Origin of the sequence: Streptomyces gamaensis (assembly GCF_042656465.1) — a bacterium.
GTDB lineage: Bacteria > Actinomycetota > Actinomycetes > Streptomycetales > Streptomycetaceae > Streptomyces > Streptomyces gamaensis.
In genome coordinates this window covers 457162-564303 of the sequence record NZ_JBHSPB010000002.1, presented here as the reverse complement: position 1 = coordinate 564303, position 107142 = coordinate 457162, and the positions used below count along the sequence as shown (strand labels likewise).

Sequence of the window (107142 nt, the reverse complement as noted above, 5' to 3'; positions counted from 1 at the left end):
CCGCCGCCGCCAACTGCCCGGACCTGGTGTTCCTGGGGCTGGGGACCGGCCTCGGCGCCGGGCTCGTGCTCGGCGGCCGCCTGCACCGCGGCCCGTCCGGCGGCGCGGGCGAGATCGGCCACCTGCTGACCGGGGTGCCGGACGGGCCGCGCTGCTCCTGCGGGCGTACGGGCTGTCTGCAGTCCGTGGCGTCGGGCAGCGCGGTCCTGGCGCGTGCCGGGCGGGCCCGCGGCCGCCCGGTCGGGCCCGGGGCGTTCCGCGCGGGCCTGGCCGCCGGGGAGCCGTGGGCGCGCGCGGCGTTCGAGGAGGCCGTGGCGGCGCTGGCCCCGGCCGTGGTGAACCTCGGCGAACTCCTGGAGTGCGCCCGGGTGGTGATCGGCGGCGGCTTCGGCAGCGGGGTGCCGGGCCTGGTGGCGGCCGTGGCCCGGCGGGCCGCCCGGTACGCGCGGCCGGGCCGCGAACCGCCGGCCGTCTCGCGCGCGGTGCACGGCCCCGAGGCATCACTGTACGGCGCCATGCTGCTGGCCCGCGGCCCGGGGCGGGGCGTGTCACCGACAGCACTCACCAGCGGGAGGACACGGTGGACGAACGCTTCCTGATGCGCATCGGAGGGCGGGCGGTGCCCGCTCACGACGGCGCCGTCCTGCACTCCTTCGAGCCGGCCACCCGGCGCCGGCTGGCCGAACTGCCCAGCGGCGGGCCCGAGGACGTGCGCCGGGCGGTCGCGGCCGCCCGGCACGCCTTCGACGAAGGACCGTGGCCGCGGATGCCGGCCGCCGAACGGGCCGCGCTGCTGCGGGCCGTCGCCCGGCGTGTGGACGCGGCGTCGGAGTCGCTCGCGCGCTGGGAGGCGCGGGACAACGGTGCCACGCTCCGCAAGGCGCTCGGCGCCGATGTGCCCGGCGCCGCCGCCGCGTTCGAGTGGAGCGCGTGGTGGGCGGAGCAGTTGCCCGAGCGGCAGCCGGCGGCGGGCGACGGCGCCCCGGGGCCGTACGCGGTGTGGCGGCCGGTGGGGGTCGTCGCCGCGATCGTGCCCTGGAACCTGCCGCTGCTGCTGGCCGCGTGGCGCATCGCGCCCGCGATCGCCGCGGGCAACACCTGTGTGGTCAAGCCGGCTTCGTTCGCTTCGCTGTCCGTGCTGGAGCTGGTGCGGCTGCTGCACGAGTGCGGGCTGCCGCCGGGGGTGGTCAACGTCGTCACCGGGCCGGGCGCGGGCACCGGGGAGGCCCTGGTGCGCTCCCCCGGCGTGGACCTGGTCTCCTTCACCGGCTCCGACGGTACGGGGGCCGCGGTGCGGCAGGGCGCGGACGCGGCGGGCACCCCGGCCCGGCTGGACCTGGGCGGGAAGTCCCCCCAGCTCGTGCTCGCCGACGCCGATGTCCAGCGGGCCGTCACCGGCGTCGCCTGGGGGGCGTTCCTGCACAACGGGCAGGTGTGCATGGCGGGTTCGCGGGCGGTGGTGCACCGGGACGTGCACGAGGAGTTCCTGGGGCTGCTGGCCGAGCGGGTGGGGCGGCTGCGCGTCGGCGACCCGCTCGATCCCGCCACCGACCTGGGCCCGCTGGTCTCGCGCAGCCAGGCCCGTACGGCCCGGCGCTTCACGGCACTCGGCCTCTCGCAGGGCGCGCGCCTGGTGTGCGGGGGGCGGGCGCCCGGGGGCGGCGAACTGCCGGACGGGCTCGATCCGGCCGCGTACCACCTGCCCACCGTGCTGGCCTCGGTGCGCCCGGACGACGCCGTGGCGCAGGAGGAGATCTTCGGCCCCGTCCTGTCGGTGATCCGGGCGGACTCCGACGAGGACGCGGTCCGGATCGCCAACGGCACCCGCTACGGGCTGAGCGCCGGAGTGTGGTCCGCCGATCCCGGCCACGCCCGCGCGGTCGCCGAAGAGTTGCGCGCGGACCGGGTGTGGATCAACGACTACCGGATCGTGGACCTGGAGCGGCCCGATCCGCGCCGCCCGCAGGACGCGGTGTGGACGCGGCTGACCAACGAGCTGGACGCCTACCGCCGCCGGCACGCGGTGATCGTGACGGAGCACACGGACGGGGCGGCCGGGGCGGGCGGGAGCCGGCTGCTGCCGCCCACCCCGTACGCGCTGCTGGGGAGTTGACCCGGCGGCGGCCGTCAGCACACGGGGGCGCGTCCCGCCGGGTCCCGGGGCAGGCCGAGGAGTTCCCGCAGGGTCGGGGCCACGTCGTAGAGCGAGAGGCCCTCGGCCCGGCCGGGCCCGATGCCCGGTCCGCTCAGGGCGAGGATGCCGGTGTCCCCGTGGTTGGCGTGGTCCGGGCCGGTGTCGTTCTCGGTGGTGTACAGGCCCTGGCCCAGTCCCAGGGTGGCCAGGGCCCGCCACCTCAGGTCGCCCACGTAGACGAGGAGGTCGGGGGCGATGCCCCGTACCTCGGGGTAGAGCTCGCCGGGCCGCAGGGCGCGGGTGCCCATGGGGCGGCCCTCGGGGTCGGGCAGTGCCTCCAGGGCCGCGGCGATCCGCGCGCGGGTGTCCTCGTACTCTGCGGCCGGCACGATGCCCTGCGGCTCGCGGCCCTCGACGTTGAGGAAGACCCGCCCGTAGTAGCCGCCCTCCGCCCAGGCGACGGTGCGCCTCCAGTCGACCTTCGCCTTGCTCATCGGGGTGGGCCCTGCCACCTCCTGGGCCAGCGTCAGCAGGCCCTCGCGGCGCAGCCATTCGTTGATGCAGAAGCCGCCGGTCATGGGCTGCGCGCCGTGGTCGGAGACGACCAGGACGGCTGTCTGCTCCGGGAGGCACTCCAGGAACGCGCCGAGATGGCGGTCGAGGGCGCGGTAGTAGTCGCGGAAGAGGTCCTGGTAGGGGTTGCCCGGCTCGTGCCTGGGGTGGGCGGGGTCGCAGTACTTCCAGAAGCCGTGGTGCAGGCGGTCGGGCCCCATGTCGACGAAGGAGAGGAAGTCCCAGTCCTGGGTGGTCGCGAGGTGGCGGGCGACGTCGAAGCGCTGCTCGCTCATGTCGAAGACCTGCTGGGCGACGCGCGGGAGTTCGGGCGAGCGGAAGTTCTCCACGTCGAGCGCGTAGCCGCCGGTGATCTTCTCCAGTTCGTCGCGCAGTCCGGGCGGCGAGGTGTAGCCGGCCCGGGTGGAGGGGGCCAGGAAGCAGGAGACCATGGCCCCGTTGATCGGGCTCGGCGGATAGGTGCCGGGGACACCGAGGACGACGCTGGGGCGTCCCGCGGCCGTCATCTCGTCCCAGATCCGGGGGACTTCGATGCTGTGCGAGGTGGCGAAGGCCAGCGGGCCGTAGTCGTGGGCGGCGCGGTCGCGGAAGCCGTAGACGCCCAGTTCGCCCGGGGTCCGGCCGGACATCATGCACGACCAGGCCGGCATCGTGATCGGCGGGTCGACGCTGCGCATGGGCCCCCACAGCGACTTCTCCCGCAGCCGGGTGAACACGGGCATGTCGGCGGCGAACCGGTCGAACATGAACTGCGGGGTCGCGGAATCCAGGCCGATCACGGCCACTTTGCGGCGACGGGGCATCGGGTTTCCTCTCGGGGGCCGGAGGCCGGGAAAGGGCGGGCAAGGGCGGGAAACGGCCGCGGTCCGCTGTACGGGGCCGCGGCACCGTGCGAGAATTCCTGGGCAGCATTCTGACCCAACTTCCGTCCTTTTCCCAGGAGTAGGCGTGAGAATCAGCATTGCTCTGCCCAATACACTGCCGCGTGCCGAGGCGGCGCTGTGTGTGCGCTGGGCGGTCCGGGCCGAGGAGCGGGGATTCGCCTCGGTGGCCGTGACCGAGCGGCTCCTTTTCTCCGGGCACGACCCACTGCTCGTGCTCGCGGGAGCGGCCGAGGCGACATCCCGCATAGGGCTGTTGACGAATGTCCTGATAGGTCCGTTGCGCAGTACGGCGGTGCTGGAGAAGCAGGTCGCCACCCTGGATTCGCTCTCGGGCGGCAGATTCTCCCTGGGACTCGCGCCGGGGGTGCGCGAGGACGACTTCGTCGCGGCCGGGCGTGAATTCGCCGCGCGCCGCGAGGTGTTCGAGCAGCAGCTCGCGCGGTTCGCCCGCACGGAGCGGGCGCCCGGCCGGGTCCCACTGCTGGTGGCCGGCCTCAGCGCGGCGGCGGTGCGCCGCACGGTGCGCTGGGCGGACGGCTGGACGGCACCGGGCCTGGATCCGGAGCAGGTGGTCCCGGTCGCCCGCCGGGTGCGCGAGGCGTGGGCGCGGGCGGGGCGTTCGGGAGCGCCGCGGATCGTGGCGCTGGTGCGGTTCGCCCTGGGGGAGGACGTCGCGGACGAGTCGGCCCGGTTCGTGCGGAACTACTTCTCCGTACTGGGCGACGAGGCCGAGGAGTTCGTGGCCAGGACGCCGCGGACGGAGGCGCAGATCCGCCGGGCGCTCGGGGTGCTGTCCGACGGCGGGGTGGACGAGGCGGTCCTCCACCCCACGGCCGCGCCGCTCTCCCAGGTGGACCGGCTCGCGGACATCGTCCTCTAGGGCCGCCCGTCCTGCCGGTCGCGCAGCACCCGCAGCGCCAGGCGGACCCCGTCGAGGCGGAAGGGGTGCCGCACCTGGAAGATCAGGTGCTGCACTCCCGCGTCCACCAACCGGCGCAGCTCGTCCTCGCTCTGGTCGCGGGTGACGAAGGCGCTGCGCTCGATCTGCGCGGGGTCGCGGCCGATGCGCGCGCACCAGTCGTCGAGGACGCGGTTGCCCTCGGCGAAGCGCCAGGCCATCGTGTTCCACATCACGGCCCGTTCGGCGGCGAGGCGCAGCAGCCGCTGCCGGCCGTCCCCGCCGATGAGCAGCGGCAGTTCGCCGAGGGGGCCGGGGCGCAGCAGGCCGAGGCGGTGGTCGATGCGCGCCACGGTGTCGATAAGCCCCCGGACGCGCTCGCCCGGCCCCGGCACGGGGTATCCGTAGTCCTTCAGGTCGCGTTCGAACCAGCCGGCGCCCAGGCCGAGGACCATACGGCCCCCGGCGATGTGGTCGACGGTTCGGGCCATGTCGGCCAGCAGGTCGGGGTTGCGGTAGGCGTAGTTGGACACCAGGGTGCCCACGCGGGCCGTGGTGGTCTCGGCCGCCATCGCGGCCAGCAGCGTCCAGCACTCGAAATGGGTGCCGTCGGGGTCGCCGGTGAGCGGGAAGAAGTGGTCCCACAGCCACAGCGAGTCGACGCCGAGGGAATCGGCTTCCCGCCAGGCGGCGCGCAGTTCGCGTACCGTGGTGTGCTGGGGGGCGAACCAGACGCCGATACGCGCCGTCCGGGGCCGGGTTTTCGGCGGTACCGGAACGTCCGGCAGCGGACCGGGGGTTCGGCATTCCTTGTCCATGGTCTGTCCTCCCTGTTGTTCGCCGGATATCCGCGCTGCTAGCCTCGTGCTATGCGTGTGACTCTGACGAGTGACGTGGAGAAAGCTGCTCTGGATCTGCGCGAGTCGGGTTACTGTCTTCTCGAATGTCCCCTTCCCGAGGCCGGGTTCACGGCTCTGCGAGCGCGGCTGTGCGAAGTCGCCGAGCGGGAGCGCGCGGACGGCAGCGCCTTTGTCTACGACGGCGGGAACCAGCGGGTGTTCAGTCTGCTGAACAAGGGTGAGGAATTCGAGCGGAATGTGCAGGAGCCGACCGTACTGGCCGTGATGGAGGAGCTTCTGGGTTTCAATTTCCTGCTCTCCAGCACCCATGCCAATATCGCGGGTCCGGGCGGCAGTCCGATGCATCTGCACGCCGACCAGACCTTCGCCAGGCCGCCGTGGCCGCCGTATCCGCTGGTGGCCAACAGCATGTGGATGCTCGACGACTTCACCGCCGGGAACGGGGCGACGCGCCTGGTGCCGGGCAGTCATCTGCTCGGCCGGCAGCCCGACTACGACCGGGGCGAGGGCAACGCGGAGTCGGTGCCGGTGTGCGCGCCGGCGGGCAGCGTCATGGTCTTCGACGGCAGGCTCTGGCACCAGACCGGCGCCAACACCTCCGACCGTCCCCGGCACGGCATCCTCAACTACTACTGCCGCGGCTGGGTCCGCCAGCAGCAGAACTTCTCCTCCGGGCTGCGCCCGGAGGTCACCGAGCGGGCGACACCGGTCCTGCGCAGGCTGCTGGGCCTGGAGAACTACTTCTCGCTGGGGATGACGGACGGTCTGCCGTGAGCCGTGTGCCACGGCGGCGCGGGCGGGCGGCAGGGGCGGACGGTGGCGGTCCGGGGATCGGAGGAAGAAGCGATGGACACAGCAACCGGCCGGGCTGAGGGGCCTGTTGGCCCGGTGCCGGCGGCGCGTCTGGTGCGGGTGTGTCCCGGCCCGGACCGTACGGGCAGCTGGCGGCGGCACCTGGCTCCCGAGGTGGCGGTGCACGAGGGCCTGGGCGCGGTGCCCGTGCCCGGAGCGGACAGCCTGCCGTGGGCCCTGTTCGCCCCCGTCGACGCGCGTCTCGCCGAGGCGGGGGCGGCCCTCGGGCGGGCCGGCGACGCGGGGCGGCCCGCCGCGCACGTCCTGCTGTACGCGGGTCCGGACGCGCATCTCCCCCGGCTGCCGGGCGGGTTCGGCTGTCCGGTGACCGTGCTGGTGGCCGCGTCCGCCCGGGACCGGTGTCTGGCCGAGGCGGGCTCCTGGCGTGCGCTCGCGGCGGCGGAGTTCACGGTGCGGCTGCTTACGGCCTCCTCGCCGCTGCCCGGCGCCTGCGACGCGGAGGCGGCCCGGGTGGTCAAGGAGGAGCTGCGGCTGTGGCCGGCCTGAACGTGCGGGCTCCGCGCGGGCGGTCGGGGGGCCTGCCGTCACGGCCGGTCCCCCGGCACCAGCTCCAGCAGCGCTCGGGCGGCGAGCCGGTAGCCCAGTGAGCCCAGGCCCATCACCACGCCGGAGGCGAGCGGCGCGGTGACCGACTGGTGCCGGAAGGCCTCGCGTCCCCACACGTTGGACAGGTGCACCTCCACCCAGGGCGGCGGGAAGTCCGCGAGGGCGTCCCGCAGCGCCCAGCCCGCGATCATGAAGGCGCCCGGGTTGACGACGGCCCCGGCCACCCGGCGGTGCCGCTGCAGGACGTCGATGAGCTCGCCCTCGCCGTTGTGCTGCGCGCAGATCACCCGCCAGCCCCGGCCGGCCACTTCCCGTGCGACGGCCGCCTCGATGTCGGCCAGCGTGTCCGTGCCGTAGATCTCGGGCTGCCGGCTGCCGAGGGTGCCCAGGTTCGGGCCGTTGAGCAGCAGCACGCTGCGCGGGTCGCCTGCGGCCGTCATGACACCAGCGCCTTGTGGAGTTCGGCGAGGGACACCTGCCGCAGATCGATGTCGTCCGGCAGACAGAGGCCCAGTTCCTCCTCCAGGACGACGGTGAGTTCGATGATCCGGGCGGAGTCCACCGCCACCTGTTCCCCGACGGGCAGGTGCGGGTCCAGTGTCGCGGCCTCGATGTCCAGGGTCCGCGCCACGCGGCGCAGCAACTCCCCGAAGCCGTCGGGGTTCTCGCGGTGCGTTCCGTCGTCCATGCCGGGGCGCTCCTTCGCGGTCTTCGGCCGTCGGCGCGCGCGGCTCGCCGGCGCGCGCAGCGGCAGGTCCTGTTCGTAGGGCAGGCCGAGGCGCAACGCGGTCTCGGCCTTGGTCAGTTCGCCGCCGAGGTATCCGGCGTGGCTGGGTTCGCCGACGATCCCGGCGCCCAGCAGGCCCAGCAGCATGGATTCGGCGCGGGTTCCCCACATCTGGTGACGTGGGGTCAGGTCGCGGTCGTAGTGGCGCAGCCGGATGCGGCGCCGGGCCGCGTCCACGGTGATCACGACGAAGCCCTCGATACTGTCCTGCAGCGGGCTGCGCCGTCCCACGGGCCGCACCGCCCGGAAGGCGCCCGCCCGTTCCCGTGCCGCCGGGTCCGGCCCGGGGGCCGTGGGCGCCCCGGGCGCGGTGCGCAGCCGGGCGACCAGGGAGTCGACGGCGGCCCGCAGCACACCGATGTCCCGTACGCCGCGCGCGTCGACGACCTCGACACGGGCGCGGATCTCCTCGATCCGCTCCGGCGGGAGGGAGCGCAGGACGGGCAGGTATCCGGTGGCGCCGCGGATCCGGCCGCGTTCGTCCGCGAGCCCCTGCTCGAAGAGCGCGATGAGGCTCTGGCCGGCCCGGAAGCGGGGCGAGTCCCGGCCACACACCAGCAGGGCACGGACGGCCGGGTAGCGGCAGAGGGTGCCGAGGATCTCCTCGATGCCGAGGTTCGCGGTCATCAGGGTGCCGGCGAGGGCGACGCCCGGAAGGTCCGCGAGCGGGGCGACGAGCTCCCGGCTGCTCAGGCAGCACACGGCCACCGGGGCCGGTGCGGGCGGGAGTTCACCACGTGGCACCGCTGCCCTCTCCCGTGTACTGGCGTACGGCGCCGCCGGGGCGCTCCTTGGGCAGGGTGGAGCTCACCTCGCCGACGCGGGCGCCGAGCCGGGTGAGGGCCTTGCCGACGCGCAGTTGCTCACCGCGCATCCGGTCCATGCGGTCGCGGAAGAAGCGTTCGACGTCGACGACCTGGCGGCGGCGCTCCTCGGGGTCGAGGGTGTCGTTCATGACGGCTTCGAGGTTGCTGACGAAGAACGCGTGGTTGTAGCGGCCCATCTCCTGCCGGGTCTCGTGGACCCACGTCTTGAAGCCCTCCATCACCTCGTCGACGCCGGGCAGCGCGCCGAACCTGCGGTGCAGCCGGGAGATGAAGGTCTGCAGGACGACGTTGTAGGTCTCGAAGGCGAAGACGGCGGACTGCTCGGTGATCACTCCGTGCCGGTGGTAGTCGTCGTTGTTGTAGAGCTGGGCGAAGTGGCGGGCGAGCAGGCCCACTCGGGGGTCGCGGAAGGTGTAGCCGTAGGGGTCGAGGGTCTCGTGGTAGTCGGCGGCGAGCAGGCCGTCGTCCTCCATGCGGCGGGCGATGGCGGTGCCGGGGTAGATCTCCAGCCGTTCGGTCATCCGCCGCAGGTTGTGGCCCGCGTTGTCGCGCAGGAAGGCGGCGTTGGCCAGGAGGGTCTCGACGGTGGCGTAGGGGTGGAAGGGGATGAAGCCCATCGCGAGGTAGACGCCGTGCTCGCGGAGCATGCGGATGATGGTGACGTTGTCCTCGACGGTGGCCCGTTTCTCCCACAGCAGCAGTTCCTCGGGGGTGCCCGACTCGATGCCCACGTTGACCTTCTCCAGGCCGGAGGCGACGAGCAGGTCGAGGAGCGCGTGGTCCTCGGGGGTGTCGCGCCAGTTCTCGGCGCGCATGCAGACGTTGTAGTAGATCTCCAGGCCGCGGTCGAGGATGCCCTGGGCGATGGCGGCGACGCGTTTTTTGCCCACGCGTCCGCCGTCGGGGTCCTCGAAGGTGGAGTCGACGAAGTCGAAGGTGCGGAACTGGTGGCGGCGTACGATCTCGGCGACCTCGTCGACGATCTGCCCGGGGCCGCGGCCGCGCCACGCCTTTCCGGCCTGGACCCGGTTCTTCAGGTGCGGGGCGGAGCAGAAGGCGCAGTTGGCCACGCAGCCGCGGCTGGTGCTGACGCGCACGTACTCCAGCTTGTCGCCGTGCAGGCTGAGTTGGTCGCGGGCGGGGAAGGGCAGGTCCTCCAGGTTGTGGATGAGCGGCCGGGCGGGGTTCTGGCGCGCTTCGCCGTCCGCGTCGCGGTAGCAGATGCCGGGACAGGAGGCCAACGGCTCGCCGACGCAGAGCCGTTGGACGAGGTCCAGGATCGTGGGTTCGCCCTCCCCCACGGCGACGACGTCGGTCCAGGGGTTGTTGCGCAGGACGTCGAGTCCGGCGAAGGTGCCGGCCGGTCCCCCGCAGGCGATGGTGGTGCCGGGCAGGGCCTCGCGCAGCATCCGGCACAGCCGCAGACAGCTGCCGAGGTTCAGGCTCATGAGGGTGAAGCACACGAGGTCGGGCCGGTACTCCTTGAGGGCCTCGACCGCCGCCTCGGCGTGCTCGTCGCCGTGCTCGACCTCGCGGATCTCGGCGGTGAAGCCGACCGTGCGCAGCACGGAGGTCATGTAGGCGACCCCGAGGTGCTCGGGCGACATCACGAGGTCGCCGTCGAGGAGGATCAGGAAGCTGACCCGGAAGGCCGCGGGGTCGGTGATGCGCGGGTCCAGGGTGAGGTCCAGGGTGCCGGGTTTGCGGCGGGGTTCGGCCGGCAGGAGTTCGAGTTCTTGGGTCATCGGCGCTCCTCGGGGTGGTCGGGCGGCGCGGCCCCGGTCAGTACGGGGCTGCCGTCGAGCCCGTCGGGGAGGGCCCCGAGCGCGGCGAGGACCGTGGGGGCCACGTCCGTCATGTCGCAGCGGTCCGCGCCGGCGGGGGCGGGGGCGCCTCTGCGGTAGAAGAGGGCGTTGTCGCGGGTGTGGGTGCCGGTGAGGACGTCGGTGCGTACGGCGGGGCCGCCGCCCCATCCGCCGCGCAGCTGGATCCCGGGTGCGGGGACGGCCACGAGGTCGGGGGCGCGGCCGAGTTGGGGGCCGTGGTAGACGTCGGCGGCACGGTGGACGTGCCGTACGACCAGCGGGCCGTCGGCGTCGGGGCCGAGGTGGGTGCCGTCGCGGCGCAGCGCGGACAGTTCGTGGGCGATCTCCTCGGCGAGGGCGTCCGCCTCGGTGTCGGTCAGTCCGCCGCCGGGGAAGCGGCTCTTGCGGTTGAGGTGGATGCGGGCGGGGTCGAGGGCGAAGGCGGTGCTGCGGCTGTCGAGGTCCGCCAGGGCGGGTGTGTCGTCGAGGGAGGCGAGCCGGCCCTCTTCCCTGAGCCAGGAGTTGAGGTAGATCTGGTGGTCGGCGGGGCCGAAGCCGTGGTCGCTGACGAGGAAGAGTTCCGCGCCGGCGGGGGCGGTGGCGGCGAGCCGGGCCGTGGCGGCGTCGACCGCGCGGTAGAAGGCGCGGACGTCCGTGTGCAGGGGGTGCGCGGGGTCGGTGACGGCCCGCCACAGGAAGTGGTGGACGCGGTCGGTCTCGGTGAGGACGGCGACGGCCAGCTGCCAGGGTTCGTGGGTGAGCAGGTGTTCCAGGGCGTCGGTGCGGGCGGCGAGGGCGCGCCGGGCGCGGCCGAGGAAGCCGCCCGGGTCGGCGGCGACGTCACCGACCTCGACGTCGAGTTCGTAGCCGAAGCCGCGCAGCAGCGGGGCGAGCCGGGGCGGGCTGACGGCCCGCTCCAGGCTCGGGGCGACGAAGCCGGAGACCAGGGCGCCGTGCAGGGCGGGGGCCGGGTAGGTGCCGGGGACGTTGAGGCACAGGGTGCGCAGTCCGGCGGCGGCGGCCGGCTCCCACAGCGCGGGCTCGGCCAGTTGCTCGACGCCGGGGAAGCGGGTGCGGTAGCCGCCGCCGGGGACGAGGTCGACGAAGCCGTAGACGCCGTGCCGGCCGGGGTTGGTGCCGGTGAGGAAGCAGGCCCAGGAGGTGGAGCTGATCTCGGGTACGGGCGCGAGGAGTTCGGCGCAGTGCCCTTCGGTGAGCAGTCCGGCGACGTACGGCATGGTGCCCTCGGCCGCGAGGGCGGCCAGCAGGTCGCGCGGCATGCCGTCGAGCCCGATCACCAGGGCGTGCCCGGCGGCGTGCGGGCCGGTCATTCGGCCCGGGCCCCGGCGCCGGTGGTCCGTCCGGCGACGTAGGCGGCGAGCCGGCCGAGGTCGTCGATGAGCTTGATGGACAGGTCCTCGTCGGCGATCTCGATGTCGAACTCGCTCTCCACCCAGATCAGGAACTCGATGGTGTTGATCGAGTCCAGTCCCAGGGCGTTGACCAGTCCGGTCTCGGGTATGTCGGCCGGTTCCAGCTCCAGTTCCAGGGAGTCGACGAGCACCTTGCGGAGCCTGTCCTTGATCTCCTGTGGGGCGGTCTGCCGGGGGGTGGTCTCCTGCGGGGTGGTCTCCTGCATGGCGGTCAGCCTTTCTTCGCGCGCCGGGGAGCGGCGGGGGCTTGCGTGGGGACAGGGGCGGAAGCAGCGACAGGGGCAGGGGGTCCGGCGGGGCGTGGGGTCACAGGTAGCCCATCTCGCGCAGCCGGTCGCTGGTGTAGGCGTCCTCGGCGGCGGCCTCCCGGCTGCCGGGCGGCGGGGCCGGGAGCGTTCCGGGCGTGCTCGCGTCGAGCGGGGGCGGCACGCGGACGTCGCCCGTGAAGACCTCGGTGCGGGGGCGGCCGTGCACGTCGTCGGGCCATGCGGCACCGAGGTCGGTGAGCAGGGTGGGCATGGCGTCGACGAGGGGGACGGTGCCCGGGAGCCGGCCGGGGCGTACGCGCGGGGAGCGGTGGGCCCACAGGCCCGCGTGGCGGTGCAGTCCGGTCTGGGTGCTGGGCCGCCACAGCTGCGGCACGAGGTCGGGGACGGGCAGCACGGACTCGTCCTGCGGGATCAGCATGAGGTCCGGCGCGCGCCTGGACCAGGGTCCGGGGCAGGCCTCCTGCCGGGGGAGGACGGCGCGCAGCACCGGTTCGCCCTCGGGTGTGGTCAGGGTGCCGAGCAGGGCGGCGACCTCGTCGGTGATCCGGGCGTGGTCGCGGGGGGCGACCGTGCCGTGGTCGTGCCGGCCCCGGGTGTTGATGTTGAGTCCGTAGCTGCCGGGAACGGGCATGTAGACGCGGGTGCGCCGGAAGTCCACGCGCCGTCCGTGGCCGGCGAACCAGCTGGCGGCGCCGTCCTGGGGGCCCTCGGCGGTCTCGGTGGCGAGCAGGCCGGCCTCCTGGAGGAGGGTGTGCAGCGCGAGGGCGTGGCGGCCGGGGCCCAGGCCGTGGTCGGAGACGAGGACGACGGTGGTCTCCTCGTCGACGAGGGTGAGCAGTTCGCCCACGGCCGCGTCGATGGCCTGGTGGATGCGGGTCATGGCGAGCTCCCAGCCGGTGCCGGGGGGAGCGGGGGTGTGCCCGGGGTGGCCGGGGTCGGTGTAGTGCCAGTAGTGGTGGCCGACCCGGTCGGCCTCGGTCAGCACGACCATGACGACGTCGGTGGGCCGGGTGGCCATCAGGTGCCGTACGGAGCGGACCCGGGCGGCGACGTTGCGCTCGGCCTCCTCCAGGTACCGCATGTCGCCGCGGAACATGGTGGCGAGGTCGGACTGGAAGTGGGCTTTCGCGGCGGTCAGTTCGCGCAGCAGGGTGGGCGGCCGGCAGTGCCGCAGGGTGTTCTCCAGGGGCCAGGTGATCTGGTAGCCGGGCAGGTCGGCGGGCGGGTGCGACATGGGGATGTTGACGAGCCCGAGCGAGTGGCCCTGGGCCGCGAGCCAGTCCCAGGCGCAGGAGCGGCCCAGGTCGCCGGAGCGGGTCACCCGTGCCCCGTAGGAGCGGTCCTGGGTGTCGTAGAACTGGTAGATGCCGTGTCCGCCGGGCCTGCTGGCGCTGACGAACGTGCTCCAGCCGGGCGCGGTGTGCGCGGGCCAGGTGCACTCGGTGACCGCGCTGGCGCTGTCGTTCAGCAGCCGCCCGATGTGGGGCAGCAGCCCGCGGCGCACGAGCGGGTCGATGATCTCGAAACTGCCCCCGTCGATTCCGATGACGAGGGCGCGGGGAGAGGGTGGCACGGACATTGCCTCCAGCTCTGATGCCTGATGCTCACCGTGGTCCGTGATCGGAACGTGCGTCGTGCCGGTCGGCTGGCCGGGAACGGCCGTTGTGACATGACCGGGGCAGGGGATGGGGGAATATGCCCGCGGGTGCGGCGTCCTGTGCCGTACTCGCCGGGCTCACTGGACACACCGGCACGGCCGGTACCACTTCCCTCACCATACGCGAGCCGCGCTCCTTCCTCAGGCATGCAGAATGAGACACGTCCGCCCCTCAATCACTCGCCGCAGTTCATGAACTGCGCTGAATCCGGGCGCCGTTGACCTTGCTCCGAGGGCAAAGGCACAGCTCATCAACCACTTTGGCAAGATTCGGACCACGTGACCCGTCCACACCCCGCCTCCCTCCCTGCAGGGGTGTTGACGTGAACATCAGTCATATGGAGGCTCTTCTTCGGATCGACCTCCGCCCGCCGGACGCGGGGCGGCTCCCCCATCGAGGAACGGCGTCCCCTTCACTCCTTCCGCCGCCCCGCGCGTGCCGCGCGGCAGGCGCGGCCCGCCCCCCTCCGCACGGCACGTCACCCCGGCCGACGGCCGGCACGGGAGGTGGTGCGCCGCTCTCGCCGGACCGAAAGGCTGCCCATGATCACGGATTCCGACGGACCACTGCCCCTTCCCGCCTGGCCGCAGCACGGCGCCGAGGAGCGCGCCGGGCTGCTGCGGGCGCTGGAGCAGGAGGGGTGGTGGCGCTACGGCGGCGGCGAAGTCGAGCTCTTCGAGCGGGAGTTCGCCGGTCACCACGGTGCCGCGCACGCGGTCGCCACGACGACCGGCACCCACGCCCTGGAACTGGGCCTGGGGGTGCTGGGGGTGGGGCCGGGCGACGAGGTGATCGTGCCCGCCTTCACCTTCATCGCCTCCTCGCTGGCCGTCCAGCGGCTGGGCGCGGTGCCGGTGCCCGCCGACGTCCTGCCCGGCACCTACTGTCTGGACGTCGGGGCCGCGGCCCGGCTGGTGACCCCGAGGACGAAGGCGATCATGCCGGTGCACATGGCCGGCCAGTTCGCCGACATGGACGCCCTGCGGGAGCTCTCCTCGGCGACGGGCGTCCCCCTGCTGCAGGACGCCGCCCACGCGCACGGCGCGCGCTGGCGCGGGCTGCGCGTCGGCGAGCTGGGCTCCCCCGCCGCCTTCAGCTTCCAGAACGGCAAGCTGATGACCGCCGGCGAGGGCGGGGCCCTGCTGCTGCCGGACGGGGCGAGCCACCGGGAGGCGGTCCTCCAGCACGGCTGCGGCCGCCCGCCGTACGACCGCGTCTACGCGCATCTGACGCAGGGCTCCAACTACCGCATGAACGAGTTCTCCGCGGCCGTGCTGCGCGCGCAGCTGTCCCGGCTGGAGGGGCAGATCGCGGTGCGCGAGGAGCGCTGGGCCCGGCTGCGCAAGGCACTCGGATCCCTCGCGGGCGTGGAGCCCCAGGATGCGGACGAGCGGTGCACGGTGAACGCGCACTACATGGCGATGGCGCGGCTTCCGGGCTGCTCGGCCGGGCGGCGCCTGGCCGTGGTCGAGGCCCTGACGGCGCGCGGGGTACCGGCCTTCGTCGGCTTCCCCCCGGTCTACCGCACCGAGGGGTACTGGCGGGGGCCGGTGCGCGGCACCCCCGGGGAGCTGGCCGGGCGCTGCCCGGTGGCCGAGGAACTCGGCCGGGACTGCCTCTGGTTGCACCACCGGGTGCTGCTGGCCGACGAACCGGTCGTGGACCGGGTGGCCGACCTGTTCGCCGACGCGCTCGCCGCCGGCTGACGCCGTGGACCGCGACCGGCGGCCCCGTGTCCGCCCCGGGCTGAGCGTGGTCGTGCCCAGCCGGGGGCCGGCGGCGCGGCTGCGCGCCACGCTCGCCTGCCTGGCCGCCGCCGGGCCCGGCGGCCCGGGGTTCGAGACGCTCGTCGTCGACGACAATCCGCCCGGGAGCCCCGACGGCCCGCAACTCGCGGCCGTCGCCCGGGAGCTGGGCGGGCTGCTGCCGCTGCGGGTCGTGCCCGGCCGGTGCCTGGGGCGGGCGGCGGCCCGCAACACGGGCGCGGCGGCCGCCCGGGCGCCGCGCCTGGTCTTCCTCGACGACGACGTCCTGGTGGGCCCCGGCTTCCTCGCGGCGCACGCGGCGGCCGCCCGCCCCGGGGTGTTCGTCCACGGCATGACGCGTGAACTTCCCACCGCCGCACGCTTCTTGCGGCAGGCCGAGGGCGGGAGCCCCGAGGCCGTCCAGCGGGCCCGGGCCGGCCTGGATCCGGCGGCGCCCGCCCCCGGGGCCGCCCGGCCGGCCCGCCGGCTCGTCGCCAACGCCCTGGAGCGCGCGGTGGAGGCCATGGACTGCGGCACCCTGCCGGACGCCGCGCCCTGGCTGGGCTTCGTCGGCGCCAACTCCTCGGTCGACCGCGCCGACTGGGAGCGCTGCGGCGGCTTCGACGAGGGCTTCGGGACCGTGTGGGGCTGCGAGGACCTGGAACTGGGGCTGCGGCTGCACGCCTCGGGCACGGTCCGCGCGCTGGCCCCCGCGGCCCTGGGCGTCCATCTCAGCCACGCCCGCCCCGGCCGCTGGGAGCAGCACGCCGTCAACCTCGGCCGCTTCGCCGCCCGTCACCCGCTGCCCTCGGTACGGGCGCTGCCGGCCCTGCTCGGGCCGGAGGGCTCGCCCGAGGCGTACGTCCGCGCGGTACGCGCCCACGAGGCCGCCGCGCCCGCCCCGCTCCCGGGCCGGGCGGCGGCACTTGGGGAGGTGCCCCGATGACCGGCGCCCCCGTGGTGATCTCCCCGCACCCGGACGACGCGGTGTGGTCGCTCGGCGGCCGGCTGGCCCGCTGGAGCGCGGAGGGGCTGCGGCCCACCGTGGTCACGGTCTTCGCCGGGACGCCCGGGGAGCGGCGGCCGGCCCCGGCCGGCGGGCCCGAGGAGTGGCGGGACGTGGCGGACCCGGCCGTGCGCCGCGCCGAGGACCTGGCCGCCCTCGCCGAACTGGGCGCCGCACGCGTGGCGTTGGGCTTCACCGACGCGGCCCTGCGCTCCGGCTCCGGCGGCTACCGCTACACCAGGCCCCGCGCCCTGTTCGGTCCCCCGCACCCGGCGGACCGGCAGGTGCTCGCGGACGTACGGGCGGCGCTGGAGCCCCTGTGCGCCGCGGCCGCGAGCGTGCACGTCCCGCTGGCGGCCGGGGGGCACGTCGACCACCGGCTCGTCCGCGCGGCGGTGGCGGCGCTCGTCCCGGAGGGGACGGTGTGGTACGAGGACTTCCCCTACCGGCTGCGCGAGCGCGACCACGCCGGTCTGCTGCCGCGGTTCGCCGCGCTGGCACCGGCGCATCTGGAGCGCTGGCTCGCGGCCGCGGGCCACTACGCGAGCCAGGCCCGGGCCCACTTCGGCGGCGTCGGCCGGCTGCGCGCGGCGCTGCTGGACCGGGCCCGCGCGCACGGCGCCGCGGGTGCGGCGCCGTGCGGCACGGACGGGCCGGCACTCGCCGACCGGCACTGGGTGCCCGACCGCCCCCGGACGGAAGGAGGCGGCACGACCCGGCGCACGTGAGACTCCCGACGGAGAAAGGGCATCGGTGTCCCGGCAGACTCCCTCATCGGCTTCCGCTCCCTCCCCTGAGAATCCCGCGAACCCCGCGAACCCCGCGACTGCTTCGCACGCTTCGACCGCTCCGGCCGTTCCGGCTCGCGCGGCTCTGCCGTTGATCGGCAACGACCTCGTCATCAACGAGGACTCCTGCAACCTCAGTTGCACCTACTGCCTCACCGGGCAGAGCAATCTGAAGGAGAGTCACTCCCTCCAGCTCATCTTCGAGCCCCCGAAGCGCGACAGTTACGCGCCCGACAGCCCGCTCGGCCGGCGCGTCGACACCGTCGCCGACCGGCTGCGCGAGCACTTCGACCTGCCCCTGCTGAAGGTCACGGGCGGCGAGATCTTCCTCGTGCGCGGCATCATGGACTTCCTGGAGGAACAGGCCCGCAAGTACGAGGTCCTGGTCATCCAGACCAACGGCGTCCTGGTCCGCGAGGACCACCTGGAGCGCTTCCGCTCCTGGGGCAACACGGTGCTGCAAGTGTCCCTGGACAGCCATCTCCACCACGGCAACAGCCACCGCGTGCAGTCCGCGGACCTGCACCGCAAGGTCGTCGCGGCCGTCTCCCGGATCCTCGGCTCCGGCCTGCCCGTGGAGATCTACGCGGTGCTCAACGACCGCAGCGTGACGGAGATCAGCGCGTTCGCCGAGTGGCTCGGCGGCTTCGCGAACCCGCCGGTCTGCTTCCCCTTCCCGGTGCGCGGACCGGACGCGGAACGCTTCCGGGTGCGGCCCGAGCAGCTCCACCACGTCGAGGAACTCGCCGGGCGCTACGAGGAGTTCGCGGCCGTACTGCCGCCCCGCGCCTACTTCGACCGGCTGACCAGGTTCTACCGGGAGGGCCGGCGGACCTTCCGCTGCCATCTGCCGCGCCTGGTGGTCTCGACCTTCAGCGACGGCATGGTCACCCCGTGCCCCAACATCTGGTTCAGCGACATGGGCAACGCGCTGGAGGACGACTGGCAGCGGACCCTGCGGCGGCTCGGCACGACGGGCATGTACCAGGCGCTGCTGGCCCCCAGGCCCCGGCTGAGCGCCTGCCACGGCTGCTTCACCCCGTGGGACACGCTGTCGATGTACTTCGAGGACGAGATCACGCTCGACGAGCTGTGCGCCGCGCCGACCTACGCGCCGCCGCGCATCCGGGAGTCGATCCGCCGCGCCAAGGACGACTATCTGCGGGGCCGGCATGAGTGAACTCACCGCCGCGGCACCGCTCCTCGACGCGGTGCGCCGGCTGCCGCCCGGCCACGCGCTGCTGCCGGGAACGACCGCCGGGGAACTGCTGGAGAGCACCGAGGCGGCCGCCCGGGGTATGCGGGACGAGGGGCTGCGGGCGGGCGAGGCCGTGGCGCTGCGGGCGCCCAACGGGCCGTCGTGGGTGCTCGCCTGCCTGGCCCTGCTGGCCGCCGGTGCCCGGCCGCTGCTGCTCGACCCCGGGGCACCGGAGGCGGAAGTGGCCCGCATGCTGAGCTCGGCGGGCGGCGCCCGGCGCTGTGCCGTACCGGGCGAGGGAGCGCCGCCGGCGCTGTCCGGCCCGCCGGGCGCGGGGGCCGACGGCGGCCCGGGGGTGCTGCTGCCGACCTCCGGCTCGACCGGCTCCCCCAGGATCGTCCTGCGCGGGGAGGCGAGCCTGCTCTCCGAGGGCCTGCGCTACCGCGCCGCCGTGGGGCTGACCGAGCGGGACACGCTGCTGCTGCCCGTTCCCCTCTCCCACGCCTACGCGCTGGGCTGGCTCTTCGGCGGACTGCTCGGCGGGGCCCGGCTGCGGCCCGTACCGCCGACCGCGCTCGGCCGGATCGCCGCCGAACTCGCCGACGGGGCCACGGTCGTGGCGCTGGTTCCCCCGCTCGCCCGGCTGCTCGCGGCCCGGGAGAGCCGGCGGGCGGCACGGCGGTCCGCGCCGGCGCGGGGCCGGGACGCGGCGCCCCGGCTGCGGCTGGCCATGGTCGGCGCGGGCCCGGTCGACGAGCCGCTGGAGACCGCGTTCCGCGAGGCGTTCGGGACCGGGCTGGCCCGCAACTACGGGTCCACCGAGACGGGGGCGGTGCTCTGCGGTCCGGCGGGACTGGCCCCGCTGTGCGCCGGCGGCCCCATGCCCGGCGTCGCGACACGGCTGACCGACCCCGCCGACGGCACGGTCACGGCCGACGGGCCGGGGCTGCTCGCCGTCCGGGTGGACGGCCGCTGGCACGACACCGGCGATCTGGCCGTCGCCGTCCCCGGAGGGCTGCGCCTCCTCGGGCGCGAGGACCGGGCGATCCGCCGGGGCGGCCGCTGGGTCTCGCCCCTGGAGGTCGAGTCGGCACTGGGCGGCCACCCGGACGTCGGGGCCGTACGCGTGCGCGCCCGGCCCGGCAGCCGGCCCGGCGAGGACGGCATCCTCGCCGAAGTGACCCTGCGGCGGCCCGGGTCGACCCCGGACGGGCTGCGCGAGCACGCGGCACGGCAACTGGCCCCGTACAAGGTCCCGGACGAGATCCGGATCCGCGACGCGCTGCCGACGAGCGCGGCGGGCAAGGTGCGCGCCGAAGCGGTGTACCGCCTGGCGCCCGCCGCGCTGGACGCCGCGCGCGCCTACAAGGTCTCCGAACTCCTCTTCGCGCTGCACGACCTGGGCGCCCTGGAGGCGCTGTCGGCCGGTACGGACGCGACGCGGCTCGCCGCCGAACTGGGCTGCGACGCGGACGCGTTGGAGACCCTGCTGAGGACGGCCGCCGGCCTGGGCGTCCTCACCGAGGGCACGGCCGGACCGCCGGGGCAGCGGGTCCCGGCCGACGGGCTCGGCGCGTTCGTACGGCTGGAGGAGCACCTCTCACGCCACGTGGTCACCCGGGAGGAACTGGCCGCGACCGCCCGCGCGGGCCTGGCCGGCCGGTCCTTCGAGCGGACATCCCCGGGGGAACTGCGCCGCCTCACCGGTGTCTACCAGGCGGCGATGGACGGTCCGGGGGCCCGCGCCCGGGCGGCGCTGGGCCTGCGGCTGCTGGCGCCCCCGCCGGGCGCCCACCTGGTGGAGGTGAGCGCGGGCCCCGGCCGCTATCTCGGGCGGCTGCTCGGCCAGGACCCCTCGGCGACGGGGCAGTTGATACCGGTCGGCCCGCTCGCCGGGGAACCGGACGCCGCCGTGCGCGCCGCCGCCGCCCAAGGGCGGGCCTCGGTGGGCGGCACGCTCCCCCGGGGCACGGCCGACCTGTGCGTCGTCGCCAACGCGGTGCACGGGCCCGGCCCCGGCAGCGACCTGGCGGCGCTGCTGGCAGCCCTGCGTCCGGGCGGGGCACTGCTCGTCGACGACGTCTTCCTGCCCGCCGCCGGGGGCACCGGCGGCGAACTGGGCCTGGACTGGCTCACGCACGGCGCGAGCGCCTGGCCCACGGCCGAAGAACTCCTGTCCGGGCTGCTGCGGGAAGGCGCGGACATCGGCCGGCACCTCGCCCCCGACCGCTCCCTGTGTCATCTGATCCTCGCCAAGGAGGCCAGTCCATGAGCAGCGTCACCGACCGGGCCGCGCAGCGGCTCGGCCAGCACGGCCGCGTCGTCGTGGTCTCGGGCGCGTCCGGATCGATCGGCGGCGCGTGCGCGCTGGAACTCGCCGCGCTCGGCGCCTCGGTCGTCGCCGGCTACCACACCAACGAGGACGCCGTCGGCAAGCTCGCCGAGCTCGTCGAGGGCCAGGGCGGCACCCTGCTGCCCGTGCGGGCCGACCTGTCGGCCCCCGAGGGCGCCGAGCGGCTGGTCTCCGCCGCACTCGGCCGCTTCGGCCGCGTCGACGGCTGCGTGGCGGCCGCCGGACTGCGCACCCGCAGACTGGCCATGGCCACGGACGCCCGGACCCTGCGGACCCTGCTGGACGTGAACCTGGCGGGCTCGATCGCCCTGGCCAAGGCGTGCCTGAAGCCGATGATGCGCGCCAAGTACGGGCGCATCGCGCTCTTCGGTTCCCGGGCCGGCACCAACGGCCTGCCCGGGCACAGCGGTTACGCCGCGACGAAGGGGGCCCTGCAGCCCTGGGCGGCCTCCGTCGCCGGCGAGGCCGGCAAGCACGGCATCACCGTCAACGTCGTGGCCCCCGGCGCGATCCGCGCCGAGGTCATGGACTTCTCGGACGCCGAACGCGACCTGGTGCTGCAGTTCATCGGGGCGGGCCGGCTCGGGGAGCCGGAGGAGGTGGCCGCGGCGGTCGCCTTCCTGCTGTCCCCGGCGGCGTCCTACGTCAACGGCAGCACCCTCGTGGTGGACGGCGGTGCCCGGTTCTGATGTCCACCACCTACGAGCGTCAGGCGCCGGCCGGGGCGACGGCCGGGCCGCCCGCCGGGCGTCCGCTGCGCGTCGCGGTGCTCGGCGCCGGCTGGGTCTCCCGCACGGTCTGGCTCCCGCTGCTCGCCGCCCACCCGGCCTTCGAGGTCGCCGCCGTGGTGGACGACGACCCGGCCGCGGCGACGGCCGCCGTCCACGGCCGCGAGGGCGTCCGTTTCCTCGCCCGTCCCGAGGAGCTGGCCCCAGGCAGCGTGGACGCGGCGATCATCGCGCTGCCCAACCACCTGCACCTGCCGGTGGCCAAGGCACTGTTGCAGCGCAACATTCCGGTGTTCGTGGAAAAGCCGGTCTGCCGCACCCTGTTCGAGGCGCAGTCCCTCGTCATGGACCAGGTGGCGAGCGGCAGCGTCGACGACATCAGCCTCTACGCCTGGAGCGCCGCCCGGCACCGCGCGGACGTGCGGCGGCTGGCCGGGCTGCTGCCGTCGCTGGGCACGGTGCGCGCCGTCGGCCTGAGCTGGGTGCGGGCGGCCGGCATTCCGCAGCGCACCGGCTGGTTCGTCGACCGCAGACTCTCCGGCGGCGGGGCCCTGCTCGACCTCGGCTGGCACCTGCTGGACGTGGGGCTGCACCTTTTGGACTGGCCGCGGATCGTCCGTACCGCGGGCACGGTGTCGGCGGACTGGATGGGCCTGCCGGACGCCACCGCGGACTGGAGCCGTCGCACCTCCGCGGCCCCCGCGCCCGCCCCCGCGCCCGCCGCCGGGGAGGCGGTCGTGGAGGACACCGCGCGGGCGTTCCTCGTCACCGACACGGGCGTGGGTGTCTCGCTGGATCTGCGGTGGGCCTCCCACGAGGCCGTGGACGTCACCACGATCACCGTCGAGGGCACCGAGGGCGTCGCCACGCTGCGCGGCACGTTCGGCTTCAGCCCGCACCGGCTGGCGAGGTCCTCGCTGACGGTGCTGCGCCGGGGCGAGGTGGAGAGCATCGGCCTGCCCGAGGAGCCGGTCGGCGCCGAATACGCCCGGCAGGTCGACGAGTTGGCCCGCCGGCTCGGCGGCACCGGGCCGGCCCCGGTCACGGGGTCCATGGCCGAGGTCACCACGCTGGCCGCGTGCATCGACCGCATCTACTCGGCGGCCCGCGTCCAGCGGGCGCCGCACCCCGGCGACGGCGGCTTCGGCCGCGTCACCGGCCGCTCTTCCGGTCCGTACGTCCGATCCCCTGGGGGCACGCGTTGAAACTCGCCTACTTCACCCATGTCTGGGGCCGTCCCGGACTGTCCGCCGGGCAGCGTTACGCGCGGCTGTGGCGGGAACTGGCGGCCGCCGACCGGCTCGGCTTCGACTACGCCTTCTCCGTGGAACACCACTGCACACCGCACGAGAGCTGGATGTCCTCCCCCTCGGTGTTCGCGACCGGTGCCGCCCTGCACACCGAACGCATCCGGGTGGGGGCCATGGGCTGGGTGCCGGCGCTGCGCCATCCGCTGCACCTCGTGGAGGACGTGGTGACGCTGGACCATGTGCTCGGCGGGCGCCTCGATGTCGGGCTGGCCTCCGGGGTGGGCCCGGAACCCTTCCTGCCGTTCGGCGCCGACTTCGAGCGCCGCCACGAACTGACGTGGGAAGCGGCCGAGTTGCTGCGCGCCGCGTGCGGCGCGGAAGGGCCCTTCGACTTCGAGGGGCCGGTGCACACCCTGCGCGAGGTGTGTCTGTCCTTCCCCGCGCTGCAGCGCCCCCACCCCCCGCTGTGGATCCCCACCACCAACCGGGGCACGCTGCGCCGCCTCGCCGGGATCGGCGCGCACACCGCGTCCACGATGATCGTGCCCCGGCCCGCCATGGCGCCCGTCTACCGCCACTACGTCGAGCGGTGGCGGGCGGCCGGGCACACGGGCGACCCGAACATCGGCTACTGGAGCCTGGTGCACGTGGCGGAGACCGACGCGGAGGCGGAGGCGCGTGCCGCCGCGCACATCACGCACACCTTCACCAAGGTGCTGCGCTACGACTCGGTACGCCGCTCCGGCGCGGCGGCCACGCCCGCCAGCAGGCTGAGCACCGCCGACATCCTCGCCGGCTCCGGCGACTTCCGCTTCCTGATGGAGCACAACCTGGTCTTCGTCGGCTCCCCGGCCACCGTCGCGGACCGGATCCGGCAGGCGGCGCGCGAGGGCCATGTCAACACCCTCTTCGGGGAGTTCGACTTCGGCTGCCTCGACGAGGCGGACCGCGCCGAATCCGTCGAGCTGTTCGCCCGCGACGTCATCCCGGAGCTGCGCGGTTTCTCCCCCTTCGAGCCGCCGGCCGCCGTGTCCGGCGCGTACACCGCGAGCGAGGAGCAGCAGGTCGCCGACCGGCTGCAGGCCCTCGGCTATCTGGACTGACGGAAAGCGGCGGCCGTGTCACCTACCGAGAGAACGCTGGCGGGCGGCCCCCTGCTCGCCCGGCCCGCACCGAGCGGGGATGTGGGGGAGCTCGTCGCCCGGCTGCGCGGTGTCCCCGACGAGCACCGGCGCTTCGCCGTGGACGCGCGCACGGCGATGCGGCTGCACCGCATCGGCCCGCCGCTGCTGGAGGAGCTGGGCTCGGCGGGCCTGCCGTGCGCGGGCCGGGGCACGCAGCGGCTCCACGACGGCTACGACCTGGCCAACGCCGCGCTCCACCTGGGCCTGACCTCGGTGCAGCGGCGGGCGATCCGCTCCTGGGCCGCCGCGCTGCGCGCGGGCGCGCCCGGCCAGGAGCCGGAGTACCGGGTGGAGTTCACCGCGTCCTGCCCGGTGCCGGGGCACGCGGGGCCGTGCCGGTACGGGGTGCTGCTGCCCGGCGGGCGCACCCCCGTCCTCGCGCCGGGGCCGGGCGAGACGCCGCTGGCCACGGTGACGGTGCGGCCGAGGACCCGCTGGCCCGAGCTGCCGGACGCGGTCGTGGAGCTGCTGGGCACCCTCGATCCGGTCGGTTTCTTCATGCTGCCCGAAGCGCTGCGCTGGGACCCGGAGTTCCTGTGGCGCACGCGCATGGCGGACTGCGGCGGGGCGGCCGCCTGGCTGGTGGCCGAGGGCACCCGGCGCGGTCTCGCGGTCCGCTTCGGTTTCGGTCTGCTGGTCGCCAAGCCGTACTCGACGCCGCACTGCTGGGCCGAGTTCCTCGTGGACGGCGTCTGGGTGCCCGTCGATCCCCTGCTGGTGCGGGCCATGGCCGCCTGGGGCGGGCTCGACGCCGCCGCCCACGGGCCGCGCCGCTCCCCGGGGGCGCTCTTCCACCGGCTCACCGGCCACTTCACCAAAGTCGTCAGCCACGGCGGGGTCTGGGCCCCGACGTCCTTGCCCACGGAGCGCACACCATGCCCCTGAACTCCTCCGCAGCCCGGGCCCGCGCCGTCACCGGCCGCCCGCCGGACGCGGTCACCGCGGTGGTCTTCGACCTGGACGGCGTGCTCATCGACAGTTTCGCCGTGATGCGCGAGGCGTTCGCGGTCGCCTACCGCGAGGTCGTCGGCGACGGCGAGCCGCCGTTCGAGGAGTACGTCACCCACCAGGGCCGCTACTTCCCGGACATCATGCGGCTGATGGGGCTGCCGCCCGCGATGCAGGAGCCGTTCGTCCGGGAGAGCCACCGGCTCATGCACCGGGTCGAGGTCTATCCCGGGGTGCCGCGGCTGCTGGCGGACCTGCGCGCCGGGGGGATACGGACCGCGATCGCCACCGGCAAGTCCGGCGAGCGGGCCCGCGCGGTGCTCGCGGCGGTCGGCCTGCTGCCGCTGCTGGACGCGGTCGTGGGCAGTGACGAGGTCCCCCGGCCCAAACCGCACCCGGACATCGTGCGCGAGGCGCTCGGGCGGATCGGCGCGGCCGCCGGGGAGGCGCTCATGGTCGGGGACGCGGTCATCGACCTGCAGAGCGGCCGTGCCGCCGGGACCCGTACCGTGGCCGCCACCTGGGGGGAGGGCCGGGCCGAGCAACTGCGCGCGCAGCGGCCGGACTTCGTCCTCGACTCCCCCGGCCTGCTGCTCTCCCTGGTGCGCGGCGGGGGCGGGGCGTGAGCGGTGCGCGGCCCGTGTGGGACGTGGTCCTCCCGCAGGGCGCAGCCGGTGAACTGGCCGGGACGACGGGCCCCGAGTCCTGGCAGCTGCTGCTGCGCACCGCCGGGCTCGCCCGGGACCTCGGCTACGGGCGGCTGTGGCTGCTGGACCGTACGGACACCCTGCCCCGGCGCGAGCCGCTGCCGGTGTGGGAGGGCTGGACGGCCCTGGCGGCACTGGCCGCCGCGCTGGACGGGCCGGGGCTGGGCCTGCTCTCCGCCGCGCCGCCCTTCCGCAACGCGGCCCTGCTCGCCAAGCGCGCCGCCTGCCTCGACGTCCTCTCGGGCGGCCGGCTGGAGTTGGGCCTGTCCACTGCCGAGTACGGTGCCGAGCACGTCTCGACGGGGGCGGCGCCCGAGGGCCCGTACCGGGCGGGGGCCGGCCACCGGGCGCTCGCCGAGACCGTCGCGGCCCTGCGGGCGCTGTGGCGCGGCGACCCCGTCACCGTCGCCGGTGAACACGTCCGGCTGTCGGCCGCGCACTGCGTGCCCGTTCCCTCGCGGGAGGGGCTGCCGCTCGCGGTCCGCGCCCCGGCCGGGGCCGGTGCGGACGCGGAGCACGGCGCGGAGCCGCTTCCGGATGCCGTCGTGCGCGAGTGCGACGCCGTGCAGTGGAGCGGCGATCCACAGGAAGTGGCGCGGGCCGTCGAGGAGTTCGGGCGGCGGCGGGCCCGGCTGGGGCTCGACCCGGCGGGGGTACGGCACGCGCTCGTCGCGGAGTGCCGGATCTTCGACTCGGTGCTGGAGCGGGACCGGTGGCTGGCCAGCCCCCACGAGGTGGTGTTCTGGAGCCACCACCCCGACCTGCTGGCGCGCAGGAGTCTGTACGGCACTCCCGGGCAGGTGGCCGACCGGGCGGGACGCTATGTCGCCGCCGGGATCGGGGAGTTCGTCGTGTGGTTCCGTGACTACCCCTCGACGGAGAGTCTGCGGCGTCTGGCCGAGGAGGTCGTTCCGCACGTGCCGCTCCCGGCGGGGCCGCGAGGCACAGGCGCCGATGCCGGGCCGGCCGCCGGGCCCGGCCCCGCGCAGAGGAAGGAGAGGTGAAGGCCGTGTCCGACGTCCTGTCCACCACCGTTTTCCTGTCGACGACCTGGCTCGCCGAAGCGGCCGGACGTCTCGCGCCACCGCCCGAACAGGCCCGCGACACCGTCGCGTTCCGGCTGGAGATCAGCGATCCTCCCCCTTCCGTGGTGCGGGAGGCCGACGTCCGTGTCGGCCTGGACTCCGGGCGGCTGGCGGTCCGCGCGGCACAGGGCGCCGCTCCGGGGCTGGTGATCCGGCTGCCGTACGCCGCCGCCCGCGCCCTGCTGCTGGGTTCCGGGGCGGAGCGCGTCGGCGTCTTCGAGCGCGGGGACGTCGAGGCGCGCGGCAACTTCAGTCTGCTGTTCTTCATCGACGCCGCCTTGCAGCAGGACCGTTCGGGGCAGCTGGCCGTGCTGCGCACGGCGTGCGGCGGGCCGGAGCGCGGGCCCGCCGCCGGGTGTCCGCCGCCCCGCGAGGAGACCGAGGAGACCGAGGAAAGCGCGATCCCGGCCCGGGAGGCCGTCGAGCGGGCCCGTGCCGCGCTGCCCGGCACGCTGCGCGAGCTGGAGCGCGAGGTCGGCACCTCGACACCCGGTGCGCAGCTGTACGTCTCGCTTCGGGGAACCGCCGTGGCGGACCTGGGACTTGGCAGCGCTCGCCCCGGGGTGGCCATGACCGAGCGCTCCAAGCCGCTGTGGTACTGCTGCGCGAAACCGCTGCTGTCGGCCGCCCTCGGCCGGCTGTGGGAGGCCGGACGCTACGACCCGTACCTGCCCGTCGCGCACTACCTGCCGGAGTTCGGCCGGGCCGGCAAGGAGTCGGTCACCTCGGTGGAGCTGCTGACCCACACGGGCCCGGTGCCGACCGGCGACGACCCCTTGCACGGCGTCGTGGCGGCACCCGACGCGGAGCGGCTGCGCCGCGCCCTCGCGGTCCCGGTCCCGCGCCGCGCACGGTCCGGGGTGCCCGGTATCAACTACAGCCAGTGGTGGGCCTGGTACGTACTCGCCCAGCTGCTGCCGGTGCTCGACGGCCGCGACTACCGTACGTACGTGGAGCAGGAGATCCTGCGCCCGTGCGGTATGACGGACACCCATGTCCACCTCGACCAGGGGGAGTTCGCCGCGTTCGGGGACCGGCTCCCGCTGATCCATGTGAGCAATCCCGGCAGCGGGCCGCAGCCCACCTCCTGGTGGTCCACCGAGGCGGCCACGACCCGGCCGATCCCGGGGGTGAACACACGGGGGCCGCTGCGCGACCTCGGCAGGCTCTTCGAGATGTTCCTGGCGGCGGGCGACGCCCCCGGCGGGCGTGTCCTCGCGCCGCCGACCGTCGCAGCACTGACGGCCCGTCACCGCTCGGGGGTCTGCGACCGCTACGGCAACGCCGACTGGGGGCTCGGTTTCCGCCTCGAATGCCGGCACCTGAACGCGGAGTGGACCAGCTTCGGCTCGTACGCCTCGCCGCGCTCCTTCGGTCACGACGGGCTGTGGACCGCCGTCGCGTTCGCCGACCCGGACGCCCGGCTCGTGTTCGCCCTGCACCTGAACGGAAAGGTCGAGCACGGCCGCCACCGCGAACGGATCGTCCGGCTCGCGGACGCCGTCTACCGCGACCTCGACCTGATCTGACCCGACCTGATCGGGCCCGAACTCACCCGACCCGCCGAACGGTTACCGGAAAGGCACCCATGACATCCCGCACCGCGCCCGCGTCCCCCCAGTCCCCCGCCTCCTCCGACCTGTCCGGGCTTCCTATGCCGCTGCCCGATCCCGCCGAAGTGGGCCGTCTCTACGACCGGTTCACCGCGCTCGGCGACGCCTCCCTGGGGGAGAACCTGCACTTCGGCTACTGGGACTCGCCCGACAGCACGGTCCCCCTGGCCGAGGCCACCGACCGGCTCACCGACATGATGGCCGACCGTCTGCGCGTCGGTCCGGGCGCGCGCGTGCTCGACCTCGGCTGCGGCACCGGGGCCCCGGGCGTGCGCACCGCGCGCCGTACCGGCGCCCACGTCACCGGGGTGTCGGTGAGCGCCGAGCAGATCCGCCGGGCCGAGGCCCTGGCCGAAGGGGCGGGCCTGGCCGGGCGGATGACGTTCCGGCAGGCGAACGCGCTGGAACTGCCCTTCCCCGACGGGAGTTTCGACGCGGTGCTGGCCCTGGAGTCGATCATTCACATGCCCGATCGCGGCCGGGTCCTCGCCGAGGCCGGGCGGGTGCTGCGGCCCGGGGGCCGGATCGTGCTCACCGACTTCCTGGAACGGGCGGAGATCCCCGCGGCCGGGCGGCCCGCGGTCGAGCGCTATCTGCGCGACTTCATGATGACCATGGTCAGCGCGGAGGTCTATCCGCCGCTGCTGCGCGCGGCCGGGCTGTGGCTGGAGGAGCTGCTGGACATCAGCGACCACACCCTGCGGCAGACGTTCGTCCTGCTGTCGGAGCGCATCAGGAAGGCCAGGGCGGAGCTGACGGGCCGTTACGGCGAGGAGATGGTGGACCAGTTCGACCCCGGTGACCTGGTCGGCATCGAGGAGTTCGGCTATCTGCTGCTCGTCGCCGCGAAGCCGGGGAGGTGACCGCGATGACCGGCGGGGCACCGGCGGCGGAGGGGATCGGCGAGCTCTACGACCGGCTCACCGATCTCATGGCGCACGCCATGGGCGGTTATCTGCACGGCGGTTACTGGGCCGGCCCGGACCCGGCGACGACGGTCGAGGAGGCCGGGGACCGGCTGACCGACGTCGTGGCGGCGGGCCTGGACCTGCGTCCCGGCTCGCGGCTGCTCGACGTGGGCTGCGGCAACGGCAAGGCGGGCCTGCGGGTGGCCGCGGCCCACGGCGCGCACGTCACCGGCATCACCCTCAGCCCGTACCAGGCGGGTCTGGCCCGCGAGCGGGCCGCCGCCGCGGGGATGGCCGCGTCGGCCCGCTTCGAGGTCGCCGACATGCACGATCTTCCCTTCGCCGAGGCGTCGTTCGACGCGGTGCTCGCGATCGAGGTGATGTGCCACGCCCCGGTGCGGACCCGGGTGTACGAGCAGCTCGCCCGGGTCCTGCGGCCCGGGGGCACGGTGGCCGTCACGGACTTCGTGCTGCGCCGCCCGGTGCTCGACCCGGGGCGGCGGGCCGCCGTGGAGCACTCCGAGGGGGACTTCCAGCACGGGCCGATCCTGCCCAGGGCCGCGTACGAGGAGTGCGTCACCGCCGCCGGGCTCGACGTCGTGGACTTCACGGACATCGGGGAGGCCGTCCGGCCGTCCTTCGAGGCCGTGGCCGCCGCGATGCGCGCGGCACGGCAGGTGGTTCAGACCGGTATGGCCGAGGCGGACTTCCACCGCATGGTCGACGGCATCGCCCGCTTCGGCTCGGTGACGGAGATCGGCTACGCGGTGGTGACGGCACGGAAGCCGTCGTGACGGACACGGCGGGAGCAGCCGAAGGCACGCGGGTCGACGTCGAGTTGGGCGAGCGCGCGTATCCCGTGCACATCGGTCCGGGCGTACGGGCCCTGCTGCCCGGAGTGATCGCGGCGCTGGGCGCCCGGCGGGCCGTCGTCGTCTCCGCCCGGCCGCCCGGGCTGCTGCCCGGCACGGGCGTACCGACGCTGACGCTCACGGCGCGCGACGGCGAGGCGCACAAGACACCCGGTCATGTCGCCTCGCTGTGCCGGGAGTTCGCCCAATACGGGCTGACCCGTGCCGATGTGGTGGTCTCCTGCGGGGGCGGCACGACCACGGACACGGTGGGGCTGGCGGCCGCCCTCTACCACCGGGGGGTGGCGGTGGTGCACCTGCCGACCACGCTGCTCGCCCAGGTCGACGCGAGCGTCGGCGGGAAGACGGCGGTGAACCTGCCGGAGGGCAAGAACCTGATGGGCGCCTACTGGCAGCCGCGGGCCGTGCTGTGCGACACCGGCTTCCTGCGCACCCTGCCCGCCGAGGAGTGGGCCAACGGCTACGGCGAGCTGGCCCGTTGCCACTTCATCGGAGCGGGCGAGCTGCGCGGTCTGCCCGTCCACGAGCAGATCGCGGCGAGCGTGCGGCTCAAGGCGGCGGTCGTGGCGGCGGACGAACGCGACACGGGCCGCCGGCACCTCCTCAACTACGGCCACACGCTGGGCCACGCGCTGGAGACCGCGACGGGTTTTGCGGTGCGGCACGGCGAGGGCGTGGCGATCGGCACCGTCTTCGCGGGCCTGCTGGCCCGGGCCCTGGGGCGCGTCGACAGCGCCCGCGCCCGCGAACACCGGGAGGTGGTCCGGCACTACGGGCTGCCGGACCGGCTGCCGCCGGGGGTGGACGTCGCCGGGCTCGTGACGCTGATGCGGCGCGACAAGAAGGCGGCCGCGTCCTGCCACGGGCTCACGTTCGTGCTCGACGGCCCGCGCGGTCCCGAGGTCGTGCCCGGCGTGCCGGAGGAGACGGTGGCCCGGGTCCTGGGGACGATGCGGGCCGAGACCGCCGTCCGGCACCCCGTGCCGGCGGATCCGACGACCGCAAGGGGATCCCGTGCGCCCTGATGTTCCCTCGTCCGTGACCGTCAGCGGCACGACGCGCCTGCTCGCCGTCCTGGGCGATCCCGTCGCGCAGGTACGGGCGCCGGCGCTGCTCAATCCGCTGTTCGCGCGGCTGGGCCACGACGCCGTGCTGGTTCCGGTGCACGCCTCGCCCGAGGACCTCCCGGCGGTGGTCCGGGGGCTGAAGCGCGTCCGTAACCTCGACGGGCTGCTGGTCACCGTCCCGCACAAGATCGCGGCGCTGCGTTTCGCGGACGTGGTGGGGGCGACGGCGGCGGCCGTGGGCAGTACCAACGCCCTGCGCCGCGAGGCCGACGGCCGGTGGCGGGCCGAGAACTTCGACGGCTCGGGTTTCGTCGCGGGGCTGCGGGCCGCCGGACACGACCCCGAGGGGCGGCGGGCGGTGCTCGCGGGGGCGGGGGGCGCCGGGAGCGCGGTCGCGGCGGCGCTGCTGGAGGCCGGGGTGGCGCGGCTGACGGTGTGCGACCCGGACAGCGCGCGTCTGCGCGCGCTGTGCGCACGGCTGGAGCGGTACCGGCCGGGCCGGACGGCGGCGGCCGCCCCGGCGGACCTGCCGGGGCGCGGACCGCTCGGCGACTGCGACCTCGCGGTGAACGCGACCCCGCTGGGCATGCGGCCGGACGATCCGCTGCCCTTCCCCCCGCAGGAGCTGCCCCCGGGGGCGGTGGTGGCCGACATCGTCATGAAGCCGGAGTGGACCCCGCTGCTCACGGCGGCCGCCGGACTGGGCCTGACGGTGCATCACGGCCACCATATGCTCGACCACCAACTGGGCTTCTACTGCGGCTTCTTCGGGTTCGGCGAGGTACGGGACGGCGGGCCGGCCGGCTGAGCGCTCAGCCGCCGTGCCCCGCCCCCGGCGCGGCCTCGACGGTGAAGGCGGCGGTGCGGACCGTACCGCCGTGCTGGAAGTCCAGGAAGAGGCGGTAGGTGCCCGCGCTGGGGGCGGTGGCGGTGAAGGAGATCTCCGGCCCGGAGCCGGTGGCCGCGTCGCCGGGCCCGCCGCCCGGGTGGACGTGGAGATAGCCCAGGTCGCCCGAGCGCAGGGCCACGAGGTGGCCGTACGCGCCGAGGTAGGGCTCCAGGTCGGTGACGGGGCGGCCGTCCCTGGCCACGGTCAGGCGCAGGGTGCCGGGCTCGCCGGCGCGCAGGGCGCCGTCGAGGGTGACGGTGTAGTCGTCGACGGTCGCGGTGCGGGAGGGCGTGTGGGGGGCGCTCGGCTCGTACGGGCCGGAGACCGCTAGGTCGGCGCCGAGGGTGAGGTCGCGGGCGTCCTTCGCGGCCGGTGTGAAGTCGGCGAGGACGCGGTAGTCGCCGGCGCGGGGCAGGTCGACGGGGGTGCTCCAGGTGCCGTCGGCGTCGCGCACGGGGTGCAGATGCCGGTAGGTGGCCAGGTCGCGCGAGGCGAGGATGAGGTGCAGCTCCTTGCCGTGCTCCTCCCGGTAGGCCGTCACGGGGCGGCCGTCGTGGCCGGTGATCGCGAAGCGCAGGGTCTGGGGCTGGCCTGCGGCCAGTCGCGCGGTCCTCAGGTCGAGGGTGTAGCCGGCCTCCGATATCTGCAGGCCGCCGGCCGGGTGGGCGTCGTGGCCCGCTGACTCCCCGTGTGCGTCCTTGTCCCCGTGCTTGTCCCCGTGCGCGGCGTGGGCGGTGGTCTCCGCCTTGTCCGTGAGGGGGTCGATGCCGTGGCCCGCTCCGTAGGCGGTGCCGAAGGTGGCCGCGAGCGCGGCGGCGAATGCGGTGATCTTCACTGCGGTGTTCATGACGGCGCTCCCTGCTTCCCGCCCCCTGCCGGGGCGTCGACTTCGCACGGCCGCTCCCGCGACCCACCACCCGAAGATACCCCCAGGGGGTATGAAGTCAACCCCGGTCCGGGCTTGCGTCGGATACGGGGCAGGGGTATACCTGAAGCAGGTCGAGCGATACCCCCCATGGGTATCCAGGCCCGCTTGGTCCACCGCACTACCGAACGCCCCGGGAGGAATTCCATGTCCGACTGCTGCACCCCCGAAGGCAGCTGCCACTCCGCGGGCCCGGCGACCGTCGCGGTCGCCGACGCCCCGGCCGTCGTCTACGCCGTGTCCGGGATGACCTGCGGCCACTGCAAGGCGACGCTCACCAAGGCGATCGGGGAGCTCGACGGCGTGGCCTCCGTCGACGTCCAGGTCGGCGCCGGCACGGTCGCCGTCGTCTTCTCCGGCGAGCCCGACGACGCGCTGATCGCGCGGGTCGTCGACGACGCCGGGTACGAGCTGACCGGCCGCGCCTGACCTTCGGCCCCCCTCGCCGCCACTCCCCGTCCGGGGCCCCGGCAGCCGCCGGGCCCCGGCCGCCGTTCTCCAGCACGAGGAGCACGATGTCCACCACGACCACCGGTGCCGCGGGCACCACCGAGACAGAACTCGCCATCGGCGGAATGACCTGCGCCTCGTGCGCGGCCCGCATAGAGAAGAAGCTCAACCGCATGGACGGTGTGGCGGCCACCGTCAACTACGCCACCGAGAAGGCCAAGGTCACCTTCAGCGACGACGTCACGGTGGCCGACCTGATCGCCACCGTCGAGGCCACCGGCTACACCGCCGCTCCCCCGGCCCCGCCGCGCGAGCGCAACGCGCCGGAGCAGGGCGGCCCCGGCGCCGAAGCGGCCGACGAGCTGCGCCCGTTGCGGCAGCGGCTGGTGACCGCGGTCGTCCTCGCCGTCCCCGTCATCGTCCTCGCGATGGTGCCGGCCCTGCAGTTCGAGTACTGGCAGTGGCTGTCCCTGACCCTGACCGCGCCGGTCGTCACCTATGCCGCCTGGCCCTTCCACCGGGCCGCCTGGACCAACGCCCGGCACGGCGCGGCCACCATGGACTCCCTGATATCGGTGGGCACCTCGGCCGCGTTCCTGTGGTCGCTGTGGGCCCTGTTCTTCGGCAGCGCGGGCATGCCCGGGATGACGCACGCCTTCGAGCTGACCATCGCCCGCAGCGACGGCGCCGGGAACATCTATCTCGAAGCGGCCGCCGGAGTGACCGCGTTCATCCTCGCCGGACGCTACTTCGAGGCCCGCTCCAAGCGCCGGGCCGGGGCCGCGCTCAAGGCGCTGCTGGAGCTGGGCGCGAAGGAAGTGACCGTGCTGCGCGGCGGCCGCGAGGAGCGGATCCGCACCGAGGACCTGGCGGTCGGCGACCGCTTCGTGGTCCGGCCCGGCGAGAAGATCGCCACCGACGGCATCGTCGTCGAGGGCAGCTCGGCCGTGGACGCCTCCATGCTCACCGGCGAGTCGGTGCCGGTCGAGGTCGGCGTCGGCGACGCCGTCACCGGCGCGACCCTCAACGCGGGCGGCCGGCTCGTGGTGGAGGCCACCCGCGTCGGCGCGGACACCCAACTGGCCCGGATGGCCAAACTCGTGGAGGACGCGCAGAACGGAAAGGCGGCCGCCCAGCGGCTCGCCGACCGCATCTCGGCCGTCTTCGTTCCCGTCGTCATCGCCCTCGCGCTCGCGACCCTCGGCTTCTGGCTCGGCAACGGCGCGGGCCTGACCGCCGCGTTCACCGCCGCCGTGGCCGTCCTCATCATCGCCTGCCCGTGCGCCCTGGGACTGGCCACCCCCACCGCCCTCATGGTCGGCACCGGGCGCGGCGCGCAGCTGGGCATCCTCATCAAGGGCCCGGAGGTCCTGGAGACCACGCGCAAGGTCGACACGATCGTCCTGGACAAGACCGGCACCGTCACCACCGGCCGGATGACCCTGCTGAAGGTGCACACGGCCGCGAGCACCGACGAGCGCGAAGTGCTGCGTCTGGCGGGCGCGTTGGAGCACGCCTCCGAGCACCCGATCGCCCAGGCCGTGGCCACCGGCGCCGCCGAGAAGGCCGGACCGCTGCCCGTACCGGAGGACTTCGCGAACCTGCCCGGCCTCGGGGTGCAGGGCGTCGTCGACGGGCACGCGGTGCTCGTCGGCCGGGAGAAGCTGCTCGCCGAGTGGGCCATGCACCTGCCGGCGGAGCTCGCGCGGGCCAAGGAGGAGGCCGAGGCCGCGGGCCGTACCGCGATCGCGGTGGCCTGGGACGGCGAGGCGCGGGCGGTGCTGGAGGTCGCGGACGCCGTCAAGGACACCAGCGCGGAGGCCATCCGCCGGCTGCGCTCCCTCGGGCTCACCCCGATCCTGCTGACCGGCGACAACCGGGCGGTGGCCGAGGCGGTGGCCCGCGAGGTCGGCATCGACGAGGTGATCGCCGAGGTCATGCCGCAGGACAAGGTCGACGTCGTCAAGCGGCTGCAGGGCGAGGGCCGTTCGGTGGCCATGGTCGGCGACGGCGTCAACGACGCGGCCGCGCTCGCCCAGGCCGACCTCGGGCTCGCGATGGGCACCGGCACCGACGCCGCCATCGAGGCGGGCGACCTGACGCTGGTGCGCGGTGACCTGCGGGCCGCGGCGGACGCCATCCGGCTCTCGCGGCGCACGCTCGGCACCATCAAGTCCAATCTCTTCTGGGCCTTCGCCTACAACGTGGCGGCGCTGCCGCTGGCGGCGTCCGGACTGCTCAACCCGATGATCGCGGGTGCGGCGATGGCCTTCTCCTCCGTCTTCGTCGTCGGCAACAGCCTGCGCCTGCGCGGCTTCCGCGCCGAGTCCTGAACCTTTCCCCAGACCCACCGACTCCTCGCATCCGGGTGGGGCGGACCCTCCGGTCCGCCCCACCCTTCGTCGCATCACGGAGGCAGCCATGGCCGGTTACGAACGACACAAGGACGACGTCCTGCGGCGCCTGCGCCGCATCGAGGGCCAGGTGCGCGGCCTGCAGCGCATGGTCGAGGAGGACACCTACTGCATCGACGTCCTCACCCAGATCTCGGCGACGACCGCCGCCCTGCAGGCGTCCGCGCTGCAACTGCTCGACGAGCACCTCGGCTGCTGCGTGACCGAGGCCATCGGCCGGGGCGAGAACGAGGCCCGGGAGAAGGTCGAGGAGGCCACGCGCGCCATCGCCCGGCTCGTACGGGCGTGAGGGACAGGCGTGAGGGCAGGGCGTGAACGGGCGTGGGGCGCGGGCGTGAAAGGCTCCCGCGCCCGCGTTCGTCGCGAGTCGTACGATGAGCCGCAGGCACCGCAGGCGGCGGTCGGAGGAGGGGGAAGCCGTGCGTCGGCTCGGCGAGCTGGAGAGCGAGATCATGGACCGGCTGTGGGAGTGGGGGCGGCCTGCCACCGTCCGCGCGGTCGTCGACGACATCAACCGCACCCGCCCGGTGGCCTACACCACGGTGATGACCGTCGCCGACATCCTCTACCGCAAGGGCTGGCTGCGGCGTGAGAAGTCGGGCCGGGCCTGGCTGTACGAACCGGTGCGCAGCCGCGAGGAGTACACGGCGGGGCTGATGCAGGACGCGCTGGGCAATACCCAGGACCGGCGGGCGGCACTGCTGCGGTTCGTCGAGCACATGTCGCGCGAGGACATCGAGGCGCTCGACGCGGCGCTGCGCTCCATCGGCCGCGGCGGCCGCCCGTGATGCTGCTCAACCATCACGTGCTGCAGCCTGTGGCCTTCGCGCTGCTGTCCGGCGTCGTCGCGCCCAAGGCGCTGGCCCGCGCCAAGTGGGCCGCGTACGCGCCCCGGTTGGCCGCGGCCGCCTGGCTCGTGCTGATGGTGGTGTTCTCCCTCGCGTGCGCCCTGGGCACGACGCAGCTGCTGCTGCCCGACGAGCTGGGACACCAACTGGGGCCGGTGCTCGCGGCGGTGTGGGACCACGCCTGGTGGCGGGCGGACGCGGACGGCACGCGGGTGCTGCTGGGGACGGGGGCCGGGCTCGCCGTCCTCGCCCTGCCCGGTGCCGCGTTCGCGCGCGAGCTGTTCGCGGCCCGCGCGCGGCGCGGCCGGCACGTGCGGGCCCTGCGTCTGGTGGGCCGCAGGGCACCGGGGTCGGCGGTGACGGTCCTCGACCACGACACCCCGGCGGTGTACTGCGTGCCGGGACGTCCGGCCCGTGTCGTGGTCTCCTCGGGCGCGTTGCGTGTGCTGAGCCCCGATCAGCTGGAGGCCGCGCTCGCGCACGAGCGCGCGCACCTGAGGGGACGTCACCATCTGCTGGTGGTCGGCGCGGACGCGTACCGGCGGGCCTTCGGGCGGCTGCCGCTGGCGCGTCTGGCCGGGGAGCGGCTGCCGCTGCTGGTGGAGATGGCGGCCGACGACCGTGCGCTGCGCGGCTGTTCGCGCGAGGCGCTGGCGACCGCGCTGTACGAGGTGGCGGCCGGGCACACGCCGGGCGGCGCGTTCGCGGCGGGCGGCCCGTCGGCGGTGGTGCGCATCCAGCGGATCCTGCGGCCGGCCGGGCCGAGGCGGCCCGCGCTGAGCGGACTGGGGTGGCTCGCGGTCGCGGGGGCGGTGGCGGTGCCGGTGGCCTTTGCCTGCTGCGGATTCCTGGGATGAGTTCTCCAACAGCCTTACGGCTACTGAATAACTAAGTAATTTAGTAGCCGGATCGGGCTCCTCCGGCCCGCCTTCCCGTACACATTCCCCACACAAAACGGCGGCCGTTCCCAGCATTTCCCACTCTTTTCGGCGGCCCCTTTTTCGGGGCCGCCGCAGCGGTCTATGGTGGTGCGCACCCGGGCGGAGACTCCCCCGGCCAGGCAGGAGATCCATGGGACCGATGGAGATACGGCCCGCGGTCGAGGCCGAGGCATCCACCGTGTCCCGGCTGCTCGCCGAGGCATTGCGCGAGAGCTATGTGCCGCTGCTCGGCGAGAGCGTCACGAACAGCCTGATCGGCCGTTATTGCTCGATTTCCCGTATCCGCACCGAAATTGGGGTCACGCGCGGCGATCCGGCGTGGCTGGGCTGGCTGGTGGCGGCCACCGGGAGGGGCGAGGTGGTGGGCGCGGCGGCGGGCGGCATCGTGATGGCCGGCTGCGGGGAGCTGTTCTCCGTGTGCACGGCGCCGGCGCACCGGCGCCGTGGTGTGGGCTCGGCGCTGCTGGAGCGGCTGACCGACCGGCACCGCGCGCACCGGGCCCGCGAGCAGTGGGTGAGCGTGCGGTCCGGGGCCGACCCCGCGCTGCCGTTCCTGACCCGGCACGGCTTCCGCCCCCCGGCGGCCGGGGCCATCGGCGACGGCGGCAACACGGCTGCCGAGCTGCGCTGTTCGCGGGCGATCTGACGGATCCGGGCGCCGCGTGGCGGGTCCACGCCATCGCGTGGACGCGCAGCCACGGACGGTGGTCCCTATCGGCGGTGGCGCGCGACGATGGGCCGGACAGCACGGTCCGGACGCCCGCACGCCGGTCCCTCGCCCGCGCCCCCTGGAGGAGCCATGCCCGCACTGCCGACCGCCGCCGCGCCGGGCCTGCTCGCGCCGGACACCGTACGGCTCGCCGGCCCGGCGGGGCCGCCGTGGCTGCCGGGGCTGGAGTCCGTGGCCCCGGAGGACCCCGAAGGCCCGTGGCTGCAGGCGGCGTTGCTCGGCCCGTACAGCGCGGACATCCTGGGGCATCTCGCGGTGGCGCGTTCCACGGGCGGGCCCGTGCTGGATCTGGGGGCGGGGGGCGGGCGGCTGTCCGTGCCCTTCGCCCGGCACGGTTTCGAGGTGGACGCCGTCGACCGGGACGCCCCTTCGCTGCTGCGGCTGGAGGCGTGGGCGGCCCGCTGCGGGGACGCGGTGCGCCGCTGCGTGACGGCCGTGCACACGGATCTGGCGGCGCTGCGGCTGCGCCGCCGCTACCGGTTCGTGCTGCTGGCGGGGGCGATGGTCAGCGCGGTGCCTCCGAGGGCCCGGGCCGAGCTGCTGGCCCTGCTCGCCCGGCATCTGCACCCGCAGGGCGCGCTCGCGCTGGACTACGCCGAGCACGCGCCGGAGCAGCTCGCCGAACGGCCCTGCCGCACCTGGAGGTTCGAGGTACCGCGGGTCGACGGGGTCCGGGAGACGGCGACGGCCCGGCAGGTCTTCGACCCCGTCGCACTCACCGAGCACATCGCGTACCGCTCGCAGTGCCTGTCGGCCGACGGTTCGCTCCGGCAGACGCTGCTGACGACGGACAAGTGGATCGTCGAGCCGGGAGCGCTGCGCGCGGACCTCGCGCGGGCGGGCCTGCGGGTCGTCTCGTCGGCCCGGCAGCGGCTGGACGCCTCCACGAGCGGAGTCCTGCTGGTGTGCCGCACGTGAACCGACGTGACACGGACCACACCTGACATGCCGTCGCCCCGGCCGTCGTCCGCTGTTCATACGGACGTTACAGTGACCGCCATCGCGCAACCACAGCGTGCGACAGGGGGGCAGGTCACGACGTGGCGAGGAGAGAAGCCTGCGGCACGCCCGACCAGGCGTTCGCCGTCTACCAGCGGCTGCGCGCCCACGGCACGGCGGACCTGGGCGCCGCGGCCCGCGAACTCGGCCTCGACGCCCGGGAGACCGGCGACGCGGCCGGGGAGCTGACCCGGCTGGGCCTGATCGCCCCGGCCCCCGCCGGGCCGGCCGACGGCGCCGGTGAGCACGGCGGGAGCGCGGAGCCCGTCACGGCCGTCGCCCCCGAAGTGGCGCTGCTGCGCGTCCTGCAGCGCGAGCAGCGGGCCCTGCACCGCAGGCTGCACGAGGCCGATCAGGCCTACACGGCGCTGGAGGCGCTCACCGAACGCTACTTGCGGTCCGGCAGTCCCGGCGAGGCGGCGGTGGAGGTGGAGATCCTCACCGACTACGGGCGCATCCACCAGGTACTGGAGGAACTGACCGAGGTCGTCCGCGAGGACATCTCCTCCATGCACCCCGGAGCCCTGCCCACCGGGGAGTTCCTCGCACAGGGCCTGGAGCGCGACCGGCGGCTGCTGGCGAGCGGGGCACGGGTACGGACGATCAACAACCAGCGGCTGGCCGCGATCCCGCCGCTGCGCGACTACTTCCACCATCAGACGGCTCTGGGGGTGGAGGTCCGGCTGGCGCCCGTGGTCCCGGTCAACATGATCCTGGGCGACCGGCGGTTCGCGCTGCTGCCGCTGGACCCGGAGGACCAGCGGGCCGGGGCGATCCTCGCCCGGGGTCCGGCGCTGGTGCGCTCGTACCTCACGATGTACGAGTACTGCTGGCACACGTCCTCGCCCTTCGACGGCGGCGCCGAGACCGAGCGCGGCGGTGACGGGCTGACCGAGCAGCAGCGGGCGGCGGTGCGCATGCTCGCGTCCGGGATGAAGGACGAGAAGATCGCCCGGAATCTGGGGGTCTCGCTGCGGACCGTGAGCCGACTGCTGTCCGAGGTGATGCAGGTCCTCGGGGCGTCCAGCCGCTTCGAGGCGGGGGTCAAGGCCACCCGCATGGGCTGGCTCGACTGAACCTCCGCCGCCCTCCCGCCCCCGGCCCGCCGGGGCGACGACGGGTAGGATTGCGACACATCTTTGGCTGGACCAAAGCAGCGGAGGGGCGGGAACCGTGGCGGGTGGTACGGCGCTGTCGGGGCGGGAGGCGGCGGTGCAGCAGCTGCGCGACGCCGGCCTGCGGGTGACGAGCCCGCGCCTGGAGGTGCTGCATGTCCTCACCGCGGGCGGCCACTTGGACGTGGAGGCCATCACGGCCGCCGCCCGGGAGCGGCTGGGGACGCTGACCAGTCAGGCCGTCTACGAGATGCTGCGGCACTTCCTGGAGGCGGGCCTGGCCCGCAGGTTCGACCGCCCCGGCCGCCCCGCCGTCTTCGAGGCGGCGGGCGAGCCGCACCAGCACGCGCTGTGCGAGGGCTGCGGCCGGGTCGCGGCGGTGGGCGCGCAGGCCCCGCCCGTCCCCCGCGAGGGAGTCGACGGCTGGCGGCTGGACGGGGCCGAGGTCGTCTTCCGGGGGCTGTGCCCGGACTGCCGCGAGCCGTAGCGGGAAGCCGGCCTTCAAGGCCAGACGATGCGGTCGTCGGCGCGGTCGGCGTACGGGGCGGCGGGACAGGGGCGAACCGACATGATTCCTCCGGGAGTTGTGAAGCGCGGGGCCCGGTCGCCGGGCCCCAGCGGGATGCTTCGATCATCTCCGGGGAACCGCGGGCCCACCAGCCTTCCGGCACGTCGTGGACCCGCCATGGCACGGACGCGTCACTTTTCGAAGAATGTCACCTTCGCTCCCGGGCACGTCAGAAGCCGAAGACCGGCCCCGAGGGCGGCGCGAGCCGGGTGCCCGGCGCGGGGGCGGCCAGGGCGGAGGCGTCGACCGGCCGGCCCTTCGGCAGGCGCAGGGAGGCGGCGAGCCGGTCGGCGCCCTCGGGCATGACGGGCCGCGCCCAGGCGGTCAGCGCCCCGGCGACCGCCAGCTGCGCCACGAGCGCGGCGCCGTCGTCCGCCCCGCCGTCCACCGTGTCGTGCACCGCGTCGTTGACGTGTCCGAAGTCGGCGGTGGCGCACAGGACTTCGTCGAGGAGGGCGACGGCCCGGCGCGGGTCGAAGGAGTCCGGCGCGTACGCCTCGCGCAGGTCCTCGGCGGCCCGCACGAGGCGCCGGTGGAGCACGTCCCAGCCCGTACCGCCGGGGGCCGCCTCGGGGACGAGGCCGGCGTGCCGTTCGCGGACGGCCGCGAGCAGCCGGGCCGTCCAGGCGTTCCAGGTCCCGTCCAGCACCCGGCGGGCTCCGACGAGGTCCTCGCGCCGGAAGCCGGTGCCGCGGGCGAGGGGGCGCGCCGCGAGGACGTACCGGCGCAGGGTGTCGGAGCCGAACTCGGTGAGCAGGTCCAGTGCCCAGACCTCGGGGCGCCGCCCGGGACCGCCGGGCGGGTGCGGGTGCTCGTCCTCGTCGTACCGGCGGAAGGTCTCGTTGACGAAGAAGTCCTGCGGCAGCTTCACGCCCCGGGCCAGGAGCAGGGCGGGCAGCAGCACGGCCTGGACGAAGGCGTGGCCGAAGCCGCCGAAGTGGGCGGTGCGCCGCGGCAGTACGTCCTCGTCCGGGCCGGCGAGGCCGCCGCCGTACAGGGTGATCGCGGCTTCCTCGAAGCGGGCGTCGATCCGGTGGTCGGCGAAGGCGTCGACCGGTACGGGCGTGCCCCACTCCCCCGGGTGGGAGACGGCGAGTTCGGGCAGGCCGTCGTCGAGCAGGGCGCGGCACAGGGCGGCGAGCCGGGGCGGGAGGGCTGCTGCGCGCCAGTGGTCGGCGAGTTCCTCGCGCAGCGGTTCCAGGGCCAGGTAGAGCCGCCGGCAGCGGCGTGGCGCGGCCGCGGCGCCGCACACCGCGCACGTGGGCGCGGTCAGGTCGGCGCCGTCGTTGGGGCGGGCGCAGGCGCGGCAGTGGCCGCCGCCGCACGCGGCGCCGCAGTGCGGGCACTCCCCGGTGACGTGGGCGCCGTGCAGCCACTGGCCGCAGGGTTCGCAGTACGGCAGGAGCCGGGCGCGCCCGGCGATGAGTCCCTCGGCGTACAGGGCGCGGAACGTCTCCTGCACCCAGGGCCGGTAGCCGGTGCCGGAGCGGGGTGCGACGACGTGGTCGAACTCCACGCCGCAGCGCTGCCAGTCGGCGGTGATCGCCTCGCGGTAGCCCTCGGCGACCTCGGCGGGTTTGCGGCCCTGGCGCAGGGCGCGCAGCGCGACCGAGCCGCTGTGGTCGGCGGTGCCGGTGGTCAGCAGGACGTCCTGGCCGTCGGCGCGCAGGAAGCGGCGCAGGACGTCGGCGGCGACGTAGGGGCCGGCGAGATGTCCGATGTGCAGTTCGCCGTGCGGGGCGGGCGGGGTCGCCGTGATCCAGAGCGGGGCACTCATGGGGGTTGGCCTCCTCGGCCCTCTGGTGGGGTCAGCGGGGTGCGGATCAGCGGGGTTCGAAGTGGAAGGAGCGGATGAAGCAGTCGCGGGGCTGCCGCACGGCGTAGACGATCGCCTCGAACAGGGCCTGGGTGGTGAGCTTCTCGTCCGGGACGCGGGAGGGTCCCTGCCACTCGGCGGTGCGGGGGCAGGAGGTGCGGAAGTCCGGCGGGTAGAGCGCGAAGACGCGGACGCCGGCGGGGCGCAGCCGGTGCGCGAGGATGTCGGCGAAGCCGGCCTGGGCGCTCTTGGCGGCGTAGAACGCCTCGTGCGCGGGGGCCGTGCCGGCCTGTTCGGCGTCGCGCACGCCGACGAGGTTGACGATGTCGGGGCGCGGGGAGCGGCGCAGCAGCGGCAGGAAGTGCTTGACGGCGAGGACGGTGCCGCCGGCGGTGGTGTCGATGGTGTCGACGATCTCGCTGTCGGTGGCGCCCTGGAGTTCCGGTCCGTCGAGCCAGCGGGCGCCGTTGTTGACCAACAGGTCGATGCGGTCGGTGAGTTCGCCGACGCCGTGGGCGAAGGCGCGGATCTCCTCGGGCCGGCCGAGGTCGCAGGCGAAGGGGTGGATGCGGTCGCGGGCGGACCCGTCGACGTGGGTGCGGGCCTTCCCGGCGGCCTCGGCGGTGCGGGCGGAGACGTACACCTCGGCGCCCAGGTGGGCGAAGCCGGTGGCGAGCGCCCGGCCGAATTCCCGGGACGCCCCGGCGACCACGATCCGCAGGTTCTCGAATGTCATCCCGGTCCTCATTCCCGAACACGGTTCGGTCAACGGTCGGTCGTCTGGCAGGGGTTGGAAGCGGGGTCGGTCCGTCGGCGGGCCGACGGTTTCCGTGCCGCTCGCGGTCGGCGGCGGCGGGCCCGTGACCAGCCTGACAGAGGCTCAGGGCCGTGCGGGGCGGTGGCGGACGTCCGGTTCACGCCGTGGCGTGGGTGCGCCAGGGAGCCCGTGGGTCCGGGGGTCGCGTGGCGGGTGGGCGCCATGTCGCGGGCGCGCCAGCGCCTCGCCTTGTCGGGCCGTGTACGGTCCAACAGGCTGGCTTTCATGAGCGACTTCAGGACCGGCGTGCCCGAGCGTGGCGCGCCCGAGAGCCTTCTGGTGGTGGCCGCCCACCCGGACGACATCGAGTTCTGCGTCAGCGGCACCGTCATGCAGTGGATCGACCGGGGGACCCGGGTGACGTACTGCGTGGTGACGGACGGCGACGCGGGCGGCTTCGACGAGGCGCTGCCGCGCCAGGCCATGGCGCATCTGCGGCGGGCGGAGCAGACGCATTCCGCGAAGTTCATCGGGGTGGAGCACGTGCGGTTCCTCGGTTATCCGGACGGTTTCGTCGAGCCGGACGCGGCGCTGCGGCGGGATCTGTGCCGGGTGATCCGCGAGGTGCGTCCGCAGCGCGCGATCATCCCGAGCCCGGAGATCAACTGGGACCGGATCGCGGACACGCATCCCGACCACCGGGCCGTCGGGGAGGCGGCGTTGCGGGCGATCTACCCGGAGGCGCGCAATCCGTTCGCGCATCCCTCGCTCCTGCGGCACGAGGGTCTGCGGCCGTGGACCGTGCCCGAGACCTGGCTGATGACCGGGCCCCGGCCCAATCAGTACGTGGATGTCACCGGGGTCTTCGAGCGCAAGGTGGAGGCGCTGCGCGTGCACACGTCGCAGACCGCCCATCTCGACGATCTGGCGGGGCTGTTGCGCCGGTGGCTCGCCGAGCACGCGACGGCGGCCGGGCTGCCGCCGGGCCGGCTGGCGGAGGCGTTCCAGGTGGTGTCCACGGAGTGAGCGCCCCGCGCGCTCAGCGGTACATGACCAGTTCGTCCTCGCGGGCCCCGCGCAGGGTGTAGCGGGTGCCGACCAGGGGGCGGCCGGAGTAGAGGCGGATCAACGCCGGGAGGTCGGCGGCGAGTTCGGCGGGCGGGCGGCCGGGGGTGTCGTTGCCGAGGACGAGCGGTGCGGTGCGGCCCGGGAGGTTCGCGTGCACGCGGGGGGTGTCCCGGTTGCGGCTCGCGAGGCCCAGCAGGGCGAGGGCCGCCTCCGTGTCGCCGCCGCCGTACGCGCCGGGCTCGCCCCAGGCGTCGCGTACGTCGCCGGCGTGCACCCACTCCCCCAGGGCCACGTCGTCCCAGGTGCCGTCCCCGGCGGCGAGGGCGGGTCCGGCGGCGGTGAGCCCGTACTCCAGTTCCTCCTGGACGCGGTGCAGCGGCCAGTCGGCGCGCTCGGCGACGTCGGCGGCGTTGGTGCCGGGCCCGAAGCCGTCCTCGGTGCGGCCCTCGACGATGCGGACGAGGGCGGCCGCGCAGTGCGCGAGGACGTCGCGGACGGTCCAGCCGGGGCAGGCGGTGCGCAGGGTGTAGCGCTCGGGCGGGGTGCGGCGCAGCAGCGGCAGCAGGGCGTCGCGCTCGGCGAGCAGCAGCCGTCCGGGCAGTTCCGGATCGCGCGGCGGTTCCGCGTCGCGCGGGGCCTGGCCCATGGGGACTCCTTGTCTCGGTCGTCGGACCGCGAGGGTGCCGCCGGTCCTGTCGGGGCCGGCGGCGCCCTCGCGGAGGGGGTCGTCCTGCTCAGGCGACCCGGGACCGCAGGAAGGCGCGGTCGATGGCGTCGAGGGTGCGGATGGCGTCGATCTCCAGGGTCTCCATCTCGATGGTCGCTCCGCTGACGCGCTCCAGGAGGAAGACGAACTCCACGAAGGACAGGGAGTCGATGAGCCGGTTCTCGATCAGGTCGAGGTCCGGGGCGATGTCCTGGCGCTCGGGGTGGCGCTTGAGGATCCAGTCCTTGATCTGCTGCAGGGCGTCGTTCACGGGAATTCTCCTCGGTCTGTTCACGCTCGCGTGGAAGCGGAGGCGGTGGGTGGGGTGGTGAGGGGTGCGATGGCCGGGGGTGCGGTGTGCGGGACGGGCGCGGCCACGGCGACCGCGTAGTCCACGTCGTGGCTGATGCTGACGGTGATCTCGGCGATGCCGGCCCGGCGGGCCAGTTCGGCGGCGGTGCCGCGCAGTTCGACGACGGGCCAGCCGCCGTCGGAGCGCCGGACGACGATGTCCCGCCAGGGCAGGACGCGGTCGCGCACCCGCAGCGTCTTGAACGCGGCCTCCTTGGCGGCGATCCGGCCGCACAGGCCGAGCGGTTCGAGGCCGACGTCGACGCGGCAGTCGGCGAGTTCCCCGTCGGTCAGCATCTTGTGGAAGATGGCTTCGCCGTGCTCGGCGAGGAGCCGGCGGACACGGGTGACGGACACGATGTCCATGCCGAGGTTCGCCCAGCCCAGACCGCCGCCGGCACCGGAGGGAGGGGAGCTCATCTCAGACCGCCGACCGGGCCCGGAGCACGGCCCGCCGGGCCGCCTCCCAGTCGCCGTGCCGCCGGGTCAGCGCCGACAGCCAGCGCTCCAGGCCGAAGGCGACGCAGCTGGTGGCCGCGGGCTCACCGGTGCCGTCGACGGTGATGCCGCAGCGGTCGCCGAAGAAGTTGCGGTGGGTGTTGACGGAGGCGATGGCCAGGTCCTCGTAGAGGAACTCGTGCTTGACGGGCACGAGCCGCTGGAGCACCGCTTTGGAACTTCCCTTGTCGTAGAAGGGGTCGCAGGCGGCCTCCCGGCGCAGCGGCAGGTCGAGGGCCTCGGCGAAGGCGGTGATCTTCTCGGTGAAGTCGGCGAGGTGGCGGTCGGCGTGCTCGCGGCTGCCGAGGGCGACGATCTCGCGCATGCGGAAGCCGAGTTGGCGGCGCAGTCCCTCGTAGCGCTCCTCTTTGCGGAAGCACCAGCCGACCACGGTCACCAGGGTCTCGGCGGCGACCGCGCGGCCCTGGTGGTCGAGGTAGACGCCGTAACAGGACGCGGAGGGCAGTCCCAGGGAGGCGGGCTGGAGGGCCTCGCCCGGGAAGCAGCCGGTGTCGCAGCACAGGGTCGTGGGGTCGGCGGCCCGGGACAGGTCGAGGTTGGCCGCGACGACGGCCTGGTGCGGGAAGTTGGTGTAGTAGTCGAGGCGCGCGAGGTCGGCCGCGGGCAGCAGCGGCGGCATGGTCATCGCGTGGGCCCCGGCCGCGGTGCCCCAGCCTTCGAAGGTGTCGTCGAGGAGCCGCAGCAGCGCGGTGCCCTCGGGGCCGAGCGCGGTCAGTCCGGAGCTCTCCCGGGGGGTCTCGGTGCGCGGGGCGGGCTGCGGCCTGGTCAGGGTGCCGGTGGGGGTCATGAGCCACCTCTCCAAGGTCGGTTCGGGTGCGGGCCGGCGGCCCGCGGTGAGGGGTCAGAGGGTGGGCAGGGTCTCGTCGGTGAAGATCCCCGTCTTGAGGAAGAAGGCGAGCGGTTTGCGGATGGCCTTGCGCTCCAGCGGGCGGCGGCGCTCGTCCTCCAGCAGCGAGGTGCGCAGCGCGAGCGGGTCGGCGATGCCGGCGTCGCGGTAGACGTAGGGGCTGTAGAGGGAGTTGACGCTGTAGACGACGTAGCGTTTGAGGTAGTCCTCGGCCGCGCGCCGTTCGGCGGCGTCGACGCGTTCGCGCACCCGGGTGTGCAGCAGGGAGACCAGTTCGCGGCCGAAGGCGATGTGGCGGGACTCGTCCTGGTGGTGCAGTCCGTTGACCTGCCGGATGGTGGCGCACAGGGAATCGTCCTGGGCCATGCGGGTGTTGTAGTGGTCGACGAGTTCCTCGAAGAAGAGGATGCGGGCGAAGACGAGGAAGTTCTCGGTCTCCGGTGCCCAGCCGGACTCGGCGCGCAGCCCCTGCGAGGGGTAGATCTTGCCTCCGTAGCGGCGGCAGAACTCGGCGAAGAACCACATGTGTTCGTTCTCCTCGCCGATGAAGTGGTGGAAGAAGTCGGAGGGGACCTCGAAGCCGGGGGTGTGGATGCGCTGGACGACCTCGATGAGCAGTTCCCGGATGCCGTGCACGTTGAGGCTGTAGAAGTTGACGCTCTCCCATTTCGACAGCCGGCGCAGGGTGTCCTCGCCGAGGGTGTCGAAGTGCTCGGTGCCGTACACGGTGAGCAGTTCGGGGCTCATCCACATGCGGTCGTCGTCGAGCCGGTCGGGCCAGTCGAAGGTCTGGTAGGGGTTGTAGTAGTCCTCGACGGACTTCTCGGTCAGGCGGGCGAGGATCTCCTGGAAGCGGTCGGTGACGGGCAGGGCCGCGGTGGTCATGGTGTCTCCTGGGTCTGCGTCGGTCCGGCGCGGCGGGCGCGCGGGGGGTTACGGCCTGGCCTCGTACACGGCGTTGACGGGGGTCTCGGCGGCCCGGCGCCAGCGGGTGAAGCCGGCGGCCTTCGCGAAGGCGCGGTAGGTGTCCTCTCCCGCGTGGTTGCCGAGGGCGTGGGGGCCCTGCTGGGCGGCGGCGACGGGCAGGCACATCACGGCCGACAGGCTCATGAACATCCGCGCGGCGGGGGTGCCGGCGGTGACGTCGGCGGCGGAGGCGTTGGTCTCGACCAGCATCCAGGTGCCGTCGTCGGCGAGCGCGGCCCGTACCCGGGCGGCCGCGCTGTGCGGATCGCCCATGTCGTGCAGGCAGTTGAAGAAGGTGACGAGGTCGTATCCCGTGCCGGGGAAGTCCTCGGCGCCGGCGACCTCGAAGCGGACGCGGCCGGCGAGGCCGGCTTCCGCGGCGCGGCGGCGGGCGATGGCGACGGCTTCCGCGGAGTAGTCGAAGCCGTGCACGACGGCCTCGGGGAAGGCCTCGGCGATCAGCAGGGTGGTGTGGCCGATGCCGCAGCCGACGTCGGCGACGGTCCCGCCGGCGCGCAGCCTGCCGGTGACGCCGTCGAGGGCGGGCAGCCACTCGGGCACGAGCCGGTGCTGGTAGGAGGGTTCGAAGAAGCTGCCCATGCCGGTGTCGAGGGCCGGGTCGTGCTCGGCCCAGCCGACGCCGCCGCCGGTGCGGTAGGCGTCGACGAGGGCGTCCTCGGTGGCGTAGAGGGCTTTGAGGGCGGTGAAGAATCCGGCGGTGTAGGCCGCGGACCCGGCGTCGGCGAGGACGGGTACGTGGGCGGCGGGCAGCGCGTACCGGTCGTCGCCGGGGAGGCGTTGGACGTAGTCGGCGCTGAGCTGGGCGTGCAGCCATTCCTCGGCGTAGCGCTCGGTGATGCCGGAGTGCCGGGCGAGGGCGGCGGGGGTGAGGGGGCCGTGCTCGGCCAGGGCCCGGTAGAGGCCGAGGCGTTCGCCGAGGGCGACGGTCAGGCCGCGTACGGCCGCTCCGGCGTCCCCGATCAGCCTCTGGTGGAAGGCTGTCGTCTCCTCGGCCGTGACCGCCGGGGCGGTGGTGGTGGTCATGCTGCCGGCTCCGGGTGGGCGGGGGTGTCGCAGGTGAAGAGGAACGAGCGGGGCACGCCGGGCACGTCGCGGGCGACGACGGGGTAGGGCCAGCGGCCGAAGTCGGCGCCCTCCTCGCCGGGTTGGCGTACTTCGCGCACGGCCCAGCCGCAGTCGGTGAGCAGCTGCTCGGGTTCCTCGGTGCCGAACAGCCAGGGGTTGCCGTCCTCGCGGAGCGCGGCGAGGAAGGGCCGGGAGAGCGGGTTGAGGAGGGCGGCGCGGCTGATGACGTCACCGGCGAGGACGGAGCCGGGGGCGCTGTGCGCGGCGAGGGTGCCCAGCAGGGTGCGTACGGCCTGTTCGGGCAGGAAGAACAGCAGGCCCTCGACGACCCACAGCACGGGTTCCTCCGCGTGCCAGCCGGCTTCCTTCAGCGGGCCGGTCCAGTCGCCGGTCAGGTCCACGGCGACGGTGCGCCGCTCGCGCCCGGCGGGCTCGGGTTCGCCGGCGAGCATCGCGGCCTTGGCGTCGAGGAGGGCGGGCCGGTCGAGTTCGTAGACGGTGACGCCGTCGGGCCAGGGCAGCCGGTGGAAGCGGGTGTCCATCCCGGCGGCCAGGAAGACCACTTGGCGGATGCCGCGTTCGGTGACGGTGCGCACGACGGCGTCGTCGAGGTACTTGGTGCGGATCGCGAGGAACGGCACGGTGCCGGCGCCCGCGTAGCGTTCCAGGAGGGCGAAGCCCGTCCCGGCGGCCACGGTGCGCGCGTAGGGGTCGTCGAAGATGCGGTCGTCGCGTTCGGATTCCAGGGCGCGCGCGGCGGCGGTCCACTGGGCGGTCCGGGAAACAGCTTCCATGAGAGGTCCCCCTTTTTTTGATAAGTGGTCAGGTGATACGTCGTCAGCCGCGTCCGCAGGCGACGGGGTCGTCCTGCTGCGGCGTGGCCGCCGTGGTCGTGGAGCGGCGCTCGAAGATGCTGTGCAGGACGGCGCTGAAGACCAGGGCGCCGTCGGCGTCGAGGAGCATGCACTTGGGCTGCACGATGCCGGTGGCCGGGTTCCCGAGCGAGGGCCGGGAGCCGAGGATCTCGACGCGGGCGGTGAGTGTGTCCCCCGGGCGTACGGGCCGGTGGAAGCGCATCTCGTCGACGCCCGGCGAGCCGGCGCAGGCGCTGTAGGCGAGCAGTCCGTCGACGTAGCGCCGCATGAACAGCGCGGCGGTGTGCCAGCCGCTGGCGATGAGTCCGCCGTACGGGGAGAGCGCGGCCCGTTCGGCGTCGGTGTGGAAGGGCTGGGGGTCGAAGCGGCGCCCGAACTCCAGCACGTCTTCCTCGGTGACCGTGACGGTGCCCAGCTCGTGGACGTCGCCCGGCCGGAAGTCCTCGAAGCAGTAGCGCATTCCGGGGCCCCTCCATCTGTCGGACCGGGCGGTTCGCCCGGCTCGTCTTTCCGGTGAAACCAAGCTACGAATGGCTCATTTCTTTTGTCAATCCAAATCTAATAAGGGGGCAGGTACCTCCGGACAGTCCGTCAACTTGCTTGCGCCACAGGGGAATCGAGCCATGCGGCGCACGCGGTCACAGCCCCTCCAGGGCCTGCTCGACATCCCGCCACAGGTCCTCGACGTGCTCCAGGCCCACCGACATCCGCACGGTCCCCGCGCCCACGCCGGCCACGCGCAGGGCCTGGGCGTCCAGTTCGCGGTGCGAGGTACTGGCCGGATGGGTCACCAGGGTCTCGACCCCGCCCAGGGACAGCGCGATCCGGGCGAGACGGACCCCTTCGACGAACTCCCGCCCGGCGGCCCGGCCGCCGGCCAGGTCGAAGGAGAGCATGCCGCCGCCCCCGGCGAGCAGCCGGCGGGCGACGGCGTACGAGGGGTGGCCCGGCAGCCACGGCCAGCGCACCGCCTCCACCTCGGGGCGCAGCGCGAGGCGGCGGGCCAGCACGGCGGCGTTCTCGCAGTGCTGGCGCATCCGCAGCGGCAGGGTCTGGATGCCGCGCAGCGTCAGCCAGGCGGCGAACGGGGCCGCGGTGGAACCGAGTTCGACCGCCCGCCGCCACACGCTCCCGTACAGCTCGCGGTCGGCGAAGACGGCGGCGCCGCCGATGACGTCGGAGTGGCCCGCCAGATACTTCGTCGTGGAGTGCAGCACGATGTCGGCGCCGTGCTCGATGGGCCGGCACAGCAGGGGTGAGGCGAGGGAGTTGTCCACGACGCACAGCACGCCGTGCCGGCGGGCGAGCCCGAACAGGGCGGGCAGGTCGGCGACTTCGCAGGTCGGGTTGGCGACCGTCTCCACCAGCAGCAGCCGGGTGCGCGGCCGCAGGACGGCCGCGAGCTCCGCCGCGCGGGCACCGGAGACGCGGTCGACCTCGATCCCGAACCGCTCGGCGAGATCGGCGAGAACGGAGTGCGTACCGCCGTACAGGCAGCGCTGGGCCACCACATGGTCGCCGGGCCGCAGCAGCGACAGCAGCACCGCGCTCACCGCCCCCATTCCGGAGGCCGTGGCCAGCGCGGCGGCCCCGCCCTCCAGTCCGGCGAGCGCGCGTTCCAGGGCGCGCACGGTCGGGTTGCCGCGCCGACTGTAGGAGGCGGCGCCGTCGGGCCCGGCCATGGCCTCGGCGAGGGCGTCGGCGGAGTCGAAGGAGAAGGCGGAGGACTGGTGGATGGGGGTGCTCAGGGGGTGGCTGCCGGTGGTGTCGGCGGGGGTGGCGGAGTGGACGGCGCGGGTCTGCGCGTGCAGTGCGGACGAAAGGCCGCTGGCTTCCGTGGAGTCGACAGACACGGTGGGCTCCCTTGCACTTCGGGGACTTCGGCGGGACGGGAATACGGCACGGGGATACGGCCGTGGGGCCGTCCGCTGCCTTCTCGGGCATCGCGGACGGCCCCACGGGGCGGAGTTCGGCGGTGGTGCGAGGGGGTCCTGGGGGCGGAGCCCCCGGACTCACGCGCTCACCCGCTCCCCCTGCGGCTGTGCCGCCGCCTCCGAGGGAGCCTCGCTCTGCGCGCCCTTCGGGCGCCCCCGCATGAACAGCAGCGTCAGGACCGCACCCGCCGCCGCCACGATCGCCGCCCCGACGAAGGCGGCACTGAACCCGTCGGTGAGCGCGGGCAGATCACCGAGCCGCCCCGCGCCGTGGGAGGTGGCCAGGGCCGTCAGCGCGGCGAGGCCCAGCGCCGAGCCCACCTGGTAGGTGGTGTTGACGATGCCGGAGGCCAGTCCCGCCTCCTCCTGCCTGGCGTTCGACATCGCGGCCATCATGGCCGGGATGTAGGCCAGCGACATGCCGAGCGCGGCGACCAGCGACGCGGGGAGCACGTCGACGAGGAAGGTGCCGGTGGGCTCGACGGCCGACAGCCACACCAGGCCGAGGGCGAGGACGAACAGCCCGGACGCGATCAGCGGCTTGGGGCCGAAGCGGGCCAGGAGCCGGGCGGTGATGGCCGTCATGAAGATCATGAGGAGGCCGGTCATGGGCAGCAGGGCGGCGCCGCTCGCGAACGCCTTGTAGCCGAGGACCTGCTGGAGGTAGAGGTTGAGGAAGTACCACATCGGGATCCACGCGGCACCCAGCAGCGCCATCGCCAGGTTCGAGGCGCCCAGACCGGGCGTGCGCCAGATGCCGAGCGGCATCAGCGGGGTCCGTACGGCCTTCTGGATCAGCAGGAAGACGACCAGCAGGACGATGCCGCCGACGAGTTCGAGGAGCGTCCCGGTGGAGCCCCAGCCGACCTCGGGCGCGCGGACCACGGCGAAGACGGTGAGCGCGAGACCCGCGGTGACGGCGATCGCGCCGAGGACGTCCACGCCGCCGCGGCGTCCCCGCACGGCCGGGAGGAGGCCGGTCGCCAGCAGGATGGCGACGCCGATCGGCACGTAGATGATGAAGACCCACGGCCAGCTCATCCACTCGGTGAACACGCCGCCGAGGAAGACGCCGGCGGTGCCGCCGGCGGGTGCGGCCGCTCCGTAGAAGGCCAGTGCCCGGCCGAGTTCCTTGGGGTTGTGCCCGAACAGCATCATCAGCAAGGTCATCGACGCGGGGGCGATGAGCGCGCCGCCCACGCCCTGCACGGCCCGGCCGACCACCTCGACGGCGGCGTTCTGCGCGGCCGCGGCGACCACGGATCCGGCGATCAGGACGCTCCAGCCGGTGACGAACACCTTGCGCGCGCCGAGCAGATCGGACAGCCGCCCGCCCAGGAGCAGCAGTCCGCCGAAGGTGATGACGTAGGCGTTGAACACCCACTGCAGATCACCCTGCGAGAAGCCGAGGTCCTGCTGCATCTTGGGCAGCGCGACCCCGATGATCGAGGTGTCCATGATGACCATGAACTGGGCCCCGGCGAGCACCGCGAGTGCCCACCAGCGCCGTGGATTGACGGTAGACATGAGCCCTGCCCTTCACTCCCTCGATACCCCCTGGGGGTATCAACTACGAAGGAAGTTAGCATACCCCCAGGGGGTATGAAAGGGCTTGGCCCGCGCACACCCCACTCCTGGACCGTATAGGGGAGGGGGGTATGTCACTTCGGGTTCGGCGGCAGTGCGTCAGCTCCGCCGGGCACAGCGGAAGCGGGGCCGCCCCACCGGCGACCCCGCTTCTGCGTCTACTTCTTCTGCGTCTGCTTCTGCGTCTGCTTCTGCGTCTGCTTCTGCGTCTGCTTCTGCGTCCGCGTGTGTCCGCGTGTGTCCGCGCTACAGAATCCTCTGGTCGGCGCCCGCCTCCAGCCGGGCGATCGCCGCGCGGCAGGCCGCCGTGAAGCGCCAGAACGTCTCGTTCGTGCTCTTCGGCCGCCCCTGCCGCGTGAACGTGCCGAACATGCTCTGCCGCAGCTCCGTGGTCAGCTCCAGCTGACCGCCCTTGCCCAGCATCGTGCGGTTGCAGATGTTGTCGGGGTGATCGCCGTTGAGGTCGGGGACCTTCGCGCCGTCGATCGTCTGGAAGCCGGCGGCCCGGAGTTCCTCGGTCATCAGGCGCTGGAAGCCGGCGTTGAGGCCGCCGACGACCACCGCCTCGGGGCGGGACGCCGGGGCGCCGGCCTGGGCCGCGGAACAGCCGTGCAGGCTCAGGACGTTGAGGCTGCCCGCGGCCATGGAGCGGGCGACGTGGTCGTCGCAGTGCTTCGACGTGACGTGGAGTCCGCGGTTGTCGGAGTTCCGCAGCCCCTCGAACATCCAGTAGTCGTGGAAGGGGCCGTCGGCCCGGACCGGCTCCGACGTGGCCGGGTGATAGCCGGCGATGCCGAGGCAGAGCTCCGACGTCCCGCCCTCGATCCCGCCGCCGTGCAGGGCCAGGACGGTCGTGCGGTTGTAGGGGTACCGCCCGTCGGGGCTCGCGTCGAGCATCTCGTGCCGCCTGTAGCGGCGGGCGTACTCGGTGCCCTCACCGTTCGGCAGCCGCGTGTACAGATCGGTGTTGGACGTGTAGAGGTCACCGGCGGCCGCGGCGTGCGCGGTTCCGCTGCCGAACCCCGTGAGCAGGGGAACCCCCGCTGCCGCCGCCGCGACAGCGGCGGTGAGGACCGTCCTGCGGCCGGCGTGGGGCTGGGGCTGGGACTGCGGCGACTGAAGCAGGGACATGCGATTCCAATACAGTCTCTTGACGGACTTTTGACTACGCAGTGTTTCCTTCCTGCACGCCGCTGGTCAAAAGCGACCGCACCGGCACCGGCCCGAGCCGGCGGAACTCGCCCCGGTAGAACACCAGGGGCCGGCCGGGGCGGTGGTCGAACTCCTCGACACGGCCGAGGAAGATCCGGTGGTCGCCCCCGTCGTGGGCCGCCCACGGGGTGCAGGCCAGGGTGGCGAGCGAACCGGCGAGCCGGGGGGCGCGGTCGGTGCCCGTGCGCACCCAGCGGGGAGGAGCACTGCCCGGGCGGCCCGCGAAGTGCCGGGCGAGGGCGTCCTGCCCCTCGCCGAGCACGTTGACCGTGAAGGGTCTGCCGTCCAGGTGCCGGGCCGCCCTGCTCTCGCGGTGCAGCGAGACCAGCACCAGGGCCGGGTCCAGGGACACGGCGGTGAAGGCGTTGACGGTGGCTCCGTGCGGCACGCCGTCGATGTCGCAGGTGACGACCGTGACGCCGGTGGCGAAGTGGCCGAGGCACGTGCGCAGTCGACGCCCGTCGCTGGTCATCCTTGCTCCTCCCCCGCCCGTCAGGCGGCCGACTGCCGCTGCCCGCCGGCGGCGGGCAGGTCGAACCAGATGTGGACCTGGCCGGTGCCGATGCCGTTCTCGTACGCGCCGAAGCGGCGGCCGGGCACCGTGCAGCGTGCCCCGCCCAGCGCGCCCGCGAGCATGAGGTAGTGGCCGAAACGAGCCTCGGGCGCGAAGGGCCGGTACTGCGGCATGGCGGCGATCACCCGGTCGTGGCGGCCCGCCTCCAGCCAGGCGATGCGCTCCTCGTCGGCGGCCCGTGCCTCGGGGGTGACGATGTGCCGCGGGTCGCCCGCCATGCGCTCCCGCAGCTCGGCCAGCGGCCAGAAGCGGTGGGAGAGCCCGCCGGAGGCGAGGAGAAGCACCCTGCGGCCGAGTCCGGCGACGGCCTGCGCGAGGGCCTCGCCGGCCGCGAGGTAGTCCTCGACGGTGGCGGTCTGGCAGATCGACACCGACACCCACGGCTTGTCCGGCCGGCCGAGGTACGTCCACAGGTTGAGCGTCGCGTAGTGGACCGGCAGATACGGGTCGTCGTTGGCGGTGAGCCACTGACCCCGCCGCTCCGCCGCTTCGGCGACGGCGTGGGCGAGTTGGGGATCGCCGGGCAGGTCGTAGGGGAGCCGGCTGATGGCGCCGGGCATCTCGTCCGAGGTGAACAGGCCCGACCGGCGCGGGTGTGCGGTGATCACCGTTTCGGTGGTGGTGGCCCAGTGGGAGTCGAGGACGACGACGGTGTCGTACTCCAGGGCGTCGACCACCTCCTCGCGCAGCTGCCGCAGGCCGGTGACGAGGGTGAAGTCACGGCCCCCGTTCTCCCGCAGACGGATCTGCTCGGGGAACATGATGACCGGCGCGTGCGAGAGCAGGCCCGCTCCGACGATCTCGCCCATGAGTGGTCTTCCTTTCCTGGTCCGGGGCTGTCAGGGGACGAGCAGGAGCTTGCCGCTGGTGCGGCGGGCGGCGAGGTCCTCGTGCGCGCGGGCCGCCTCCGCCAGCGGATAGCGGCCGGCGACCGTGAACTTCAGGGAGCCGTCGAGGAGTCCGGCGAACACCTCGCCCGCCCGCCACTCGAACTCCTCGGTGGTGGCCCGGAAGTGCTCCAGGTAGGGGCGGGTCAGGGTCAGCGAGCCGCCCCACAGCAGCCGCATCACGTCCACCGGCGGCACCGCGCCGCCGGCCCCGCCGAAGAGCACGAGGGTGCCGCGGGTGCGCAGGGAGTCCAGGCTCGCGTCGAAGGTGGCGGCGCCGACGCCGTCGTAGACCGCGTGCACGCCCTCCCCGTGGTTGCGCCGGCGCACCTCGGCGGCCAGGTCCTCGGTCTCGGTGTAGCGGATGACCTCGTCGGCCCCGTTGGCGCGGGCGATGCGCTCCTTCTCCTCGGTGGAGACCGTGCCGATGACGCGCACCCCGCGCTGCCGCAGCAACTGCGTGAGCAGCATGCCCACTCCGCCGGCGGCGGCGTGCACGAGCACGGTCTCGCCCTCGCGTGCCGGGTAGGAGTCGTGGGCCAGGAAGTGGGCGGTCATTCCGTGGACGAGGACCCCGCCGGCGGTGGCCAGGTCGATGCCGTCGGGGACGACGATGGCCTTGTCCTCGGGGACCAGGACGCGGGTGGCGTAGCTGCCCAGGACGGTGGTCCAGGCGACGCGGTCGCCTTCCTTGAAGCGGGTCACGCCGGGGCCGACGGCGAGGACGGTGCCGGAGCCCTCCTCGCCGGGCACGCACGGCACCGGCAGCGGATAGCGGCCCTCGCGGCGGTAGAGGTCGATGAAGTTGACGCCGGCGGCGGCGAGTTCGACGAGGATCTGGCCCTCGCCGGGCTGCTCGGGGTCGGGCTTGTCGACGTAGAGCTGGACCTCGGGGCCGCCGGTCTCGCGGATCTCGATGGCGTGCATCAGTGGGTTCCCTTTCCGGTGAGGTGCGGGGCGGGGGCGTCGTCGAGCGAGACGTGGTAGGCGCGCAGCCAGTCGTCGAGGCGGACGGTGGACTCCACGAGGATCCGCTCGAACTCCGACAGGCTGCCGGTGGTGGTCCGTCCGGTCAGCCGGCGCACGGCCCCGGCGTCGAGGTACGGGCTGAGGGGGGCGTCCTCGTCGCCGGCGGCGGAGGTCAGGCCGGTGATCAGGGCCCGGTCGTAGGCGGGGTCCTGGATCGAGGGGTAGGCGGCCTTCTTGCGGCGCAGTACGGACGGCGGCAGCAGGTCGCTCGCGGCCTCGCGCAGCAGTCCCTTCTCCTGGCCGCCCACGGTCTTCATCTCCCAGGGGACGTTGAAGACGTACTCGACGAGGCGGTGGTCGCAGAACGGCACCCGGCCCTCCAGGCCGTTGGCCATGCCCATGCGGTCCTTCTTGTCGAGGAGGATGGGCAGCCAGCGGGTGAGGGTGAGGTGGCCGAGCTCGCGGGTGCGCCGCTCCTCGGCGTTCTCCCCCGCCAGGCGCGGGACTTCGGCGAGCGCGGTGCGGTAGAGGTCGGCCTGGTACTCCTCGATGTCGATGCCGTCGACGAACCAGGGGTGGAACAGCCTGCGGGGGTCCAGTCCGCGGTGCGCGCCGAGCTTGAGCCAGGGGAAGGTCTCCGCGGCCCGCGCCGCGGGGTCGGAGAACCACAGGTAGCCGCCGAAGACCTCGTCGGCGCCCTCCCCCGACAGCGCCACGGTCGCGTGCTGCCGCACCGCGCCGAAGAGCAGATACAGGGAGACGTCCAGGTCCGCGAAGTTGAACGGCAGGTCCCAGGCGCCCAGGACGGTCCTGCGCACGGCGGGGTCGAGGAGCCGGGAGCGGTCCAGGAGGATCGGGTGGTGGTCGCTGCCGACGTGCCGGGCGACTTCGAGGGCGTAGGGGCCGTCCGGGGTGGGCCGGATGGGGTCCGCCCGGAAGTTCTCGGTGTGGCCGACGAAGTCCACGGAGAACGTGGACAGTTGCCCGCCCTCGGCGGCCCGGGTGCGGGCGGCGAGCGCGGTGACGGTGCTGGAGTCCAGTCCGCCGGAGAGCAGCGACACCAGCGGCACGTCGGCGACCATCTGGCGGGGGACGATGTCGTCGAGGAGCTCACGGACGGTGGCGATCGTGGTGGGCAGGTCGTCGGTGTGCGGACGGGCGTCGAGGGCCCAGTAGCGCTCCTCGCGGATGCCCTCGCGGCCCACGCGCAGCAGATGGCCCGGCTTGACCTCGCGCATGCCCGCGAAGGGGACGCGGCCGGGGGTGCGCAGGAACAGCAGCGCGTCGCACAGCTCCTCGGCCGAGGCGGCGGCCTTCGCGAGCGGGTTGGCGAGGATCGCCTTGGGCTCGGAGCCGAAGAGGACGCCGTCCTCGGTGGGGTGGTAGAACAGCGGCTTGATGCCCAGCCGGTCACGTACGAGCAGCAGTTCCTCGCGGGCGGTGTCCCAGAGGGCCAGGGAGTACATGCCGTTGAGGCGGTGGACGAAGTCGCTGCCCCACTGCAGATAGGCGCGCAGGGCGACCTCGGTGTCGCTGCGGGTGGTGAAGCGGTGCCCGAGGAGGACGAGTTCCTCGCGCAGCTCGCGGAAGTTGTAGATCTCGCCGCCGTAGGAGACGACCGCGCGGGGCTTGCCGGCGGGGCCCGTCTCGGGGGTGAGCATGGGCTGCTGCCCGTGTTCGAGGTCGATGACGGCGAGTCTGCGGTGGCCGAGCGCGATGTGGGTGTCGAGCCAGACGCCGCGGGCGTCGGGCCCGCGGTCGATCAGGGTGTCGGTCATGGCACCTACGGTGCGTGCCTCGGTGGTCAGGTCGTGGGTGAAGCCGACCCACCCGGTGATGCCGCACATGTCACTCACCGTCGCTTTCGGTCGTCCAGGGGCCCCGGCGCCAGCCGTCGAGGTCGTAGTCGTCGAGGCAGTCCTGTACCAGGGCCTCGTAGCGGGCGAGGCTGCCGCGCTGGGTCGCCCACCGCAGGGCGTCGAGGCGGACCTGCTCGCCGTTGCCGGAGTAGTTGCGTTCGTACAGTTCGTGCCGGCCGCCGAACTCGGTGCCGATCGCGTCCCACACGAGCTTGAGCAGCTTGATCCGGTCGTGGGCGGTCGCGTCGGAGCCCCGGTAGAAGCGGTCGATGAGCGGCCGCAGTTCGGGGTCGGCCAGGTCGCGGGCGCCGGCGGGGACGGCCAGCGGGGCGCCGCCGAGGGTGGTCTCGAAGAGTTCGTGGACGCGGTCCCACACCTGCGCGTTGTACATGCGCATCGCCGAGGCGTGTTCCAGGCGCGGGACGACGGTGCCGCCGCTGCCGGGTTCGGGGTCGTGGGCCATGGCCGTGGTCAGCGCCCACACCATGTCGCGCATGGTGATCAGTTCGCCGACGGCGGCCTGGACGCCCCGGAACGCGTCGGTGCCGTTGGCACGCGTGCCGCGGGCCAGCAGCCCGGCCATGAGCTCCAGTTTCACGCTCAGCCGGATCCCGGACTGGAAGTTGTACAGGTTCGGGAAGCCGGAGGTGGCGTAGAAGCCGGTGGCGCGCTGGATGTCGCGGTAGACGAGGATGTCCTCCCAGGGGATGAGGGCCTCGTCCATCAACAGCACGGCGTCGTTCTCGTCGAAGCGGCTGCTGAGCGGATAGTCGAAGGGGCTGCTCGCGCGCTGCGCGTAGGGGGTGCGGCAGACGAGGCGGACCCCGGGGTTGTCCATGCGGACGAAGAAGACCAGCGCGAAGGCCTCGGCCTTGCCGGGCGCGAGGGCGGCGGAGCCGACCGGGGCGACGAACCCGGCGTTGGTGATGGCCGAGCCGGTCGCGAGCATCTTCGCGCCGCTGACCACGACTCCGGCGTCGGTCTCGCGCACGGCGTGCACGAAGACGTCCTCCATGTCGTGGACGGCGCGCTTGCGGTCGACGGGCGGGTTGATGATGACGTGGTTGAGGTAGAGGGCCTTGCTCGCGAACTCCCGGTACCAGGCGGTGGCGTTGCCGGCGTAGGGGCCGTAGTAGTCGGCGTTGACCCCGAGGCCCGCCATGAAGGAGGCCTTGTACTCGGGGGTGCGGCCGAGGAAGCCGTAGCCCATGCGCGCCCAGGTGGCGATGGCCTCGCGGGCCTCGACGAGTTCGGCCGCCGAGCGGCTGGGCTTGAAGAACTTGTGGGTGCGGATGCCGGTCGCCGTATCGACGCCGGTGAGCGCGTCGGCGGTCGCCGGGTCGTGCAGGGCGTCGTAGAGGCGGGCGACGGACAGCGCGGAGTTGCGGAAGGCGGGGTGGCGGGTGACGTCCTTGACGCGCTCCCCGTCGAGATGGACGTGACGGCCGTCGCGCAGGCTCTCCAGATACTCCTCGCCCGTCATCGGCGCGGTGCGGGCAGCGGAGTTCAGGGGGTGCGCGGGGTTCGGGGTCCCGTTCATCGGACCAGCCCCGGGTTCTGCAGCGCGGGGGTGCCCAGGATCTGGACGCGGCGCAGATGGCGGGGGGCGCCCTTGGTGAAGGCGTTGCGGCCGTGCAGCAGCGTGTAGTTGTCGGTGAGGACCACGTCGCCGGTCTGCCAGGTGTGCGCGTACAGGTGCTCCGGCGCGTAGAGGGCCTCGCGCAGGCCGCGGTGGAATTCGGGGAGTTCGTCCTCGGGCAGGCCGGAGAACTTCAGGTCGGGGTGGTTGAGGAAGCCGGTGTCGTCGGTGGTGGTGGGCTCGTTGTAGCGGATGACCGGGGCGCCGTGGACGGGGTGGGCGTCGACGACGGGCGCGACGCAGGTGCTGTCGTAGAACTCCATGACCCGGTGGTAGGTGCCGGTCACCTTCCTCCAGCGCGCGACGGTCGCGGGGTCGGTGCGCTCCAGGACGGCGCCGGTGTGGGAGAAGGTGGTCTCGCCGCCGTTGCCCTCGCCGGGGGCGTGGACGCACTGGAAGACCTGGAACTCGGGGATGTGGTCGCGGTACATGCCGTCCCAGTGCATCGGCATGTAGCTGGAGTCGAAGATGTGGTCCTCGGGCTGTTCCTTCTCGACGAGGTCGAGGACGGTGCCGAAGGGCCACTGGGCGAGCTGTCCCCACCGCTCGCAGTACGCGGACATCTCCTGCGGGGTCGCGAAGCTGTCGAAGCCGCGCAGCAGCACGATCTGGTAGGCGCGCACCAGGGAGCGCAGCGACTGAACGGGCAGTGCGTCGAGGTGCGTTCCGGGTTCGTGGGCGCGTATCTCCACGCCGAACGGTTCGACGGCCGTGACGCCGAAGCGGCCGTCGGCGAGCAGGTCGTGGTCGGTGGGCATGGCTGCTTCTCCTTGGTGGTGAAGGGCTTTGGTGGTGAAGAGGGTTGGTACGGTGCGGGCCGTACAGGCGCGGGGCGCGTCCTCGTGTCAGGCGGCGCGGTCCCGCAGCCGGCCGCTGTCGGCCGTGTCGAGCACGTAGTGGCTGGGGCGTCCGTCGACGAACTCCAGCCGTCCGCCGGCCTCTTCGGCCTCGGCGCGCTTCATGAGGGTGTAGCGGTCGCCGGTGGCGACGGCGACGCTGTGCCAGGGGGTGAGCCAGACGTCGGGGGTGTCGGCGAGCAGGATGCCGATCTTCTCGCTGCTGCACGGCTGGGGGTGGATGGACAGCCGGATCGCGTCGGGGAAGAGTTCGCCGAGCAGGTCCCCCCACGCCTTGCTGCGCTGGATGACGCGGTAGGCCAGGGTGCGGCACTTGCGCTGCAGGGCGGAGCGGGTGCCGGTCCACCGCGGGCCGGAGAGGTCCTCCAGCATGAAGCGGGTGATGCCCCGGTACATGGCCAGGGGGGCGCCGCCGGCGCGGACTTCCTCGCGCAGTTCCTCCACGCTGCGGGCGTAGCCGGCGGAGAGCGTCTCGCGCATTTCCTCGTGGCCGGCGCCGTTGTAGACCTCGTCGAGGGTGAACTGCTCCAGGTGCGTCGCCCCGATGCGGGTGATCATCTCGTCGATGGCGCGGACGTAGCGGGTGACGTCCTCGTCGGTGACGCCGAGCAGGTCGTTGAAGACCCGGCCGTCGGAGCACAGCACGATGGTCGCGCCGGGGGCGTGGATCCCGCCGATGCGCTCGCACAGGGAGTTCAGGAAGCGCAGGGCGAGTTCCTCGGCCAGGTCGGGCAGCGGTCCGAGGACCTTGGCCGGGTTGGGCGACTTGGTGGGGAACGCGGGCAGGACGAATTCGATCCGCCGGTTCTGCGCGACGGCTTCGCGCACCGCGTCCAGGTGGTGGGCGGCGCACCGGGGGCAGACCTCGGCGGTGCAGCCGCCGTCGCGCATCCTGCGCTGGTGGGCCAGGACCTCCTTCAGGACGGCCTGGGCGACACGTTCGGTATCGAGTGCGGTGGGATCGGACACCGCGCCTCCCTTCGTGGACTGCTCCCACCGTCCCGTCCGGGCGCATGAGAAACGCACAAGGGCGGTCGCGGCCCCGCGCTCAGCCCCTGCGGGCGGGCGGCGCGGCGCCGGCGCGGTCCTCGTCGAGGGCGGTGATCTCGCGCTGGGCGCGCTCGGCCCAGAAGGGCATGTGCAGTCCGCGGAAGCCGCTGAGCGCCTCGGTGAGGTGACCGGCCGCCCTGCCGGGGGCGTCGAGACCGGCGTGGGCGCGGCCCAGCCAGTAGGAGGTGAGGGCGGCGCCGCGCAGGTCGCCGAGCTCGGCGAAGATCACGGCGGCCTCGGTGAGCGGGGCGAGGGCGCGGGGGGCCTGGTCGGCGCCGAGCTCGACGTACACCTGGCCGAGGTCCTGCAGGGCGTGGGCCTCGCCGGGGCGGTGCCGGACCAGGCGGTACTCGGCGAGGGCGCGGTGCAGGTGGCGGGCGGCCGGGCCGGAGCGGCCGTGCTCGGACTCGGCGACGGCCAGCAGTTCCAGGACATCGGCGAGGACGAGCGGGTGGCCGAGTCGTTCCGCCGCGGGGACGGCCGGTTCCAGGACGCGGACGGCCTCGCCGGGCCGGCCCAGGCACACCAGGGCGTGGCCGAGGCTGCGCAGGGCCAGGACGCGGCCCTCGCGGTCGCCGAGCCGGCCGAGCACCTCGGCGGCCGACTCGGCGTCCTCCAGGGCGAGCCGGGCCATGCCGCGGTCGGCGACGGCGAAGCCGCGGTGGACCCGCAGCCGGGCGGCGCGGCGTTCCTCGCCGAGCGCGTCGAGTTGCTCTATGGCGGTGGCGAAGCGCAGGACGGCGTCGTCGACGTGGCCGCGGGCGGCGGAGGCGCGGGCCAGGGAGCCCTGGGCGGCCGCGGTGGCGACGGCGTCGCCGGCGGTGGTGGCGCAGTCGAGGGCGGCCCGCGCCACCCGGTCCCATTCGTCCCACCAGTTGCGCAGGTGGCAGATGTCCTCCAGGACGGCGGCGAGGGCCGCGGTCTGCGGGGCGTAGCCGGCTTTGGCGGCGAACTCCAGGGCGGTGACCAGGCTGTGGCGTTCGTTCTCCAGCCAGCCGACGGGGTCGCCGGAGCCCACGCGCAGCAGTTGGGCGCCGGCGGTGCGGGCCCGGCGCAGCCAGCCGTCGACGTAGCGGCCCATGGCTTCGCGCCGCCACTCGGGTGGGTCCTCGTCCTGGGCGCGGCGGGCGGCGTAGGCGTGCAGCAGGTCGTGCATGCGGTAGCGGGGCTGTCCCTGGACGGCGATGCACACGACCTGGACGAGGTTGGCGTCGAGCAGGGCGGTGACGACGCTGTCGGTGTCGTCGGTGTCGAGGAGGGCGGACAGGACCCAGCCGGGGAACTCCGGTGAGGGGAGCATGCCGATCGCCCGGAAGGCCCGCGCGGCCTCGGGGGCGAGTCCGCAGTAGCCGGCGGCGATGCTCGCGTGGACGGCGGGTCCGTCCGGCCGGCCGTCGGTGAGGCCGGCCATGCGCTCCTCCTCGGCGTCGATCCGCGCGGCCAGGCGTGCGACGGGCCGGTGTTCGCGGGCGGCGAGTTCGGCGCCGGCCACGCGCAGGGCGAGCGGCAGTCCGGCGCAGCCGGCCAGGACGCGTTGGGTGGCCTCGGGTTCCATGGCGAGGCGCCCGCAGCCGACGATGCGCCGCAGCAGGGCGTGGGCCTCCTCGCCGTCGAAGGGGGCGACGTCCACGAGGTGCGCGCCGTCCAGGCCCTCGGGCCGGTCGCGGGTGGTGATCACGACGGCGCAGCCGGGGGTGGCGGGCAGCAGGGGGCGGATCTGTTCCTCGTCGCGGGCGTCGTCGAGGACGATCAGTACCCTGCGGTCGGCGAGGAGCGCGCGGAACATCGCGGACCGCTCGACGGTGGTCCCGGGGATCGAGGAGCCGGCGACGCCGAGGTCGCGCAGCAGGTCGGCGAGGACGGCGCCGGGGGCGCGCCGGGGGCCACGGGCGCCGTTGAGCCGCAGGAAGATCTGGCCGTCGGGGAAGGCGTGGCGCAGCAGGTGGGCGAGGCGGGTGGCGAGGGTGGTCTTGCCGATGCCGGGCAGTCCGGTGAGGACGACGACGGGCACGGGGGCCGGGGGCGCCTCGGGGCCGGGGGCGCCGGCGGGTTCGAGGAGGGCCGCCAGCCGGGAGGTGAGGATGTCGCGGCCGGTGAAGTCGGCGGTGTCGGAGGGGAGTTGGTCGATGGGCCGCCAGACGGCGACGGGGCGTACGGGCGGGGTGACGGGGGCGGGGGCGGCGCCCAGGGAGGGGTCGCGGTTGAGGACGGCCCGGTGCATGCGGCGCAGGGCGTCGCCGGGTTCGAGGCCGAGTTCGTCGCGGAGGGCGGCGCGGGCACGGGCGTAGGACTTCAGGGCGTCGCCGGGCCGGTGGCAGCGGTACTGGGCGAGCATGAGCTTGGCCCACAGGGACTCGCGCAGCGGGTGCTCGGCGACCTGGGTCTGCAACAGGCCGACGGTCTCGTGGTGTTCGCCCAGGGCGAGGCGGGCGTCGGCGTAGTCCTCCAGGACGGTCAGCCGCATCTCTTCGAGGCGGGCGGCCTCCAGTTGCAGGGTGTCGTGGTGGGCGACGCCCTCGAAGGCGCTGCCGCGCCACAGTGCGAGGGCCTCGCGCAAGTGGCGGGCGGCGGTGCGGTGTTCGCCCTCGGCGAGCGCGGTGCGGCCGCGGGCGGCGAGGTCCTCGAAGACGCGCAGGTCGAGTTCGTCGGGCCGCAGCCGCAGCCGGTAGCCGCGGTGGCCCAGGCCCAGCCGGGCCTCCCCGCTGCCGGGGCCGAGGGCGCGGCGCAGGGCGGCGACGTAGCTGCGGACGTTGGCCTGGGCGGAGGCGGGCGGGGTCTCGCCCCAGATCGCGTCGCACAGCCGGTCGCCGGAGACGGGCGCGTCGGCGTTGACGAGGAGTGCGGCCAGCAGGGTGCGCTGTTTGGCGCCGCCGAGGGCCAGTGCGCGGCCCTCGGCGTGTGCCTCGACGGGCCCGAGCACCTTGAAATCGACGCGCGGGAGCTCCACCACCGCGGGACCGCCCTTCTCTGCTGGTTTCGAACACGAGTGGGTTCGACAACCCTACGGGCCGTGCGGTGGGTGCCGGTCCCGCGCGCGGCGGACACGGTCCGGCCGGCCCACGTGCGCGACGTGGACGGGCCGGAGCGGGGCGCCCGGCGCTCCCTGGGTCAGAGGGAGGCGAGGGCCTGGTTGAAGATCGCCGACGGGCGCATCACGGCCGTGGCCTTGGCGGCGTCGGGCTGGTAGTAGCCGCCGATGTCGGCCGGCGAGCCCTGGACGGCGATCAGCTCGTCGACGATGGCCTGCTCCTGCTCGCCGAGGGTCTTGGCGAGCGGCGCGAAGGCCTGGGCGAGCCGGGCGTCGTCGGTCTGCCGGGCCAGCTCCTGGGCCCAGTACAGGGCCAGGTAGAAGTGGCTGCCGCGGTTGTCGATGCCACCGAGGCGGCGGCTGGGCGACTTGTTCTCGTTCAGGAAGGTGCCGGTGGCGCGGTCGAGGGTCTCGGAGAGGACCTGGGCGCCGTTGTTGCCGGTGGTCTTCGCGAAGTGCTCGAAGCTGGCGGCGAGGGCGAAGAACTCGCCCAGGCTGTCCCAGCGCAGGTAGTTCTCCTTCAGGAGCTGCTGGACGTGCTTGGGGGCGGAGCCGCCGGCCCCGGTCTCGAAGAGGCCGCCGCCGTTCATCAGCGGGACGACCGAGAGCATCTTGGCGCTCGTGCCGAGCTCCAGGATCGGGAAGAGGTCGGTGAGGTAGTCGCGCAGCACGTTGCCGGTGACGGAGATGGTGTCCTCGCCGCGGCGGATGCGCTCCAGGGAGAACTTGGTGGCCTCGACCGGCGACATGATCTCGATGCGCAGGCCCTCGGTGTCGTGCTGCGGCAGGTACGCCCTGACCTTCTCGATCAGCCGCGCGTCGTGGGCGCGGTTCTCGTCGAGCCAGAAGACGGCCGGGGCGCCGGTGGCGCGGGCGCGGGTGACGGCGAGCTTGACCCAGTCCTGGATGGGCAGGTCCTTGGCCTGGCACATGCGGAAGATGTCACCGGCGGCGACCTGCTGCTCCAGGACGGCCGTGCCGGCCGCGTCGACGACGCGCACGGTGCCGGGGACGGGGATCTCGAAGGTCTTGTCGTGGCTGCCGTACTCCTCGGCCTTCTGCGCCATGAGGCCGACGTTCGGCACGGAGCCCATGGTGGCGGGGTCGAAGGCGCCGTGGGCCCGGCAGTCGTCGATGACGGCCTGGTAGACGCCGGAGTAGCTGCTGTCGGGGAGGACGGCGAGGGTGTCGGCCTCCTTGCCGTCCGGGCCCCACATGTGGCCGGAGGTGCGGATCATGGCGGGCATGGAGGCGTCGACGATGACGTCGCTGGGGACGTGCAGGTTGGTGATGCCGCGGTCGGAGTCGACCATCGCCAGGGCCGGGCCCTCGGCGAGCTCGGCGTCGAAGGAGGCCTTGATCTCCGCGCCCTGGGGCAGCGCCTGGAGGCCGTTGAAGATGGCGCCGAGACCGTCGTTGGGGCTCAGTCCGGCGGCGGCGAGCGTCTCGCCGTGGGCGGCGAAGGTCTTCGGGAAGAAGGCGCGCACCACGTGCCCGAAGACGATGGGGTCGGAGACCTTCATCATCGTGGCCTTCAGGTGCACGGAGAACAGCACGCCCTCGGCCTTGGCGCGCTCGACCTGCTCGGCGAGGAAGGAGCGCAGCGCGGCGACGCGCATGACGGAGGCGTCGACGACCTCACCGGCGAGCACCGGCACCGACTCGCGCAGCACGGTGGTGCTGCCGTCCTCGGCGGCCAGCTCGATGCGCAGCGAGCCCTCCTGGGCGATGACCGCGGACTTCTCGGTGCCGCGGAAGTCGTCGGCGGACATGGTCGCCACGTTGGTCTTCGAGTCGGCCGTCCAGGCGCCCATGCGGTGCGGGTGGGCCTTGGCGTAGTTCTTCACGGACGCGGGGGCGCGGCGGTCGGAGTTGCCCTCGCGCAGCACGGGGTTGACGGCGCTGCCCTTGACCTTGTCGTAGCGGGCGCGGATCTCGCGCTCCTCGTCGGTCTTCGGGTCGTCCGGGTAGTCCGGCAGCGCGTAGCCCTGCTCGCGCAGCTCGGCGACGGCGGCCTTGAGCTGCGGGATGGACGCGGAGATGTTCGGCAGCTTGATGATGTTGGCGCCGGGCGTCCTCGCGAGCTCGCCGAGCTCGGCGAGCGCGTCGTCGACGCGCTGGTCCTCGCGCAGGTACTCGGGGAAGTGGGCGAGGATCCGGCCCGCCAGGGAGATGTCGCGGGTCTCCACGGGGACCCCGGCCGCCTTGGCGTAGGCCTGGACCACGGGCAGGAACGAGTAGGTTGCCAGGGCCGGGGCCTCGTCAGTGTGGGTGTAGATGATGGTCGAGTCAGTCACCGGGTGCTCCCGTCCACGTCTGCAACATTGCTTGACATCAAGATATCTCGTGGACGGGGCCCTCTCGACAGGGGTCCCGCCCGGGAGACCGGGGGACGGCCCGGCCGCGCCGCCCGGGCCCGGGTGCGCGTGCCGCCCGGGGGGCCTGCGGCGCGCGGTGAGATCCCGTTTGTCGAACCTTGGCGCCTCATTACCGGACGCGGATGGAAGCTTTATCAATGAACCGTGGGCCGTTGGCTGTTTTGCGCCAGCGCGCCCGGGCGGCCGGGCGCGGACGCCGTCCGCCCCTTTCCGCGAAGTGCACGCACTCGCGCTCTTTGCCGCACGATGCGAGGTTTGCGGCAATTGAAAATGGTGACGCCCCTTACGGAGGGCGACGAGCGCGCCACACGCCCGTCACACCCGGCGCCCCCGGCGCGCGAAACAACTGGTGACGGGCATCACGGAAGCGTTACGGCCATGTTGCGCCGCACGCCGCTCCATTACCCCCGGTAGTAGCGGGACACGAACGGCCGGGGCGCCAATGCGACATTTCCCGTTGGCCTATTCCCAGCTGGCTTGGCTTCCCTTCGAAACATACGTTCTTCAAACGTCCCGTCCGCCCCGGCCGGAGAGGAGGTGCGCGATGCGGGAATCTGTATACGAGGTTGATTCCCGCCCGAATCATGCGCGTTGGCGGAATCTCCGGCCGGGCGCGCGGCGCGGGCCGGATGCAGCACCTCGCGGGCCCGGACCGGGCCGTGCGGTACCGGCCGTCCGTACCGGGCGAGCGCGTCAGCAGTCGCACCGCCCGCCCCACGAGCCGCTTCACACACCGCCCCACCAGTGCGAACCCGCGCGGGCAGCGGTCACCCGCACCCCGCGCCGCCGCTCCGTGCCCGCCGCCCGGCCGTTCACGGACATCAGACCGGGGCGTCGGTATGTCCCGGTCCGCCCGGCCGCCGCACAGCAACGCACCTGTCCCGCCGACAACGCGCCCCACGTACGGCCTCAATTGCACCAGCAGTCCTCCTGAACCGAATCGGTCCGCAGTTCTCGCGCGCTCACTTCCGAAGGAGATCACGTGGTGGAACGACCCGGAGAACCCGTCCTCGGCTCCGCGAGGGATCCCGTCGCGGCCCCGGCCGGATCACCCGGCCCGACGTGTCCGCCGGATGAGGCCGAGCGGATCTTCGCCGAGGTCCTGGCGGAACTCGTGGGCACCGAGCGGATATCGGCGGACAGCCACTTCTTCGACGATCTCGGGGCCGACTCGATGGTGATGGCCCGATTCTGCGCGCGGATCAGGAAACGCGACGACGTGCCCTCGGTGTCGATGAAGGACATCTACCGGCACTCGACGGTCCGCACACTGGCGCAGGCCCTCACCGACAGCGCTCCCGCACCCGCCGCGCCCCCGCCGGTGACCGCCCCGGCGGAGCCCGTGACCCCGGGCAGCACCGCGCGCTACGTGCTGTGCGGAGCACTCCAACTGCTGTTCTTCCTGGCGTACTCCTGCCTGGCCACCTTGGTGATGGCACGCGGTTACGGGTACGTCTCGGACGGCTCCGGACTGCTCGGCCTGTACGGGCGGGCCGTCCTCTTCGGCGGGCTGTGCTTCGTGGGACTGTGCCTGTTCCCGGTCGGCGCCAAATGGATTCTCGTCGGCCGCTGGAAAACCACCGAGTTCCCCCTGTGGGGAGCGTCATATCTGCGCCTGTGGATCGTGCGGATACTGCTCCAGGCCAACCCCATGGTCCTCTTCGTGGGAAATCCGATCTACGTGCTCTACCTGCGGGCCCTGGGCGCCCGGATCGGCCGGCGGGTGACGATCCTCTCCCGCCATGTGCCGGTGTGCACCGACCTGTTGACGATCGGCGACGGCACCGTGATCCGCAAGGAGTCGTTCTTCCCGTGCTACCACGCGCAGGCCGGACGGATCCGGACCGGCCCGGTGACCCTCGGCCGCGAGGTGTTCGTCGGTGAGCGCACGGTCCTCGACATCGACACCGCCCTGGGCGACGGGGCGCAGCTCGGCCACACCTCCGCGCTGCACAGCGGCGGGCGCGTCCCGGCCGGCGAGCACTGGCACGGCTCCCCCGCGCAGCCCACCGGCCTGGACTATCTGCGGGTCGCCCCGGCGCACTGCGGCACCGCGCGCCGCTTCGCCTACGGCCTGGTGTCCCTGGCCCGCATGGTCCTGGTGAACGTGCCGCTGCTGCTCCTGCTCACCCATGTGATGCTCATCGACCTGCCGGACCTGGTGGGCCGCTCCGACGCGGGCGCGGAGGGCCTGACCTCGCCCGAGCTCTACACGGACGCCCTGTTCGTCTCGGCCTCGGTCTTCTGCGGCCTCGTCCTCGTGGGCGCGGTGGCCCTGTGCACGGTGCCGCGCCTGCTGCACCTGGTGATCGAGCCGGAGACGGTGTATCCGCTGTACGGCTTCCGCTACGCGATGCACCGCGCCGTCGCCCGCCTGACGAACGCCAAGTTCTACATCTGGCTCTGCGGCGACAGTTCCTACATCGTCCCCTACCTCAAGTGCCTGGGCTACCGGCTCGACAAGGTCGAGCAGACCGGGTCGAACTTCGGCATCGGCATCCAGCACGAGACGCCGTACCTGAGCGTCGTCGGCAGCGGCACGATGGTCGCCGACGGGCTGTCCCTGATGAACGCCGACTACTCGGACACCTCCTTCAAGGTGTCCCCCACGGCCATCGGGGCCCACAACTTCCTGGGGAACTACATCACTTACCCGCCGCAGGGCAGGACGGGCGAGAACTGCCTGCTCGCGACGAAGGTGATGGTGCCGCTCGACGGCGAGGTCCGCGAGGGGGTGGGGCTGCTGGGCTCGCCGCCCTTCGAGATCCCGCGCACCGTGGAGCGCGACACCCGCTTCGACCACCTGCGCACCGGCGACGCGCTGCGCCGCAGCCTGGCCGCGAAGAACCGCTACAACCTGCGCACGATGGCGGTCGTCCTGCTCGTGCGGTGGGTGCACTTCTACGTGCTCACACTGCTGGGCCTGGCGACGGCGGAGCGCTACGACACGACCGGGCTGGTGCTGGACGCCGCGTTCGTGGCGGTGAGCCTGGTGTTCACGGTGGTCTACTACGCGCTGGTGGAGCGGTGGTTCCGCCGCTTCCGGCGGCTTGAGCCGCAGGTGTGCTCCATCTACGACCGGTACTTCTGGCGGCACGAGCGGCTGTGGAAGGTGCCCGAGACGCACTTCCTGGTCTTCAACGGGACGCCGTTCAAGAGCTGGCTGTGGCGGCTGCTGGGCATGCGGGTCGGCAAGCGGCTCTTCGACGACGGCTGCCACCCCTCGGAACGCACGCTCACCACGCTCGGCGACGACTGCGTCCTGAACGCGGGCAGCAAGATCCAGTGCCACTCGCAGGAGGACGGCACCTTCAAGTCCGACTACAGCACGCTCGGTTCGGGCTGCACCCTCGGGGTCGGCGCCCTGGTGCACTACGGCGTGACGATGGGCGACGGCGCGGTGCTGGCCGCCGACTCCTTCCTGATGAAGGGCGAGGAGATCCCCGCGTACGCGCGGTGGGGCGGCAACCCGGCCACCGAGTGGGCCCGGCCGGCCCCGACGGCGGCGCCGGCCCCGCCGCGGGCGGCGGCCGTGCGTACGCCCCCGCGGCAGAGCGAGGCCGCCCCCGACGGCGTCCTCGGCTGACGGCATTTCACATCGGCGCGCGCGTCCGCCGGACGTACGGCCGCGACAACGGCAGCGGCACCCGGCGGACCCGCGGCAAGGGGAGGGAAGAGACTCGATGGACACGTCACCGCACGACGGACGGGACTTCTGGCGGGGGGTGCTCGCCGAAGGCGGGATCACCGCCGTCCCGCGCTGGACGACCCGGCCGGAGAAGGGCACGGCCGAGCACGAGGAGAGCGTCCCCGACGACCTCGGGGAGGCCGCGCGCCGGCTGGCCGACTCCCTGTCCGTACCGCTGAGTTCCGTCCTGCTGGCCGCGCACGCCAAGGTGCTCGCGGCACTGTCCGGCGAGACGGAGGTCGTGACCGGCTATCGGGCGGAGCACGACGGCCCGGCGCTGCCCTGCCGGCTGACGACCGCGCCCGGCACGTGGAGAGAGCTCGTCCAGCACACCGCGCGCGCCCAGGCGAAGGTGCTGGAGCACCGCGACGTCCCGCTGGAGGACATCGCCCGCGAACTGGGCCTGGAACGGCCGCCGTTCGAGACGGTCTTCCGCCTGGGCGAGAGCGACGGCGCGCTCGGCGAGGACACCGTGCTGGCGGTGGCCGTCCGCCGGCACGGCGAACGGCTCGCCCTGCGGCTGCGCCACCGCACCGACGCGATCGACACGGACTGCGCGGCCCGTGTCGCGGGCTACCACCTGGCCGCCCTGCGCCTGATGACCGCCGGACCGGACGCGGAGCACGCGCGGGCGAGCCTGCTGTCGGACGCCGAGCGCCGCTTCCAGCTCGACGGGCTCGCCGGGCCCGTACGCGAACTCCCGGACCGCCGCTTCCACGAGCTGTTCGAGGAACAGGTCCGGGCCCGTCCCGACGCCGTCGCCCTCGTGCACGGAGAGCGCCGGTGGACCTACCGGGAGCTGGACGCCCGCGCCAACCGGCTCGGTCGGGCGCTGCTGGCGCACGGCCTCCGCCGCGAGGGCGTCGTCGCGGTGGTCACCGAACGGAACCTCGACTGGGCGGCCTCCGTCCTCGCCGTCCTCAAGGCGGGCGGCGTCTACCTGCCCGTCGAACCGCACTTCCCGGCCGACCGCGTCGCGGCCATGCTCTCGCGCGCGGGCTGCGAGCTGGTGCTCACCGAGGACGGCAGCACCGCCGGCCTCGACCGGGCCCTCGCCTCCCTGCCCGGGGTCCGCAAGCTGCACGTCGCGGCGGCCTACGGGGAAGGGCACGCGGACGACGCCCTCGGCGTGGACGTGACGGCGGACCAGCTCGCGTACATCTACTTCACCTCCGGCTCCACCGGCGAGCCCAAGGGCGCGATGTGCGAGCACGCGGGCATGCTCAACCATCTCCACGCCAAGACCGGCGACTTGGGGATCGGCGCGGACAGCGTGGTCGCCCAGACCGCCCCGCAGTGCTTCGACATCTCCCTGTGGCAGCTGCTGGCGGCCCTCCTCGTCGGCGGCCGGACCCTGCTGGTCGAGCAGGAGGTGATCCTCGACGTGCCCCGGTTCACCGAGCGGATCGCCGAGGCCCGGGCCGGCGTGCTCCAGCTCGTCCCGTCCTATCTGGAGGCCGTGCTCGCGCACCTGGAACGGCACCCGCGCGAACTGCCGGACCTGGCCTGTGTGTCGGTGACGGGTGAGGCGCTGAAGAAGGAGCTCGCGCAGCGCTGGTTCGCCACCATGCCCGGGGTCCGCCTGGTCAACGCCTACGGTCTGACGGAGACCTCGGACGACACCAACCACGAGGTCATGGACCGCGCGCCGGAGGGCGACCGGGTGCCGCTGGGCCCCTGCGTGCCCAACACGCGCGTCTACGTCGTCGACGAACACCTCCAGCCGGTACCGCTGGGCGCCCCCGGCGCGATCGTCTTCTCCGGGGTCTGCGTCGGACGCGGCTACGTCAACGACCCCGAGCGCACCCGGCAGTCCTACCTGGAGGACCCGCACCGCCCGGGCGAACGCCTCTACCGGGGCGGCGACTTCGGCCGCTGGCTGCCGGAGGGCAAGCTGGAGTTCCTGGGCCGCCGCGACCACCAGGTCAAGGTGCGCGGCTTCCGCATCGAGACCGGGGACATCGAGAACGCCCTGCTGCGGGTGCCGGGCGTCGGGGACGGCGCGGTGGTGGTGGCCGAGCGGGACGGACAGGGCAAGCGCCTGGTGGCGTTCTACTCGGGCCCGCGCCCCCTGGAGGCCGGCCGGCTGCGCGACGCCCTGGGCGAGGCGCTGCCCGCGTACATGGTCCCCTCGGCCTTCCACTGGCAGGAGCGGCTCCCGCTGACCGCCAACAGCAAGATCGACCGCAAGCGGCTCACGGCCCTGGCCGCGCAGCTCGACGACGAGGAGCCGGCCGGGGCGTACGACGCGCCGCGCACGGCGACCGAGCGGCGGCTCGCGGCGGCCTGGGCGCAGGTCCTGGGCGTCCCGGAGGAACGCGTCGGCCGCCGCGACCACTTCTTCGACCGGGGCGGCAGCTCGCTGTCGGCGGTGAAGCTGGCGATCGCCCTGGACCGCGCGGTCTCGCTGAAGGACGTCACCCGGCACCCGGTCCTCGCCGACCTGGCCGACCTCGTCGACGGACGCGCGGAACGCGGCTCGGGGCTGCTGCAGTCGCTCTCGCAGGAGGACGGCGCCGCAGGGGTCCTGGTGTGCTTCCCGTACGCGGGCGGCAACGCGGTGAACTTCCAGCCGCTGGCGAAGGCGCTGCGCGGCAGCGGGGTCGCGGTCCTGGCCGTCGAGCTGCCCGGGCACGACCTGGGCGAGGGCAGCGCGTCGTTCGCCCCCCTGGACCGGGTGGTGGAGCAGGTCGCGGCCGAGCTCGTACGGCGCGGCCCGTCCCGGCTGCTGCTGTGGGGGCACTCCTCGGGCACCGCGTTCGCGCTCGCCGCCGCGCGGGCGCTGCGGGAGCGCGGGGTGCGCGTCGAGCGGGTCTTCCTCGCCGCGCAGCTGCCGGGCGACGCGGCCGGCCGGCGGGCGGCGGCGGCCCGGCTCGCCGGGCAGAGCGACGCCGAGCTCGCCAAGGAGCTGAGCGCGGAAGGCGCTTACGCGGGCATCGGCGAACTGGACGGGCCGCGCGCCGAGCACGCGGGCGCCGCCTACCGGCACGACTGCACCACCGCCCACCACTACCTCGCCGACGCCCTGGAACACCCGCCGGCGGTGGGGCTGTCGGCCCCGGTCACCGTGGTCGTCGCCGCCGACGACCCGAGCACCGCCGGGTACGCGCGCCGCTTCCGGGAGTGGCGCCGGCTGGCCGGGAGCGTCGAGCTGTGCGAACTGTCCGGCGGCGGCCACTGGTTCCTGCGGACCCGGCCCGAGGAGACGGCCCGCGTCGTCCTGGAGGCCGCCGGACTGGCCTCCCCCTCGTGAAGCCCCCGTCGGGCACCGTGCCGACCGCCATGTGGACCCCTACGTCAACCACCTTGGAAAGGACACCCGTTATGCCATCGCCCTCCCCGTCGTCCCTGCTCGACGTGGACGTACGGCCCGGGGCCCCTGCCCTGTTGCGGGCCGAGTCCACCGACCCGCGCGCCTGGGCGGCCGGACACCGCGAGGCGCTGCGTGCCGCCGTCGCCGAGCACGGCGCGGTCCTGGTACGCGGCCTGCGCCTGCGCGACGCCGACACGACCGCCGCCGTCGCCCGGGAGCTGACCTGCGACCTCATGACGGAGGAGAAGGAGTCCTTCGCACCCCGGCAGCGGCTCGCCGACGGCGTGTACTCCGCCACGAAATGGCCGCAGAACCAGCAGATGTGCATGCACCACGAGCTGAGCTACGCCCTGGAGTTCCCCGGCCTGATGCTCTTCGCGTGCGCCCGCGCCCCGCAAGAGGGCGGGGCGACGGCCGTGGCCGACGGGCCGACCGTACTGCGGGCGCTGCCCGAGAAGCTCGTCGACCGCTTCGAACGGGAGGGCTGGCTGCTCACCCGCACCTACAACGACGAGATCGGGGCATCCGTCGCAGAGGCGTTCGGCACGGACGACCGGGGCGCGGTGGAGGGCTACTGCCGCGCCAACGGCATCGAGTTCGCCTGGCAGTCCGACGGCGGGCTGCGCACCCGGCAGCGCCGCAGCGCCGTGGTGCGGCACCCGGTCACCGGCCGGCGCTGCTGGTTCAACCAGATCGCCTTCCTCAGCGAGTGGACGATCGCGCCCGAGGTCCGCGAGTACCTGGTGGACGTCTACGGCGCCGAGGGCCTGCCGTTCAACACCTTCTTCGGCAACGGCGATCCGCTGGACGAGGACATCGTGCAGCTGCTGAACGAGGTGTACGAGGAGCACACGCTGCGCGAACCGTGGCAGGACGGCGATCTGCTGCTCGTCGACAACATCCGTACCGCGCACAGCCGGGAGCCGTTCGAGGGGCCGCGCGAGGTCTTCGCCGCGCTGGCCGACACGGTGCGCCTGGCCGACTGCTCGCCGACTGTCGAGGTGATGACCCGATGACGACTTCCCCTACCGCCACTCCCGCGACGACTCCCGCCGCGACTCCCGGCGTGGCTCCGGAATCCGCACAGTCCGGACAGTCCGCGCCGGTGACCGTGCCGCCGTTCGCGGTGATCTCCGGCGCGCAGGTGCAGCGCGCGCTGCGGGGCCGCGAGGAGCGGATCGTGGAGCTGGTCGAGGCCACGTACCGGCTGCACGGCGCCGGGGACTCGGTCAACCCGCCCTCGTACTTCCTGCGTTTCCCCGACCGTCCGACGTCCAGGATCATCGCGCTGCCCGCGTCGGTCGGCGGGGGCGTACGGGTGGACGGACTGAAGTGGATCTCCAGTTTCCCGCAGAACGTGGCGGCGGGCGTCCCCAGGGCCTCGGCCGTGCTGATCCTCAACGACCATGACACCGGTTACCCGTTCGCCTGCCTGGAGAGTTCGATCATCAGCGCCACCAGGACGGCCGCCTCCGCGGCGCTCGCCGCGGACCGGCTGGGGCGCGGCCGCCCGCGGCCCACGCGGGTGGGCTTCTTCGGCACCGGCCTGATCGCCCGTTACATCCATACGTTCCTGGCCGGCACGGGCTTCGCGTTCGAGCACATCGGGGTGCACGACACGTCCCCCGAGAGCGCGGCCGGTTTCCGTACGTACCTGGAGCAGTCGGGGGCCGGCGGTGTCATCACCGTGCACGAGAGTCCCGAACAGCTGGTGCGCACCTGCGATCTGCTGGTCTTCGCGACCGTCGCCGGCACTCCGCACGTCCACGACGTGTCGTGGTTCGCGCACCATCCGCTGGTACTGCATGTCTCCCTGCGCGACCTCGCGCCGGAGATCCTGCTGGAGTCGGCCAACTTCGTCGACGACGTCGAGCACTGCCTGAAGGCGGAGACCTCGCCGCACCTCGCCGAACGGCTCACGGGCGGGCGGGACTTCCTGAGCGGCACGCTGGATGACGTGCTCTCCGGGCGGACGGCCGTGCCGGCCGACCGGACGGTGGTCTTCTCCCCGTTCGGGCTCGGCGTGCTGGATCTCGCCGTCGGCAAGTTCGTCCACGACGAGGTGGCGCGCGCGGGAGAGCTGCACGTCGTCGAGGACTTCTTCCACGAACTGCGCAGGTACGGGTGAACGGCCGGAACACCGTTGTCGATGAGGGGGGCACCGTGCGAGTCATCTCCGTTCCCACCGAGTTCAACGAGGAAGAGCTCTACGTCGATCTCAAGCCCGTTCTCGGGCACTCGGTCTTTCTCAAGTGCGAGGGGTTCAACTTCGCCGGTTCCATCAAGCTGAAGGCGGCGACCGCGATGGTCGAGGCCGCGGAGCGCAGCGGCGCGCTGACGCCGGAGTCGGTCCTGGTCGAGTCCTCGTCCGGGAACCTGGGCGTGGCGCTGAGCGTGATCGCGGCGAGCAAGGGCTACCGCTTCCTGTGCGTGACGGACGCGCGCTGCAACCTCTCGGCGCGGCGGCTGATGGAGGCGCTGGGCAGCGACGTGCACATCATCGCCGAGCCCTCGGAGCACAGAGGGTTCCTGGGCGCGCGCCTCGACTTCGTCCGGGCGCTGTGCGCCTCCGACGAGCGGTACGTGTGGCTCAACCAGTACACCAACCCGGCCAACTGGAAGGCGCACTACCGCACGACGGCTCCGGCGATAGACCGTCAGTTCCCGGGGCTGGACGTGCTGTTCGTCGGCGCGGGCACCACGGGGACGCTGATGGGCTGCGCCCGTTACTTCCGCGAGTCGCACCGGCCGGTGCGGGTCGTGGCCGTGGACACCGTCGGTTCGGTGACCTTCGGGGGGGCGCCCGGCCGCCGGATGATCCCCGGCCTGGGTACGAGCGTGCGGCCGGCGCTGCTGGACGAGTCGTATGTCGACGAGGTCGTCCTCGTCGAGGAGGCCGACACCATCCGCACGTGCCACCGGCTGGCCCGGCGCGGCTTCCTCTTCGGCGGTTCCACCGGCACGGTGGTCAGCGGCGCGATGGACTGGCTGGCCCGCCACGACGACCGCGACGTCACGGCGGTCGCGATCTCCCCGGACCTGGGCGAGCGTTATCTCGACACGCTCTACCAGACGAACTGGCTGCAGGACCTCTACGGCGAGGACGTCCTGGACGTCAAGGAGCTCACGGCGGACCTGCCGGGGGCGTGAGCGCGGGACCTTCACCGGGCGAGCCTGGCCGGGGCCCGGGGTGCGTACCCCCGGGCCCCGGCCCCGGTGCGCGCGGTCACCTCCCCGAGGGCGGTCCGGTCACCACGACGACTTGGTCACTCCGGGCAGCAGTCCCGCGTGTGCCTGTTCGCGGACGCGGATGCGGGAGAGGCCGAACTTGCGCAGGTGGCCGCGCGGCCGGCCGTCGACGCTGTCGCGGTTGCGCACGCGCGTCGCGCTGGCGTCGCGGGGCTGGCGGTCGAGCTCCCGCCGGGCGGCGTGGCGCTCCTCCTCGGTGCTCGACGGTCGGCGCAGGATCTCCTTGAGCTCGGCGCGCCGCCGCGCGTACCGGGTGACGAGCTCCTTGCGCCGCTCGTTCTTCGCGACCTTGCTCTTCTTCGCCATCTCCTCAGACCTTCCCGCCGCGCGCCCGGATCCGCGCCACGGCCGCCTCGACGCCGATGACGTCGACGGTCTTGACCGCCCTGGCGCTCAGGGTCAGCCGCACGTACCGGCGCTCACTGGGCAGCCAGTACCGCTTGCGCTGGACATTGGGGTCGAAACGGCGGGAGGTACGCCGGTGCGAGTGGGAGACGGCGTTGCCGAACCCCGGTTTCGCGCCGGTGAGTTGGCAGTGTGCGGACATGGTACGGACCACCTCTCCGGCCTCACGGGAGGCCGAGCACGGACAGTAAATGGAAATGATTTCCATTGCCGTGTAGTGTAGCGGGTATGGCACGCAACGAACTGCGCCCGGTGGTCAGGCTCCGCTCGACGGCGGGCACCGGCTACACCTACGTCACCCGCAAGAACCGGCGGAACGACCCGGACCGCCTGATCCTGCGCAAGTACGACCCGGTCGCCCGCCGGCACGTCGACTTCCGAGAGGAGCGCTGACCATGAAGCCCGGAATCCACCCCCCGTACCAGCCCGTCGTCTTCCGCGACAAGGCAGCCGGCTTCGCCTTCCTCACCCGCTCCACCCTCACCAGTGAGGCCACCGTGGAGTGGGAGGACGGCAACACCTATCCCGTCGTCGACGTCGAGATCTCCTCCGCGAGCCACCCCTTCTACACGGGGACGGCCCGCGTCCTGGACACCGCCGGCCGCGTGGAGCGGTTCGAGCGCCGCTACGGGCTGCGCGGGGCCAACTGATGCGCGCCGACAGCCGGTTGCCCGTCGTCCTGGTCGCGGGACTGCACGCCGACGCCCGCCGGGAGAGCGTCGAGCAGTTGCTGCGCTCCGTGCCCGGCAGCGTCGCCCTGCACCACGACCTGTCGACGGCCGGGCCCAGCAGCGTGCTCCGCACCCTGCGCTCCGCCTCCGGCGAGCTGTCCTCCGGCCGGGCCCCGATGGGGGGCGACTGCGGCTGCTGCGCGCTGCGGGAGGATCTCGTCCCGGAACTGACCCGGCTCGCCGAGGAGGGCACGGCCCGCCTGGCCGTCGTCGAGCTGTGGGACTCCGTCGAACCCCGGGCGGTCGCCGAGACGCTCGCGGACGGCGGCGGGGACGCGCTGCGCCTCACCCAGGTGATCACGGCCGTCGACCCCGCGCTCGTGCTGCCCTGCCTGAGCAGCGGCGACGATCTCGCCGAGACGGGTCTGGCGGTCGCACCCGGCGACCGGCGCACGGTCGCCGACACCTGGGCCCGGCAGCTGGAGTACGCCCCCGTCCTCGCGCTCGCCGACAGCGAGGACGCCGACGACGAGGACCGCGCGCTGCTCGCCCAGCTGCACCAGACGGCGCGCCATGTACCGCTCGGCTCCCCCGAGTTGACGCGTCTGGCTCTCGCCGGATTCGACGTGGAGGCGGCCGGCGCCGCCCAGCATCCGGCGTGCGCGCTGCTGCCGCAGGAGGCCGACGAGGCGGGGGTCGCCACCCTCGTCTGGCGACGCCACCGGCCGTTCCACCCCGAGCGGCTCTACGCGGCACTGGAGGACCTGACCTGCGCGGCGGCCCGCAGCCGGGGCCGGTTCTGGCTCGCCGACCGGCCCGACACCCTGCTGGCCTGGGACGCGGCGGGCGGCGCCCTGTGCGTGGAGAACGCGGGGCCCTGGCTGGCCTCGCTCCCGGAGGCCGCCTGGGAGCTGGTGCCCGGCGTCCGCCGGGCCGCCGCCGCGCTCGACTGGCACACCGAGCACGGCGACTGCTGCCAGCACCTGGTCTTCACCTCCCCCGGCCTCGACCGGGAGGGCCTGACGCGGCTGCTGGAGTCGTGCCTGCTGACCGACGCCGAGTACGCCGGGGGCCGCGCGGCGTGGCAGCGGCTGCCGGCCGCCTTCGACCGCCTCCTCGCCCCCGTCTCCTGAAACCCCCGTCTCCTGAACCCCCGACCCCCAACCCCCCTGGCTTACAAGGAGTTTCCCGTGTCCCGCCGCCACGACGCCCGCCGTCCCGCACGCCCCCGCCCCAATCCGCTCGACGCGGCGGGGATCACGTCCGTCGACTACAAGGACACCGACCTGCTGCGCAAGTTCCTCTCCGACCGGGGGAAACTGCGGGCCCGCCGCATCACCCGTGTCACGGTCCGTCAGCAGCGGCAGCTGGCCAAGGCGGTCAAGAACGCCCGGGAGATGGCACTGCTGCCGTATCCGGGCCGGTGACCGCGCAAGCCCGGCCCCGCGCACCGTCGTTCACGGCGCGGTGTGCGGGGCCAGCCGCGTGATGTCGACCGTGCCGGCGCCGGCCGCCGGCTGCGGTACGAACAGGCACAGGGCGAGCAGCGCCGCGTACGTCGCCACGAGGGCCGCCGCCCCGGTGCGGCCGGTGGCCCAGCGGGCCCGGAAGCGGACCGGGTCCTCGACGAGGAGCTTGGAGGCGACGGCGGCCGCGAGGGACGCGCCGACGATCACAGCGGTACGGCCCCACCCGCCGAAGCCGAGGCGCTCCTCGGAGAGGACGAGGTACAGCGGCCAGTGCCACAGGTACAGGCTGTAGGAGACGGAACCGAGCGAGCGCAGCGGGCGGCACCCCAGGGCGCGGCCGGCCGGCGTGCCGGGGGCGTGCGCGAGGAGCGCGATCAGGGCTGCGGCGGCCAGGGCGTGGGCGAAGAGTCCGCCCTGGAACAGCTGCGGGGAGTCCTGCCGGGCCAGGCACCAGTACCCGCCCAGCCCGAGGGCCAGTACGGCGCACAGCGCGCCCGACAGCCGCGCTCCCGCGCGGGAGACGAGGGCGCGCACGGGTGCGCTCGCGGCGAGGGCGCCGAGCAGGAGGGAGAAGGCGCGGGTGTCGGTGCCCTCGTAGACGCGGGTGCTGTCGGCCGGGTCCACGAGGGCGGCCATGAGGGCGAGCGAGAGCAGCGCCCCGGTACCGGCGACGACGGGGACGTACCGCGCTGTCCTGCGGCCGCGTACGAGCACGGCGAGCAGGAGCGGCCACAGCAGGTAGAACTGCTCCTCGACGGCGATGCTCCACAGGTGGCCGAAGACCCGGGTGTCGGCGGAGTTCCAGTAGCCGACCTGTTCGGCGACGAAGTGCCAGTTGGCCAGGCTCGCCACCGCCCAGGGCCCGTCGTCCAGCGCGAACCGCAGCAGGTGCGGCGGGCCGAGGGCGGCGGCGAGCGCGAGCGTGCCGGCGACCGTCACGGCGAGCGCGGGCAGCAGCCGGCGGCTGCGCCGCCCCCAGAAGGCGACGAGGTCGATGCGGCCGCCGTGCTCGGCCGCCTCCTTCAGCAGCAGTGAGGTGATGAGGAACCCGGACAGGACGAAGAAGAGGTCCACGCCGAGGAATCCGCCGGCGAAGTGACCGGCGTGGAAGAACAGCACCGCCGCCACGGCCAGGCCGCGCAGCCCGTCGAGCGGCGCGATGTGGCGTTTGCCGCCGGCGGGCACGGGTACGGGCGGACGGCGCCGGTGCCGTTCCCGGCGGCGCGGGGTGGGAAGTGCTGCTCGCACGGACACGTGGTGATCCTTTCTCGTCCTTTCCGTGGCGTCCGCCGTCAGGAGCAGCCGAGGTTCGCGTACACCTTGTCGCCGGTCCAGGAGCCCTTGGCCCACTGGTCGGGGGCGGCGGGGGTGAAGCCGTAGCGGGAGCCGAGTTCGCCGCCGAGCCAGTTGGCGAAGGCGGCGGAGCCCTGCTGGCAGGAGTGGATGCCGTCCTTGCTGCGCAGGGCCTTGGGGTCGGCGCTGTCGGTGCCCCACAGGGCGGACGCGTCGAGGAAGCGGACCGTGTCCGGGTTCTTCTCCGCGGCCTCCTTGGCGGCCTTCGACGCGGTGGCGATCTCGCTCTCGTGCTTCTTGTAGAAGTCGTCGATCCGGAACGGCGGCGCGGAGACGAGGACGAGTTCGGCTCCCGCGTCCGCGGCGGTCTTGGCGAGCTTCTCGTAGGCGGCGCGCTGTTCGTCGGCCGTCCCCCAGTCGTAGGTGGTGATCTGGTAGGCGATGACGTCCGGCCGGAACGAGCCGATGTCCCCGGGGAGTTGGTCCCAGGTGGACTTGCCGATCTCGCCGACGACCCCGCCGCCGCCCGCGGCGGCCATGGACTTGACCTCCACCCCGCCGGCCTTCAGGGCGGCGCCGATGGCGGGGGCCTCGGCCTCGGCGATGGAGTCGCCCATCCACAGGAGCTTCGAGAGCTTCTTGCCGCTCTTGCCGGCCGCGCCCCGGTCGGACGCGCTCGCGGAGGCGGAGTCCTTGCGGTCGGCATCGGCGGAGGACGAGCCGCAGCCGGTCACGGCGAGCAGGGCGACACCGGCGGCCAGGGCGACGGCGGCGGTCGTACGGGGGCGGCGGGCGGGGGAAATCGTGGTGTTGATGTGCATGCCGTCGAGGCAAGCACCCCCGCCGCGCCTGCGGCGGGGCTGTCATCGAGCGGTCACACAGCGGACCACGTCCCGTCGCGGACCGCACGACCGCCGGTCAAGGACCCCGGGCGGCCCCCGCGCGCGGTGGACCGTCATCGTTTCGTCATCGAACGCGCAAGGCCGTGTCATGCGCGTCCGGCATGCTGGGCCGCCCACCCCCACGACCGGCCGGAGACGTACCCGAAAACCATGGCAAGAGTTCTGCTGGTCGAGGACGACCACGCTGTCCAGAAGGGCGTGACGCTGGCGCTGCGGCGGCGCGGCCACGACGTCGAGGTGGCCGCGAGCGGGGAGACGGGGCTGCTGGCCCTGGAGCGGTTCCGCCCGGACCTGGTGCTGCTGGATCTGATGCTGCCCGGGATGAGCGGGCTGGAGGTGTGCCGCCGCATCCGGGAGTCCAAACAGTTGCCGGTGATCATCCTGTCCGCGCGCGGTGACGAGATCGACACGGTCGTGGGGCTGGAGGCGGGCGCCGACGACTACATCGTCAAACCGGCGAGCGGCGAGATCCTCGCCGCCCGGATGAAGGCCGTCCTGCGGCGCGCGGTCCCCCCGCAGGACACGGCGGACCCGCTGCCGCCGGGGGGCATCGAGCGGTACGGGGCGCTCACCGTGGACCGTACGGCCCTGCTGGTGGCCAAGCACGGTCGGGAACTCACCCTGGCCCCCTCGGAGTTGAAGCTGCTGCTGTTCCTCAGTTCCGCCCCGGGCCGGGTGCACTCCCGCCCGCAGCTGCTGGAACAGGTGTGGGAGCATCCCTTCTACGGCGACGTCCGGCTCGTGGACGCCTGCGTCAAACGCCTGCGCACCAGGATCGAGGACGAGCCCCGCAGCCCGGTGTACGTGCAGACCGTGCGCGGCTTCGGCTACCGCTTCGGGCCGGTCGCATGACCCTGCTCCGCCGGGTCCGGCGGCCGCGCGGTCTGCGGGTCCGGCTGGTCGTCGCGTTCCTGCTCGTCGCGGCGTTCAGCGCGCTGCTGACGGCGGCCCTGGTGTTCCGTCAGGCCCGGTCGGCCATCCTGGACCGTACGCAGAGCGTGGCCGTGCGCGACCTGCGGGCCCAACTCGACTCCCTGGCACCGGATCTGGCCTTCCCGCCGGGGGCGTCCGACCTGCGCAACCTCACACGCCAGCTGGACCTGGCCGGCCGCGCCCGCGGCTGGCGCACCGCCGCCGGCTACGCCGAGGGCCCCCTGGTCCCCGCGTCCGGCGACGCGGTCCCGGTCCCGCAGGCGCTGCGCGAGGAGGTGGCGGCCGGACGCCAGACCGTCACCCAGCGCACGGTCCGCGGCGGGCACACCTGGCTCACGATCGGTATGCCGGTCACCTACGCGCCCGGCGGCGGCAGCGTGGACCGGGGCGGCGAGGCGACGGGGCTGACCGTCTACGCCGTCTTCCCCCTGGACACCGAACAGGCCGACATCGACGCCCTGGTGGGCGCCGCCCGGGCGGGCGCGGTGCCCGCTCTCGCCCTGGCCCTGGTCCCGGCCCTGTACGCGGCCCGCCGCGTGCTGCTGCCGGTGCGCCGGCTGCGGCGCGGCGCCGAGCGGATCGCCTCCGGGGAGCTGGGCACCCGGCTCGACGTCACCGGGCAGGACGAACTCGCCGCGCTCACCCGCACGTTCAACACCATGGCCGCCGCCCTGGAGCAGGACGACGCCGAGTTGCGCCGGCTGGAGGCGGGCGCGCGCCGGTTCGCCGCCGACGTGGCGCACGAACTGCGCACCCCGCTGGCCGCGATGACCGCCGTGACCGAGGTCCTGGACGAGGACGCCGACTCCGGGGCACTGCCCGAGGACACCGCCGACGCGGTCCGCCTGATCAGTGACGAGACCCGCAAACTGGCGCGGATGGTGGAGGACTTGATGGAGGTCTCCCGGTTCGACGCGGGAGCCGCGCCCCTGCAACTGGACGTCGTGGACCTGTCGGACCTCGTGACCAGGACCCTGCGGCTGCGCGGCCGGTGCGACGACCCCCGGGTGTCCGTGCGGCTGCCGGAGCGGCTGCCCGTGCGCGTCGACGCGCGCCGCGTCGACGTGGTCCTGGGCAACCTCGTCGACAACGCCCTGCGCCACGGCCGGCCGCCGGTGACCGTCACCGCGCGCGCCGGGTCCGGGCAGGCGGTGGTCACGGTCACCGACAGCGGGCCGGGCATCCCCGCCGACGCCCTCCCGCACGTCTTCGACCGCTTCTACAAGGCCGACCGGGCCCGGGCCCGCTCCGAGGGCAGCGGGCTGGGCCTGGCCATCGCGCAGGAGAACGCGCGACTGCACGGGGGCGCGCTGTCCGCCGCCAACGGGCCCGGCGGAGGGGCCGTGTTCACGCTCGTCCTCCCCGTGGACGGGCCTGCCGAGGAGGAGACATGAGAGCGCGGCGCGCGGCGCTGCGGGCGGCGGCCGTGCTGCTCGCCGGTACGGTCGCCGCGGGCTGCGGCATCCCGGGCACCGGTCCCGTCCGTGCGGGCGCGCCGGCCTCCGGTGTCCCGCAGCCCGGCACCGAGGCGCGGCACGCGCGCCTGTACTTCGTCGGCCCGTACGGCATCCGCCCCGTCACCCGCACCGTCGACCGGGCCCTGACCCCGCAGCGGGCCCTGGATCTGCTGCTGGAGGGACCCACCGGGGCCGAGCGCGACCGGGGCCTGTTCAGCCAGGTGCCGGCCTGGACGGGCCGGCTCACCGCGACGACGGCGCCGGGCGCCGTGGACGTGTCCGTGCCGGTGAGCGTCGCCGACGGCGGCCTCGACGTCTCGGTGGTCTCCCAGATCGCCTGCACCGCCGCCCACGCCGAGGTCCCCGGCGGGCGGCCGGCGGAGGAGGTCGACGTGCGCATCCACGAGCACGGGGTCCCGCCGGGCTCCGGTGCGCCGTGGACCGTGCGCTGCGGCCCGGGTGACAACGCCGTGCCCGCCGGCGGCTCCGGCTGACAGCGCGGGTGGGGCACACGGGTGGGACGGTAAACGAGGGAAAAGGACATCCTGCGCGCCTGGTGTGACGGCCGATCACAAGTGAGGCTCCACATTCCGGTCAAGGTGCTCCACACTCGACACGTGACCGATCACCGGTCCGCTGCGACACCGTCCGTCCCGGAGAGCTCACGACGCGCTCCGGGACCAGCGCACCCGACGGTGTGCGACCACCCCACTCAAGGACGACCCGATGAGACCAGCCCTGCCCGCCGGGCTCCGCCGGGCCACGGCGGCGTTAGCCGCACTGGCCGCGGCCTTCCTGCTGCTCGCCCTGCCCGCCGCGCCCGCCGCCCGCGCCGACGGACCGGCTCCGCCGCGGCTGACGGACGGCTTCGGCCTGACCCAGGTCGGCGAACCCACCGGCACCGCCACGAACTTCGTGGTCACCGTGCGCACGGCGCAGGTCGCCGGGGAGCACCGGATCCGGATCCTGCTGCCCCGTGACTACGCGGCCGATCCGGCCAAGCGGTATCCGGTGTTCTACTTCCTGCACGGCGCGTCCGACGACCCCGGCAACCCGTACCTCGCCTATCCCGCACTCACCGCCTCCCAGTCGATGATCACGGTCGTCCCGGACGGCGGCCGCCGCGGCTGGTACGCCGACTGGCTCGACCAGAACACGGCCGCGGGCGCCCAGAACTGGGAGACCTTCCACATCGAGCAGGTACTCCCGTTCATCGACGCCAACCTGCGCACCGTCGCGGACCGCAAGGGCCGGGCCGTCGGCGGCATCTCGATGGGCGGCTTCGGCGCCTTCCACTACGCCGAGCGCCATCCGCAGCTGTTCGGCCAGGTCGCCTCGTTCTCCGGCGCCATCGACCTGTCGCGCAACGAGGCCGTGCTGCGGGCCGCCGTCGTCGCCACGCTCACCAACATCGGTGCCCCGCTGTGCGGTTCGGTCTCCGGCCCGCGCTGTGCCCTGAACTTCGGGCCCACGGTCTCCAGCGACGCGGTCTTCGGCTCGCCGTACCCGTTCTTCGACGCCGACCGGCACTGGAACGCGGCCGACCCCGCCGCGCACCTGGACGTCCTGAAGGACACCGGCATCGCGTTCTACGTCGGCAACGGCGGCGGCAGTCCGGCCGAGGCCGAGTTCTGGGTCGAGTCGGCGGCACAGCACGTCAAGGACCGCCTCGACGCCCTCAAGTACCCCTACCACTACGTCAATCACGGCAACGGCTCCGGCTGGGGCACGAGCTGCGACGGCGGCCACAACGGCGGCTGCTGGGCGCAGGACCTCGTGGACTACGTGCCGCGCCTGGAGAAGGCGTTCGCCGCCGCTGCCTGAGACGCGGACACCGCGTAACGACATCAGACAAGCACCGTACGAACCAAGGAAACGGACCTCGCCCCATGACCTCGATCCGCGCGCTCAGACACCTGCTCCCGCGCATAGTCACCGCCGTGCTGGCGGCCTGTTGCGCCGCCCTCGGCCTGATGGCCTCCCCCGCGGCGGCCGCGCCGGCCGCCGCCGACTGCTCCTCGCCGTTGCAGTGCCTGACCTTCAAGTCCGTCAGCAACGGCCGCCAACTGGACGTGCAGAACGGCTCGTCCGGCGACGGAGCCCTCATCGTCACGAACTCCGGCCCCGGCTACCACCAGAACTGGCGCCTGAACGTCGACCCGTCGGACGCGTCCGTCACGATCGTCAACAACGACACCGGCAAGTGCCTGGACACCGGCTGGCCGGCCATGCGCCAGCAGACCTGCCGCGGCCAGGCGAGCCAGAAGTGGTACCTGCAGCCGGTGGGCTCGGCCAAGGACACCTTCCTGATCCGCCACGAGACCGACAACGTGTGCCTGGACCTGATGGCCGGCGCCCAGTACGACGACGCGTGGGTGGGCCAGTCCGTCTGCCACGGCCGGGCGAACCAGCAGTGGACGACCACCCCGGCAGCGTGGAACCTGGCCGTGGACCACGCCGCCAAGCGCTGCCAGAAGGACACCTCCAGCTGCACGTGGCGGGTCAAGAGCGAGGCACCGGCGGCTCCGCTGCCGAAGGTCTGCGTCTCCTCGGTCTGGTACAACAACACCGGTGACACGATCCAGCAGACGTTCGCGGTGACCGAGACGACCGGCTGGTCGAGCCAGCTCACCAATACCTTGTCGGCGTCGGTCACGGGCGGCCCGCAGGAGGCGCTGCAGGCGACGATCCAGTCGCAGCTGTCCTTCACCAACATCTGGGAAGGCTCGAAGGCCGTCAACAACAGCGTCACGGTGCCCGTCCCCGCCAAGAACTACGGCTGGGTGACCCTCTCGGAGCTGGCCCGGAAGGTGACCGGCACCTGGACCTTCGACGCGCGCGGCTTCGCGTGGACCGCCGAGGACACCGTCACCGTCCCCGTCAAGGACGACCCGGCCGGCGGCGCGACCCTCTACGTCGCCAACACCAGCCCGTCCTTCTCCACCTGCGCCTGACGGCCCCCGCACAGCAGGACGCCCCCGCCGCCCGGATGTCACCGGGCGGCGGGGGCGTCCCGTCGTCGTGCCCCGGGGGTCAGGAACGCGCGTCCTTCGCCCCGGCCTTCTCCTACTGCTTGTCCTTGTTCTTGTCCTTGTCCTTGACGCGCACGGCTTCCTTGCGCACCTCGGCCTGGGTGGCCCGCTCCTTGACCAGCCACTCCGGGGACTCCTGCTTGAGTGCCTCGATCTGCTCCGTGGTGAGCGGCTCGGTGATCCCGCCGCGCGCGAGGCCCGAGATGGAGATGCCGAGCTTCGCCGCGACCACCGGGCGCGGGTGCGGGCCGTTGCGGCGCAGCTCCCGCAGCCACTCCGGCGGGTCGGCCTGCAGCGCGTTCAGCTCGTCGCGCGAGACGGCACCCTCCTGGAACTCTGCGGGGGTGGCCTCCAGGTACACACCCAGCTTCTTCGCCGCGGTGGCGGGCTTCATGGTCTGGGTGCTCTTGTGCGACGTCATGGGGTCAAGGATATCGAGCGTGTGCGCGAGCTCCGACCACGCCCGGTAATCTGGCCGGGTGACAGGCTCGGAAGTACCCCCTTTGTTCCGGCTCGCGTATGTACCGGGCGTGACCCCCGGCAAGTGGGTGCGGATCTGGCAGGAGCGGCTGCCCGGCATCCCCCTGGAGCTGATCCAGGTGACCGCCGCCGAGGCGCCCGGCATGCTGCGCCGGCGTGAGGCCGACGCCGGGTTCGTGCGGCTGCCGATCGACCGGACCGCGCTGAGCGCGATCCCCCTCTACACGGAGACGAGTGTCGTCGTGGTCCCCAAGGATCACGTGGTGGCGGCGGTCGAGGAGGTCTCGGCGGAGGACCTGGCCGACGAGGTCCTCTTCCATCCCCTCGACGACACCCTGGACTGGGAGCGGCCTCCGGGCCGGCCGGCGGTCGAGCGGCCCGCGACGACGGCGGACGCCGTCGAGCTGGTGGCCGCCGGTGTGGGACTGCTCGTGGTGCCGCAGTCGCTGGCCCGTCTGCACCACCGCAAGGACCTCACCTACCGGCCGGTCACGGATGTCCCGCAGTCCCGGATCGCCCTGTCGTGGGCCGAGGACGCGACGACCGACATGGTCGAGGACTTCATCGGCATCGTCCGCGGCCGTACGGCCAACAGCAGCCGGGGCCGCCGGGCCGCCGCCGAGGGGGCCGAGCCGAAGGCGAAGAAGGCCAAGGGGTCCGAGGCGGCCGGCACCCGGCGCGCGTCGGCGAACGCCAAGTCCGCGAAGTCCGCCAAGTCCACGGGCCGGAGTCCCCGCGCCCGTTCCGGCGGCCCGAAGGGCGCCAGGCAGGGCAAGCCGCGCCGGCGCTCGTAGCGCCGGTGACCGGCCCGGGCGGGGCGGACCCCGCCCGGGCCGGGGCCGGGCTCAGTCCTCGTCGATCTCCACGGCCTGGACCGGGCAGGCCGTCGGGACGTCGCGTACGCGCGCGTCGCCCGCCGCCTCCTGGTGTCCGGGGAGCAGCTCGACGAGCCCGTCGTCGTCCTGGGTGAAGACGCGGGGCGCGAGCAGGACGCACTGGCCGGCGCCGATGCACCGGTCACGGTCGATGGTGATGCGCATGGCGTGGTGGGTCTCCGTTCGCTGGGTGCGGTGGCTCACCAGGTGACCGGGAGCTCGATCGGTCCCTGGGCGTCGTGGCCGGCCTTGATGGGGACCTCGTCCAGGGGGACGGCGAGCTTCAGTCCCGGGATGCGGGTGAAGAGCGTGCCGAGGGCGATGTCGAGCTCGGCCCGGGCGAGGTTCTGTCCGAGGCACTGGTGGATGCCGTGCCCGAAGCCGACGTGGTGGCGGGCGGAGCGGCTGATGTCGAAGGTGTCGGGGTTCTCGTAGGCGCCGGCGTCCCGGTTCATCAGCGAGATGGACACCAGCACGGCGTCCCCGGCCCTGAGCGTCTCGCCGCCGACCTCGATGTCCTCCTTGGCCATGCGGACCATGAAGTCCGAGACGGAGGTGAAGCGCAGCAGCTCCTCGACCGTCTGGGAGATCATGCCGGGGTCGCGCCGCAGCGCCTGAAGCTGCTCGGGGTGCTGCATGAGCGTGAGCGCTCCGAGGGAGATGGCGTTGACGGTGGTCTCGTGGCCGGCCAGCAGCAGGACGAGCGCGAACATGACCAACTCGGCTTTTTCCAGGGCGCCTTCGGCGACCTGATTGGCGATCAGCTCGTCCAGCAGGCCGTCCCCGGGGTCGGCCTGCTTGCGCTCGACCAGGCCGTGGAGGTAGCCGTGCAGTTCGCCGAAGGCCGCGTCGGCCTCCGCCGAGGTCGCCGCGCCCACGAAGTTGCGGGAGCGCTCCTCGAAGAAGTCGTGGTCGCTGTAGGGGACGTCGAGCAGGGAGCAGATCGCCATCGAGGGCACGGGCAGGGCGAAGGAGGTCACCAGGTCGGCGGTGGGCCCCTTCTCCAGCATCGCGTCCAGCAGCCGGTCGACGTCGCGCTGGATCATGGGCCGCAGGGCGGCCATGCGCTTGACGCCGAAGCTCGGTATGAGCATGCGCCGTTGGCGTGCGTGCTCGGGGTCGTCGACGCCGATCAGCGGGAAGGAGAGTCCGCCGCGCCCCTCCGTGCGCGGGACGACGACGGGGAAGACGGGGTGGGCCCAGTCGGAGGACAGCCGCTGGTCGGCGAGCAGGGAGCGGCCCTCCGCGTGCCCCGTCACCAGCCAGGCCGTCCGGCCGTCGAAGAGACGCACCCGCGTCAGCGGCCCCTTCCCCCGCAGCTGCGCGTAGCTCTCCGGCGGCTGGTAGGGACAGGTCCTGTCCTTGGGGAAGTCGGGGGACGGTGACGTGGTGGGGCGGATGTCGGTCTCGGTCATGTCGCGCCTTTCGGACGGTCGGTGGGAGTGCGGCATCCCGCCGCCGGGGCGGGAGGGTGGTCAGTCCGTGAGCAGGGCCTCGCGCAGCGCGGCCAGGGCCCGGTCGTCCAGTCCCAGGCCCTGGCGCAGATAGGTGTCGAAGGTGCCGTAGCGCTTGCCGACCTCGTCGAAGGAGGCGTCGAGGTAGTCGAGGCGTGCGGTGAGCACGGGTTCCAGGACGGCTGCGTCGTGGGGCGGGAGCTGGTCGAGGATCGCCTTGTTCTGCGCCGCCCGGTAGGTGTTGCTGGCGAGGTAGTCGCGTGTGACGGTCTCGCGGTCGACGCCGAGGGCGGTCAGCAGGGCGGCGCTCGCCCAGCCGGTGCGGTCCTTGCCCGCGGTGCAGTGGTAGAGCAGTGCCTCGTCGGCCGGGTCGGCGGCGGCGCGCAGGAGGGAGCTGTAGACCGTGCGGGCCGAGTCCTTCGTGACGTAGTCCCGGTTGCCGGCGGTCATCAGCTCGATCGCCTGCTCGGGGCTGGTGGGCACCTCGGTGACGTCCCCGCCGGCCACGTCGGCGACGACGTAGCGGGCTCCTCGCGGGACGCGGTCGGGGGCCTTGGCCCGCTCCCCCGGGGCGCGCAGGTCGTAGTCGGCGCGGATGCCCAGGCGGTCCAGCTTGGCGAGGTCGGCGTCGGTGAGCTGTGCCAGTTCGCTGCTGCGGTACAGCACGCCCATGCGCACCCAGTGGCCGTCGGCCGTGCGGTAGCCGCCCGCGTCACGGAAGTTGGGGGCGCCTTCGAGGTGCAGGGAGCGGTCGGCGAGGGTCAGCGGGTCGCCCTGGTCGGGGACGAGGCGGAACCACTGGCGGTCGGCGGCCGGCAGTCCGCTGACGGTCACGCTCTCCCGGTCGCCGCCGTGTGCCACCGGCTGCCCGCCCGCGTACACGGTCACCGCGCGGACGCCGGGCGCCTGCCAGGAGACGGTGTACGTACCGTCGTTGTGGTCGGTGACGGTGGCCTCGGTGAACGGGATGGTGTGCGAGGCCGTCCCCTGCCGCGCGGCTGCCGCGGCGACCGGCTGCCGGGTCTCGGCGGCGAAGGACGCGGGGGCGGCCAGGGAGAGGGCCAGGGCAGCGGCAGCCAGGATCGGGGCAGCACGCTGCGCGTGAAGCGGAATCTGCATGATCAGATGCTATGTACAGTGATTGCTGGTCGCACTAGGTCAACTACTAGTGTTTCCACGGCGGTTGCGCCGAATCGGTTGTGCTGAATGCCCCCGGACAGCAGGGCGAGCAGCGCCCGCTGGGCGCGGGGCTGCTCGCCGGGGGCGCACCGTGGTGCGGGAGTCACCAGGTGACGGGAAGTTCGTGCACTCCGTAGAAGACCATGTCGCTGCGGAAGCGGAGCTCCTCCACGGGCTTGGCCGGACGCAGCGTCGGGAAGCGCCGCAACAGGGACGAGAAGACGATCTGGAGCTCGATACGGGCCAGTTGCTGGCCTATGCACTGGTGCGCGCCGAAGCCGAACGCCAGGTGCGGGGCGGGACGGCGGGTGATGTCGAAGCGCTCCGGCTCGTCCACGAAGGCGGGGTCGAAGTCGGCGGCCAGGATGTGGGCGACGACCTGTTCGCCCTTGCCGATCCTGACCCCGCCGATCTCCACGTCCTGGGTGGCGACGCGTTCGCCGCCGTACTGGCCGATGGTGAGGTAACGCAGCAGTTCCTCGACGGCGTTGCCGATCAGCGAGGGGTCCTCGCGCAGCAGGGCCAGCTGGTCGGGGCGGTCGAGGAGCAGGGCCGTACCGAGGCCGATCATGCACGCGGTGGTGTCGTGGGCGGCGATCAGCAGGGTGCCGGCGGCGTTCATCAGGAACATGTCGTCGATGACGCCGTCGGGGTCCTCGGTGGTGATCAGTGCCGAGATCAGGTCGTCGCCGGGGTCGGCGCGGCGTTCCTGGACCAGCTGGTAGAGCAGTCCGCCGAGCCGCATGCCGGCGGCCTCGGTGGCGGCGGCGTCCTGGTCGACGCGCATCATGGCCTCGGCGATCTCCTGGAATTCCGGGCGCCGTTCGACGGGCACGCCGAACAGGTCGGAGATCACCATGGAGGGCACCGGGTTGGCGAAGGTCTTCACCAGGTCGACGGGGCCGCCCTGGGCCTCGATGGCGTCGAGGTGTTCGTCGACGATGCGCTGGATGTTCGGCTTGAGCGCCTGCATGCGCCGTACGGTGAACTCCTTGGCGAGCATCCTGCGGTCGCCGGTGTGCTCGGGGGCGTCCTGCCACAGCAGGCTGCCGCGGCCGGGTTTCTCGGTGACGACGCCGTCCTGGGTGTGCAGCGCGTGGGGCACCCGGACGCTGAAGGAGGGGTCCCGCAGTACGGCGCGCACCTGCTCGTAGCCGGTGACGAGCCACGCCTCGTGGCCGCTGGTGAAGGTGGCCCGGGTCACCGGGGCGGCCTCGCGGACCGCGGCGATGCCGTCCGGCGGCAGGAACGGGCAGCTGCGGGTCCTGGGGACCGCGGGTGCGCCGGTGGTGGGCTCGGTCATGGCTCTCCTTGCTTGCTGGTCAGTGGGGGGCGGTGCGGGCGGCGGTCAGGCGAGGGCGGGGAGTCCGAGGGTCCTCTGGTCGCGATGGGCGGCGTTGACCAGGACGGACATGTTGCCGCAGGGGTGCACGTTGTCGTGCATCATCTGGTGCATGCTCCCGATGTCCTCGAAGCCCTCGCAGGCGGACATGCAGGGGTCGAGCAGCCCGGCGTTCATCAGGTTGACGACCTCGCGGCACTCGCGGGGGGTGGCGAAGTGCGAGCCCTGCAGGCGCTTGGAGCGCATCCACAGGTGCCGCAGGTCGACGTCGCCGTTGTAGCCGGAGGTGCCGCCGCAGATCACCACCATGCCGCCGTTGTCGCACAGGTACATCGAGGTCGGCAGGGTGTCCTGGCCGCTGTGTTCCAGGACGATCCTGGGGGATCTGCGTTCGCCGAGGATCTCCCAGATCTTCTTGCCGATGCCGCGCGCGCCGCGCAGGAAGTGCGCGGAGCCCTCGGCGTCGCCGACGTCGGGCAGCCGTCCCCAGTGGTCGAACTCGCGGCGGTTGATGGTGCCCTTGGCCCCCAGGCGGCGGCAGTACTCGGCGCGGTTCTCGTCGGAGACGACGGCGATGGGGATGCCTCCGACGAGCTTGACGAGCTGGATGGCCATCGAGCCGAGGCCGCCGGAGCCGCCCCAGATCAGCACGGGGTCGCCGGGTTTGACGGTGTTGCCGTGCCAGCCGAACAGCTGCCGGTAGGCGGTGGGCCCGGTGAGCATGAACGACGCGGCCTGCGCCCAGGACAGGTGTGCGGGCTTGGGGTGGCACTGGTACTCGTCGACCAGGCAGAACTGCGCGAACGAGCCGTAGTTGTTCTCGTATCCCCAGGCCTCCATGGTGGTGGAGACCACCGGGTCGGTGCCCAGCCGGATGTCCTCGGCGCTCTCGTCCCACTGGCCGCCGGTGAGCACCACGTGGTCGCCGACCTTGACGTTGTGGACGCCCTCGCCGACGGCCCACACCACGCCGGAGCCCTCCGAGCCGCCGATGTGGAAGTCCTCGGGCAGGCCCAGGCGTTGCCTGCGCGCGATGACGTCGACGGGGGTGCCCAGCGAGGACCAGACGTTGTTGTAGTTGATGCCGGCGGCCATCACATAGACCAGCACCTGTCCCCGGCCCGCCCGGGGGGTGTCGACGACCTCGGTGCGGAACGCCTGCTTGGGCGGCCCGAACCGGTCCTGCCGGATCACCGAGGCGTACATCCGGGCGGGGACCTCGCCGAGCGGCGGGGTCTCGCCGATCCCGTAGAGCGTCTTGGTCATGTCGTTCTCCCACATCTGCCGTGTCGTGCGCTGCTGTTGGCGGCCCTCGTGGGCCGGGCGGCCGGCTCGGTCACGCGGTGCCCCCGGCCGGGGCGGTGAGGGTGTCGAGCCAGGACCGCACCGCCGCCGCGGTGGTCCCGGCGTGGTCCTCCATCATCGAGTAGTGGTTTCCGGGCACTTCGAGGGTCGTCCCGACGTGCTCGGGGGGTGCGGCGCGTCCGTCGCCGTCGGGGGCGCCGGGCAGCATCGGCTCGCTCGCCCGGACCAGCAGGGTCGGCGCGGCGACGGCCGGCGCGTCCCACTCGTCGAACAGGCGCATGTAGCAGCCCATGGCGGTGAGTTGCTCGCCGCCGGACTTCATGAAGTCCAGGCGTTGTGCCTGGGCCTGCGCCATCGCGTTGAGCACGTGGTGGTCGAAGGGGACCTCGCGGCTGAAGCTGTCGACCATCACCACGGCGGCCGGCGTCACGCCCATGGCCTCCAGGTGCGCGGCGACCCCGTGGGCGATCCAGCCGCCGGAGGAGTAGCCGAGCAGGACGGGCGGTTTGCCGGCGGCGCACTCCAGGACGGTCCTGGCGTGCAGGCGCAGCACGGCGTCCACGTCAGAGGGGATCAACTCCCCCTTCTCGTAGCCGGGGTGGGTCAGCGCCCACATGTCGGTCCCGCCGCGGAAGGGTGCGGCGAACCGCGCGTACTGGTGCGCTCCGGCCGGTACGACGTACGGGGAGAAGCACATCAGCGCGAGTGGCTGGTCTCCTTGGGAGAACCGTACGGGGGCGGGCCGTTCGGCGAGTTCCTCGGGTGTGCGGAAGGCGGACCGGAAGCGGGCCGCCTGCATCAGCATGCCCATGGCCTCGGCGGCCGTCCCGTTCTCGCTGGCGTGCCGGTAGAGCTCGACGAGCAGGTCGCTGCCGCGTTCCTCCTGGGCGGCGCCGCGCGCGGAGCCGGAGAGCAGGGTCCGCAGGTGCTTGGCGAGCCGGGCGGGCGAGGGGTGGTCGAAGGCGAGCCCGGCGGGCAGTTTCAGGCCGGTCGCGGCCGACAGGCGCCGGCGCAGGTCGATCGCGGTGAGCGAGTCGAAGCCCAGCTCCAGGAACCGTGCGGTGGGCGGCACGTCCTCGGCGGAGGTGTGGCCGAGGACGACGGCGCTCTGGGAGCGGATGTGCTCCAGCAGCCGTGCTTCCTGCTCGGCCGGGTCGAGTCCGGCGAGTTCGGCCGCCAGGGCCGCCTCGCCGCCCGTCCCGTCCGCGGTTCCTTCGGCGGCTTCCGCCTCCAGCAGCCTTCGCACGTCGGGGAGTTCGGACAGCAGGGGGCTGGGCCGGCCCACGGTGAAGGCGGGCAGGAACCGCTCCCAGTCGATGGGGGCGACGGTCAGGGCCGCCTCGTCGTGCTCGACGGCCTCGCGCAGGGCGGAGACGGCCAGTTCGGGGGCCATGAAGCCCAGGCCGCGCCGGTGGCCGCGTTCCTGGACGGCGTCGTCGACCATGCCGCCGCCCGCCCAGCCGCCCCAGGCCACCGAGGTCGCGGTCAGTCCGCGGGCCCGGCGGCGCAGGGCCAGGGCGTCGAGGAAGGCGTTCGCGGCCGCGTAGGACGCCTGTCCGCCGCTGCCCCACACGCCGGCTCCGGAGGCGAAGAGGACGAACGCGTCCAGCTCCCGCTCGCCGAGGAGTTCGTCGAGGTGGCGGGCGCCGGTGACCTTGGAGGCCGCCGCTTCGGCGAACTCCTCGGGACCGGCCTCGGTCAGCAGGGACGAGCGTGCGGTGCCGGCGGCGTGCAGCACCGCGGTGAGCGGATACCGGGAGTCGATGCCGGCGAGCAGTTCCGCGACGGCCTCGCGGTCGGCGATGTCGCAGGCGGCGATGGTGACTTCGGCGCCGAGCACGGTCAGCTCCGCTTCCAGCTCCCGCGCGCCGGGGGCCTCGGGGCCGCGCCTGCTGGTCAGCACCAGGTGCTGGGCGCCCGCTCCGGCGAGCCACCGGGCGAGGTTGCGGCCGACGCCTCCGGTGCCGCCGGTGATCAGTACGGTGCCGTGCGGCTGCCACGGCCTGGCGGGCCGGTCCCCGGCGGGGCGGGCACGCACCATGCGGCGGCCGAACACGCCGTCCGCGCGCACGGCCAGCTGGTCCTCGGTGTCCTGGGCCAGTACACCGGCCAGTCGCCGCAGCGCGTGCTCGTCGAGGTCCTCGGGCAGGTCGACCAGGCCGCCCCAGCGCCGGGGCTGTTCCAGTGCGGCGACGATGCCCATGCCCCACAGCTGGGCCTGGGCGGGCTCGCGCAGCGGGTCGGCCGCCCCGGCGGAGACCGCTCCCCGGGTCGCGCACCACAGCGGTGCCTCCACCTCCAGGTCGCCCAGCGCCTGCAGCAGGGTCACGCTCGCGGCGAGGCCCGCGGACAGCGTCGGGTGGTGCGGGTGGAGGCCCGGGGCCAGGCCCAGGGTGGAGAGGACGCCGGCGGGCTGTTCTCCGGCGAGTTCCGCGGCCAGCCGTTCCGCGGCGTCCTCGCGGTCGCTGTCGACGGGGAGTTCGACGACGCGGACCTTGGCGCCGTGGGCGCCGAGCGCGCCGACGACACTGGCCGCCCACTCCTCGTCGGCCAGTCCGGCCGGGAGGACGGCGAGCCACAGGCCGTCGAGTCCGGGGGCCGCCGGCTCGTCGGTGAGCTGCCGGAAACAGACGCGGTAGCGCCAGCTGTCCACCGTGGACCGCTCGCGGTGCCGCTGCCGCCACGAGGAGAGCACCGGCAGCGCCGGGGCGAGGAGCGCGGTGTCGTCCGCCCCGAGCTCACCGGCGAGTCCGGGAAGGTCGGCGCGCTCGACGAGCTCCCAGAAGCGGGCCTCGACCGGGTCGGCGCCGGCGGGCGCGGGCTCGGCGTCCTCCAGCCAGTACCGCTGCCGCTGGAACGCGTACGTCGGCAGCTCCACGCGCCGCACCGGGTAGCCGGCGAAGGGCACCGTCCAGTCCACGGGCACCCCGCTGACGTGGAGTTCGGACACGGAGCGCAGGAAGCGGTCCATGCCGCCCTGGTCCCTGCGCAGCGATCCGGCGGTCACGGCCCCGGCCTCCGCCTCCTCGGCGATCTCCTGCACGGCGCCGGTGAGCAGCGGGTGCGGGCTGCACTCGACGAACACCCCGTGCCCGTGCTCCAGCAGCGTCCGTACGGTCTGCGCGAACTCCACGGTCCGGCGGGCGTTGTCGTACCAGTACGCGGCGTCCAGGGTGGTGGTGTCCACGAGGGCGCCGGTGACCGTGGAGAACAGGGGGATCCGCGCCGCGCGCGGCGCCACCGGGGCCAGCAGTTGGAGCAGTTCCGTGCGCAGGGTCTCGACCTGGGCGGAGTGTCCGGCGGCGGTGGCTCCGCGGACCTTGCGGACGCGCACGCCCTCGCCGTCGAGTTCCGCGAGGAGTTCCTCGACGGCGTCCGGGTCCCCGGTGACGGTCACGGCGGCGGGCCCGTTGACGGCGGCGACCGACAGCCGCTCCCCGTACGGCGCGAGCCGGGCGCGGACGCGGTCGGCGGGCAGCGCGACCGCCAGCATCGCGCCCTTGCCGTTGAGCCGGGTCAGGGTGCGGCTGCGCAGGGCCACGATCCTGGCCGCGTCGTCGAGGCTCAGCGCCCCGGCGACGTAGGCGGCGGCGACCTCGCCCTGCGAGTGTCCGACCACGGCGGCGGGCGTCACCCCGTACGAGCGCCACAGCGCGGCGAGGGACACCATGACCGTGAACAGGGCGGGCTGGGCGACCTCCACCGCGGCCACGTCCGGCGCCCCGGGCGCGGCGCGCAGCACGTCGAGCAGCGGCCAGTCCAGGTAGGGGGCGAAGGCCTGCGCGCACTCCTCCGCCTGTGCGGCGAACACCGGGGAGGCGTCCAGCAGTTCGCGGGCCATGCCCGTCCACTGCGAGCCGTGGCCGGGGAAGACGAAGGCGACCTTGCCGAAGGCTCCGGTGGTGCCCTGGACGACGGCTTCGGAGGGTTCGCCGTCGGCGAGGGAGGCGAGAGCGGCCCGCAGCTCGTGCCGGTCGCGGCCGACGACGACGGCGCGGTGCTCCAGTTGGGCCCGGGTGCTGATCAGGGCGCGGCCCACGTCGGGCAGTCCGAGCCCGGCGGTGCCGTCGAGGTGGCCGAGCAGCCGGCGTGCCTGCTCGCGCAGGGCTTTCGCGGACTTCGCGGACAGCGGCCAGGGGAAGACGTCCAGGGGCTCGGCGTCGCCGTCCACGGCCGGTGCGTCGTCCGCGGGTACGGGCTGCGGGGCCTGTTCGATGATGGTGTGCGCGTTGGTGCCGCTCATGCCGAACGAGGAGACGGCGGCGCGCCGCGGCCTGCCCCGGTCGGGCCAGGCGAGCTGCTCGGTCAGCAGGCGGACGTTGCCGGAGGCCCAGTCGACGTCCGGGGTGGGCTCGTCGACGTGCAGGGTCTGCGGCAGGACGCCGTGGCGGATGGCCATGACCATTTTGATGATGCCGCCGACGCCGGCGGCGGCCTGCGCGTGACCGATGTTGGACTTCAACGACCCGAGCCACAGGGGCTGTTCGCGGCCCTTGCCGTAGGTGGCCAGCAGGGCCTGTGCCTCGATGGGGTCGCCGAGCCGGGTGCCGGTGCCGTGGGCCTCCACGGCGTCGACGCCGTCCGCGTCGAGCCGGGCGTTGGCGAGTGCCTGCCGGATGACCTGCTGCTGGGCCTTGCCGCTGGGCGCGGTCAGCCCGTTGGAGGCGCCGTCCTGGTTGACGGCGCTGCCGCGCACCAGGGCCAGGACCTCGTGGCCGTTGCGGCGGGCGTCGGAGAGCCGCTCGACGAGGACCAGGCCCACGCCCTCGGAGAAGCCGGTGCCGTCGGCGTCGGCGGCGAAGGCCTTGCAGCGGCCGTCGGGGGCCAGGGCGCGCTGCCGGCTCGACATCGTGAACGCGGACGGGCTGGACATCACCATCACGCCGCCGGCCAGCGCCATCGAGCACTCGCCGTTGCGCAGGGCCTGAACGGCCAGGTGCAGGGCGGTCAGTGACGACGAGCAGGCCGTGTCGACGGTGACGGACGGGCCCTGGAGTCCGAAGGCGTAGGAGAGCCGGCCGGCGATGACGCTGGCGGAGTTGCCGCTGGAGAGGTAGCCCTCGACGCCGTCGGGGACCTTGAGCGGGCGGGCGGTGTAGTCCTGGTAGCCGGAGCCGATGAACACGCCGGTGCCGCTGGAGCGGACCGTGTCGGGGGCGATCCCGGCCCGTTCGAGGACTTCCCAGGTGGTCTCCAGCAGCAGCCGCTGCTGCGGGTCCATGGCGACGGCCTCGCGCGGGCTGATCCCGAAGACGGCGGGGTCGAACTCGGCGGCTTCGTGCAGGAATCCGCCCTGGGTGGTGTAGGTGGTGCCGGGGTGGTCGGGGTCCGGGTGGTAGAGCCCTTCGACGTCCCAGCCCCGGTTGCCGGGGAACCGGGAGACGGCGTCGCGTCCGGAGACGACCAGCTCCCACAGGTCCTCGGGGGAGCGCACGCCGCCGGGGTAGCGGCAGGCCATGCCGACGATGGCGACGGGTTCGTCCAGTACGCCGGCGGCCGCCGCCGGGGTGTCGGTCTCGGGGCTGTGTCCGCCGGTGAGTCCGGCCCTCAGGTGGGCGGCGAGGTCGGCGGCCGTGGGGTGGTCGAAGACGAGGGTGGTGGGCAGGGCCAGGCCGGTCTCCTCGGTGAGCCGGTTGCGCAGTTCCACCGCGGTCAGGGAGTCGAAGCCGAGGTCCCGGAAGGGCCGGTCGGCCTCGATCGCGCCGGCTCCGCGGTGTCCGAGCACTCCGGCCGCGTGGCCGCGGACGAGGTCCACCAGGAGGCGTTCCTGCTCGTCCTGCGCGAGCCCGGCCAGGCTCCGGGCGAGGGCCCCGGAGCCGTGGGGCTCCTCGGGGGTGTCCTCGGCGAGGGCCGCCCGCACCTCGGGGAGGTCGCCGAGCAGCGGGCTGGGTCGGCCGAGGGTGAACGGCACGATGAAGCGGGCCCAGTCGACGTCGGCGACGGTCAGCAGGCTCTCGTCGCGGTCGAGGGCACGCTGCAGCGCGCCGATGGCCGACTCGGGTGCCATCGCGCGCAGTCCACGGCGGCGCAGCCGCTCCTCGTCGTCGCCGTCCTCGACCATGCCGCCGTCGGCCCACGGGCCCCAGGCGATCGCGGTCGCGGTGAGGCCGCGGGCCCGGCGGTCGCGTGCCAGGCCGTCGAGGTAGGCGTTGCCGGCCGCGTAGGCGGCCTGGCCGCCGCTGCCCCACACGCCGGAGATGGAGGAGAACAGGACGAAGGCGTCCAGCTGCTGCTCGCCGAGGAGTTCGTCGAGGTGGGCCGCTCCGCCGGCCTTCGCGGCGAGCGCGGCGGCGAACGCGGTGGGAGTGGTGTCGGTGACCAGGCCGGCGTCGGCGACTCCGGCGGTGTGCACGACAGCGGTGAGGGTGTGCGCGGCGAGCAGGGCCGCCACGGCGTCGCGGTCGGCCACGTCGCACGCGGTGATCGTCACCTGCGCGCCCAGGTCCTCCAGTTCGGCGCGCAGTGCGGCGGCGCCGGGCGCGGCCTCGCCGCGGCGGCTGGTGAGGACGAGGTGCTCGGCGCCGTTACGGGCGAGCCAGCGGGCTACGTGGCCGCCCAGGGCGCCGGTGCCGCCGGTGACGAGGACGGTGCCCCGGGGCTGCCAGCGGCGGGCGGCCGGGCGGGCCGGGGCGTGCGCGAGCCGCCGGGCGAAGACGCCGGAGGCGCGGACGGCGAGCTGGTCCTCCGTCCACCGGCCCGCCCGTGCCCGGCCGAGGATGCCGGCGAGGCGGGCGGCGGCCTGCTCGTCGAGGGTCACGGGAAGGTCGATCGATCCGCCCCACAGCCGGGGCAGTTCGAGGGCGACGGTCCGGCCCAGGCCCCAGACCTGGGTGTGCCGCGGGTCGCGTACGGTGTCGGAGCCGTCCACGGCCACCGCGCCCGAGGTGAGGCACCACAGGGGGGCCTCGACGCCCGCGTCGGCCAGGGCCTGGACGAGCAGCAGTACGGGCAGTACGGGGCCGCCGGCGGCGGGCAGGAGGAGCACGCCGTCGACGGGTCCGAGCCCGCTCAACTCCTGGGCCAGTTCGGCGCGGTCGGGGTCCGGGCCGACGACCAGGGTCTTCAGTTCGGCTCCGCGCGCGGTGAGCGCGGCACGGACCGACGCGGTCTGGTCGTTCTCCTCCTCGGGTACGGCCAGCAGCCAGGTGCCCGGGCGGTGCGTGCCGTCGGGGTCGACGATCCGCTGCCAGGACTCGTGGTAGCGCCAACTGTCCACGGAGGACTGTTCCTTGCGCTGCCGCCGCCACGAGGAGAGTCTGGGCAGCACTTCGCTGAAGGAGTCGTCGGGGTGGATGTCCAGCGTCCCGGCGAGGGCCTGTACGTCCTCGCGTTCCACGGTCTCCCAGAACTCGGCCTCGACCGGGTCGTCCACGGCGGTGGCGGCGGGCTCCGCGGCCTCCACCCAGTACCGCTCGTGCTGGAAGGCGTAGGTGGGCAGTTCCACTGTCCGGGCGCCGGGGAAGAGGGCGGGCCAGTCGACCGGGACGCCGTGGGTGTGGAGTTGGGCGACGGCGGTGACGAGCGCGTGCGGCTCGGGGCGGTCGGCGCGCAGCGCGGGGACCGTGACCGCCTTGTCCAGGCAGCCTTGCGTCATGCCGCTGAGGACGCCGCCGGGGCCGATCTCCACGAAGGTGCTCACGCCCTGCTCGTGCAGGGTGTGGACGCCGTCGGCGAAGCGGACCGCCTCACGGACATGACGGACCCAGTACCCGGCGGTGTACGCCTCGACGAACCGGCCCGTAACGTTGGAGACGACGGGGATCTTCGGATCGTTGAAGCTCAGCCCGCTGACGACCGTACGGAACTCGTCGAGCATCGGGTCCATCAGCGGCGAGTGGAAGGCGTGACTGACCTTCAGCCGGGACGTCTTACGGCCCTGCTGGGTGAAGACCTCCGCGATCCCGAGGACCGCGTCCTCAGCGCCGGAAATCACCACCGACTGCGGGCCGTTGACCGCCGCGATGCTCACCCCGTCGGTGAGATGCGGCAGGATCTCGTCCTCGGCGGCCTGGACGGCGACCATCGCGCCACCGGCGGGCAGCGCCTGCATCAGCCGGGCACGGGCGGAGACCAGCTTCGCCGCGTCCTGGAGCGACAGCGCCCCCGCCACATGGGCGGCCGCGATCTCACCGACGGAGTGACCGGCCACGTAATCGGGGCGGATGCCCCAGGACTCCAGCAGCCGGAACAGCGCCACCTCGACGGCGAACAACGCCGGTTGCGCCATGCCGGTCCCGTGCAGCTCGTCCGAGTCGACATCGACGGCGGCATCGAGGTGCGCGCACACCTCGTCGTACGCGGCCGCGAACGCCGGATACGCCGCATACAACTCACGCCCCATACCGAGGCGTTGCGACCCCTGGCCGGAGAAGAGGAAGCCGACCTTTCCGCCGATGGGACGCCCCAGCACCACACCGGCTGCCGGAGTGCCCGCAGCCAAGTCGGCCAGGCTGCCCAGTAGTTCCTCGCGGTCCTCCCCCACCACCACGGCCCGGTGCCGCAGCACCGCCCGGGTCGTGGCCAGCGAGAACCCGACGTCCGCAGGCGAGGACTCACCGTCGGTGAACGACAGCAAGTTGGCCGCCTGTGCCCGCAGCGCCGCCTCGCTCTTGGCCGACAGCACCCACGCGTACGGGCCGGGGACAGGGGCCGCAGCGGGGGCTTCCTCGGCGATCGGGGGCTGTTCGACGATGATGTGCGCGTTGGTGCCGCTGACGCCGAAGGACGAGATACCTGCCCGGCGGGGGTGGTCCGAGTCCGGCCAGGGCCGGGCTTCGGTCAGTAGCCGTACCGCTCCGGCCGACCAGTCCACGTGCGGGGTCGGCTCGTCGACGTGCAAGGTCTGCGGCAGCACGCCATGACGCATCGCCATGACCATCTTGATGATGCCGCCGACACCGGCGGCGGCCTGCGTGTGGCCGATGTTGGACTTGAGCGAGCCCAGCCACAACGGCCGTTCCTCCGGCCGCTCCTGACCGTACGTCGCGAGCAGCGCCTGTGCCTCGATGGGGTCGCCGAGGGTGGTGCCCGTGCCGTGGGCCTCCACCACGTCGACCTGGGCGGGTGACAGGCCGGCCGAGGCGAGGGCCTGGCGGATGACCCGTTGCTGTGCCGGCCCGTTCGGCGCGGTCAGGCCGTTGGACGCGCCGTCCTGGTTGACGGCGGATCCCCGGACGACGGCCAGCACCTGGTGCCCGTTGCGGCGGGCGTCGGAGAGCCGCTCCACGAGCAGCATGCCGACGCCCTCGCCCCAGCCGGTGCCGTCGGCGGCGGCGGCGAACGGCTTGCAGCGGCCGTCCGCCGCCAGTCCGCGCTGGCGGCTGAACTCGACGAACGCGGTGGGCGTGGTCATCACCATGGCGCCGCCGGCGAGTGCCATGGAGCACTCGCCGCTGCGCAGCGCCTGGATCGCCCAGTGCAGTGCGACCAGTGAGGACGAGCAGGCCGTGTCCACGGTGACGGCAGGGCCTTCGAGTCCGAAGGTGTAGGCGATGCGGCCGGACATCACGCTGGCCGAGTTGCCGGTGCCGAGGTGGCCGTCGGACTCGCCGCCCATGCCGAACAGGAGGTTGATGTAGTCCTGGTAGCCGGAGCCGACGAAGACCCCGGTACGGCTGCCCCGTACCGACTCCGCGTCCAGACCCGCCCGCTCGAAGGTCTCCCACGTCGTCTCCAGCAGCAGCCGCTGCTGTGGATCCATCGCCACCGCCTCACGCGGCGAGATCCCGAAGAACCCCGGATCGAACTCCCCCGCCTCATAGAGGAATCCGCCCCGACGCGTATACGTCTTCCCCGACGCCTCCGGATCCGGATCGTAGATCCCCTCCACGTCCCAGCCACGGTCCGCCGGGAACCCACCGACCGCGTCCACACCACCGGACACCAGCCGCCACAGATCCTCCGGCGACCGCACACCACCCGGATACCGGCACGCCATCCCCACGATCGCGATGGGTTCCTGGTTCTTCTCCTCGGCTTCGCGCAGGCGCTCCCGTACCTGGCGAAGGTCCCCGGTGACCCGCTTGAGATATTCCAGGAGCCTGTCTTCGTTGCTGCTCATCCGCCCCATCCGTCCTTGGCTGTTGTCGAAGGTAGAGGGCCAGGAACTAGGAATTTCCCAGATCTTGATCGATCAGGTCGAAGATGTCGTCGATCGTCGCGTCCTCAAGGTTGCGGGTGTCGGCGGGCTTCTCGCCCCGGCCGTCGGTGGAGTTCATCAGGGACAGCAGTTCCTGCAGTCGCCGGCGCACGCCCGACCGGACCGTCTCCTCGGCGGAGGACACCGTCGAGATCACCGACTCCAGCCGGTCCAGTTCGCTGAAGACCGAGACCTCGGACGGGCCTGTGCCGTCGGCGAGTTCGGTCCGCAGGTGCCGGGCGATGGCTTCCGGGGTCGGGTAGTCGAAGACCAGGGTGGCGGGCAGGGTCAGGCCGGTGTCGGCGGTGAGCTTGTTGCGCAGTTCGACGGCGGTCAGCGAGTCGAAGCCGAGGTCCCTGAAGGGCAGGTCGGCTTCCACCGCCCCGGAGCCGCTGTGGCCGAGTACGGCTGCCGCGTGGGCGCACACCGTGTCCACGAGCAGGCGTTGCTGTTCGCTCTCGGACAGTCCGGAGAGCTTCTCCCGCAGCGCGGACGGTTGCGTGGTCTGCTCGGCGGGCTCCTCGGCGAGGACGTTCCTGACCTCGGGCAGCTCGCCCAGCAGCGCGCTCGGCCTGCTGAGGGTGAACGGGACGACGAAGCGCTCCCAGTCGACGTCGGCCACGGTGACCGTGGTGTCCCCGCCGCTGAGCGCGGACTGCAGGGCGGAGAGCGCCTGTTGCGGCCGCAGCACGTTGAGGCCGCGCAGCCGCAGCCGCTCCTCGTCCCCGGTGTCGGCGACCATGCCGCCCTCGCCCCACGGGCCCCAGGCGATCGCGGTCGCGGTGAGGCCGCGGGCCCGGCGGTTGCGTGCCAGGCCGTCGAGGTAGGCGTTGGCCGCCGCGTAGGCGGCCTGGCCGCCACTGCCCCACACGCCGGAGATGGAGGAGAACAGGACGAAGGCGTCCAGCTCCCGCTCGCCGAGCAGTTCGTCCAGGTACCGGGCCCCGAGGGCCTTCGCGGAGACCGTGGCCGTGAACGCGTCGAGGGTGGTGTCGGCGAGCATGCCCGCTTCGGCGGTGCCGGCCGTGTGGACGACGGCGTTCACCGGGTGCTCGGCGAGCAGCTCGGCCAGGGCCGTACGGTCGGCCACGTCGCACGCGGCGACAGTGACCCGCGAACCCAGCGTCTCCAGCTCGGACTTCAGCTCACCCGCACCCGGGGCGTCCATGCCCCGACGGCTCGTCAGCACCAGGTGTTCGGCGCCCGCACCGGCCAGCCAGCGCGCGACGTGACTGCCCAGCGCGCCCGTACCACCGGTGATCAGCACCGTGCCGCGCGGCGACCACGTACGGCCCTGGTGGCCGGCGGTGGCCCGGGACAGCCGGCGGACGAACACGCCCTCGGTACGGACCGCCACCTGGTCCTCGACGGACTGGGCCAGCACTCCGGCGAGGCGGCTCGCGGCGTGCCCGTCGATGGTCCCGGGGAGGTCGATCAGGCCGCCCCAGCGCGGCGAGTGCTCCAGCGCGACCACCCGGCCCAGCCCCCACACCTGGGACTGCTCGGGGTCCGCCGTACGGTCGGCGGGGCCGACGGCCATCGCGTCGCGGGTCGCGCACCACAGCGGGGCGTCGATACCGGAGTCGCCGAGGGCCTGTACGAGCAGGACGGACAGCGTGGTTCCGTTGGCCGGCCCGCCGGCCGGGGCGGGGGTGCTGTCGACGGCGAGCAGTGACAGCACGCCGGCGACGGGGCCGTTGCCCGCCGCCCGGGCGAGCTGCTGGGCGAGGGCCTTGCGGTCGGCGGCCGGCTCGACCGGGACCGGCACCGGAGCCAGCCCTTGGCCGGTCAGCCCGCGCAGGCAGGCGGTGACCCAGTCCTCGCCGGTCTGCGCGGCGGCGACCGGGACCAGCCACGTGCCGGAGTGGTGGGTGTGCTGGGGGTCGGTGACGCGCTTCCACGTCTCGCGGTAGCGCCAATGGTCCACGGTGGACCGTTCCTTGCGCTGCCGCCGCCACGACGAGAGCCTCGGCAGCACCTCGCTGAACGAGTCCTCGGCGCGGATCTCCAGCGTCCCGGCGAGGGTCTCCAGGTCCTCGCGCTCCACCGTCTCCCAGAACTCCGCGTCCACCGGGTCGGCCACCGGGACGACCTGCTCCGCCGCCTCGACCCAG

88 protein-coding genes and 1 pseudogene (1 of these 89 only partly in view) are annotated in these 107142 nt (G+C 73.7%); 46 read left to right on the top strand and 43 right to left on the bottom strand.

Annotated features, from left to right (window positions below; all coding sequences use genetic code 11):
- Both ACFP1Z_RS04880 and ACFP1Z_RS04875 read left to right on the top strand, forming a co-directional pair.
- Window positions 1-599 (top strand): ROK family protein (locus ACFP1Z_RS04880; protein ID WP_390314610.1); only part of this gene is annotated, 599 nt, incomplete at its 5' end.
- Window positions 581-2113 carry an aldehyde dehydrogenase family protein gene (locus ACFP1Z_RS04875; protein WP_390314609.1) on the top strand — a complete coding sequence of 511 codons (1533 nt, stop codon included), beginning with the start codon at window positions 581-583 and terminating at the stop codon, window positions 2111-2113. The genes ACFP1Z_RS04880 and ACFP1Z_RS04875, both read left to right, overlap by 19 nt.
- A 14-nt stretch (window positions 2114-2127) precedes the next feature.
- Here ACFP1Z_RS04875 and ACFP1Z_RS04870 read toward each other — a convergent pair whose 3' ends face one another.
- The gene (locus ACFP1Z_RS04870; RefSeq protein WP_390314608.1) at window positions 2128-3510 is read right to left on the bottom strand and encodes an alkaline phosphatase family protein; all 1383 of its coding nucleotides are present in this window, start codon (window positions 3508-3510) and stop codon (window positions 2128-2130) included.
- A gap of 145 nt (window positions 3511-3655) precedes the next feature.
- On the opposite strand from ACFP1Z_RS04870, the gene ACFP1Z_RS04865 reads away from it, so the two are divergent.
- A complete protein-coding gene (locus tag ACFP1Z_RS04865; RefSeq protein ID WP_390314607.1) occupies window positions 3656-4471 on the top strand; it encodes an LLM class flavin-dependent oxidoreductase in 816 nt (271 codons plus the stop codon).
- On the opposite strand, the gene ACFP1Z_RS04860 is transcribed toward ACFP1Z_RS04865, so the two are convergent.
- Window positions 4468-5307, bottom strand: a complete 840-nt coding sequence (locus ACFP1Z_RS04860) for an LLM class F420-dependent oxidoreductase (RefSeq protein ID WP_390314606.1) — start codon at window positions 5305-5307, stop codon at window positions 4468-4470. The two genes, ACFP1Z_RS04865 and ACFP1Z_RS04860, sit on opposite strands and share 4 nt — an antisense overlap.
- A gap of 51 nt (window positions 5308-5358) precedes the next feature.
- Between ACFP1Z_RS04860 and ACFP1Z_RS04855 the strand changes: the two genes are divergently transcribed.
- On the top strand, window positions 5359-6123 hold the full coding sequence (locus tag ACFP1Z_RS04855; RefSeq protein WP_390314605.1) for a phytanoyl-CoA dioxygenase family protein: 765 nt from the start codon (window positions 5359-5361) through the stop codon (window positions 6121-6123).
- A gap of 72 nt (window positions 6124-6195) precedes the next feature.
- Window positions 6196-6708: a hypothetical protein gene (locus ACFP1Z_RS04850; RefSeq protein WP_390314604.1), complete on the top strand. Its 513-nt coding sequence runs from the start codon at window positions 6196-6198 to the stop codon at window positions 6706-6708.
- 38 nt (window positions 6709-6746) lie between these two features.
- On the opposite strand, the gene ACFP1Z_RS04845 is transcribed toward ACFP1Z_RS04850, so the two are convergent.
- The 6 genes from ACFP1Z_RS04845 to ACFP1Z_RS04820 all read right to left on the bottom strand — a co-directional run bounded on the left by ACFP1Z_RS04845 (window position 6747) and on the right by ACFP1Z_RS04820 (window position 13462).
- On the bottom strand, window positions 6747-7208 hold the full coding sequence (locus ACFP1Z_RS04845) for a type II 3-dehydroquinate dehydratase (protein WP_390314603.1): 462 nt from the start codon (window positions 7206-7208) through the stop codon (window positions 6747-6749).
- Window positions 7205-8299, bottom strand: a complete 1095-nt coding sequence (locus ACFP1Z_RS04840) for a DUF4346 domain-containing protein (RefSeq protein ID WP_390314602.1) — start codon at window positions 8297-8299, stop codon at window positions 7205-7207. Before ACFP1Z_RS04840 ends, ACFP1Z_RS04845 begins: the two co-directional genes overlap by 4 nt.
- Window positions 8286-10127: a B12-binding domain-containing radical SAM protein gene (locus ACFP1Z_RS04835; RefSeq protein ID WP_390314601.1), complete on the bottom strand. Its 1842-nt coding sequence runs from the start codon at window positions 10125-10127 to the stop codon at window positions 8286-8288. Before ACFP1Z_RS04835 ends, ACFP1Z_RS04840 begins: the two co-directional genes overlap by 14 nt.
- Window positions 10124-11518 carry an alkaline phosphatase family protein gene (locus tag ACFP1Z_RS04830; protein ID WP_390314600.1) on the bottom strand — a complete coding sequence of 465 codons (1395 nt, stop codon included), beginning with the start codon at window positions 11516-11518 and terminating at the stop codon, window positions 10124-10126. The genes ACFP1Z_RS04835 and ACFP1Z_RS04830 overlap by 4 nt, the downstream gene beginning before the upstream one ends.
- Window positions 11515-11826: a phosphopantetheine-binding protein gene (locus ACFP1Z_RS04825; protein WP_390314599.1), complete on the bottom strand. Its 312-nt coding sequence runs from the start codon at window positions 11824-11826 to the stop codon at window positions 11515-11517. Before ACFP1Z_RS04825 ends, ACFP1Z_RS04830 begins: the two co-directional genes overlap by 4 nt.
- 100 nt (window positions 11827-11926) lie before the next feature.
- Window positions 11927-13462: an alkaline phosphatase family protein gene (locus ACFP1Z_RS04820; protein WP_390314598.1), complete on the bottom strand. Its 1536-nt coding sequence runs from the start codon at window positions 13460-13462 to the stop codon at window positions 11927-11929.
- A 627-nt stretch (window positions 13463-14089) separates the two neighbouring features.
- Between ACFP1Z_RS04820 and ACFP1Z_RS04815 the strand changes: the two genes are divergently transcribed.
- The 16 genes from ACFP1Z_RS04815 (at window position 14090) to ACFP1Z_RS04740 (ending at window position 31807) form a co-directional block, all read left to right on the top strand.
- On the top strand, window positions 14090-15253 hold the full coding sequence (locus tag ACFP1Z_RS04815) for a DegT/DnrJ/EryC1/StrS family aminotransferase (RefSeq protein WP_390314597.1): 1164 nt from the start codon (window positions 14090-14092) through the stop codon (window positions 15251-15253).
- 4 nt (window positions 15254-15257) lie between these two features.
- The gene (locus ACFP1Z_RS04810; RefSeq protein WP_390314596.1) at window positions 15258-16238 is read left to right on the top strand and encodes a glycosyltransferase family 2 protein; all 981 of its coding nucleotides are present in this window, start codon (window positions 15258-15260) and stop codon (window positions 16236-16238) included.
- Window positions 16235-17026, top strand: a complete 792-nt coding sequence (locus ACFP1Z_RS04805) for a PIG-L deacetylase family protein (protein WP_390314595.1) — start codon at window positions 16235-16237, stop codon at window positions 17024-17026. Before ACFP1Z_RS04810 ends, ACFP1Z_RS04805 begins: the two co-directional genes overlap by 4 nt.
- Before the next feature lie 151 nt (window positions 17027-17177).
- Window positions 17178-18266 (top strand): radical SAM protein, encoded by a 1089-nt coding sequence (locus ACFP1Z_RS04800; protein ID WP_390314594.1) that lies wholly within the window; start codon window positions 17178-17180, stop codon window positions 18264-18266.
- Window positions 18259-20556, top strand: a complete 2298-nt coding sequence (locus tag ACFP1Z_RS04795; protein ID WP_390314593.1) for an AMP-binding protein — start codon at window positions 18259-18261, stop codon at window positions 20554-20556. The genes ACFP1Z_RS04800 and ACFP1Z_RS04795 overlap by 8 nt, the downstream gene beginning before the upstream one ends.
- On the top strand, window positions 20553-21326 hold the full coding sequence (locus tag ACFP1Z_RS04790) for an SDR family oxidoreductase (RefSeq protein WP_390314592.1): 774 nt from the start codon (window positions 20553-20555) through the stop codon (window positions 21324-21326). Before ACFP1Z_RS04795 ends, ACFP1Z_RS04790 begins: the two co-directional genes overlap by 4 nt.
- Window positions 21326-22570 carry a Gfo/Idh/MocA family protein gene (locus ACFP1Z_RS04785; protein ID WP_390314591.1) on the top strand — a complete coding sequence of 415 codons (1245 nt, stop codon included), beginning with the start codon at window positions 21326-21328 and terminating at the stop codon, window positions 22568-22570. The genes ACFP1Z_RS04790 and ACFP1Z_RS04785 overlap by 1 nt, the downstream gene beginning before the upstream one ends.
- Complete coding sequence (locus ACFP1Z_RS04780; protein WP_390314590.1) at window positions 22567-23718, top strand: LLM class flavin-dependent oxidoreductase; 1152 nt, start codon at window positions 22567-22569, stop codon at window positions 23716-23718. The genes ACFP1Z_RS04785 and ACFP1Z_RS04780 overlap by 4 nt, the downstream gene beginning before the upstream one ends.
- A gap of 15 nt (window positions 23719-23733) precedes the next feature.
- Window positions 23734-24684 (top strand): transglutaminase-like domain-containing protein, encoded by a 951-nt coding sequence (locus ACFP1Z_RS04775; protein ID WP_390314589.1) that lies wholly within the window; start codon window positions 23734-23736, stop codon window positions 24682-24684.
- A complete protein-coding gene (locus ACFP1Z_RS04770; protein ID WP_390314588.1) occupies window positions 24675-25373 on the top strand; it encodes an HAD-IA family hydrolase in 699 nt (232 codons plus the stop codon). The genes ACFP1Z_RS04775 and ACFP1Z_RS04770 overlap by 10 nt, the downstream gene beginning before the upstream one ends.
- Window positions 25370-26458, top strand: coding sequence for an LLM class flavin-dependent oxidoreductase (locus tag ACFP1Z_RS04765; RefSeq protein WP_390314587.1), 1089 nt, complete (start codon window positions 25370-25372; stop codon window positions 26456-26458). Before ACFP1Z_RS04770 ends, ACFP1Z_RS04765 begins: the two co-directional genes overlap by 4 nt.
- A gap of 5 nt (window positions 26459-26463) precedes the next feature.
- Complete coding sequence (locus ACFP1Z_RS04760) at window positions 26464-28068, top strand: serine hydrolase domain-containing protein (protein ID WP_390314586.1); 1605 nt, start codon at window positions 26464-26466, stop codon at window positions 28066-28068.
- A gap of 59 nt (window positions 28069-28127) precedes the next feature.
- Window positions 28128-29015: a methyltransferase domain-containing protein gene (locus ACFP1Z_RS04755; RefSeq protein WP_390314585.1), complete on the top strand. Its 888-nt coding sequence runs from the start codon at window positions 28128-28130 to the stop codon at window positions 29013-29015.
- Between the two features lie 5 nt (window positions 29016-29020).
- Complete coding sequence (locus ACFP1Z_RS04750; RefSeq protein ID WP_390314584.1) at window positions 29021-29854, top strand: class I SAM-dependent methyltransferase; 834 nt, start codon at window positions 29021-29023, stop codon at window positions 29852-29854.
- Window positions 29851-30957: a 3-dehydroquinate synthase family protein gene (locus ACFP1Z_RS04745; RefSeq protein ID WP_390314583.1), complete on the top strand. Its 1107-nt coding sequence runs from the start codon at window positions 29851-29853 to the stop codon at window positions 30955-30957. Before ACFP1Z_RS04750 ends, ACFP1Z_RS04745 begins: the two co-directional genes overlap by 4 nt.
- Window positions 30947-31807: a shikimate dehydrogenase family protein gene (locus ACFP1Z_RS04740; RefSeq protein ID WP_390314582.1), complete on the top strand. Its 861-nt coding sequence runs from the start codon at window positions 30947-30949 to the stop codon at window positions 31805-31807. Before ACFP1Z_RS04745 ends, ACFP1Z_RS04740 begins: the two co-directional genes overlap by 11 nt.
- 4 nt (window positions 31808-31811) lie before the next feature.
- On the opposite strand, the gene ACFP1Z_RS04735 is transcribed toward ACFP1Z_RS04740, so the two are convergent.
- Complete coding sequence (locus ACFP1Z_RS04735; RefSeq protein ID WP_390314581.1) at window positions 31812-32735, bottom strand: hypothetical protein; 924 nt, start codon at window positions 32733-32735, stop codon at window positions 31812-31814.
- A 225-nt stretch (window positions 32736-32960) separates the two neighbouring features.
- On the opposite strand from ACFP1Z_RS04735, the gene ACFP1Z_RS04730 reads away from it, so the two are divergent.
- From ACFP1Z_RS04730 to ACFP1Z_RS04690, 9 genes are all read left to right on the top strand, one after another.
- Window positions 32961-33242: a heavy-metal-associated domain-containing protein gene (locus ACFP1Z_RS04730; RefSeq protein ID WP_390314580.1), complete on the top strand. Its 282-nt coding sequence runs from the start codon at window positions 32961-32963 to the stop codon at window positions 33240-33242.
- 86 nt (window positions 33243-33328) lie between these two features.
- Window positions 33329-35596, top strand: coding sequence for a heavy metal translocating P-type ATPase (locus tag ACFP1Z_RS04725; RefSeq protein ID WP_390314579.1), 2268 nt, complete (start codon window positions 33329-33331; stop codon window positions 35594-35596).
- 88 nt (window positions 35597-35684) lie between these two features.
- A complete protein-coding gene (locus ACFP1Z_RS04720; protein ID WP_390314578.1) occupies window positions 35685-35966 on the top strand; it encodes a metal-sensitive transcriptional regulator in 282 nt (93 codons plus the stop codon).
- Between the two features lie 130 nt (window positions 35967-36096).
- Window positions 36097-36465 carry a BlaI/MecI/CopY family transcriptional regulator gene (locus ACFP1Z_RS04715; RefSeq protein ID WP_390314577.1) on the top strand — a complete coding sequence of 123 codons (369 nt, stop codon included), beginning with the start codon at window positions 36097-36099 and terminating at the stop codon, window positions 36463-36465.
- A 17-nt stretch (window positions 36466-36482) separates the two neighbouring features.
- The gene (locus ACFP1Z_RS04710) at window positions 36483-37382 is read left to right on the top strand and encodes a M56 family metallopeptidase (protein WP_390314576.1); all 900 of its coding nucleotides are present in this window, start codon (window positions 36483-36485) and stop codon (window positions 37380-37382) included.
- A 223-nt stretch (window positions 37383-37605) separates the two neighbouring features.
- Window positions 37606-38112: a GNAT family N-acetyltransferase gene (locus tag ACFP1Z_RS04705; RefSeq protein WP_390314575.1), complete on the top strand. Its 507-nt coding sequence runs from the start codon at window positions 37606-37608 to the stop codon at window positions 38110-38112.
- Window positions 38113-38265: 153 nt separating this feature from the next.
- Window positions 38266-39114, top strand: coding sequence for a class I SAM-dependent methyltransferase (locus ACFP1Z_RS04700; RefSeq protein ID WP_390314574.1), 849 nt, complete (start codon window positions 38266-38268; stop codon window positions 39112-39114).
- A gap of 122 nt (window positions 39115-39236) precedes the next feature.
- Window positions 39237-40271, top strand: coding sequence for a LuxR C-terminal-related transcriptional regulator (locus ACFP1Z_RS04695; protein ID WP_390314573.1), 1035 nt, complete (start codon window positions 39237-39239; stop codon window positions 40269-40271).
- A 97-nt stretch (window positions 40272-40368) separates the two neighbouring features.
- Window positions 40369-40797, top strand: a complete 429-nt coding sequence (locus ACFP1Z_RS04690; RefSeq protein WP_390314572.1) for a Fur family transcriptional regulator — start codon at window positions 40369-40371, stop codon at window positions 40795-40797.
- A 250-nt stretch (window positions 40798-41047) separates the two neighbouring features.
- Here ACFP1Z_RS04690 and ACFP1Z_RS04685 read toward each other — a convergent pair whose 3' ends face one another.
- Window positions 41048-42655, bottom strand: a complete 1608-nt coding sequence (locus ACFP1Z_RS04685) for a class I tRNA ligase family protein (RefSeq protein ID WP_390314571.1) — start codon at window positions 42653-42655, stop codon at window positions 41048-41050.
- A 46-nt stretch (window positions 42656-42701) separates the two neighbouring features.
- Window positions 42702-43430 (bottom strand): SDR family oxidoreductase, encoded by a 729-nt coding sequence (locus ACFP1Z_RS04680; protein ID WP_390314570.1) that lies wholly within the window; start codon window positions 43428-43430, stop codon window positions 42702-42704.
- A gap of 306 nt (window positions 43431-43736) precedes the next feature.
- Between ACFP1Z_RS04680 and ACFP1Z_RS04675 the strand changes: the two genes are divergently transcribed.
- Window positions 43737-44477 (top strand): PIG-L deacetylase family protein, encoded by a 741-nt coding sequence (locus ACFP1Z_RS04675; RefSeq protein ID WP_390314569.1) that lies wholly within the window; start codon window positions 43737-43739, stop codon window positions 44475-44477.
- A gap of 13 nt (window positions 44478-44490) precedes the next feature.
- Here ACFP1Z_RS04675 and ACFP1Z_RS04670 read toward each other — a convergent pair whose 3' ends face one another.
- From ACFP1Z_RS04670 to ACFP1Z_RS04575, 20 genes are all read right to left on the bottom strand, one after another.
- The gene (locus tag ACFP1Z_RS04670; RefSeq protein ID WP_390314568.1) at window positions 44491-45165 is read right to left on the bottom strand and encodes a maleylpyruvate isomerase family mycothiol-dependent enzyme; all 675 of its coding nucleotides are present in this window, start codon (window positions 45163-45165) and stop codon (window positions 44491-44493) included.
- Window positions 45166-45253: 88 nt separating this feature from the next.
- The gene (locus tag ACFP1Z_RS04665) at window positions 45254-45496 is read right to left on the bottom strand and encodes an acyl carrier protein (protein WP_390314567.1); all 243 of its coding nucleotides are present in this window, start codon (window positions 45494-45496) and stop codon (window positions 45254-45256) included.
- A 20-nt stretch (window positions 45497-45516) separates the two neighbouring features.
- Complete coding sequence (locus ACFP1Z_RS04660; RefSeq protein ID WP_390314566.1) at window positions 45517-45996, bottom strand: holo-ACP synthase; 480 nt, start codon at window positions 45994-45996, stop codon at window positions 45517-45519.
- Between the two features lies 1 nt (window position 45997).
- Window positions 45998-46882: a class-II aminoacyl-tRNA synthetase family protein gene (locus ACFP1Z_RS04655; RefSeq protein WP_390314565.1), complete on the bottom strand. Its 885-nt coding sequence runs from the start codon at window positions 46880-46882 to the stop codon at window positions 45998-46000.
- Window positions 46883-46936: 54 nt separating this feature from the next.
- Window positions 46937-47827 carry a diiron oxygenase gene (locus tag ACFP1Z_RS04650; protein ID WP_390314564.1) on the bottom strand — a complete coding sequence of 297 codons (891 nt, stop codon included), beginning with the start codon at window positions 47825-47827 and terminating at the stop codon, window positions 46937-46939.
- Window positions 47828-47875: 48 nt separating this feature from the next.
- The gene (locus tag ACFP1Z_RS04645; RefSeq protein ID WP_390314563.1) at window positions 47876-48952 is read right to left on the bottom strand and encodes a class I SAM-dependent methyltransferase; all 1077 of its coding nucleotides are present in this window, start codon (window positions 48950-48952) and stop codon (window positions 47876-47878) included.
- The gene (locus ACFP1Z_RS04640; protein ID WP_390314562.1) at window positions 48949-49788 is read right to left on the bottom strand and encodes a class I SAM-dependent methyltransferase; all 840 of its coding nucleotides are present in this window, start codon (window positions 49786-49788) and stop codon (window positions 48949-48951) included. Before ACFP1Z_RS04640 ends, ACFP1Z_RS04645 begins: the two co-directional genes overlap by 4 nt.
- Before the next feature lie 43 nt (window positions 49789-49831).
- Complete coding sequence (locus ACFP1Z_RS04635; RefSeq protein WP_390314561.1) at window positions 49832-50329, bottom strand: MaoC family dehydratase; 498 nt, start codon at window positions 50327-50329, stop codon at window positions 49832-49834.
- Between the two features lie 178 nt (window positions 50330-50507).
- Entirely contained in the window at window positions 50508-51722 is a 1215-nt protein-coding gene (locus ACFP1Z_RS04630; protein WP_390314560.1) for a trans-sulfuration enzyme family protein, read from the bottom strand.
- Window positions 51723-51881: 159 nt separating this feature from the next.
- On the bottom strand, window positions 51882-53330 hold the full coding sequence (locus ACFP1Z_RS04625; protein WP_390314558.1) for an MFS transporter: 1449 nt from the start codon (window positions 53328-53330) through the stop codon (window positions 51882-51884).
- A 306-nt stretch (window positions 53331-53636) separates the two neighbouring features.
- Window positions 53637-54521, bottom strand: a complete 885-nt coding sequence (locus ACFP1Z_RS04620; RefSeq protein ID WP_390314556.1) for a poly-gamma-glutamate hydrolase family protein — start codon at window positions 54519-54521, stop codon at window positions 53637-53639.
- 34 nt (window positions 54522-54555) lie between these two features.
- Window positions 54556-55074: a flavin reductase family protein gene (locus ACFP1Z_RS04615; protein WP_390314554.1), complete on the bottom strand. Its 519-nt coding sequence runs from the start codon at window positions 55072-55074 to the stop codon at window positions 54556-54558.
- A gap of 20 nt (window positions 55075-55094) precedes the next feature.
- Window positions 55095-55985 (bottom strand): DODA-type extradiol aromatic ring-opening family dioxygenase, encoded by an 891-nt coding sequence (locus tag ACFP1Z_RS04610; protein ID WP_390314552.1) that lies wholly within the window; start codon window positions 55983-55985, stop codon window positions 55095-55097.
- 30 nt (window positions 55986-56015) lie between these two features.
- On the bottom strand, window positions 56016-56990 hold the full coding sequence (locus ACFP1Z_RS04605) for a quinone oxidoreductase family protein (protein ID WP_390314550.1): 975 nt from the start codon (window positions 56988-56990) through the stop codon (window positions 56016-56018).
- Window positions 56990-58879 carry an asparagine synthase (glutamine-hydrolyzing) gene (asnB, locus tag ACFP1Z_RS04600; RefSeq protein WP_390314549.1) on the bottom strand — a complete coding sequence of 630 codons (1890 nt, stop codon included), beginning with the start codon at window positions 58877-58879 and terminating at the stop codon, window positions 56990-56992. The genes ACFP1Z_RS04605 and asnB overlap by 1 nt, the downstream gene beginning before the upstream one ends.
- A gap of 1 nt (window position 58880) precedes the next feature.
- The gene (locus ACFP1Z_RS04595; RefSeq protein ID WP_390314547.1) at window positions 58881-60431 is read right to left on the bottom strand and encodes a 4-hydroxyphenylacetate 3-hydroxylase family protein; all 1551 of its coding nucleotides are present in this window, start codon (window positions 60429-60431) and stop codon (window positions 58881-58883) included.
- Window positions 60428-61288 (bottom strand): TauD/TfdA dioxygenase family protein, encoded by an 861-nt coding sequence (locus ACFP1Z_RS04590; RefSeq protein WP_390314545.1) that lies wholly within the window; start codon window positions 61286-61288, stop codon window positions 60428-60430. The genes ACFP1Z_RS04595 and ACFP1Z_RS04590 overlap by 4 nt, the downstream gene beginning before the upstream one ends.
- Before the next feature lie 87 nt (window positions 61289-61375).
- The gene (locus ACFP1Z_RS04585) at window positions 61376-62356 is read right to left on the bottom strand and encodes an L-tyrosine/L-tryptophan isonitrile synthase family protein (protein ID WP_390314543.1); all 981 of its coding nucleotides are present in this window, start codon (window positions 62354-62356) and stop codon (window positions 61376-61378) included.
- Between the two features lie 79 nt (window positions 62357-62435).
- Window positions 62436-65387 carry an AfsR/SARP family transcriptional regulator gene (locus ACFP1Z_RS04580; RefSeq protein WP_390314542.1) on the bottom strand — a complete coding sequence of 984 codons (2952 nt, stop codon included), beginning with the start codon at window positions 65385-65387 and terminating at the stop codon, window positions 62436-62438.
- 158 nt (window positions 65388-65545) lie between these two features.
- Window positions 65546-67762 carry an NADP-dependent isocitrate dehydrogenase gene (locus ACFP1Z_RS04575; RefSeq protein ID WP_390314541.1) on the bottom strand — a complete coding sequence of 739 codons (2217 nt, stop codon included), beginning with the start codon at window positions 67760-67762 and terminating at the stop codon, window positions 65546-65548.
- Between the two features lie 1063 nt (window positions 67763-68825).
- Between ACFP1Z_RS04575 and ACFP1Z_RS04570 the strand changes: the two genes are divergently transcribed.
- The 5 genes from ACFP1Z_RS04570 (at window position 68826) to sbnA (ending at window position 77994) form a co-directional block, all read left to right on the top strand.
- Window positions 68826-71429, top strand: a complete 2604-nt coding sequence (locus ACFP1Z_RS04570; RefSeq protein WP_390314540.1) for a Pls/PosA family non-ribosomal peptide synthetase — start codon at window positions 68826-68828, stop codon at window positions 71427-71429.
- A 97-nt stretch (window positions 71430-71526) separates the two neighbouring features.
- Entirely contained in the window at window positions 71527-74784 is a 3258-nt protein-coding gene (locus tag ACFP1Z_RS04565) for a non-ribosomal peptide synthetase (RefSeq protein ID WP_390314539.1), read from the top strand.
- Window positions 74785-74855: 71 nt separating this feature from the next.
- Entirely contained in the window at window positions 74856-75860 is a 1005-nt protein-coding gene (locus ACFP1Z_RS04560; RefSeq protein ID WP_390314538.1) for a TauD/TfdA family dioxygenase, read from the top strand.
- Window positions 75857-76972, top strand: coding sequence for a 2,3-diaminopropionate biosynthesis protein SbnB (sbnB, locus tag ACFP1Z_RS04555; RefSeq protein ID WP_390314537.1), 1116 nt, complete (start codon window positions 75857-75859; stop codon window positions 76970-76972). Before ACFP1Z_RS04560 ends, sbnB begins: the two co-directional genes overlap by 4 nt.
- 35 nt (window positions 76973-77007) lie before the next feature.
- A complete protein-coding gene (sbnA, locus tag ACFP1Z_RS04550) occupies window positions 77008-77994 on the top strand; it encodes a 2,3-diaminopropionate biosynthesis protein SbnA (RefSeq protein WP_390314536.1) in 987 nt (328 codons plus the stop codon).
- Between the two features lie 99 nt (window positions 77995-78093).
- On the opposite strand, the gene rpsN is transcribed toward sbnA, so the two are convergent.
- Together rpsN and rpmB are read right to left on the bottom strand one after the other, a co-directional pair.
- A complete protein-coding gene (rpsN, locus tag ACFP1Z_RS04545; RefSeq protein WP_390314535.1) occupies window positions 78094-78399 on the bottom strand; it encodes a 30S ribosomal protein S14 in 306 nt (101 codons plus the stop codon).
- Window positions 78400-78403: 4 nt separating this feature from the next.
- Window positions 78404-78640 (bottom strand): 50S ribosomal protein L28, encoded by a 237-nt coding sequence (gene rpmB / locus ACFP1Z_RS04540; protein WP_390314534.1) that lies wholly within the window; start codon window positions 78638-78640, stop codon window positions 78404-78406.
- A gap of 86 nt (window positions 78641-78726) precedes the next feature.
- Here rpmB and rpmG point away from each other — a divergent pair, with 86 nt between their 5' ends.
- Genes rpmG through rpsR form a run of 4 tightly spaced genes read left to right on the top strand, consistent with a single transcriptional unit; the run spans window position 78727 to window position 80596 of the window.
- A complete protein-coding gene (rpmG, locus tag ACFP1Z_RS04535) occupies window positions 78727-78891 on the top strand; it encodes a 50S ribosomal protein L33 (protein ID WP_390314533.1) in 165 nt (54 codons plus the stop codon).
- Between the two features lie 2 nt (window positions 78892-78893).
- On the top strand, window positions 78894-79148 hold the full coding sequence (locus ACFP1Z_RS04530; RefSeq protein WP_390314532.1) for a type B 50S ribosomal protein L31: 255 nt from the start codon (window positions 78894-78896) through the stop codon (window positions 79146-79148).
- Window positions 79148-80302, top strand: coding sequence for a CobW family GTP-binding protein (locus ACFP1Z_RS04525; protein ID WP_390314531.1), 1155 nt, complete (start codon window positions 79148-79150; stop codon window positions 80300-80302). The genes ACFP1Z_RS04530 and ACFP1Z_RS04525 overlap by 1 nt, the downstream gene beginning before the upstream one ends.
- 57 nt (window positions 80303-80359) lie before the next feature.
- Window positions 80360-80596, top strand: coding sequence for a 30S ribosomal protein S18 (gene rpsR / locus ACFP1Z_RS04520; protein WP_390314530.1), 237 nt, complete (start codon window positions 80360-80362; stop codon window positions 80594-80596).
- Window positions 80597-80626: 30 nt separating this feature from the next.
- Here rpsR and ACFP1Z_RS04515 read toward each other — a convergent pair whose 3' ends face one another.
- Window positions 80627-81886, bottom strand: a complete 1260-nt coding sequence (locus ACFP1Z_RS04515; RefSeq protein ID WP_390314635.1) for an acyltransferase family protein — start codon at window positions 81884-81886, stop codon at window positions 80627-80629.
- Between the two features lie 44 nt (window positions 81887-81930).
- On the bottom strand, window positions 81931-82752 hold the full coding sequence (locus ACFP1Z_RS04510; protein WP_390314529.1) for an SGNH/GDSL hydrolase family protein: 822 nt from the start codon (window positions 82750-82752) through the stop codon (window positions 81931-81933).
- Window positions 82753-82983: 231 nt separating this feature from the next.
- Between ACFP1Z_RS04510 and ACFP1Z_RS04505 the strand changes: the two genes are divergently transcribed.
- The 5 genes from ACFP1Z_RS04505 to ACFP1Z_RS04485 all read left to right on the top strand — a co-directional run bounded on the left by ACFP1Z_RS04505 (window position 82984) and on the right by ACFP1Z_RS04485 (window position 88177).
- On the top strand, window positions 82984-83685 hold the full coding sequence (locus tag ACFP1Z_RS04505) for a response regulator (protein ID WP_390314528.1): 702 nt from the start codon (window positions 82984-82986) through the stop codon (window positions 83683-83685).
- Window positions 83682-85160, top strand: a complete 1479-nt coding sequence (locus tag ACFP1Z_RS04500; RefSeq protein ID WP_390314527.1) for a sensor histidine kinase — start codon at window positions 83682-83684, stop codon at window positions 85158-85160. The genes ACFP1Z_RS04505 and ACFP1Z_RS04500 overlap by 4 nt, the downstream gene beginning before the upstream one ends.
- Window positions 85157-85717 (top strand): GerMN domain-containing protein, encoded by a 561-nt coding sequence (locus tag ACFP1Z_RS04495; RefSeq protein WP_390314526.1) that lies wholly within the window; start codon window positions 85157-85159, stop codon window positions 85715-85717. The genes ACFP1Z_RS04500 and ACFP1Z_RS04495 overlap by 4 nt, the downstream gene beginning before the upstream one ends.
- Window positions 85718-85949: 232 nt before the next feature.
- Window positions 85950-87047, top strand: coding sequence for an alpha/beta hydrolase (locus ACFP1Z_RS04490; protein WP_390314525.1), 1098 nt, complete (start codon window positions 85950-85952; stop codon window positions 87045-87047).
- Between the two features lie 65 nt (window positions 87048-87112).
- Window positions 87113-88177: an RICIN domain-containing protein gene (locus tag ACFP1Z_RS04485; RefSeq protein WP_390314524.1), complete on the top strand. Its 1065-nt coding sequence runs from the start codon at window positions 87113-87115 to the stop codon at window positions 88175-88177.
- Between the two features lie 112 nt (window positions 88178-88289).
- Here the strand turns inward: ACFP1Z_RS04485 and ACFP1Z_RS04480 are convergent, their stop codons facing one another.
- On the bottom strand, window positions 88290-88676 hold the full coding sequence (locus ACFP1Z_RS04480) for a DUF5997 family protein (protein ID WP_390314523.1): 387 nt from the start codon (window positions 88674-88676) through the stop codon (window positions 88290-88292).
- A gap of 58 nt (window positions 88677-88734) precedes the next feature.
- Between ACFP1Z_RS04480 and ACFP1Z_RS04475 the strand changes: the two genes are divergently transcribed.
- On the top strand, window positions 88735-89529 hold the full coding sequence (locus tag ACFP1Z_RS04475) for a LysR substrate-binding domain-containing protein (RefSeq protein WP_390314522.1): 795 nt from the start codon (window positions 88735-88737) through the stop codon (window positions 89527-89529).
- A gap of 51 nt (window positions 89530-89580) precedes the next feature.
- Here ACFP1Z_RS04475 and ACFP1Z_RS04470 read toward each other — a convergent pair whose 3' ends face one another.
- From ACFP1Z_RS04470 to ACFP1Z_RS04440, 7 genes and pseudogenes are all read right to left on the bottom strand, one after another.
- Window positions 89581-89775, bottom strand: a complete 195-nt coding sequence (locus tag ACFP1Z_RS04470; RefSeq protein WP_390314634.1) for a ferredoxin — start codon at window positions 89773-89775, stop codon at window positions 89581-89583.
- Window positions 89776-89810: 35 nt separating this feature from the next.
- On the bottom strand, window positions 89811-91025 hold the full coding sequence (locus ACFP1Z_RS04465; protein ID WP_390314521.1) for a cytochrome P450: 1215 nt from the start codon (window positions 91023-91025) through the stop codon (window positions 89811-89813).
- 60 nt (window positions 91026-91085) lie between these two features.
- Window positions 91086-92183 carry a tyrosine-protein phosphatase gene (locus ACFP1Z_RS04460; protein ID WP_390314520.1) on the bottom strand — a complete coding sequence of 366 codons (1098 nt, stop codon included), beginning with the start codon at window positions 92181-92183 and terminating at the stop codon, window positions 91086-91088.
- A 163-nt stretch (window positions 92184-92346) separates the two neighbouring features.
- The gene (locus ACFP1Z_RS04455; RefSeq protein WP_390314519.1) at window positions 92347-93546 is read right to left on the bottom strand and encodes a cytochrome P450; all 1200 of its coding nucleotides are present in this window, start codon (window positions 93544-93546) and stop codon (window positions 92347-92349) included.
- Window positions 93547-93591: 45 nt separating this feature from the next.
- Entirely contained in the window at window positions 93592-94851 is a 1260-nt protein-coding gene (gene ccrA / locus ACFP1Z_RS04450; protein WP_390314518.1) for a crotonyl-CoA carboxylase/reductase, read from the bottom strand.
- Between the two features lie 70 nt (window positions 94852-94921).
- Window positions 94922-104950, bottom strand: a pseudogene (locus ACFP1Z_RS04445) (type I polyketide synthase); the annotation flags it as partial.
- 46 nt (window positions 104951-104996) lie between these two features.
- Window positions 104997-107142, bottom strand: partial view of a type I polyketide synthase gene (locus tag ACFP1Z_RS04440; protein WP_417801276.1) — the end only. It continues 16244 nt past the right edge of the window; 2146 of the gene's 18390 nt are visible here — the last part of the coding sequence; the start codon falls outside the window, past its right edge; its stop codon occupies window positions 104997-104999.

Excerpts from the sequence above, each read along its gene's own strand:
- ACFP1Z_RS04490 (WP_390314525.1), top strand. The coding sequence starts at position 85,950 with ATGAGACCAGCCCTGCCCGCCGGGCTCCGCCGGGCCACGGCGGCGTTA.
- ACFP1Z_RS04480 (WP_390314523.1), bottom strand. The coding sequence starts at position 88,676 with ATGACGTCGCACAAGAGCACCCAGACCATGAAGCCCGCCACCGCGGCG.
- ACFP1Z_RS04675 (WP_390314569.1), top strand. The coding sequence starts at position 43,737 with ATGAGCGACTTCAGGACCGGCGTGCCCGAGCGTGGCGCGCCCGAGAGC.
- ACFP1Z_RS04660 (WP_390314566.1), bottom strand. The coding sequence starts at position 45,996 with ATGAGCTCCCCTCCCTCCGGTGCCGGCGGCGGTCTGGGCTGGGCGAAC.
- ACFP1Z_RS04860 (WP_390314606.1), bottom strand. The coding sequence starts at position 5,307 with ATGGACAAGGAATGCCGAACCCCCGGTCCGCTGCCGGACGTTCCGGTA.
- ACFP1Z_RS04870 (WP_390314608.1), bottom strand. The coding sequence starts at position 3,510 with ATGCCCCGTCGCCGCAAAGTGGCCGTGATCGGCCTGGATTCCGCGACC.
- ACFP1Z_RS04485 (WP_390314524.1), top strand. The coding sequence starts at position 87,113 with ATGACCTCGATCCGCGCGCTCAGACACCTGCTCCCGCGCATAGTCACC.
- ACFP1Z_RS04605 (WP_390314550.1), bottom strand. The coding sequence starts at position 56,990 with ATGCACGCCATCGAGATCCGCGAGACCGGCGGCCCCGAGGTCCAGCTC.
- ACFP1Z_RS04620 (WP_390314556.1), bottom strand. The coding sequence starts at position 54,521 with ATGTCCCTGCTTCAGTCGCCGCAGTCCCAGCCCCAGCCCCACGCCGGC.
- rpmB (WP_390314534.1), bottom strand. The coding sequence starts at position 78,640 with ATGTCCGCACACTGCCAACTCACCGGCGCGAAACCGGGGTTCGGCAAC.
- ACFP1Z_RS04680 (WP_390314570.1), bottom strand. The coding sequence starts at position 43,430 with ATGACATTCGAGAACCTGCGGATCGTGGTCGCCGGGGCGTCCCGGGAA.
- ACFP1Z_RS04830 (WP_390314600.1), bottom strand. The coding sequence starts at position 11,518 with ATGACCGGCCCGCACGCCGCCGGGCACGCCCTGGTGATCGGGCTCGAC.
- asnB (WP_390314549.1), bottom strand. The coding sequence starts at position 58,879 with ATGTGCGGCATCACCGGGTGGGTCGGCTTCACCCACGACCTGACCACC.
- ACFP1Z_RS04805 (WP_390314595.1), top strand. The coding sequence starts at position 16,235 with ATGACCGGCGCCCCCGTGGTGATCTCCCCGCACCCGGACGACGCGGTG.
- ACFP1Z_RS04720 (WP_390314578.1), top strand. The coding sequence starts at position 35,685 with ATGGCCGGTTACGAACGACACAAGGACGACGTCCTGCGGCGCCTGCGC.
- ACFP1Z_RS04565 (WP_390314539.1), top strand. The coding sequence starts at position 71,527 with ATGGACACGTCACCGCACGACGGACGGGACTTCTGGCGGGGGGTGCTC.
- ACFP1Z_RS04705 (WP_390314575.1), top strand. The coding sequence starts at position 37,606 with ATGGAGATACGGCCCGCGGTCGAGGCCGAGGCATCCACCGTGTCCCGG.
- ACFP1Z_RS04790 (WP_390314592.1), top strand. The coding sequence starts at position 20,553 with ATGAGCAGCGTCACCGACCGGGCCGCGCAGCGGCTCGGCCAGCACGGC.
- ACFP1Z_RS04750 (WP_390314584.1), top strand. The coding sequence starts at position 29,021 with ATGACCGGCGGGGCACCGGCGGCGGAGGGGATCGGCGAGCTCTACGAC.
- ACFP1Z_RS04590 (WP_390314545.1), bottom strand. The coding sequence starts at position 61,288 with ATGCCCACCGACCACGACCTGCTCGCCGACGGCCGCTTCGGCGTCACG.
- ACFP1Z_RS04815 (WP_390314597.1), top strand. The coding sequence starts at position 14,090 with ATGATCACGGATTCCGACGGACCACTGCCCCTTCCCGCCTGGCCGCAG.
- sbnB (WP_390314537.1), top strand. The coding sequence starts at position 75,857 with ATGACGACTTCCCCTACCGCCACTCCCGCGACGACTCCCGCCGCGACT.
- ACFP1Z_RS04795 (WP_390314593.1), top strand. The coding sequence starts at position 18,259 with ATGAGTGAACTCACCGCCGCGGCACCGCTCCTCGACGCGGTGCGCCGG.
- ACFP1Z_RS04610 (WP_390314552.1), bottom strand. The coding sequence starts at position 55,985 with ATGGGCGAGATCGTCGGAGCGGGCCTGCTCTCGCACGCGCCGGTCATC.
- ACFP1Z_RS04560 (WP_390314538.1), top strand. The coding sequence starts at position 74,856 with ATGCCATCGCCCTCCCCGTCGTCCCTGCTCGACGTGGACGTACGGCCC.
- ACFP1Z_RS04845 (WP_390314603.1), bottom strand. The coding sequence starts at position 7,208 with ATGACGGCCGCAGGCGACCCGCGCAGCGTGCTGCTGCTCAACGGCCCG.
- ACFP1Z_RS04835 (WP_390314601.1), bottom strand. The coding sequence starts at position 10,127 with ATGACCCAAGAACTCGAACTCCTGCCGGCCGAACCCCGCCGCAAACCC.
- ACFP1Z_RS04615 (WP_390314554.1), bottom strand. The coding sequence starts at position 55,074 with ATGACCAGCGACGGGCGTCGACTGCGCACGTGCCTCGGCCACTTCGCC.
- ACFP1Z_RS04770 (WP_390314588.1), top strand. The coding sequence starts at position 24,675 with ATGCCCCTGAACTCCTCCGCAGCCCGGGCCCGCGCCGTCACCGGCCGC.
- ACFP1Z_RS04825 (WP_390314599.1), bottom strand. The coding sequence starts at position 11,826 with ATGCAGGAGACCACCCCGCAGGAGACCACCCCCCGGCAGACCGCCCCA.
- ACFP1Z_RS04755 (WP_390314585.1), top strand. The coding sequence starts at position 28,128 with ATGACATCCCGCACCGCGCCCGCGTCCCCCCAGTCCCCCGCCTCCTCC.
- ACFP1Z_RS04455 (WP_390314519.1), bottom strand. The coding sequence starts at position 93,546 with ATGACCGAGCCCACCACCGGCGCACCCGCGGTCCCCAGGACCCGCAGC.
- ACFP1Z_RS04495 (WP_390314526.1), top strand. The coding sequence starts at position 85,157 with ATGAGAGCGCGGCGCGCGGCGCTGCGGGCGGCGGCCGTGCTGCTCGCC.
- ACFP1Z_RS04730 (WP_390314580.1), top strand. The coding sequence starts at position 32,961 with ATGTCCGACTGCTGCACCCCCGAAGGCAGCTGCCACTCCGCGGGCCCG.
- ACFP1Z_RS04640 (WP_390314562.1), bottom strand. The coding sequence starts at position 49,788 with ATGGAAGCTGTTTCCCGGACCGCCCAGTGGACCGCCGCCGCGCGCGCC.
- ACFP1Z_RS04650 (WP_390314564.1), bottom strand. The coding sequence starts at position 47,827 with ATGACCACCGCGGCCCTGCCCGTCACCGACCGCTTCCAGGAGATCCTC.
- ACFP1Z_RS04500 (WP_390314527.1), top strand. The coding sequence starts at position 83,682 with ATGACCCTGCTCCGCCGGGTCCGGCGGCCGCGCGGTCTGCGGGTCCGG.
- ACFP1Z_RS04465 (WP_390314521.1), bottom strand. The coding sequence starts at position 91,025 with ATGACCGAGACCGACATCCGCCCCACCACGTCACCGTCCCCCGACTTC.
- ACFP1Z_RS04595 (WP_390314547.1), bottom strand. The coding sequence starts at position 60,431 with ATGAACGGGACCCCGAACCCCGCGCACCCCCTGAACTCCGCTGCCCGC.
- ACFP1Z_RS04635 (WP_390314561.1), bottom strand. The coding sequence starts at position 50,329 with ATGCGCTACTGCTTCGAGGACTTCCGGCCGGGCGACGTCCACGAGCTG.
- ACFP1Z_RS04505 (WP_390314528.1), top strand. The coding sequence starts at position 82,984 with ATGGCAAGAGTTCTGCTGGTCGAGGACGACCACGCTGTCCAGAAGGGC.
- ACFP1Z_RS04735 (WP_390314581.1), bottom strand. The coding sequence starts at position 32,735 with ATGAACACCGCAGTGAAGATCACCGCATTCGCCGCCGCGCTCGCGGCC.
- ACFP1Z_RS04700 (WP_390314574.1), top strand. The coding sequence starts at position 38,266 with ATGCCCGCACTGCCGACCGCCGCCGCGCCGGGCCTGCTCGCGCCGGAC.
- ccrA (WP_390314518.1), bottom strand. The coding sequence starts at position 94,851 with ATGACCAAGACGCTCTACGGGATCGGCGAGACCCCGCCGCTCGGCGAG.
- ACFP1Z_RS04850 (WP_390314604.1), top strand. The coding sequence starts at position 6,196 with ATGGACACAGCAACCGGCCGGGCTGAGGGGCCTGTTGGCCCGGTGCCG.
- rpmG (WP_390314533.1), top strand. The coding sequence starts at position 78,727 with ATGGCACGCAACGAACTGCGCCCGGTGGTCAGGCTCCGCTCGACGGCG.
- rpsN (WP_390314535.1), bottom strand. The coding sequence starts at position 78,399 with ATGGCGAAGAAGAGCAAGGTCGCGAAGAACGAGCGGCGCAAGGAGCTC.
- ACFP1Z_RS04460 (WP_390314520.1), bottom strand. The coding sequence starts at position 92,183 with ATGCAGATTCCGCTTCACGCGCAGCGTGCTGCCCCGATCCTGGCTGCC.
- ACFP1Z_RS04625 (WP_390314558.1), bottom strand. The coding sequence starts at position 53,330 with ATGTCTACCGTCAATCCACGGCGCTGGTGGGCACTCGCGGTGCTCGCC.
- ACFP1Z_RS04785 (WP_390314591.1), top strand. The coding sequence starts at position 21,326 with ATGTCCACCACCTACGAGCGTCAGGCGCCGGCCGGGGCGACGGCCGGG.
- ACFP1Z_RS04510 (WP_390314529.1), bottom strand. The coding sequence starts at position 82,752 with ATGCACATCAACACCACGATTTCCCCCGCCCGCCGCCCCCGTACGACC.
- ACFP1Z_RS04725 (WP_390314579.1), top strand. The coding sequence starts at position 33,329 with ATGTCCACCACGACCACCGGTGCCGCGGGCACCACCGAGACAGAACTC.
- ACFP1Z_RS04655 (WP_390314565.1), bottom strand. The coding sequence starts at position 46,882 with ATGACCCCCACCGGCACCCTGACCAGGCCGCAGCCCGCCCCGCGCACC.
- ACFP1Z_RS04470 (WP_390314634.1), bottom strand. The coding sequence starts at position 89,775 with ATGCGCATCACCATCGACCGTGACCGGTGCATCGGCGCCGGCCAGTGC.
- ACFP1Z_RS04645 (WP_390314563.1), bottom strand. The coding sequence starts at position 48,952 with ATGACCACCACCACCGCCCCGGCGGTCACGGCCGAGGAGACGACAGCC.
- ACFP1Z_RS04530 (WP_390314532.1), top strand. The coding sequence starts at position 78,894 with ATGAAGCCCGGAATCCACCCCCCGTACCAGCCCGTCGTCTTCCGCGAC.
- ACFP1Z_RS04855 (WP_390314605.1), top strand. The coding sequence starts at position 5,359 with ATGCGTGTGACTCTGACGAGTGACGTGGAGAAAGCTGCTCTGGATCTG.
- ACFP1Z_RS04670 (WP_390314568.1), bottom strand. The coding sequence starts at position 45,165 with ATGGGCCAGGCCCCGCGCGACGCGGAACCGCCGCGCGATCCGGAACTG.
- ACFP1Z_RS04525 (WP_390314531.1), top strand. The coding sequence starts at position 79,148 with ATGCGCGCCGACAGCCGGTTGCCCGTCGTCCTGGTCGCGGGACTGCAC.
- ACFP1Z_RS04685 (WP_390314571.1), bottom strand. The coding sequence starts at position 42,655 with ATGAGTGCCCCGCTCTGGATCACGGCGACCCCGCCCGCCCCGCACGGC.